The organism is Acinetobacter lactucae (genome assembly GCF_001605885.1).
GTDB classification, from domain to species: Bacteria; Pseudomonadota; Gammaproteobacteria; order Pseudomonadales; family Moraxellaceae; genus Acinetobacter; species Acinetobacter lactucae.
Genome location: NZ_LRPE01000012.1, coordinates 1 through 115,343 on the forward strand (window position 1 = coordinate 1; position 115,343 = coordinate 115,343).

At 37.4% G+C, this 115,343-nt stretch carries 103 protein-coding genes, 1 pseudogene and 1 riboswitch; of the genes and pseudogenes, 23 read left to right on the top strand and 81 right to left on the bottom strand.

The window, feature by feature from the left end; genetic code table 11:
* Positions 1-396: 396 nt before the first annotated feature.
* Positions 397-1,056 (top strand): epoxyqueuosine reductase QueH, encoded by a 660-nt coding sequence (locus AWW73_RS06320; protein ID WP_062849124.1) that lies wholly within the window; start codon positions 397-399, stop codon positions 1,054-1,056.
* 268 nt (positions 1,057-1,324) lie between these two features.
* Here the strand turns inward: AWW73_RS06320 and pdxR are convergent, their stop codons facing one another.
* Entirely contained in the window at positions 1,325-2,800 is a 1,476-nt protein-coding gene (gene pdxR, locus AWW73_RS06325) for a MocR-like pyridoxine biosynthesis transcription factor PdxR (RefSeq protein WP_062849125.1), read from the bottom strand.
* A 110-nt stretch (positions 2,801-2,910) separates the two neighbouring features.
* Between pdxR and AWW73_RS06330 the strand changes: the two genes are divergently transcribed.
* On the top strand, positions 2,911-3,366 hold the full coding sequence (locus tag AWW73_RS06330; RefSeq protein ID WP_062849126.1) for a GNAT family N-acetyltransferase: 456 nt from the start codon (positions 2,911-2,913) through the stop codon (positions 3,364-3,366).
* 38 nt (positions 3,367-3,404) lie between these two features.
* On the opposite strand, the gene AWW73_RS06335 is transcribed toward AWW73_RS06330, so the two are convergent.
* From AWW73_RS06335 to AWW73_RS06350, 4 genes are all read right to left on the bottom strand, one after another.
* Positions 3,405-4,562, bottom strand: a complete 1,158-nt coding sequence (locus tag AWW73_RS06335) for a winged helix-turn-helix domain-containing protein (RefSeq protein WP_062849127.1) — start codon at positions 4,560-4,562, stop codon at positions 3,405-3,407.
* 130 nt (positions 4,563-4,692) lie between these two features.
* Positions 4,693-5,874 carry a cyanate transporter gene (locus AWW73_RS06340; RefSeq protein WP_062849128.1) on the bottom strand — a complete coding sequence of 394 codons (1,182 nt, stop codon included), beginning with the start codon at positions 5,872-5,874 and terminating at the stop codon, positions 4,693-4,695.
* The gene (locus AWW73_RS06345; RefSeq protein ID WP_062849240.1) at positions 5,871-6,356 is read right to left on the bottom strand and encodes a nucleoside deaminase; all 486 of its coding nucleotides are present in this window, start codon (positions 6,354-6,356) and stop codon (positions 5,871-5,873) included. The genes AWW73_RS06340 and AWW73_RS06345 overlap by 4 nt, the downstream gene beginning before the upstream one ends.
* Before the next feature lie 16 nt (positions 6,357-6,372).
* Positions 6,373-7,041: an ankyrin repeat domain-containing protein gene (locus AWW73_RS06350; protein ID WP_062849129.1), complete on the bottom strand. Its 669-nt coding sequence runs from the start codon at positions 7,039-7,041 to the stop codon at positions 6,373-6,375.
* Positions 7,042-7,188: 147 nt separating this feature from the next.
* Here AWW73_RS06350 and AWW73_RS06355 point away from each other — a divergent pair, with 147 nt between their 5' ends.
* On the top strand, positions 7,189-8,046 hold the full coding sequence (locus AWW73_RS06355; RefSeq protein ID WP_062849130.1) for a LysR family transcriptional regulator: 858 nt from the start codon (positions 7,189-7,191) through the stop codon (positions 8,044-8,046).
* Here the strand turns inward: AWW73_RS06355 and AWW73_RS06360 are convergent.
* The 18 genes from AWW73_RS06360 to AWW73_RS06445 form a co-directional block, all read right to left on the bottom strand.
* A complete protein-coding gene (locus AWW73_RS06360) occupies positions 8,043-8,996 on the bottom strand; it encodes a M15 family metallopeptidase (protein WP_016141456.1) in 954 nt (317 codons plus the stop codon). The two genes, AWW73_RS06355 and AWW73_RS06360, sit on opposite strands and share 4 nt — an antisense overlap.
* A gap of 7 nt (positions 8,997-9,003) precedes the next feature.
* Complete coding sequence (locus AWW73_RS06365; RefSeq protein ID WP_062849131.1) at positions 9,004-9,624, bottom strand: hypothetical protein; 621 nt, start codon at positions 9,622-9,624, stop codon at positions 9,004-9,006.
* A 12-nt stretch (positions 9,625-9,636) separates the two neighbouring features.
* Positions 9,637-10,443: a type IVB secretion system protein IcmH/DotU gene (gene icmH, locus AWW73_RS06370; RefSeq protein WP_062849132.1), complete on the bottom strand. Its 807-nt coding sequence runs from the start codon at positions 10,441-10,443 to the stop codon at positions 9,637-9,639.
* A gap of 17 nt (positions 10,444-10,460) precedes the next feature.
* Positions 10,461-11,825, bottom strand: a complete 1,365-nt coding sequence (gene tssK, locus AWW73_RS06375; protein WP_004793177.1) for a type VI secretion system baseplate subunit TssK — start codon at positions 11,823-11,825, stop codon at positions 10,461-10,463.
* 16 nt (positions 11,826-11,841) lie between these two features.
* On the bottom strand, positions 11,842-12,936 hold the full coding sequence (gene tssA / locus AWW73_RS06380; protein ID WP_062849133.1) for a type VI secretion system protein TssA: 1,095 nt from the start codon (positions 12,934-12,936) through the stop codon (positions 11,842-11,844).
* Positions 12,937-12,958: 22 nt separating this feature from the next.
* Complete coding sequence (gene tssH, locus AWW73_RS06385) at positions 12,959-15,640, bottom strand: type VI secretion system ATPase TssH (RefSeq protein WP_081409522.1); 2,682 nt, start codon at positions 15,638-15,640, stop codon at positions 12,959-12,961.
* A gap of 148 nt (positions 15,641-15,788) precedes the next feature.
* Positions 15,789-16,052 (bottom strand): PAAR domain-containing protein, encoded by a 264-nt coding sequence (locus AWW73_RS06390; RefSeq protein WP_004793184.1) that lies wholly within the window; start codon positions 16,050-16,052, stop codon positions 15,789-15,791.
* Between the two features lie 16 nt (positions 16,053-16,068).
* The gene (locus tag AWW73_RS06395) at positions 16,069-16,836 is read right to left on the bottom strand and encodes an OmpA family protein (protein ID WP_057105249.1); all 768 of its coding nucleotides are present in this window, start codon (positions 16,834-16,836) and stop codon (positions 16,069-16,071) included.
* A 2-nt stretch (positions 16,837-16,838) separates the two neighbouring features.
* Positions 16,839-17,798 (bottom strand): type VI secretion system-associated protein TagF, encoded by a 960-nt coding sequence (tagF, locus tag AWW73_RS06400; protein WP_014206363.1) that lies wholly within the window; start codon positions 17,796-17,798, stop codon positions 16,839-16,841.
* 37 nt (positions 17,799-17,835) lie between these two features.
* Complete coding sequence (gene tssM, locus AWW73_RS06405) at positions 17,836-21,657, bottom strand: type VI secretion system membrane subunit TssM (RefSeq protein WP_062849135.1); 3,822 nt, start codon at positions 21,655-21,657, stop codon at positions 17,836-17,838.
* 30 nt (positions 21,658-21,687) lie between these two features.
* The gene (locus AWW73_RS06410; RefSeq protein ID WP_062849136.1) at positions 21,688-23,097 is read right to left on the bottom strand and encodes a hypothetical protein; all 1,410 of its coding nucleotides are present in this window, start codon (positions 23,095-23,097) and stop codon (positions 21,688-21,690) included.
* Positions 23,094-24,092, bottom strand: coding sequence for a type VI secretion system baseplate subunit TssG (gene tssG, locus AWW73_RS06415; protein ID WP_062849137.1), 999 nt, complete (start codon positions 24,090-24,092; stop codon positions 23,094-23,096). Before tssG ends, AWW73_RS06410 begins: the two co-directional genes overlap by 4 nt.
* Entirely contained in the window at positions 24,056-25,867 is a 1,812-nt protein-coding gene (gene tssF, locus AWW73_RS06420; RefSeq protein WP_062849138.1) for a type VI secretion system baseplate subunit TssF, read from the bottom strand. Before tssF ends, tssG begins: the two co-directional genes overlap by 37 nt.
* Positions 25,868-25,883: 16 nt before the next feature.
* Positions 25,884-26,360, bottom strand: coding sequence for a type VI secretion system baseplate subunit TssE (tssE, locus tag AWW73_RS06425; protein WP_002048404.1), 477 nt, complete (start codon positions 26,358-26,360; stop codon positions 25,884-25,886).
* Between the two features lie 78 nt (positions 26,361-26,438).
* Complete coding sequence (locus AWW73_RS06430) at positions 26,439-26,942, bottom strand: Hcp family type VI secretion system effector (protein ID WP_016141469.1); 504 nt, start codon at positions 26,940-26,942, stop codon at positions 26,439-26,441.
* Positions 26,943-26,991: 49 nt separating this feature from the next.
* Positions 26,992-28,473: a type VI secretion system contractile sheath large subunit gene (gene tssC, locus AWW73_RS06435; protein WP_016141470.1), complete on the bottom strand. Its 1,482-nt coding sequence runs from the start codon at positions 28,471-28,473 to the stop codon at positions 26,992-26,994.
* Positions 28,466-28,969 (bottom strand): type VI secretion system contractile sheath small subunit, encoded by a 504-nt coding sequence (gene tssB / locus AWW73_RS06440; protein WP_005041656.1) that lies wholly within the window; start codon positions 28,967-28,969, stop codon positions 28,466-28,468. Before tssB ends, tssC begins: the two co-directional genes overlap by 8 nt.
* Positions 28,970-28,985: 16 nt before the next feature.
* Positions 28,986-29,675, bottom strand: a complete 690-nt coding sequence (locus AWW73_RS06445; RefSeq protein ID WP_031947928.1) for a hypothetical protein — start codon at positions 29,673-29,675, stop codon at positions 28,986-28,988.
* 729 nt (positions 29,676-30,404) lie between these two features.
* On the opposite strand from AWW73_RS06445, the gene AWW73_RS06450 reads away from it, so the two are divergent.
* Both AWW73_RS06450 and AWW73_RS06455 read left to right on the top strand, forming a co-directional pair.
* Positions 30,405-31,391: a formylglycine-generating enzyme family protein gene (locus AWW73_RS06450; RefSeq protein ID WP_062849139.1), complete on the top strand. Its 987-nt coding sequence runs from the start codon at positions 30,405-30,407 to the stop codon at positions 31,389-31,391.
* 314 nt (positions 31,392-31,705) lie between these two features.
* Positions 31,706-32,677 (top strand): formylglycine-generating enzyme family protein, encoded by a 972-nt coding sequence (locus AWW73_RS06455; RefSeq protein ID WP_062849140.1) that lies wholly within the window; start codon positions 31,706-31,708, stop codon positions 32,675-32,677.
* Positions 32,678-32,701: 24 nt separating this feature from the next.
* Here the strand turns inward: AWW73_RS06455 and AWW73_RS06460 are convergent, their stop codons facing one another.
* The 14 genes and pseudogenes from AWW73_RS06460 to AWW73_RS06525 all read right to left on the bottom strand — a co-directional run bounded on the left by AWW73_RS06460 (position 32,702) and on the right by AWW73_RS06525 (position 51,467).
* Positions 32,702-35,707 (bottom strand): hypothetical protein, encoded by a 3,006-nt coding sequence (locus tag AWW73_RS06460; protein ID WP_062849141.1) that lies wholly within the window; start codon positions 35,705-35,707, stop codon positions 32,702-32,704.
* A gap of 7 nt (positions 35,708-35,714) precedes the next feature.
* The gene (locus AWW73_RS06465) at positions 35,715-38,495 is read right to left on the bottom strand and encodes a DUF2345 domain-containing protein (RefSeq protein WP_062849142.1); all 2,781 of its coding nucleotides are present in this window, start codon (positions 38,493-38,495) and stop codon (positions 35,715-35,717) included.
* A gap of 439 nt (positions 38,496-38,934) precedes the next feature.
* The gene (locus AWW73_RS06470; RefSeq protein WP_062849143.1) at positions 38,935-39,393 is read right to left on the bottom strand and encodes an SUKH-3 domain-containing protein; all 459 of its coding nucleotides are present in this window, start codon (positions 39,391-39,393) and stop codon (positions 38,935-38,937) included.
* A 68-nt stretch (positions 39,394-39,461) separates the two neighbouring features.
* Positions 39,462-39,770, bottom strand: coding sequence for a hypothetical protein (locus AWW73_RS06475; protein ID WP_062849144.1), 309 nt, complete (start codon positions 39,768-39,770; stop codon positions 39,462-39,464).
* Between the two features lie 107 nt (positions 39,771-39,877).
* Positions 39,878-40,342, bottom strand: coding sequence for a hypothetical protein (locus AWW73_RS06480; RefSeq protein WP_062849241.1), 465 nt, complete (start codon positions 40,340-40,342; stop codon positions 39,878-39,880).
* A gap of 73 nt (positions 40,343-40,415) precedes the next feature.
* Positions 40,416-40,913 (bottom strand): hypothetical protein, encoded by a 498-nt coding sequence (locus AWW73_RS06485; RefSeq protein WP_062849145.1) that lies wholly within the window; start codon positions 40,911-40,913, stop codon positions 40,416-40,418.
* Between the two features lie 101 nt (positions 40,914-41,014).
* Entirely contained in the window at positions 41,015-41,548 is a 534-nt protein-coding gene (locus AWW73_RS06490) for a DUF4303 domain-containing protein (protein WP_062849146.1), read from the bottom strand.
* Positions 41,549-41,919: 371 nt separating this feature from the next.
* Positions 41,920-42,444, bottom strand: coding sequence for an SMI1/KNR4 family protein (locus AWW73_RS06495; protein ID WP_062849147.1), 525 nt, complete (start codon positions 42,442-42,444; stop codon positions 41,920-41,922).
* Between the two features lie 95 nt (positions 42,445-42,539).
* Positions 42,540-42,869 (bottom strand): immunity protein Imm33 domain-containing protein, encoded by a 330-nt coding sequence (locus AWW73_RS06500; RefSeq protein WP_062849148.1) that lies wholly within the window; start codon positions 42,867-42,869, stop codon positions 42,540-42,542.
* 7 nt (positions 42,870-42,876) lie between these two features.
* A pseudogene (locus tag AWW73_RS06505) lies at positions 42,877-45,090 on the bottom strand (RHS repeat-associated core domain-containing protein); the annotation flags it as partial.
* Between the two features lie 143 nt (positions 45,091-45,233).
* Complete coding sequence (locus tag AWW73_RS06510; RefSeq protein ID WP_062849149.1) at positions 45,234-45,938, bottom strand: GAD-like domain-containing protein; 705 nt, start codon at positions 45,936-45,938, stop codon at positions 45,234-45,236.
* On the bottom strand, positions 45,938-47,632 hold the full coding sequence (locus AWW73_RS18240; protein ID WP_065129207.1) for a polymorphic toxin type 15 domain-containing protein: 1,695 nt from the start codon (positions 47,630-47,632) through the stop codon (positions 45,938-45,940). The genes AWW73_RS06510 and AWW73_RS18240 overlap by 1 nt, the downstream gene beginning before the upstream one ends.
* Positions 47,632-50,466 (bottom strand): type VI secretion system Vgr family protein, encoded by a 2,835-nt coding sequence (locus AWW73_RS06520; protein ID WP_420884396.1) that lies wholly within the window; start codon positions 50,464-50,466, stop codon positions 47,632-47,634. Before AWW73_RS06520 ends, AWW73_RS18240 begins: the two co-directional genes overlap by 1 nt.
* A 104-nt stretch (positions 50,467-50,570) precedes the next feature.
* Positions 50,571-51,467: a LysR family transcriptional regulator gene (locus tag AWW73_RS06525; protein ID WP_062849151.1), complete on the bottom strand. Its 897-nt coding sequence runs from the start codon at positions 51,465-51,467 to the stop codon at positions 50,571-50,573.
* A 98-nt stretch (positions 51,468-51,565) separates the two neighbouring features.
* On the opposite strand from AWW73_RS06525, the gene AWW73_RS06530 reads away from it, so the two are divergent.
* The 4 genes from AWW73_RS06530 (at position 51,566) to AWW73_RS06545 (ending at position 55,221) form a co-directional block, all read left to right on the top strand.
* Positions 51,566-52,906 carry an MFS transporter gene (locus AWW73_RS06530; protein WP_062849152.1) on the top strand — a complete coding sequence of 447 codons (1,341 nt, stop codon included), beginning with the start codon at positions 51,566-51,568 and terminating at the stop codon, positions 52,904-52,906.
* Positions 52,899-53,300: a hypothetical protein gene (locus AWW73_RS06535; RefSeq protein ID WP_062849153.1), complete on the top strand. Its 402-nt coding sequence runs from the start codon at positions 52,899-52,901 to the stop codon at positions 53,298-53,300. Before AWW73_RS06530 ends, AWW73_RS06535 begins: the two co-directional genes overlap by 8 nt.
* A 95-nt stretch (positions 53,301-53,395) precedes the next feature.
* On the top strand, positions 53,396-54,340 hold the full coding sequence (locus AWW73_RS06540; protein ID WP_062849154.1) for an ABC transporter permease: 945 nt from the start codon (positions 53,396-53,398) through the stop codon (positions 54,338-54,340).
* Positions 54,340-55,221 carry an ABC transporter ATP-binding protein gene (locus tag AWW73_RS06545; protein WP_062849155.1) on the top strand — a complete coding sequence of 294 codons (882 nt, stop codon included), beginning with the start codon at positions 54,340-54,342 and terminating at the stop codon, positions 55,219-55,221. The genes AWW73_RS06540 and AWW73_RS06545 overlap by 1 nt, the downstream gene beginning before the upstream one ends.
* Before the next feature lie 51 nt (positions 55,222-55,272).
* Here AWW73_RS06545 and AWW73_RS06550 read toward each other — a convergent pair whose 3' ends face one another.
* The 5 genes from AWW73_RS06550 to AWW73_RS06565 all read right to left on the bottom strand — a co-directional run bounded on the left by AWW73_RS06550 (position 55,273) and on the right by AWW73_RS06565 (position 59,263).
* Positions 55,273-56,295, bottom strand: a complete 1,023-nt coding sequence (locus AWW73_RS06550) for an ABC transporter substrate-binding protein (RefSeq protein WP_062849156.1) — start codon at positions 56,293-56,295, stop codon at positions 55,273-55,275.
* A complete protein-coding gene (gene atzF, locus AWW73_RS06555) occupies positions 56,292-58,103 on the bottom strand; it encodes an allophanate hydrolase (protein ID WP_062849157.1) in 1,812 nt (603 codons plus the stop codon). The genes AWW73_RS06550 and atzF overlap by 4 nt, the downstream gene beginning before the upstream one ends.
* Positions 58,104-58,115: 12 nt before the next feature.
* Positions 58,116-58,550 carry a CopG family ribbon-helix-helix protein gene (locus AWW73_RS06560; protein WP_062849158.1) on the bottom strand — a complete coding sequence of 145 codons (435 nt, stop codon included), beginning with the start codon at positions 58,548-58,550 and terminating at the stop codon, positions 58,116-58,118.
* A 4-nt stretch (positions 58,551-58,554) separates the two neighbouring features.
* Entirely contained in the window at positions 58,555-58,680 is a 126-nt protein-coding gene (locus AWW73_RS18445; protein WP_081409523.1) for a hypothetical protein, read from the bottom strand.
* Positions 58,681-58,879: 199 nt separating this feature from the next.
* Positions 58,880-59,263 carry a winged helix-turn-helix transcriptional regulator gene (locus AWW73_RS06565; protein ID WP_031947914.1) on the bottom strand — a complete coding sequence of 128 codons (384 nt, stop codon included), beginning with the start codon at positions 59,261-59,263 and terminating at the stop codon, positions 58,880-58,882.
* 93 nt (positions 59,264-59,356) lie between these two features.
* On the opposite strand from AWW73_RS06565, the gene AWW73_RS06570 reads away from it, so the two are divergent.
* A complete protein-coding gene (locus tag AWW73_RS06570; RefSeq protein ID WP_062849159.1) occupies positions 59,357-59,893 on the top strand; it encodes an NAD(P)H-dependent oxidoreductase in 537 nt (178 codons plus the stop codon).
* Positions 59,894-59,932: 39 nt separating this feature from the next.
* On the opposite strand, the gene uca is transcribed toward AWW73_RS06570, so the two are convergent.
* From uca to AWW73_RS06595, 5 genes are all read right to left on the bottom strand, one after another.
* Positions 59,933-63,538 carry an urea carboxylase gene (gene uca / locus AWW73_RS06575; protein WP_062849160.1) on the bottom strand — a complete coding sequence of 1,202 codons (3,606 nt, stop codon included), beginning with the start codon at positions 63,536-63,538 and terminating at the stop codon, positions 59,933-59,935.
* 2 nt (positions 63,539-63,540) lie between these two features.
* Complete coding sequence (locus tag AWW73_RS06580) at positions 63,541-64,194, bottom strand: urea amidolyase associated protein UAAP2 (RefSeq protein WP_003651023.1); 654 nt, start codon at positions 64,192-64,194, stop codon at positions 63,541-63,543.
* A 15-nt stretch (positions 64,195-64,209) separates the two neighbouring features.
* Positions 64,210-64,950: an urea amidolyase associated protein UAAP1 gene (locus AWW73_RS06585; RefSeq protein ID WP_062849161.1), complete on the bottom strand. Its 741-nt coding sequence runs from the start codon at positions 64,948-64,950 to the stop codon at positions 64,210-64,212.
* Positions 64,951-64,978: 28 nt separating this feature from the next.
* Positions 64,979-65,074, bottom strand: a riboswitch (guanidine-I (ykkC/yxkD leader).
* A gap of 188 nt (positions 65,075-65,262) precedes the next feature.
* Positions 65,263-66,426: a zinc-dependent alcohol dehydrogenase gene (locus AWW73_RS06590; RefSeq protein WP_062849162.1), complete on the bottom strand. Its 1,164-nt coding sequence runs from the start codon at positions 66,424-66,426 to the stop codon at positions 65,263-65,265.
* Positions 66,427-66,662: 236 nt separating this feature from the next.
* Positions 66,663-67,613, bottom strand: coding sequence for a 3-hydroxyacyl-CoA dehydrogenase NAD-binding domain-containing protein (locus AWW73_RS06595; RefSeq protein ID WP_062849163.1), 951 nt, complete (start codon positions 67,611-67,613; stop codon positions 66,663-66,665).
* 204 nt (positions 67,614-67,817) lie between these two features.
* Between AWW73_RS06595 and yddG the strand changes: the two genes are divergently transcribed.
* Complete coding sequence (yddG, locus tag AWW73_RS06600; protein WP_062849164.1) at positions 67,818-68,750, top strand: aromatic amino acid DMT transporter YddG; 933 nt, start codon at positions 67,818-67,820, stop codon at positions 68,748-68,750.
* A 128-nt stretch (positions 68,751-68,878) separates the two neighbouring features.
* A complete protein-coding gene (locus tag AWW73_RS06605; RefSeq protein ID WP_062849165.1) occupies positions 68,879-69,310 on the top strand; it encodes an SRPBCC family protein in 432 nt (143 codons plus the stop codon).
* 51 nt (positions 69,311-69,361) lie between these two features.
* Here AWW73_RS06605 and AWW73_RS06610 read toward each other — a convergent pair whose 3' ends face one another.
* Entirely contained in the window at positions 69,362-69,928 is a 567-nt protein-coding gene (locus AWW73_RS06610; protein ID WP_062849166.1) for a TetR/AcrR family transcriptional regulator, read from the bottom strand.
* A gap of 1,315 nt (positions 69,929-71,243) precedes the next feature.
* Here AWW73_RS06610 and AWW73_RS06615 point away from each other — a divergent pair.
* Complete coding sequence (locus AWW73_RS06615; RefSeq protein WP_062849167.1) at positions 71,244-72,464, top strand: reverse transcriptase/maturase family protein; 1,221 nt, start codon at positions 71,244-71,246, stop codon at positions 72,462-72,464.
* A gap of 27 nt (positions 72,465-72,491) precedes the next feature.
* On the opposite strand, the gene AWW73_RS06620 is transcribed toward AWW73_RS06615, so the two are convergent.
* From AWW73_RS06620 to AWW73_RS06675, 12 genes are all read right to left on the bottom strand, one after another.
* On the bottom strand, positions 72,492-73,712 hold the full coding sequence (locus AWW73_RS06620) for a chloride channel protein (RefSeq protein ID WP_062849168.1): 1,221 nt from the start codon (positions 73,710-73,712) through the stop codon (positions 72,492-72,494).
* A 304-nt stretch (positions 73,713-74,016) separates the two neighbouring features.
* A complete protein-coding gene (locus tag AWW73_RS06625; protein WP_062849169.1) occupies positions 74,017-75,735 on the bottom strand; it encodes an acetyl/propionyl/methylcrotonyl-CoA carboxylase subunit alpha in 1,719 nt (572 codons plus the stop codon).
* A complete protein-coding gene (locus AWW73_RS06630; RefSeq protein ID WP_062849170.1) occupies positions 75,735-77,318 on the bottom strand; it encodes a 5-oxoprolinase subunit B/C family protein in 1,584 nt (527 codons plus the stop codon). The genes AWW73_RS06625 and AWW73_RS06630 overlap by 1 nt, the downstream gene beginning before the upstream one ends.
* Before the next feature lie 32 nt (positions 77,319-77,350).
* Entirely contained in the window at positions 77,351-78,166 is an 816-nt protein-coding gene (locus tag AWW73_RS06635; RefSeq protein ID WP_081407522.1) for a putative hydro-lyase, read from the bottom strand.
* A gap of 2 nt (positions 78,167-78,168) precedes the next feature.
* Positions 78,169-78,933, bottom strand: a complete 765-nt coding sequence (locus AWW73_RS06640) for a LamB/YcsF family protein (protein WP_062849171.1) — start codon at positions 78,931-78,933, stop codon at positions 78,169-78,171.
* 34 nt (positions 78,934-78,967) lie between these two features.
* Positions 78,968-80,221 carry an NRAMP family divalent metal transporter gene (locus AWW73_RS06645; protein WP_014206320.1) on the bottom strand — a complete coding sequence of 418 codons (1,254 nt, stop codon included), beginning with the start codon at positions 80,219-80,221 and terminating at the stop codon, positions 78,968-78,970.
* 342 nt (positions 80,222-80,563) lie between these two features.
* Complete coding sequence (gene mumR, locus AWW73_RS06650; protein ID WP_061875864.1) at positions 80,564-81,475, bottom strand: LysR family transcriptional regulator MumR; 912 nt, start codon at positions 81,473-81,475, stop codon at positions 80,564-80,566.
* Positions 81,476-81,566: 91 nt separating this feature from the next.
* On the bottom strand, positions 81,567-81,746 hold the full coding sequence (locus AWW73_RS06655) for a zf-HC2 domain-containing protein (protein ID WP_061875863.1): 180 nt from the start codon (positions 81,744-81,746) through the stop codon (positions 81,567-81,569).
* On the bottom strand, positions 81,740-82,360 hold the full coding sequence (locus tag AWW73_RS06660; protein ID WP_062849172.1) for an RNA polymerase factor sigma-70: 621 nt from the start codon (positions 82,358-82,360) through the stop codon (positions 81,740-81,742). The genes AWW73_RS06655 and AWW73_RS06660 overlap by 7 nt, the downstream gene beginning before the upstream one ends.
* Positions 82,357-83,118 (bottom strand): HvfC family RiPP maturation protein, encoded by a 762-nt coding sequence (locus AWW73_RS06665; RefSeq protein WP_062849173.1) that lies wholly within the window; start codon positions 83,116-83,118, stop codon positions 82,357-82,359. Before AWW73_RS06665 ends, AWW73_RS06660 begins: the two co-directional genes overlap by 4 nt.
* Positions 83,069-83,932 (bottom strand): HvfB family MNIO-type RiPP peptide maturase, encoded by an 864-nt coding sequence (locus tag AWW73_RS06670; RefSeq protein ID WP_062849174.1) that lies wholly within the window; start codon positions 83,930-83,932, stop codon positions 83,069-83,071. The genes AWW73_RS06665 and AWW73_RS06670 overlap by 50 nt, the downstream gene beginning before the upstream one ends.
* 69 nt (positions 83,933-84,001) lie before the next feature.
* Complete coding sequence (locus AWW73_RS06675; protein WP_062849175.1) at positions 84,002-84,310, bottom strand: HvfA family oxazolone/thioamide-modified RiPP metallophore; 309 nt, start codon at positions 84,308-84,310, stop codon at positions 84,002-84,004.
* A 164-nt stretch (positions 84,311-84,474) separates the two neighbouring features.
* On the opposite strand from AWW73_RS06675, the gene AWW73_RS06680 reads away from it, so the two are divergent.
* Complete coding sequence (locus AWW73_RS06680) at positions 84,475-85,077, top strand: HvfX family Cu-binding RiPP maturation protein (RefSeq protein WP_031947893.1); 603 nt, start codon at positions 84,475-84,477, stop codon at positions 85,075-85,077.
* A gap of 127 nt (positions 85,078-85,204) precedes the next feature.
* Here AWW73_RS06680 and AWW73_RS06685 read toward each other — a convergent pair whose 3' ends face one another.
* From AWW73_RS06685 to AWW73_RS06700, 4 genes are all read right to left on the bottom strand, one after another.
* Positions 85,205-86,149, bottom strand: a complete 945-nt coding sequence (locus AWW73_RS06685) for a DUF4424 family protein (RefSeq protein WP_062849176.1) — start codon at positions 86,147-86,149, stop codon at positions 85,205-85,207.
* A gap of 124 nt (positions 86,150-86,273) precedes the next feature.
* Entirely contained in the window at positions 86,274-86,618 is a 345-nt protein-coding gene (locus tag AWW73_RS06690; protein WP_061875856.1) for a hypothetical protein, read from the bottom strand.
* A 315-nt stretch (positions 86,619-86,933) separates the two neighbouring features.
* Positions 86,934-87,392, bottom strand: a complete 459-nt coding sequence (locus tag AWW73_RS06695; RefSeq protein ID WP_057106061.1) for a hypothetical protein — start codon at positions 87,390-87,392, stop codon at positions 86,934-86,936.
* A gap of 250 nt (positions 87,393-87,642) precedes the next feature.
* Positions 87,643-87,837 carry a hypothetical protein gene (locus AWW73_RS06700; RefSeq protein WP_062849177.1) on the bottom strand — a complete coding sequence of 65 codons (195 nt, stop codon included), beginning with the start codon at positions 87,835-87,837 and terminating at the stop codon, positions 87,643-87,645.
* Between the two features lie 340 nt (positions 87,838-88,177).
* Between AWW73_RS06700 and AWW73_RS06705 the strand changes: the two genes are divergently transcribed.
* Together AWW73_RS06705 and AWW73_RS06710 are read left to right on the top strand one after the other, a co-directional pair.
* Positions 88,178-89,521 (top strand): MFS transporter, encoded by a 1,344-nt coding sequence (locus AWW73_RS06705; RefSeq protein ID WP_062849178.1) that lies wholly within the window; start codon positions 88,178-88,180, stop codon positions 89,519-89,521.
* A 40-nt stretch (positions 89,522-89,561) separates the two neighbouring features.
* Positions 89,562-90,425: an alpha/beta hydrolase gene (locus tag AWW73_RS06710; RefSeq protein ID WP_062849179.1), complete on the top strand. Its 864-nt coding sequence runs from the start codon at positions 89,562-89,564 to the stop codon at positions 90,423-90,425.
* 77 nt (positions 90,426-90,502) lie between these two features.
* Here the strand turns inward: AWW73_RS06710 and AWW73_RS06715 are convergent, their stop codons facing one another.
* The 9 genes from AWW73_RS06715 to AWW73_RS06750 all read right to left on the bottom strand — a co-directional run bounded on the left by AWW73_RS06715 (position 90,503) and on the right by AWW73_RS06750 (position 97,879).
* Complete coding sequence (locus AWW73_RS06715; protein WP_061875852.1) at positions 90,503-90,820, bottom strand: hypothetical protein; 318 nt, start codon at positions 90,818-90,820, stop codon at positions 90,503-90,505.
* Positions 90,821-90,978: 158 nt separating this feature from the next.
* Positions 90,979-91,671, bottom strand: a complete 693-nt coding sequence (locus tag AWW73_RS06720; RefSeq protein WP_062849180.1) for a hypothetical protein — start codon at positions 91,669-91,671, stop codon at positions 90,979-90,981.
* 2 nt (positions 91,672-91,673) lie between these two features.
* Positions 91,674-92,231, bottom strand: coding sequence for a hypothetical protein (locus AWW73_RS06725; RefSeq protein ID WP_062849181.1), 558 nt, complete (start codon positions 92,229-92,231; stop codon positions 91,674-91,676).
* A gap of 163 nt (positions 92,232-92,394) precedes the next feature.
* Entirely contained in the window at positions 92,395-93,363 is a 969-nt protein-coding gene (locus AWW73_RS06730) for a CorA family divalent cation transporter (RefSeq protein WP_016144805.1), read from the bottom strand.
* Positions 93,364-93,397: 34 nt separating this feature from the next.
* Positions 93,398-93,574, bottom strand: a complete 177-nt coding sequence (locus tag AWW73_RS18915) for a hypothetical protein (protein ID WP_016144804.1) — start codon at positions 93,572-93,574, stop codon at positions 93,398-93,400.
* A gap of 17 nt (positions 93,575-93,591) precedes the next feature.
* Entirely contained in the window at positions 93,592-94,296 is a 705-nt protein-coding gene (locus AWW73_RS06735; protein WP_057106069.1) for a hypothetical protein, read from the bottom strand.
* A 291-nt stretch (positions 94,297-94,587) separates the two neighbouring features.
* Positions 94,588-95,883, bottom strand: a complete 1,296-nt coding sequence (locus tag AWW73_RS06740) for a serine hydrolase domain-containing protein (RefSeq protein WP_062849182.1) — start codon at positions 95,881-95,883, stop codon at positions 94,588-94,590.
* A 12-nt stretch (positions 95,884-95,895) separates the two neighbouring features.
* Positions 95,896-97,062: a carbohydrate porin gene (locus tag AWW73_RS06745; RefSeq protein WP_062849183.1), complete on the bottom strand. Its 1,167-nt coding sequence runs from the start codon at positions 97,060-97,062 to the stop codon at positions 95,896-95,898.
* A gap of 262 nt (positions 97,063-97,324) precedes the next feature.
* On the bottom strand, positions 97,325-97,879 hold the full coding sequence (locus AWW73_RS06750) for a TetR/AcrR family transcriptional regulator (RefSeq protein ID WP_062849184.1): 555 nt from the start codon (positions 97,877-97,879) through the stop codon (positions 97,325-97,327).
* A 678-nt stretch (positions 97,880-98,557) separates the two neighbouring features.
* Between AWW73_RS06750 and AWW73_RS06755 the strand changes: the two genes are divergently transcribed.
* Positions 98,558-99,316 (top strand): HD domain-containing protein, encoded by a 759-nt coding sequence (locus AWW73_RS06755; RefSeq protein ID WP_062849185.1) that lies wholly within the window; start codon positions 98,558-98,560, stop codon positions 99,314-99,316.
* An 89-nt stretch (positions 99,317-99,405) separates the two neighbouring features.
* Here the strand turns inward: AWW73_RS06755 and AWW73_RS06760 are convergent, their stop codons facing one another.
* Entirely contained in the window at positions 99,406-100,416 is a 1,011-nt protein-coding gene (locus AWW73_RS06760; protein ID WP_062849186.1) for an MBL fold metallo-hydrolase, read from the bottom strand.
* Between the two features lie 230 nt (positions 100,417-100,646).
* The gene (locus tag AWW73_RS06765) at positions 100,647-101,246 is read right to left on the bottom strand and encodes a TetR/AcrR family transcriptional regulator (RefSeq protein WP_062849187.1); all 600 of its coding nucleotides are present in this window, start codon (positions 101,244-101,246) and stop codon (positions 100,647-100,649) included.
* A 180-nt stretch (positions 101,247-101,426) separates the two neighbouring features.
* On the opposite strand from AWW73_RS06765, the gene AWW73_RS06770 reads away from it, so the two are divergent.
* From AWW73_RS06770 to AWW73_RS06780, 3 genes are read left to right on the top strand one after another with little or no spacing between them, the layout of a single operon-like run.
* A complete protein-coding gene (locus AWW73_RS06770; RefSeq protein ID WP_062849188.1) occupies positions 101,427-102,479 on the top strand; it encodes a sugar phosphate isomerase/epimerase family protein in 1,053 nt (350 codons plus the stop codon).
* Between the two features lie 19 nt (positions 102,480-102,498).
* Entirely contained in the window at positions 102,499-103,398 is a 900-nt protein-coding gene (locus tag AWW73_RS06775; protein WP_062849189.1) for an alpha/beta fold hydrolase, read from the top strand.
* Entirely contained in the window at positions 103,382-104,296 is a 915-nt protein-coding gene (locus AWW73_RS06780) for an alpha/beta hydrolase (protein ID WP_062849190.1), read from the top strand. Before AWW73_RS06775 ends, AWW73_RS06780 begins: the two co-directional genes overlap by 17 nt.
* A gap of 82 nt (positions 104,297-104,378) precedes the next feature.
* On the opposite strand, the gene AWW73_RS06785 is transcribed toward AWW73_RS06780, so the two are convergent.
* A complete protein-coding gene (locus AWW73_RS06785) occupies positions 104,379-106,325 on the bottom strand; it encodes an acid phosphatase (protein WP_062849191.1) in 1,947 nt (648 codons plus the stop codon).
* Between the two features lie 143 nt (positions 106,326-106,468).
* Positions 106,469-107,842, bottom strand: coding sequence for an EAL domain-containing protein (locus tag AWW73_RS06790; protein ID WP_062849192.1), 1,374 nt, complete (start codon positions 107,840-107,842; stop codon positions 106,469-106,471).
* Positions 107,843-108,165: 323 nt separating this feature from the next.
* Here AWW73_RS06790 and AWW73_RS06795 point away from each other — a divergent pair, with 323 nt between their 5' ends.
* Together AWW73_RS06795 and AWW73_RS06800 are read left to right on the top strand one after the other, a co-directional pair.
* Positions 108,166-108,864 carry a DUF1826 domain-containing protein gene (locus tag AWW73_RS06795; protein ID WP_062849193.1) on the top strand — a complete coding sequence of 233 codons (699 nt, stop codon included), beginning with the start codon at positions 108,166-108,168 and terminating at the stop codon, positions 108,862-108,864.
* Positions 108,865-109,078: 214 nt separating this feature from the next.
* Positions 109,079-110,107 (top strand): MerR family transcriptional regulator, encoded by a 1,029-nt coding sequence (locus AWW73_RS06800; RefSeq protein ID WP_062849194.1) that lies wholly within the window; start codon positions 109,079-109,081, stop codon positions 110,105-110,107.
* A gap of 122 nt (positions 110,108-110,229) precedes the next feature.
* Here AWW73_RS06800 and AWW73_RS06805 read toward each other — a convergent pair whose 3' ends face one another.
* Complete coding sequence (locus AWW73_RS06805; RefSeq protein ID WP_057106482.1) at positions 110,230-110,700, bottom strand: Csu type fimbrial protein; 471 nt, start codon at positions 110,698-110,700, stop codon at positions 110,230-110,232.
* Positions 110,701-111,209: 509 nt separating this feature from the next.
* Here AWW73_RS06805 and AWW73_RS06810 point away from each other — a divergent pair.
* Positions 111,210-111,647, top strand: coding sequence for a DUF2147 domain-containing protein (locus AWW73_RS06810; protein ID WP_062849195.1), 438 nt, complete (start codon positions 111,210-111,212; stop codon positions 111,645-111,647).
* Positions 111,648-111,733: 86 nt separating this feature from the next.
* Here the strand turns inward: AWW73_RS06810 and AWW73_RS06815 are convergent, their stop codons facing one another.
* The 3 genes from AWW73_RS06815 to AWW73_RS06825 all read right to left on the bottom strand — a co-directional run bounded on the left by AWW73_RS06815 (position 111,734) and on the right by AWW73_RS06825 (position 115,165).
* Positions 111,734-113,038: an MFS transporter gene (locus tag AWW73_RS06815; protein WP_062849196.1), complete on the bottom strand. Its 1,305-nt coding sequence runs from the start codon at positions 113,036-113,038 to the stop codon at positions 111,734-111,736.
* Positions 113,039-113,305: 267 nt separating this feature from the next.
* A complete protein-coding gene (locus AWW73_RS06820; protein ID WP_062849197.1) occupies positions 113,306-113,860 on the bottom strand; it encodes a TetR/AcrR family transcriptional regulator in 555 nt (184 codons plus the stop codon).
* 678 nt (positions 113,861-114,538) lie between these two features.
* Positions 114,539-115,165 carry a hypothetical protein gene (locus AWW73_RS06825; RefSeq protein ID WP_062849198.1) on the bottom strand — a complete coding sequence of 209 codons (627 nt, stop codon included), beginning with the start codon at positions 115,163-115,165 and terminating at the stop codon, positions 114,539-114,541.
* Positions 115,166-115,343: the final 178 nt, after the last annotated feature.

Genomic DNA, 115,343 nt, shown 5'->3' on the forward strand with positions numbered 1-115,343 from the left:
GTATAGATTTATTAAAGCCACAAATCTAAAGAAATATTTCAATTGAAAAAATAAGGTTTTATTGTGACACATATCACAATAAAAACATAAAAATTTCAAATTATACTTATAAACATCAATTACTTACCTATATAATTTTTAATATTATTATTTTTAAAAATATTAAATTTATATATATTTTATCACATCATATAGTGTTTTAGTGAGTAAATTTAAATATGATTTCATAATTAATTTTAATAATCCACTTATTTCATTATACTTAATTTAACATTCAATACAGTAATAAATTATTTTAAATATTAAATGAATTTCATGTTTAATTGAAAATAATTCATTTCACATTATACAAAATAAAAATATATAATTATTAGAATTGCAATTTAATTTTTTATTATGTCAACTCAACGTTTAAAATTAAAACTCCCATCTGGACATGATCAATTATTACTTCATTCTTGTTGTGCTCCTTGTTCAGGAGAAGTCATGGAAGCATTAATTGATTCCGGAATTAAATTTTCTATATTTTTTTATAATCCTAATATTCATCCAGTAAAAGAATATCTCATCCGCAAGGAAGAAAATATTCGTTTTGCAGAAAAGCATAATATTCCATTTATCGATGCAGATTATGACACGGATAATTGGTTTGCTCGAGCTAAAGGTATGGAAGATGAACCAGAACGCGGTATTCGTTGTACCATGTGTTTCGATATGCGTTTCGAGCGAACTGCCCTGTATGCACATGAACATGGCTTTAGCCTCATCAGTAGTTCGTTAGGAATTTCCCGTTGGAAAAATATGGCTCAAATTAATGACTGCGGAATTCGAGCAGCCTCTCATTATCCAGATATTCAATATTGGGATTATAACTGGCGCAAAAATGGTGGCTCTAGTCGAATGATTGAAATTAGTAAGCGTGAAGAATTCTACCAGCAGGAATATTGTGGCTGTGTATATTCTTTACGTGACACCAATCGTTGGCGTATGAGTAATGGTCGAGACCGAATTAAACTAGGTGTTAAATTTTATAGTAATGCCATGGAAGAAAATTAAATCTTATTTCTCTTAAAAAATTAATTCATTCTAAGCTATATTTATTGCTAATAAAAAAAGGCCACATCTGGAGAATGTGGCCAAAAGGTGTACTGTACTGAGCTTTGATATTATTAGAATAATGAAGTTAGCTTAAAATAAGATTAATAAATTTTTTCTATTTTTAAAAATTTCATCAAAATATTAAAATCGTATAAATATTTTACCCTTCTCATTAAAAATAAAATCGCTCTAAAATCCAGATATTAATTTGAAAAGTTTAGCTATTTTACTTTTTAATGCTGATAGCTAGTCTCCTAATATTTTCTACTATTTCCTCAGGTTGATGTGCAGCATAGCCGAACAGAACTGCTGCTTTTTTCGACTCAAGTTGACAATATCTTGATAGAGGTTGAATCTCCAAATCCAATGCCGAGCAATGAGAAATAAACTCCTTCTCAGTCCATGATGCTTTTAACCAACATATAAGATGAATACCTGAATCTGTCGGCTGAACATCCAGTACATCTGAAAGGTATTCATTAATAACGTTAATCAATACTTGTTGACGCTCATAGCATGCTTTTCGAACTTTACGTACATGTCGAGCATAGTGGCCTTGTTGAATGAATAAAGCTAAAGCGACTTGCTCTAAATATGAACTTCTCACGTCAGTATAGTATTTAGCTGCACTAAAGGTTTCAATTAATGCTTCGGGTACAACCATGAACCCTAAGCGAAACTCCGGAAACATCATCTTGGTAAAAGTACCAGAGTAAATGACTCTTTGCTGCTGATCTAAACCTTGTAGTGCTTGAATTGGGTGAGTGCCATAGCGAAACTCACTATTATAATCGTCTTCAAAAATCCATTTTTCTTGTTTGTTTGCCCAATCTAATAAAGCAAAACGTCGAGCTAAACTTAAAGTTCCCCCTAAAGGAAACTGATGTGAAGGCGCCGTATAAACAAGTTTGCTTTTGAAGTAATGATCTGTAATGTCAGAGATTTGCATTCCCTCTTCATCACTTTCGATCAAGTTTACCTGAGCACCAAAACTTCGAAAAATCTTAAAAGCTGCATCATATCCCGGCTCATCCAAACACACTTCATCATTTGCTTGAAGTAAGGCATAGGCCGTTAAATGAATAGCTTGCTGCGTGCCATTTACGATAATAATTTGCTCTTCGTTGCAGTTCAGCCCTCGAGTGGAGCGGACATATTCACAAATTGCCTGACGCAAAGGTAGATAGCCACGGGGGTCGTAAAATTGTCCAAGCTGATAATATGACTGCCGCCATGCTTGTGTTAATAACTTTCCCCAAAGTTGATGAGGAAATAAATCAATACAACCTACCCCCACATGGAACATCTTTTTCTTTTGCGTTAACCACGATTGCTTTCGCCATGAATCCAATAAAGCTTCAATATTCGGATTAATATTCAAGGATTGATGATTATTTTTAGATGTTTTCTTTGAATTTTCTTGAACATGTATTAACTGATCTGGTACGACCTCAGCAACATAGGTTCCCGAACTTGGTTTGGTAAATAAATATCCCTCATCCAGTAATCGTTCAAGAGCCGCTAATACAGAATTCCTTGAAATTGACATCATCTCTGCCAAGGCACGACTTGAGGGTAATTTTGTTCCGGCAGTTAGCCTTCCATCTAAAATTGCATCACGCAAAGCCGTATATAGCCCATCTTTAATCTGGCCTTTTGGCAAAATTAAATGTGGAAAAGATGCAGAAATCGAAGCGGCCATATCAAAACTGGTACTGTTAAAAATATCAAAAGTGTATCTTATAAAATACCACTCTCAAAACTACACTCTAATTGTCGATTTTTATTACTTTAAAACAGAGTGCAATTATTATGCAAAATCAAGATCTTCAAATCGTGCCAGTTCAACAGCAAGACTATACGCAATGGGAAAAATATTGGCTTGCCTACCAAAATTTTTATCAAGTAAATTTACCCCTTCATGTCACAAAAGTAACGTGGGAACGATTTTTCGATGAGAATGAACCTATGTACTGTGCTGTTGCCAAACAAGACGAGCAAGTTTTGGGAATTGTGCACTATGTTATTCATCGTTCAACATGGGCAGAAAATAATTACTGCTATTTAGAAGACCTTTATGTTTCACCTGAAGTTCGTGGGCAACATATTGGTAAGCAACTCATTGAATATGTGCAGAAGCAAGCAATCGAACAAGACTGTGACCGTTTATATTGGCATACTCAAGAAACCAATCTAAGAGCCCAAAAGCTCTATGACTGGATTGCACAAAAACCAGGAATTATTGAATATCGTATGCCTTTGAACTAAAAAAATGAAAACACCAAAAGCTGCAGTGCTTTTGGTGTTTAAATTTTAGCAAGAATAAGCTTTATCAGTTTGTCATTAATAGTTGAGCATTGATTAAACGCTGCAAAACGCATGAGCTCTTGCTCCAATTCGAAAAAGAAAAGCTCCTTATTTTTTACTGTTTTTTCTAGATGCAGACTAATTACTTCTAACTCTTTTATAGAACGATGCGCTTTACAATCTAATCGGCCAACTAACTCATCTTGATATAGAATCGGTAAACAAAAATAACCATATACCCGTTTAGCCGCTGGTACATAGCATTCAATTCGATAATCAAACTCAAATAAAGAAGTTAAACGGTCACGATGAATAAGCGAGTTATCAAAAGGTGAAAGTATTTTTAAACCGAACTCAGTATTAAGCTTTTGTTCTATTGCAGCGGCATCAACATATAGCGTTTGACCATTCTCAAGCTTAATTGCAGATACTACACCTGCGTCAATATATTCCTCCAGCACGGCACGCATAGTTTCTTTTAAATTATTTTTCTTTAAATGAACCAATTGTTTCCATGTAAATGCACCATGTGCTCGAAGCGTATTATTAAATAAATACTGCGCATATTCATAAAGCGTAGGCATACTTAAATCAATATTTTCAGGCAAGCAGCGCTCGGTCAAATCATAGACTTTTTCCATTCCGTTACGTTCACAGATCATCAGGTCACCCTGCATATATAACTGCTCAAAAGCACGGCGGCCTGGTCCAGTATTCCACCAGTTTCCTAAACTCTTTTTATTATTCTTATCAATATCACGGAGACGAATTTTTCCTTCAGCACGAACACGCGCCAAAATTTCATTCATGAGCTGCTGATCGCCTCTATTAAAATAACGGCTTTCCCCTTTCCTCACAGACATCATGGCAGGCAGTGCATAGCGATAATCTTTCATAGGAAGATAAGATGCGGCATGATACCAATATTCAAAAATCTGGCGCTCGCGTACCAAACTATTGAGATGACTTAGATCATAATCAGGCACTCGGCTCCACAATATATGGTGATGAGCTCGCTCTACAACCGATATGGTATCAATCTGCACATATCCTAAATGCTCAATGGCCTGTAAAGTGCCTTCCAAGCCTTGTGCAAATCGACTAGTTTTTCCTAGGCCTTGATTGAATAAAGCAAGCTGTTTCAAAGAAGAAGTCATAAAAATCAAATATTGTTGTATTCATTTAAAAGCGGAAATTTTTCAGTTCTATCGTATCACTATTTCCTGATTTACTTGTGTTTTAGAATCGGTAATTCTCTATAAAAAGACTCTCAGTTAACTCAACGTTTCACAGACCCAGCTTAAAATAACTTTTAGGAGCCAATCTAATCACTAAAATAACTACTAATATCACACTAGCTAAATGGAAAAGCCATCCCGCTTTGTAAGCCCCCGTAAGATCATGCAAAATTGCAATAATCCATGGCGGAATTGCTGCCAATAAGAAACCACCGCCTTGCATCAGTGCAGATAAAGCACCTGCATAAATCGGCTCATCAAAATGATCTAATGCAACTATAAGCGTTAAGGCAAAACATCCTCCCAAACCCGCGCCTAAACAAATTGCCCAAAGTGTAGAAGCAAACTCAGGCATAAAAGCCATTCCCGTAAACCCAACCATTTGCATAGCTAACGTAAACCATAGCCATGGACGTCGGTCTTTATATTTTCTTGCTAAAACGGGCAAAATAAGTGCTGAAGCTGCTTGGCTCAAGGCCAGTAAAGCAAGTAGTTGTCCACTTTGCGCTGCACTCCAACCCTGATCTTGAAAGGAAGGCGCTAACCAAGCTACGACTGATGAGTAACCACCATTTACAAGCCCGAAGCAAACCATTAATAACCAAGTTCGAGGTTGATTTAATAACTTTCTTACGGGCGCACGATGAATGGATGAGCTAACTTTTGATGGTAAAAAAGCCAGTGCCAATATAAATGCAAATAAAGCTGGAATAGCAAAAAAAGCCAGTCCAATCGACCAAAGGCTCGTTATATTTGAAATTATGGGAGCTAACCATGCTCCTAACGCCCCACCGCCCATGAGCATAGCTGAATAAAGCCCCATCATCGGACCTATGTATTGGCTAAATTCTCGTTTAATCATGCCCGGAAAGGCCGCTTGTATCATCGCAACGCCAAATCCAATTACTATTGCGCTAATAATTAATCCTTGGGCTGTAGGTAATAAAAAACGCACAGCACATCCCGCACAAATGGCAAGTAATGCACCGAGAATAGCTTTTCGTTCGCCCACATAGTTCTGCAATATTGGCCCAACAAATGCAACAAGCCCCATAAGCATCATCGGTAGCAAAGTAAGTAGCGCCATTCCTTGTAGGCTTAAGCCAGTGGCTGTTCGAATATTGGCAATCAGTGGTCCAATACTTGTGATAAATGGTCTTAAATTAAGGCCCACCAAAGCTACCGTTACAACAAGCATGGGACGAGTCAAAAAAACTCCAGACTGCTTCATTCTTCTGAGCCTAAATTCTTGGCTTGATAATTATTCCAATGCACATAAAGATCAGTACGGTTTTCAACTCTGATCGGTATATATTGAATTTTCATTGATTGCTCAGAAAACGGCTTGGCAAGCTCAATATATATTTCGGCTGTAGACAAACCAAATGGTGTTCCATCTTCATTAGAATATGCATAGCTCACCGACTTGATACCTGCTAAACGCATTGCAGCCATACACATTGGGCATGGATGGCCACTTGCATACACAGAACAGCCTTCTAAATTGGCAGATCCTAAAACTTGGCTGGCTGCACGAATCGCTAGTAATTCGGCATGTGCGGTGGGATCGTTAGTTATCAGAATCTGATTTACGCCTGAAGCAATAATTTCTCCATTCTTTACAACCACTGCTCCAAATGGTCTGCCACCTTTTTCAATATTGTTATAGGCAAGCTCAATCGCATTACGTAAAAACTGTTCACCTTTTTCCATCATGTACTCTCACTTTTTATTTTGCACCAGCTGCAAGAAGTCTTTTTTCAATTTCGCGGTAGCCTCGTGAACGTGCATGTTGTAATGGCTTAATGCCGTCTTTATCTGCTAAGTTCGGATCGGCACCTGCTTTTAATAAAAGCTCTACAATGCGTTGATATTTTGATTCTCCATTGCCCAAAATAATGGCCTCAAGCAATGCGGTCCAACCAAAATTATTAACATGATTAACATCTACACCAGCCGCTATTAATGTACGAACTGTTTCAACATGGCCTCGCTCCGCTGCGGGAATGAGCGCAGTCCCACCGTAACGATTAGTACTTTTTAAGTTCGCACCATGCATGAGTGTCATTCTTAGAATTTTTAAATATCCCTGTGCGCCGGCGTACAAATACGGACTGTCTTGAATATTATCTTTTGCATTTACATCCGCACCCGCCTCTATCAGCATATGAGCAGCATGTACATTATTTGCTCTTGTTGCGACCATCAAAGCAGTAGAACCAGTTTCATCCCGCTCATCAATTAAAGCCTTTTGAGATAAAATCTTTTTTATAGAATGAGTGTCGTTATTTATTACTGCCTGATGTAAAGGGTACTCACTCATTGCATTCGTCATATTTGTAAAACCTAAAGCCCCTAACGCGACGATCAGATTCATCCATATTAGTGACTTACGCATGCTGGTCTCCCAATAGAAATTTATGGCAAAACATTTTGCAAATAGAATAAACATCACCAAAAGTATTTGGAAATTAAATTATTTAATCGATACTATTAAGATTATAAATACTTATCTGATCTGCTTTTAAACGTAGCGATGCTTAATATGTTTGATCCTCGCCTTTTACGTGCTTTTGTGACTATTTTTGAAACGGGCAGTTTTACCGCGGCCGCCGATCGATTACACCTGACTCAGTCAACGATTAGTCAGCAGTTAGCACGGCTTGAAGAATCAGTCGGTCATGCGCTTATAGATCGAACAGCAAGACCTTTCAAATTGACCGTTTCGGGAGAATATCTGATTGGGTACGCGCAAAGGATTTTGACTCTTCAACAAGAAGCTGAGGCCCTACTTAAAGATCCGGCAGGAAGTATTCCTATTCGTATTGGTTTACCAGAAGATATGATGAGTTCTGCAATGGCTGAAGTTTTCGGTATATTTGCCAAAGAGCATCGTTCCATTCGTTTAGACGTAACCTCTGGCTTAAGTCGGAACCTAACAGAACGGTATCGGAATGGTGAATTCGATATTATTATTGTCAAAGAACCCGCGGCCAGTGCTGATCACCACGCTACATTCCCAGAAGAGATGGCATGGTTTGCAAGTGAAAACTCAAAGACTCCATGGACTGACCCCTTGAGTTTAGTCACTTTTCCTCAAGGAGGACTTTATCGCGACGAAATGTTCGCAACCTTAGAACGTGAGCGGCGACGTTGGTATATTGCTTTTACTGGTAGTAGCCTAGAAAGCGTGTTAGTCAGTGTTGAAACAGGATTAGGGTTATCTTTATTGCCTGTAGCTACGACCAATGGACGTAAAGTACATCGATATAACTCATTCGGGGCTGTGCCACCTATGGTCGTTTCAATTTACACATGGGAAAAAGCTGGGATAATTTCCCAGCTTGTAGATAAAATGACGACTGTTTTACAAAAACGTTTTCAATCCTCAATCAATGTTTAACTTATGTCATTCGAACTTTCAGCAATAAGTTTTTCCGCCATTTCTTGAGTTTTTCTTAAGCCCGGCATACGGAATTCGGTATGCCCATAATCTTGGATAGATTTCCAACGTCCACCCCAAGTAAGCCCCACCGATTCGGCAACTTGTCCATATAACCGATAGCCTTGCATCGCCCATGGATCCCGCTCAGAAATAACGACTTTCCCATTTCGTTTAAATGCTACATCAGCAGCTAAACCAAATTGATGATAGCTTTGGTAACCTCTCGCTCTAGTCGTGTTAGGATTGCCCGCCAGCATATTCTGACGTGCTGGGCTACGATAACCTTCTAATAGAACCAACTCATAACCATACTGTTCTTTCATGATTTTAAACACCATGAGTAAACGCTGTTTATAACGTGGGTTCATTTTGTCCCATTTACGATCAACCAAAGTCGTGTCCAGAATAGCTCGACCATCGAAACTTGCATTATCAATCGGTGAAGAATTAATAGCTCCACTATTTTGAGACGAATATTGCTGCTCTAACTGCGTCGCCTCAACAATTGCGGCCTCAATTAAGCTTTCATCTACTTCTGGTGGTGGTGATAATATTTCACCATTTAAAAGTGCATAGATTTGAGGGTCAGTTTTTTTCAGATATTCAGCTTCAATTCGAGTTGAACTAATGGGACGAGTAAAAGCAAAAATTAATATACTGGCAAACAAAAAAAAGCCTGCAATTACAATCCACCATTGCTGTAAATGCCAATGAGATTGTAATTTTTCAGGAGCAGCTGCCTGATTCATCGTTTGAGCAAATTGCTTCACCTGATTCAGCTGTTTACGGCCTTGTGGTAGTAATGACAAGACGAAATCTTTGCTTCTACTCCTTAGCTCATAAGACATTAAAAATGCTAAACCAATTGCCAAGCATGTAAAGCAAAAGAAAATGAGAAAGATCATCATCAGTTCATTAATTCACGGCAAAAGGACTTCGTGTAATTTTAATATCTACCGATGCCTTAGGTGGCTCAACCTCAGGTTCTGGTTCGGCTTGAGCTTTACTCTCAACTACGGGTTTAGCCTGTGCTACTTGCTGCTGCGGCTTACCCATTGTTTTTTGCTGAGCTGGCTGTACTTTAGGTTGAGTCGTTTTAACTACACTTGTCTGTGGTTGAGGCACAACTTGAACTTTCTTCTCACCTGTTAGCTGTTCATCAAATGGGGAAACTCGTTGTTCATTCGCAGCAACAGCTTTATGGGGAACAGGTTTAAAGATATTACTTAATTCATTATCTTTTGGCTGTTCAAAGCCATCACGGCTCATTGAGTCTGTTTCGTTGTCTTGACTTACAGCAACCTGATTTTGTTCATCAGAAGAATGAGCAGCATCTTGATTTAAAATTTGCTCTTCTGTTGATTTACTCTCAATTGCTGCTGATTCTGACGAATTCGGTTGAGACAAGAACAGGAATAGCGAGATGCTGACAAACACCCCTGCAATTACACCAATCACAATATAAAGTAGTGGTGATTTCGGCTTTTTTTTATTCGATTGTAAAACTCGAATAGAAGTTGGTTTTTCCTGAGCCATTTCGTACCATCATCAAGGTAAATAAATTGTAATATGCGCTTGCTCTTGCGGAGCAGAAATCACATTTTGATAATTAGATAATGCTTTATCATTTTGATTGTTCAGCATAAATCTTAAGCCTGCAAAGGTAAGTAATGCAAAAATCAATAAAAAGATCAAAATCCAAAAGAAAGGTACTTCGCGATGGATAATATTTCGTATTTGATCGGGAATTGCCGAGAACGGCGAAAATGCAACTTTTTTCCCTTTTAAATAGTCAATTTCATCACCCACTCTTGATACTAAATGGTTCAGACTTTCGATAGACTCAATGCGGTACTTACCTTGAAAACCAAGTAAAAGGCAGTAATGAAATACTTCAAGAGCAGCTAGGCGTTCTTTGCCACGGCTTCGCAATTGCTCCAAAATTTCAAAAAAGCGATAGCCCGCTAACTGAGAACCAAACAAGCTCAATTGCAACGGACTAATTAACCAAGCATTCTGTAAATTAAAATAGCTTGGATCTTGTTGTGTTACGATGGTTTCATCAATTAATGCACAAAATGCATATTTAGCATCATGAATATCATCAGCTGAAAATTGCAATTTTTTAGCTTGTTGCTCAAATTGATTAAGCAAATTTAAGGTTTTTTCACGGAATTGCTGTGGATCTGCCGGTACATATTGATTTCGAATTAAAAAAATCAAATAAAAGCCATCATGCAATAAATCAATAAGATTAATTGCCTGTAGTTTTGTTTGCGACTGGCTATTGTTATTTCCACCCGTCCCGATTTGCCCATCGTCAAATAAAGAAGGAGCGCCTGTAGATTGTGACATTTTTCTCTCCTTTACCGTTAAGCGTTCATAACCGCAATCAATTCAATACTGATATCTTGGAAACCAGCTGGAACATAAATGCAGATCGTCTCTGAATCTAACATGCGCTGATATAGCTCGTGATGCGGTTCAATTTCAAAATAACTCACACCAGAACGTACTGGTATTGCAGTTGGAACTTGAATTAAGTGATGTAATGGAATCGCAGGCAATGCAGCAACTACACGTTGCTCTACATCTAAAGTGCTACCAATCTTGAATCGTAAAGGTACGATCTGGATTAACTCATGGGTCTGCATAGCACTACTTGATACAGCAATATAAAGTCGAGTGTCTCGAGTGATTTTATCGGTTTCAAGACTTCCCACCCAATATGAAGGTCGGATCTCTTTAAGCGCAATACTGATATAACGACTTGAAATAATCGTATCGAGTAAATCACGTAGAATCGTGTCTAACTGAGTAAAACTTTCTTGTAAATTATGGTGTTTATAAGCAGGCAGCTGATCAACATCATAGGCTGTCGAGAAAGTTAATAATGAACCTGCTAAACGCAATAATTCGAAAAACAACCGTTCTGGATGGATTTGTGGATATTGTACAAAGTGATTTAAACCAGCATGAGCTGTATTTAAGGCATTTACTAACCAGAAAGAAACAATATCGCCTGAACGGAATTCAATTAATTTCTGTTCATTTTCTCGGTTATTGGTTTGAATCGTCTTAATTTTTGCCTTAATAACATTCAGAGTTCTTTTTAAGTTTGAAATGAGTGTTTCAGAGGCATCCACATGCAAAATTGGTGGAATAAACTTTCGGTCAATTTCAAAAGCACCAGAGCTTTGACGCTTAATTTTTCCAATCGGCAGATATAAGAAACCATCTAAATTATGATCTGGATTACTATGCACATCTAATAATTTAAAAACAGCACGGCGGCGTAGCAAACTAATATCCGCTTCGGTAGCATTCGTAAATAGGTCATGCGTTTCAACAAGGTGAGATTGATATCTGCCCTTTTGTGCTTGGTTTTGATCAATGAGATTTTGCTTATTTGCTTGTAAAAGTGGCAATGCCAAATAGATTAGCATCTCACCACGTAAATTAAGATCATCTAGTAAAATTGGTTCAGGCAATAGATCGTATGCAGGCGCCTGATAAATTTCACCGTCTTGCCAGATCATCTCTACAGACTCAAGAGCAAGAATATGTGTGCTCAATTGAGCCTCATCGAAACTTAACTTCTGAATACCATACGAAAAAGGCACAACTGCACGAACCGTATGATTTAGGCGTTGTTCATGATAGGTATCTTGAATTTGGAAATGTTGAGGTCTTAAAAATAAACCTTCGCCCCACAGGACTTTTTCAGCTTTAAACATATGTCTTTACCAATCTTTATTCATATTCATTTTTAGGCTGCACACCTAACATTTCCTGAACCATTTGTAATGGATGCTCATCTTTAATGACTTGTGCTAACCATTCATGTAATGGCATTTGACTCCATTTAATCGTTTTTTGAAGCATATAACTCACAGGGCTATGAGGTTCATTTGCTTGGAAGTAATCTGCAATCTCTTGCAGCACTTTCATTGCTTGCTCTCGGTTAGCCAAGTGCGTTTGTGCTTGAGGCTGAAAAGCAGGCTGAGCTGAAACAACTTGTACAGGCGCTTGATTTTCCATAGATGAACTCGTGATGACAGTAGCCTGTTCTTGGATTGGTGCAAGTCCTGCACCAAAAGCTTCTGCTTTATAAATCTTGCGTAATGTGCTGTGAATAGTCTCAAATGCTGAATCAATCGCAGCAAAACTTGGCGAATCTAGTCCCATTAAATGATCGAGAGTTTGCTTTAAAACATCCCACTCAGTTAACACTGAACTAAAATCTTGATAGTTAGAATATTGAAAAGTTTTAGACGTATTAAAAATAGCTTGGTCGAATTGTTCTAATTCCGATGGTCCCGACTGGCTGTCATACTCTTCAGTTTGTTTACGGCGAACATTTTCGTGATAGAGAAAGTTATCGTAATCAAGCAAATTATAATAAGGAGCCGTATTGGTTAAAGGAACTTTCTTTAACAACATCGGAAGTTGATTAATTAAACCCTGTAATAAACCAATTCGTTGATCTAAATCATCATCTTCAATAACAGGATGAATTTCCTGCCAGTATTGATTCAGCATGGAATGGCTTAAAGTTAAACCTTTCGCCATACCTTCAAAACCATAAAGATGAGTCCAAGCTTCTAAGAGCCAAGTTAATAGACGAATATCTTTCGTTTTATCTTTTAGCAAAACACTTGTGTTCTTTGCTACAAAGTCCCAATCTGCTTGTTTGCGCTCAGCAACCCAATCACCTTGATCTAGCAATAGATCATCTTGTGTCTTCGCTTTTTTTATTTCATGAAATTCATTAGAAAATGAAAAGTCGTCACCACAAGGCAAACTATCACTAATGGGTTCAAGTAGTTCAGAAATATCAATATTCATCTAATTTTAGCTCTATTCAATTTTAAACTTCTGACTTCAATTTTTTACTAGTCCTTTTTTTAGCAGCTTTTGCAACCGGGTCTAGTACATATTGAATTTCGTCATCTTTAGCATCAATCATGATAATTTTTGGTAGTTTTTGCTCTGCTAAAGCCACCAAAATTTCTGTAGCCAATGCAGGTAACACTGTAGAATTTAAAATATTATCAACGTTACGTGCACCGCTATCGACTTCTGTGCAACGGCTTAAGAGTAGCTCTACCAAATCATCAGAATACTGGACTTGTGTTCCATATTGTTTCTCAATTCTTGCGGTGATCTTGCCTAACTTATGCTTAATAATTCGTACAAGGAGATCATCATGCAGTGGGAAATAAGGTACAACTCTCATTCGGCCTAAAAATGCGGGCTTAAACTGTTTATATAAACTTGGTTTTAAGTGCTCCATCAACTCTTCAGCTGTAGGCCATTCTTCTACAGGTCTATTTAAGCAAGCCTGCATAATGGCACTTGAACCAGCATTTGATGTCAGCAAGATAGTCGTGTTTTTAAAGTCAATTACTCGTCCTTCACCATCTTCTAAAGTACCTTTGTCAAATACTTGATAGAATAGTTCCTGAACATCACTATGTGCTTTTTCAATCTCATCAAGCAACACAACACTATAAGGGTTACGGCGAACAGCTTCTGTTAAAACGCCCCCTTGACCATATCCGACGTATCCTGGAGGCGCACCTTTTAATGAAGATACTGTATGCGCTTCTTGATATTCAGACATGTTAATCGTGATTAAATGCTGCTCACCACCATATAATTCATTTGCTAAAGTTAATGCAGTTTCAGTTTTACCTACACCACTTGGGCCAACCAAAAGAAATACACCTTGTGGCTTATTCGGATCTTCAAGTTTTGCTTTCGAAGTTTTAATCCCTTGAACTAATTGTGTGAGTGCATAATCTTGCCCCATTACACGCTCGCCCAATTTATCTTCAAGCGTTAATATCTGTTTAATTTCATCATTGACCATTTTTCCAACAGGAATACCAGTCCAATCAGAAATAATTTCATTAATAATTTGAGAGTTTACTCTTTCAAATACTAATGGTTGCTGGCCTTGAATTTCAGCAAGATCTTTACGCAGTAGATTAATCTGATCGAAAGCTTCAGACTCATTAGCGTGATTTTGTGCTTCTAAATCCTGAATTTTATGAACAAGTTCTAATTCTTTTTGCCACTGCTCTTCGGTTTCATGAATTTCTTTTTGCAAAGATTCTAAATGAGCTTTTAAAGTTTCTAAACGTTCATGATGAATTGGAATCTGACGATGCTCATTTTCTAAAATTTGCTGTTCAAGTTTTAAGTTATGTTCTTGGGCCTTTAACTGGTCAAGCTTTACTGGTTGAGCATTTTGGGTCAACGCAACACGTGCTGCAGCCGTATCAAGAACACTAATTGCTTTATCCGGAAGTTGGCGACCACTAATATATCGATGTGAAGAATGAACCGCTGTAACAATCGCCTCGTCATCAATTTGTAATTTAAAATGCTGCTGCATGACTGGAATCATCGCACGCAACATATCTACCGCAACTTCTTCGGTTGGCTCTTCTACTTTCACCACCTGAAAACGTCGGCTCAATGCCGCATCTTTTTCAAAATATTGTTTGTATTCTGCCCAAGTAGTCGCAGCAATCGTGCGTAATTCACCACGTGCAAGCGCTGGCTTTAAAAGATTTGCAGCATCATTTTGCCCTGCTTGTCCACCAGCACCAATTAAAGTATGCGCTTCATCAATAAATAAGATAATAGGATGAGTAGAAGCTTGAACTTCTTGAATCACTTGCTTTAGACGATTTTCAAATTCGCCTTTAACGCTTGCACCCGCCTGTAATAGGCCCATATCCAGTACATGCAAATGGACATTCTTAAGAGCGTTTGGTACTAAACCTTGAGCAATTTTTAAAGCTAGACCTTCAACCACGGCTGTTTTACCAACGCCTGGCTCTCCAGTTAAGATCGGGTTATTTTGGCGTCTACGCATTAAAATATCGAGCATTAAGCGAATTTCATATTCACGCCCAATAACTGGATCTATACCGCCTTTTTTCGCTTTTTCAGTGAGATTAATCGTATATTGATCAAGCGCAGGTGTTTTAGCTGTTTTGGTATTTGCTACAGTTGTGTCTATTGGTTCAGGTTCATCAGACGATGTTTTTGTTTCATCTTGTTGTTCAACACTCTTCTCACAAATTTCAAGAAACTTATGTTTCATTGAATCAATTGGTAAAAGATCGAACAAACTCGAAGCTCTCGTTGCAATTTGATATAAATCAGGCGCAGTTAATAACGCAACTAATAGATGACCGCTACGAATAACTGGATTTTGTTCAGCCGAAGCCAATAACCAAGCTTGTTCAAACAAACGTACAATAGATTTAGCAAAAATAGGAGTTCGAGTATTACCTTTCGGTAATTGAGAAATTGTTTCTTTTAAATCATCAACTAAAGCTTCAGATGAAATTTTATATTTTTTTAATAAAATTTTTAAATCATTCTCTAAAGATTGATTAAGTAATTCTAAAAATAAATGCTCAATTTCAATTTCGTAATTTTGTTGAATAACACAAGCATTAGCCGATTTTTCTAAAGCAGTTCGTGCAACTGTAGAAAGTTTTGTAATTAAAATTTTTAAATTACTCATCATTACTCTCAATATTTTTAAATAATTTAATGCTTAAAATCATAATGCCTGTATATTAACAAAATTCAGCTTTATCAGACAAACTACTCATCATTTCAAGCGTTAATATGTTTTAGTAGATATTTATATCTATATAAAAATATCTCTACCCTTATCCTTGATTAACTAAACTCTGTTTTGGCAATAATTTACAGCCACATGATAATGAATCATTTACACGTGCTGCGGATTTTCCCATAACAAGCATATTTGGATCTCCCGATACAATCGTAGAAACCGTTTTGTGTAACGGACAAGTTGCCTTATCTCCTACACAAGCAATTGCAATTCCATCAATTAAAAATGTACTGTTTCCTGAAATGACTTGCCCTCCACCAGTGGTTGGGCATCCAATCGTAATGTAAGGGCTAGCCATGTTCTTCTCCTTATATTTATAGAACAGTAAACTCAATCCGACGGTTTTTCTTTCTTCCTTCCGCAGAAGTGTTATCTGCAACTGGCTTAGATGAACCTAAGCCTTCTGTAGATAAATGATCAGCAGGAATACTCTTACTAATCAAATAATTTTTTACTGCTAATGCTCGATCTTGGCTAAGTTTTAAGTTTTTAGTCGCATCACCGGAACTATCAGTATGACCAATAATTTTGACTTTTTTACCGCCTACTTTATTTAAAGCAACAGCCATCTCGTCAAGAATTTTTTGACCTGCATCAGTTAAAACTGCACTACCAGATTCAAACTCAATAATTCGATTTTTAAGTGCGTCATCAATGATTTTTTGCTCAGCCTGATTGACTGATAATTGCGAATATAATTGATATGGTGGCTGCACTAACCCTTGAAAAGATTGAATTGTAGGTTGGATATCTGCTGGATTCAGCATTTTTCCACTCAACTCAAACCGAGTACCATTTACGCTTAATTTCCCTTGCGAAACCTTTTTAAGATCGGGGGTAATCACTCGCGTCACCGAGTCACTCCACCCATTTGGAGCAGCTACCGGTCTTACTTGTATTTTATCTACAACCTGATCGGCACCATAAACAGACTGCATTTTTAATAAGATGGCCTGTTTACTCGCTTCGTTAGGAACTACACCTTCTACGACAATCGGCTGAGCTAAAGCATAGTTAGTTATTGCATAGATAAAACAGCCTTTTATGAGCTGTGAAAGTTTAGTTTGATATCGTTGATTCATTTTCATTCACCCAAAAAAGTCTGTCTAAATAGTTTTAAACCTTGATTTAAGCTTAATTGGCGTTGGCATAATGATTGTTCTAGCGTAGCTAAACCAGCATTCTGTTCCAAGTAAGTATCAATCCATTGTGCTTCTATTAAAGAAACCCAGTGTTTACTATCCATATTCTGAGTAAAAATATCGCTAAGAGCTAAAATATCAGCTCCTTGAAAACCGAAGAATAATACCGGTTGCTCTCGATGTAACAAACCTATCAGCACCTCAGTATTATGTTCTTTTAAAAAACGACAAATAATACTGACCCAAAAGGCTGCTATTTCATAACTGTAAGCAGGATTATTAATAGGCAAAATTAAAACTTTATTTAAGCGACTGGTTCCATTTTGTAAAATTGGCTGAAGTAATAATCCTAGCCCAATCATACTTTGCGCCAATTCATAAATACTTAACTTCATGAGTTGAGCAAATGAATGCATCGTATGATTTTCATAGAAACCTACACACTCGCGTTCAGTTAAAACCTGAATCTGATTTTGTAAGTGACCTAATTTTCCGAGTAATAGATCTGAATCTTTAATTCCTTTTAAAGCACGATTGTTTTGGAATAAATCAACGAGTACATGTTTATAGCTATAAGGTGCATACAGCAAATTATCATATGGCAAATCAATTTCTAATAAATGGCTCAGTACCATTGGAAAAGACCGACCTGAACTATCTTCACTTGCCAGTAGGTTCGCCGCTAAAAACATATTTTCTTTTGGATTTGCAATAAAGAAATCCAGTGAAGGCAATGTGTTATAAGCTTCTTTAAAGCTGCCCGATTGCATTGCATATTCCAATGCTTCAGTAATCCACTGATCAAGTAATTGTATTAGCGCATTCTGACCTTTTGTTTTTAAAAAGTCACCTCGTGCAGGACTTTTGCCGTAATACAAAGGAGTGGTTTTTAATGTTTGCATTATTGCTCCTCCTTTCGCATAGAGGTTATTTTCCATGTCATGGTTTAACTCCCGCAGAAGGCTGAGCGAGTGCTGAAACAGGATTTTCAGTTCTTGCTGGAGCAGCTTGAGCTGGTGCTTGCTGAGCAGATACCACACGAGCTGCTTTGTCAGCAGTGACTTTATCCACCAGTTGCATGCCTGCATAACCACGGCTTGAACCGATACTGCCTGAATTGCTGCTGATGAGACGGAAATTCATTTTTACAAATAAAGATGGATCAGTTTTACTACGCCAAAGCATTTCAAATCCGCCATTTTGTTCTTTACGCTGAGCACTATCAATTAAACGGTTAATACCATACTCACCAGGTTCATCAAAGATCGTATGCGTTTGACCTTGTAAATCTACTGCTGTAATACGAGCGCCCGGAATACTTCCTTGGTTTGGCCAAATGAAGTTAACCCACTGCTGAACACCATTTTCATAAGTCATACGCTGACCATCGATATCAACGGTATATGAAAGTAACTGTGGGTTTGGAATTGGGTAGAACTGGAAGTTCGATTGGTTGGTTGCTGGTGCCGCAGGAGCTTGAGCATTCAACTCACCTGTTGCCATACCATTGGCTGGTGAAACATATCTTTGGAAATTCATGACGAATTGAGGGTTTAAACTAATTCCTAAATCTTTCCAAGTTTTAGACGTTAATGTATAACCACGACGAATCACAAATGGATCTAGGCTTTCTTTGACAAAGCGAGAAATACTACCGTTCTCACCCAAGATTTGACCAATTTCACTACTTGTCGCCTGCAAAGAAGCTGATGAGTTAAATGGATATTTCTTAGCAAGATTTGCTGTAAATGGCTGATAAGCTTGCATTACCCATAATTTGTTAATTTCGTCTTGGGTCGGTGTAATTAAACTTTCAAAAGCTTGCGTAAGTGGACTAGCTACCAATTTTTGTAGTAATCGCTGATCAATTTCATTGAAACCAACCGCCATTTTTTCATCGACAATTTTTTGAGTTTGGTTAAATACAGACGTTTGCTCATTAAGGGTTTGCTTGACTAATGTCATCGCATTAGGTCCAATTTCACCCGCATTCTTAAGCTCGTTAAACTTACTACGAACTAGAGCTAAATTTGTCATATATTCATCAAGTAATGACTTACCTTGTTGGTCATCACGTTTGCGAACCAACTGATAGAACATTTGGTATTCTTGAGAAATAGCGCCTTGAGCATTATTTGCCACTTGATTAGCTACTTGCTTATCATCATGATTTAAAACTTTACGCTTAAACCATGCAATAAATCCTTTTTGTGGAGCTGCGAGCTCAGCTTGAACAACCGGATTATCCCAGTTTGTTTCGACTGCTACTCTTTCAATTAATGTTCTAATTGGAGAATTTTGCGGTTCACCTAAGACATCAATATTTTTAACTTGCTGAGCAAATTGACCAGCTTTAGCATAGTGAATACCGCTTAAGAATTTTCTCCATTCCGCAATATATTCTTGTTTATAAAGCGCTGTTAGCTGCTTTCTAATTTGCTCTGGACTACCTGAGAAAGTTAAATCATCAGATTGACGACTATTTAGCACCCAATCTTTACTATCTGTTGGCTTATCTGCAGCCTCTTCAATTGCTTTTTCTACATAGTCATTCCATGCCTTTTGAGTAAATACGCCAGGCAATGCATAACTTCCTAACACAACATTTTTATTGGCTTCACCTACAATCTGACTTACAGTCAACGCAGGGAAACGTACCGCGGCACGCATTTTTATTTCGTTATAAACACGATCACGCGCGGGCATTCCTCGAACAACCGAGAGCAATACTTGACGTGTTTGATCAACAATTTGAGAGTCAGCTTCTAAAACTGGGAATTGTTTATCATTTGCTAAGGTCATTGCATACGACAAGATCTGTTCAGCTTCTTGAATCATATCTGCACGCGGCATTTGACCTTTATTTGCATCTAACCAAGAGCGCCAGAAACGCGTAACCTGATCGCTTAGATGACTTGCATCCATATATTGTGGATTACTCATCATTAAATAAGCTTTTAATGCGTTATAAGCATCCTGCGGATTGGTATCTGAAGGTTCCAAATATTGTTGAGACTGAGCAGTTTGCTTGATCTCAACATTCGTATGATTCGCTTTTAAAGTTGCTTCATTATTTTTTACACGTTGCAAATATTGAGCAATGTTTTGCTGTGTCGGTGTTAATACAATTTGCTTAACACCTTTTAAATATTCGGCTTTTAGCTTTTCACGAAGCTCATTGCCCTGATATAAACCAAAACTAAATTTAAGTGGCCTATTTTCATCAAACTCGTCTAACTGCTGTAGACGTCTTTGAAGAATTAGCAGAGCTTCTAATTGAGTAGACAATTGCTGACCAGAAGCTCTTTCTAATTGAACTACTTTATTTAAGTCAGCTTGCACTTCACCAATTAATTGTTGGTTATTACGATAAGACCAAACCCATACACCTAAAATAATTGAAACACCCGCTAAAGCACCAATAAAAGCAATATAGCGCTGACGTTTTCTGCCCGTATTTACATGCTGCTTAACAAGATCTTTATCTTTTAAAATAACATCTGAAAATAGACCATTTAAGAAATAGCCATGATTAGGGGTATTTTTTGAATAATCTTTTAAATCACTTTGAGCAATTTGAGTAAGCTTAAATTCTTGGGCAATTTGTTCAGTCATTGGACTTTCAATTACACCTTCTTGCAAAGCACTGGTGAAATAAAACCCACGGAAAACAGGTTGAAATTGATATGGATTATCTTCAAAAAGTGTACCAATAAAGCTTTTTAAAGCTGGTTTTAGCGTTTTAAATTCTAACGGGAACGTCATTACGCTTGGCGAAATATTTTGCGAATGACGGCGACTTAAATGAGTCGAACTTACCCCTTTTAGACCATCGTAAAGAATGTTGTAATGTTTTTCGAATAACTCTACAGCATTATGTGAAGAACTCTGTTCATATGGAAGCGTTGCTCCCCAAGCTTGGTTGTATTCTTGAGCTTCGTAAAACTCGAAGAACTCGGTAAAACCTGCAATTAAGTCCATCTTTGAGAAGACTAAATAAACAGGTACAACCACTTCTAAACGTTCTGTTAGATCTTGGATACGAGCACGTAAGTTTTTAGCAAGCTTTAATGAGTTTTCAGGACTTTGACTAATGAGCTCAGCAATACTAACAATTAGAATCAAACCATTGACCGGCGCTTTAGAGCGGTTCTTCTTTAAAATATTTAAGAAACCTAACCACTCAGAATAATCTTCACTATAAACAGAATAACGACCTGCTGTATCGAGCAAAATACCTTCTGTTGAGAAGAACCAGTCACAATTTCGAGTACCACTTAAGCCAGCAGATACCATTTTCTGATGCGTTTCTTCAAACGGAAACTTTAAACCAGAGTTATAAATGGCTGAACTTTTACCTGCTGCCGGGTTACCAATAACCATATACCAAGGAAGCTCATATAGTGCAGCATTCCCTTTTTTATCACCCAACTTAGATTTACGAATCAATTGAATTGATTCTTTCATTTGTTGATTAATAAGCTGAAGTTCTTCTTTATCTTTATTTTTGCCATATTCAGCTTGGTTATCTTTTTCAATTGCTTCAGCTAGCTCTTCACCTTGAGCAGCATGCTTTCTTCGTTGAATAAGCCAATAGATACCATAGACAATAAGACCCAAAGCATAGGCAGTTGCTAAAGCCCAGAATATATGACGAGGAATTGAAGTATATGAAGACATCAATGCCACGAACAATGACACGGCGATAATTGCTTTAGGATTCGTGATGTACTGCCACAAGTAGCCTAAAATTGTATGCATTCTATTCTCGTTCTAAGTCCAAAGTTTAAATTAGTTATTCAACACCATCGCATCATCTTCTGAATTTTCAGTGACAGATTGCACAAATGTATGTGCTGACACCGTATTTTCTCCAAAGACAAAAGGAATGATATGTTCAGGAAAATGCATGCTCAGCATAAAGCCATAAATATCAGCTAAATGTTGGGTATGCCCTAATGAAGATTTCACATAAATATAATGATGCGGTTCTACAGGCGTTTGAAGAAAGTGCTGCTGCAATTTTTTCGAAACCTTTATATCGGTCTGATCTGACAATATCAGTACATAAGGCTCCTCACCTTCATGCTGAGGCAAATCATTGAATTTAAAATTATTAAAAAGCTTCGATGTATCTTGTTGGCCCACAACAACTTTGAGTGCCTTAGAAGGTTCTAATTCCTGAATTTTCACTAAAGGATCGGCCAGTAAACAGCTTGCCCCAAATTCAGCAGGAATATAATCTTTAATCATCCAAGATTTTTCATCGACCAGATCCTGATCAATTTCAGAATCAGCTACGACCAAAAAGAACATCTCATGTTCTCTTTTATGAATACCCTTTAATAGGTGGATCAACTCTTGGTAAGCGAGTTGCTCTCCAAAAAAATGATATTCAATATGGAGCTTTTGAGCAGGAATACCAATCTCAGCAAAGAATTCTAAAATTAATTCATTACTTTGATCATCATTCCAGATATGTAATAAATCCTCCGAAAGAAGGATGTGTAGATTTAAGCGATTTAAACGATAAACTTCTACAATCGGCATTTGAACATCATCATATTCAGACTCAGGATCTACCCATGCCGGATGCATGTGATATTCACGGGCCTGTTGCGATTCATAAAATAAAGTTGAACGTTTTAAATGCTCGGCTAGAAGATATAAATTTTCTATATTTTGTTCTAGTTGCTGTCTTATCAATGACATCATACGAACTTGTCGTGGAGAAGCATATTCACTCTCCTCACGATTGTCTTCATCCAGATCTTTAATTCGGTAAGATAAAAGAGGCAATCCGTAAGAATTTAACAGTTGATCATCCAGCTCTGGACTTTTAAAGTTTTGTAGCTGCTCAATAATGCTTTCATTCTCACCTAATGCATGTAAAGCAAAAGCAGAGTAAATATTAAAATCTAGCTGTTCTAATGGTTGATCAGCTACTGCGTTTTGTTTTTGACTAGTATCATCTTTATCTTGGTTTATAGCTTGTTCTTTCTTGTCTTTATAAGTCTTATAAGCGCTATAAACTAACCATGGCGATAAGATCACCAAAGTAATAACTGCGGGTAGCATCAAGAAATAAAGGAAAAAATCTCCTTTATCTGGATTATATTGAACATCACGCCAGTAGAAAATAATAATTCCACTAACCAATGAAAAAATAGCAATGAATGAGAGTAATATTTTTTTAATCATATTTTCTCTCCAATAAGGCTATAGCAAGTTTCATGGTTATGTACTTTTGGTTGTCGTGATATGAGAAAAGAACCCTGCCCTAAACCACTCCCGTTATTGTGAGTTAAGCAAATGGGTTGTATTTCTGACTCATCCAAGATAAGCCGCAGATCTATCGATAAAGTTGGGCTACACCAAGTTTCCACGAGCTTTTTAAGCTTTAAACTTAACTCTTGATTTGGTAAGAAATTTAGATATTGCTGACGTTTTAATGGCCCAATTTGAATTTCAATTTTTCCGTCAATCTGCTGAATGGTTTCCCCACAAAAGGTGTTAACACCAAGTAAACTCGGCTGATTTCCACCTAACGTTGTTAATTGGTCACTTGCCAATTTAAAAGATTCTTGTACGAATTCTTTAATCGTAATGTCATGTTTAAAAATACATGACAGCATCGTTTTTAATGCATGGACTGTATTATTTTGTCCCTGCATTAATCCTGAAAATTCTGCAAAATATTCATCCAGATCAGCTTGTTGATGCTGTGATCGCACATAGCCATTCAAAGCATGCAGAATATCTAAATAATCGTTTTTATGTTCTATCTCATATCTAATCGGCAGATTATAGGTAATACTAGACTCTACATATTGAGCAGTAAGCTTATGATTAAATAAGCTTAAAAACTCTTTAGTTTCAGCTCGTTGCTGACGTGGAGCCTGTTTAATTTTATTCGTATATGTATAAGGCAAAGCACCTTGTATGCCCGTAAGACCAACGATTAAATTCGTAATATAAATTCGCTCGTCCGTTAATTCTAAATTTTCAATCTCTGTAGCAGGAAAATTTAAATTAAAGGATGTCTCAAACTTAAAATGATCACTCCAAGATGAACACATTGCACGACTTGAATCATGTCTTAATAGTCGTGTGGCTTGAATAAATTCAAAAGACTTGGGCTTTGTAAAGAGCTCAGCTGTTACAGAAGAGTCTTGCCACCAACGTTCTGACTGCATTGGTATAACTCCTGCTGAGATGAATAATCCTTAACAACCAAATCAACGAAACTATTAATTTGAACCTTTAAATTAAAAACACGACTTAACAATTGGCTAAAAATGTATAGGCTATGACCTCTAAATACCGATGAATCAATCTGTAATTCTGCTTTTACCCCTCTTACAAACATTGGGAATGGCTTTCCATCTACAAGCTTGTGAGTGAGTGAAAATTCGAGATGTTTGATTGACTCAATAATTAGATAATTTTCTTTTGATAAAGGTAAGTTATATAACGCAAGTAACTCTTTAATATGAGATACCGCATCACCTTTCATTAAAGCTAAACTATTTAATGAAAGATGCGAAATAACACGCCACTGCTCACTCTGGCTTTGACCAAATTGATAAGGTTTTGTAGGTCTTTTTAAAACAATGGCACGGCGAGCCAAACTACTATCATTTAGATTTAATATATTATTGGACTGTCCTAATGCTTCATGTGGTAAGTCACGATTTGAGCATAATAGTTTAGTACTAATAAAATCCGAACGTGTTGAAGAAGGATTTAAGTTTTTTGAAATAATTGAATAACCCATTTCGACAAAATTGGGCTGTAACTTTTGATAATTCACCGAATAGAAAAAACGTGCCGTGTCAGAATGATAGTGGCTCATCGCAAAAAAAGGCAGTACTGGAACATAGCTTTCTTCTTGACTCGTTTTTTCGCGAACCATATTCATTTCAGTAATTGAATAGACTTGATAAAACTCAGGATGATGAGCATCTGTAATCAGTGGGTATTCTAATTGTTTATGTACAATTTTTTGAGGTTCAGCATATTTTTCAAATAAATTAATGACTGGTGTAGTGAACAACTTAAAATTAGCGACATTTAATTCAGAATAATTTCGAACTATGGCTTGATCATTTAAATTTAATTTAAAATGTATAAGCAGTTCAAAACTACTTTCTTCTAAAGATAAGCGCTTTAAAAAACCTAAATCGAGTTTCAGATAATTAAATTTTTCAGGAAAACAAAAATATTCCATCAGTAAACGATAAGCATGATGAGTATGTTGATCGAGTGGCAATAGACTTTCTTGCTCTGAAAAACCTGTTAACTCAAATGGATTTTTGTCCAATTCAACAATTTTCTGTCCTATTTTAACAGCAAAAGTTGTGCTCTTTTTAAAAATACTATCTAGTACTTGAAGTGGAAAATTAGAAATTGCATCTAAATAAATAGGTAATTTTTCGTTTATTAAACACGCATGAGCACGATTAAAAATTTCAAATTTAAAAGTTAAAGTCGCATTTTGACTTAAATGCATATGGGCACTAGGTGTACTTTTGAACTCTAGCGCTTGCAAGCTTATCGGGAGTAATTTGACTTCTTGCGTGGTATTAAACTCACACTGAACGCCTTTAAAACTGCGAGACTTTAAGACTGTGTGTGCAGGAACAATATGCGCTTCTGTGAGCTGCTTTATTTTATTTATATCTTCAAAACTTATTACAGAACAAGCCGGAAAATGACGTAAGTATTGAGGGAACATTACCTCAAATAAGGAACGTGTAAATACGTCATAACTATCAGCAAGCTTTTTATCAATACGAGCCGAAATTAATGAAAAAGCCTGTATAAGACGTTCAATATGTGGATCATCGATCTGCTCTTGATTTAAAGATAGACGCTGAGCAATTTTCGGATATTTTTGGGCAAATTCACGAGATTGCTGACCAAATTCCTGTAGTTGTTTTTCGTAAAAAGGTAAAAGCTCTTCTATCACAACACACCCACTATGCTTAGGTTCTCGCTGAAATTACATATTGCTGCGTTGTCGGTTTTAACAATGCATCAAAAACGACAGGTTCATACAGTGGATGAATATTTAGATATGCTTGAATGCTTAAACACAATGCCCCCATATTGTGCCCATCCAACAACATCTCTACCCGTATTTGTCTTAACCGGGGTTCATGAGCTGCAATTGATTGTTCAATTGATTGGCAAATCTTGTCTCGATCTAGTGGATTAGCTGTAGAAAGCCCCACAAAATCAATAATACCGAACTGAAGTATAGATTTTTTAACTAGCGGATAATCATCGACTACATGATCCAACTTAGCGACTCGACTGTTAAGTAGGTCTTCCAAATCTTTTGCTACCGATTCTCTTAATTGCTGAATAGAAAGACCTTTTGCATAATCTTCACTTTCAGGAATTAAGCGGTCAAACAAAGTTGAACGAAATCCATAGGGATAAAGCCGATCTAAATTCATTCGAGTTCACAACAAGCATGCTTAAAGACAGCAGAGGCTAACTTTATGTCAGCCTCCACCAAATATTCACTTAAACAATTACGCCGCGTAAGAAGCAGTATTGTTAGAAAGTGACCATTTCTTAGTGACAGCACCTTTAGCAGTACCGTTAATATCTTGTTGATTGTAAGTCCATTCAACAGCTGCGTATTTCAAGCCAAACGCTTCTGTTGGAACACCTTCTTCATTAACTGTTGGAGTTACACTAGAAACTAGAACATGTTTCAATTTAATTTGTAAGTACTTGATACGCTTATCACCATTTGCACGGTAGAAGTCGATTTGTACTTCATCAAATGTATAACCAGCTGAACATGCTTCCCATAATTTTGGGCTAGTTGCATCTAGGTCTTTAACAAAAACCATATCTGAATGTTCAACACGTTCAGCAGTATGACCACCAACACTACTTGAAGTAGCAGATTTAGGTTGACGAATGTTGTGAGACCAAGAGTTAACTTCTAACCAGCCTTTGTGCTCAGCGTCACGAGACTCTCCGTCAACTTTGTATTTACCGCGAAACTCAACGTATATATCTTTCATTTAGAACTTTCCTATTTGTAATTTAAAGTTATTCTTTCGCTGACCTTTATTAATTTGAGGACTGAGGTAACTCAGTGACAAGTCGTAAAGAAACTGACAACTCGTCCAGCTGGAAGTGTGGTCGCAAGAAAACCACAGATTTGTAGTGACCTGGTTGAGCAGGATCTTCTACAACTTTTACAGACGCTTCACGTAGAGGGTATTGAGCTTTTGCTTCTTGAGAAGCACCATCGTCAAGTAATACATACTGTGACAACCACTCATTTAAAAATGCTTCAACATTTCCTGCAGAAGCAAAGCTACCCACTTTATCTCTCATCATTGCTTTTAAATAATGAGCAATGCGTGAAACGGCCATGATGTACTGAATTTGACTCGATAAAGCAGAGTTAGCATTTGCTGTATCATTGTCATATTTTTTAGGTTTTTGAGTTGATTGCGCACCAAAGAAAGCAGCGTAATCAGTATTTTTACAATGAACTAAAGGAATAAAGCCTAAATCGCTTAATTCTTTTTCACGGCGGTCAGTGATTGCAATCTCTGTTGGGCATTTAAATACCACTTCACCATCTTGTGTTTTAAATGTATGTACTGGCAAGCCTTCAACTAAGCCACCACCCTCAACACCACGAATTGCAGCACACCAACCATGCATATCAAATGCATTTGTTAAACGAGTACCGAAAGCATAAGCAGCGTTCATCCACAAATATTCATTGTGGTTCGCGCCCGAAACATCTTCAGCAAAGTTAAACCCTTCTGTAGCTGTTCCTTCCTTTGGATGATAAGGAAGACGACCAAGAACATGTGGCAATGTTAAAGCGACATAACGAGCATCTTCACTGTCACGGAATGAACGCCATTGAACATATTCAGCCGTTTCAAAGATTTTTGAAACATCTCGAGGACGGTCAATATCTGTAAATGACTCAAGGCCAAGAATGCTTGGGCTAGCGGCCGAAATAAATGGCGCATGGGCTGCTGCAGCAACATGAGAGATTTGCTCAAGCAAATACATATCAGAAGGCGTACGGTCAAATTCAAAATCACCGATTAATGCTGAGTATGGTGCACCACCAAAAGAACCGTATTCTTCTTCATAGATTTTCTTAAACAAAGTGCTTTGATCGAAGTCTGTAGCGCCTTGGAAATCTTTTACTAACTCTTTCTTAGTCGTATTCAACATACGAATTTTAATAAGAGGGTTAGATGGAGTCTCTTGACAGAAGTAATAAAGACCACGCCAAGTTGATTCAATCTTTTGGAATTGCTCATTATGCATAATCTGACTTAATTGATTTGAAATCAGAGCATCAATTTCCGCAATACGCTTATCAATTGATAAAGTCATATTTTCAGAAACTGTAATTGTCCCTGCCATTACTTCTTTAGCAAGTTCACCAATTAAGCTTTTTGCACGCGAATGTTCTTCTTCATTTCGAGCAATACGGCTTTCTTCAACAATCGAGTCTAAAAGCGTAGCTTGTTCATTTTCAACAAGTGGCATTGCTGCAGATTGAGTATTATTCATGATCAGCCTCCGCACTCAATTTACGAATCTGATCTGTATTTTTAAGAACTTCATCAAGTAAATCTTCCAAACGTTCACTGTTAGAAATTTTGTTTCTTAAATCAGTTAAACGCTCACGTGCTTCAACAAGTTTTTTTAATGGATCAACCTGTTGAACAACATTTTCCGGACGAAAATCTTCCATTGACTTAAATGTTAAATCAACAGCGATTTTACCGCCCTCTTCTGTCAACGTATTATCTACTTGGAAAGCAGCTCTTGGAGACAAAGACTCCATAACTTCATCAATGTTATCTAAATCAACATTAATAAATTTTTTATCTTTTAATTTTGTACGCTCAAGCTCAGATGCAGCCGAAAAATCACCCATCACACCTACAACAAATGGTAGTTCTTTCGCTTCTTTTGCATCACCAATTTCGACATCATATGTAAGCTGAACACGTGGAGGTCGAATTCGCTGAAGCTTCTTTTGTACGCTCTCTCTCTTAGCCATAAGATTCTATTCCGGATTATTTAATTAAAGGGTCAAAAGGCGAACTTTTTGATTTATTAACAGTGGCTGCAGGTGCAGTTTTAGGTTTTACTGTAGTCGTCTTTGCTGGGCTTGATACTCGTTTATTTGAAGTTCTAGAAGTACTCGCTTTATTACGCGTTACATACTGTTTTTTATAACTTCTCTTTTCATTATCATCTGAGCTACTATCAGAACTTGCTTTAAAACTCGATGGATCAGGAGCAGGCATCGCAGTGTGAATATTCTCAATTAACTGCTTTGCAGGAGGATAAGTCACATCATTGCTTAAATATCTCATTTCCTGAGTACGCATTTGCTGCAAAGAATTATTTGCAATGCTCACACCAGATAAAAACAAGACATCTGTTATTAATGAACCGCGTATATTTTGACTTTGCAATTGACTTGCTAAATTCAATGCTTTAACTGGTTGATTGGTCTGATAAAACCGCATAGCAGCTTTAGCTAATAAATCATTTTTTTGAGTTGTATTATCGCTATCACAAACTTGTTTAAAAATATTCAATAACTCAGGATCATTTTGACCTTCAGCTAAAGGGTTCTTCTTAATACAACTTTTTTTAAGTTTTACAGGCTCTAGTTCTGCTGCTTGAGCATATGATAGACCGATAATGTTTCCAGTCAAAAAAAGTATCAAAATACTTCGTTTCAACACAACTTTCATTCCTCTGTTTTCTTATTTATTCAAGGCTTTACCGAAAAGTTAATATTCTTAAAACATTAAAAAATCAGTCTAAAAACCTTATATTCAAAAAATTTAGACGCAGTTTATCATATAAACAAACATATTTTATATAAAAATCATATCAACTTAAACTAAAAGTAAATAGTTAAGATGCTTATAAAATATAGCTTAATAAAGTTATTCTTATAAAAATATAATATTGTTATTTTTTGTAATTAAAAATAAGTAGCTGTTTTTTATAGATTAAATAAAAATTAAAACTAAACTAAAAATTATCATAAATATCACTTAGTTAAGATTTACGAAACATTTTCTTAAAAAAATTTTATCTAATAAAAAAGATAAATAGATTAAATGATTGTAAAAGATACATTTCAAATTTATGAAACTAGAAACTCGGTATAAATAAAAATCGACTTGTCAAGACTAATCTGTCTATTTGGTATATCTTTTACTTCAGTTTTAAAACTACTATCTCTTATCAAAAGAGCGATGGCTTTTATACTAGCTGATCTCGTAAAGTTTTTAGTATTACTGGTACTGATGATGTGCAGCTGGACTTTTTTAATCTACTTAGATTATTAAGAGACAGTTCGTGATTGAAGTAAATTCATATAAATGTATTACTTTTAATTAAAAGTACTCACATACTACATCTTTATAGCAAATTTAATTTCTTTTAAAGTATACATTAATACACACATCCTAATGATTTCCAAGAAAATGATGAAACAGAATTTGGCTGTTGTTTTATTTTCAAGCCTTGCTTTAAGTGCTTGTGCAAAGTCAACAAATAACCCAGAGCAAACCCCAACATTTACAACTAAACAAAATCTCTCATCAGAGCAACAAAGGAAGTTGCAACAACTACTTGATAAAACCAAAAAGAATCTTGTAGAGATTAAAGGTGGTACTTTTATGATGGGGGATTTTGGTGAGCAAAAAAGTCCGGATAAATTACCGTACGATAGCGATGCAGATAGTAAACCTCTACACAAAGTTACTTTAGACAATTATGCATTAAGTGCAACAAAAGCAACTTATGCTGACTTTGATATCTACACAGAAATTACTGGCCAAGAAAAAATTGGTAAATTTGATGAACTATCAATTCAAGATCGAATTCCCAATTCAGCAGCAGGAGTAAATTGGCAACAAGCCCGAAATTATTGCCAATGGTTAGGAAAACAACTTAATTTAAAAATGGATTTACCGACCGAGGCTCAATGGGAATATGCTGCGCGAAATCGAGGACAATATATTCTTTATCCTACAGACAACGGTAAAATCGATAATGGTAGAAATGTTTGGAGTTTTGAACAACGTCAAAATCAACAAAATAAATTAAACGCTTTTAGAAATATTCCTGAGCTGTTAAAGTTTCCTGCAACCCCTCTAGGCCTTCATGACATGATTACTGATAATTATGAGTGGATGCTAGACTGGTATGATCCACAGTATTACAGCAAATCTCCTGAAAAAAACCCTCAAGGACCGACAAAAGGTAGCCTCAAAGTTGTACGTAGCTCAGTTCCTTCTGAAGGACAATCTCTACAAATGTTTGGAGGCTTCACTTTTAGTAGACATGCTATTCACCCTATTGAGGATCCTAAAGCTGCTAAAGATGAATTAACAAAAAAACATCATCTTGACTTAAATCAAAATAATTCTGTCAGATGTGCAGTTAATTATTAATAATTTGATCAAGCGACTATATAATTAAAATTTATATATTTGCTTTTCCACTATTCCATTGCACAAGAACATTCAACTTACCCACCATCCGAGTAACCTCTTCTGAATCACTTTTTATTGCTTTTATCTAAAGCTGTCTAAAATATTATAAATAGGAAAATAAGAAAAATTTATTACATAAACTTCTTGAAATGATCACGCTCTAAAGAAGTTATATTATTTCTATACGCAAATAACAAAACCTCTATTTATATCTATTGTGACTCTCACTAAAATAATTATATCACCACTCAACTACATGATTTTTAAATAAGATGATTAAACAAAATTTAGCAATCATTCTACTTTCGAGTATTACGTTAACTGCCTGTGCAAAATCGACAAATAATACAGAGCAAGGGCAAATTGCTACAACTAAACAGAATCTCTCATCAGAGCAACAAAAGAAGCTGCAACTACTACTCGATAATACCAAAAAGAATCTTGTAGAGATTAAAGGTGGTACTTTTATGATGGGGGATTTTGGTGAGCAAAAAAGCCCGGATAAATTACCATACGATAGTGATGCTGATAGTAAACCTTTACATAAAGTCACTTTAGATAATTATGCATTAAGTGCAACAAAAGCGACGTATGCTGATTTCGATGTATATACTGAAGTTACTGGACAGCAAAAAATTGGGAAGTTTGATAAGTTCTCAATGAATGAGCGAGTTCCCACTGCAGCTGCTGGTATCAATTGGCAACAAGCCCAAAATTATTGCCACTGGTTAGGAAAACAACTTAATTTAAAAATGGATTTACCGACAGAAGCCCAATGGGAATATGCAGCAAGAAATCGTGGACAATATATTCTTTATCCTACAGACAACGGTAAAATCGATAATGGTAGAAATGTTTGGAGTTTCAAACAAAGACAAGAACTAATAACAAAATATAAAGCTGATGAGAAAATACCAGAATTGCAACAATTTCCGGCTACCCCTTTAGGGCTATATGACATGATTACTGATAATTATGAGTGGATGCTTGATTGGTATGACCCACAGTATTATAGTAGATCTCCTGAAAAAAACCCTAAAGGGCCTGCAAAAGGAACTCTTAAAGTTGTACGAAGTTCAGAACCATCTGATGGACAAAATTTACAAATGTTTGGCGGATTTACCTTTAGTCGCCATGCCATTCATCCTGTAGAAGATCCTAAACTATCTAATGATCCTGATATTAAAAAATATAACATAGACTTAAATCGATTTAATTCTGTGCGATGCGCGGTTAATTATTAGAAATTTGATTAAGCAAATATATAATTAAACCTTATATATTTGCTTATCCATTATTCCACTATCTTGATCAAAAGGCGCCAAAATATTCAAGTTACTCGCTATTAGAGTAACCTCTTCTGAATCGCTCCTAATTGCTTGTTGTATCTGGAGCTGTTTAAAACGTATATCGTCCTGATTTTTTACCAACATATAATTCAAAGAACCTGCTATTTTTTTTGCTCCTTTACGATATTTTAAATAATCCTGAAGCCATGCATTAATTTTGGTACCTTGATATTCGATACCAGAATTTAAACAACGTATTACATCTTCCGCATACTTTTCATCACTTCCATAATTAAGAAAGCGAATAATATCCCCCTCCACCTTACCCAATTGATTTTCTGTAAGTTTTTTACCTTGTGGATGGATATGTTGAATCGTATTCTCCCACTCTTCAGTAGAAATACATGTCTTTAAGATATTAATCACTGCTGTTTTTCGTGTTGGAAAAAACTCAACTTTCATATCCATAAAAGCAATATTAAGATCAAAAATAGGAGTGGTCAGATCGGTCCAGTGTGATACTGCGTACAGCAGAATTCCTTTAGTTTCAGGAGTAGCATAAAGTAATTCTTTTTTACCAGAACTCGAGTTAAGATTCTTAGCAGTATTTAAACGACCTTGATCAATATCAATTCTATTAATCCATTGGTTATAAATTAGAGATAGTTCTTTTACACTTTTAGTTAAGGCATGATTATCTCCAATACATAGTGCAAGGATGCGAGAAGCTAACAAAAAAGCCGTTTCATTTATATATAGAAGTGTTTTAAAGCCGGCATGGGCAACTTGGGATTTTATAAAACCAAGATAACTTAAAAAATGCTCCGTTCCTACGACAAATGATGCAACTCCTTTCGCTCCCACACCCCAGCACAAATGAGCCGCTACCAATATTTTAAAATTACCTGAAGTTTGATCATAGCCGATTTGAAATTGACCTTGGGCGCCAGCGCCTGCACTAACACCACCTCCTGCTGCAGCTGAAGCAATTGCAACAAACTCTCCTTCACCACTACCATCCCCCTTAGGCTTAAACCACTCTACTGCCCCTTTAAGTAGACCCTGTATTTGCACTCCAGCAAATGCATTAATACCTATATTGCCCTGATTCTGCGCATTTTCCTGATTATCACCAATTATTTTCAAACTTCCCTGCGCAGGTTGAAACATAGGCTTTTTATTATCGTCTACCATCTGACTCATCGATCTTTCTGGTGGTCTTACCGCAGCCTTTATGACCTGAGTTGTGCCTTGATAAGAAATATCAACGGATAGATTACCAGCGATCCCTAAATTTGCTCCTGAAAAACCAGATATCTCCGCTCCAATTAAAAAACGGATTGTTCCTAAATCATAGTTATCGTATTCAAGTTTCCAGCCTGTTTCACACGGATAAAATTTACGCCACTCTTTCACTCCTTCAAATAATGTCCATTTAGTAGACATATCTCCAGAAGTCTTAATACTTACTCCTTTTGGCGCAGCACTTATTGACCCTTCACCACTTGCTCCAGCGACCATGCGCATCCATTGTGCTTCTTGGGTAACCGTAATATCTCTACTATTTTTGTATTCTTCTGCAATTTCGCCCCCCAAACCTCCTATTAGGTTATAAACAGCTTTCTCATCACTTCCAACATTCCCCTTTGCTGTCAAAAGTTGCTGTGAAAGTTTTTCAAAACTACTACGGATTTGTGCAGGTTGTTGTACTGTATATTGATTCGCAGTTACATCCACATTTGTCTGAGGGTTCCTACGCTTTGCTTTTAACTCCTCATATTCAGTAACCTTTAAATAACGTCGTTTTAAATTATATTTAGATGCTTTTTCGTTTGTTTTACCCGTGCTCTCAACCACCCAGACTTCTCTTAAATCAGCTCTTTGCTTAAATTCACCGTTAATTTTTTCAATGGCCTTTTCCTGATTTATATTTAACCGCTTTTCCAATTCTTTAATTTCTTCCAAATCACGACTTTGGATTGCTTGCGTTAGATCCTTATTAGATTTGTGAACGTCCTTCACTGCATCAGACAATATCTTAGTTTTTTTATCAAATTCAGCATACACTGCAGGCGGCAAAACAAGCACTTCATTGGTACACGGATTAATAACTATAGGCGGTTTTTGTCTTGCACCCATATTTTCCTTATGATTAATATCAGGCTGAGTCACCGCTGTCGAAGTCGGAAAAATAATTTGATAAATAACTTGTTTATCTACACAAGTTATTGGCTCATACCATTCACTATTTTTTATAGTAGATCCTAAAGTGTATGTAACTCTACTCTTCAAATGTGTATAAGCTAATTGGGTATACCCTTTTTTATCAGGTGGGCCAGGTTTCAAATTAACCAAGGGTTTACTTTGGTCTTGAGCAAAGATTTGATAATCTACAATTGGAATCCCATTCCCTGCGCTATCAATAAATCTATATAAAGCATAGTTTTTAAACTTAAGATATTTTGTTTTTCTTACAATACGAGTATTCTTTTTTTTATATTCCTCATAAGACATATTAACTCTTTCATTTAATTCTTCTGCTAAATCCAAAGGAAAAGTTGGTTGTATTTTTGACAAATTAAAAAAGTTTTTTTGTTTAACTGATTTAGCATTTTTTCTTAGCTCTTCCAAATCTTTATTTGCTTTTCTCTGCTTGAGTTCATATTGAGCTTTTGTTAAGAAAAAAGCATTATTCTTAAGGCTTATGGAGTTTACTTCAACTATATTGCTTCCTTCAGCCAAAATAGGTTTTATAGTCTTTTTAGGGCTGAAAATAGTTTCATGCCCCTCAACAAAAATATGTAATTTTCCATTTTGATTTAATGGAATTGGTTTTGTTTGTCCTTTTGGGTTTGTAGTACCCTCATAAGTCTTTTTTGTTCCATCTTCACAGAAAAAGGTTATGCTGTATTTTACATTTGGTAATTCTCTATTTCTTTGGTTATAAAAGACTATTGTATATTCAAACGTAGTATAAGGAGTCATTATATCTCTAACCTTTTGCCACTAGTTTATATTTAGAAGCATTTTCATCACTAATATGAATAGAAATTTGTTCTGAGCCATCAGTTTCAAATCTTTGAGTTAAACCTTGAGCATTAGTTCGCCCCTTTTGCCGGCTACCATTCATTCTAAAAGCGATATACTCTACATTTTTCGCTGGCTTTCCATCTAAATCAGTAATTTCAAAAGTCAAATAATAAGGCTTATTTTCCTGCTTTTTAGGAGGAGTAACTTGTTCTCCCCCCATAAATAAGTGCTGCCCCGCCTTCACCTCAAGCTTACCACCCGTAACAGGGAAAATACCCGAACCATTCAACTTAACTTGCGATCCACTTGCAGTCAGATTAATTTCAGTTGGACTAGTAATAAAAACCGTGTCTTCGGTTGAAGTAATCTGTACGCCTTTTCGAGCAATGACATCTAAGCCATCACCTTGAGCCTGAATTTCTACTTTGCCTTGGCCAGCAAAAAGTCGAGCACCTTCTTGGGCAGCAAATAGACTAATCTTTTGGCTCGCATGACTCACTATATTCTTTTGCGTACTAATATTAATACTATCTCCGGCACTTTGAGTGAGCTGACCATTTGCACTGAGGTGTATATCTTCATTACTACTTACAGCAATACTTTTTGGAGATGCCAACAGCATCACTGCTGATTGAAACTCAGCAGCTTTTTTAGGGTCTTCTTGTTTGAGAACTTCTAAGAAAGTCTGAATATTCTCAAGCATATCTAATGGGTCAGTTTGCTGATTTTTAGCAACTTCACTGAGTGCCTTGGCATTGTTGAGGCCGCCTTCGATTTGTTGTTTGGCATCATTTGCATCAAGGTGTACGCCTTGGGCTTGATCCTGTTTGTGGGTACTAATCAGTAAACCACCGCCAGCTCGAACTGCACCCCACTGGTCTGTTCTAAGTTCAAAACCCTCACCTCGGCCATCACTTTCCGCTTTGTCTTTTGGATGGCTTAAGTTACCGAGATTGAGTTGGCTTGCCGCATGGCTACTTTGTAGTTGGGCACTGATTTGGCCTGTAGTATCATCAAAACGGAGTTGGTTAAAGCCTTTACCATCGACTTCTTCGGAGCGGATGCCGCTGAGTTTTTTAGTCTCGGGTAATTGGCCTTTCTGATCGAACTGGGTTGGGTGGCGTTCAGCTTCGTGAATACGGCCCACCACAAACGGGCGGTCAATGTTGCCGTCAAAGAAATCGATGACAACAATCTCACCGACACGTGGTAAGAAGCGTACGCCATAACCTGCGCCTGCCCATGGGGTGAGTACATCCACCCAAGCCGAGTCAGTGTCATTGTTGTTACTTCCTGCACCACCGTCATGGCTATGGTCGTCAGTTCGGGTAAACAGGAAACGGACTTTAATGCGTCCCCATTGGTCAACATGGATACTTTCACCTTCTAGCCCCACCACTCTAGCACGCTGTGGGTAAGCTACTGGTCGGTGCTCTAACGGATGATACTCAGGAACAGTTTTAATATTTCTACGCGACAAGATGAGCTGATTACCCTGACGTTCAGTCTGGTCATTTAGCCCTGATTGATTGTTTTGCCATTGGCTTTGACTAAAAAGTTGATTGATTTGCTGTTGCAAATCTTTAGGCAAATTATTTTGTAAACAGAAGCTTTTACCAATAATCAGAAATTCTTTGTCTGATCCGCTATGTGTATCTATTTCTGGATGTTCATTCAATTCAAACCAATAGCCAACTTGCGTATCACGTACCGTAGTTTGTGCACGAAAATATTTTGATTGCAATGCATAATAATCAGATAGATTATTGTTGAGTTTTTCTAGCTGCTTGTGACCCGATGCGGTGGCTTGATCTTCACCTTTTAAGTCTTGCATCCAAGCAGGACTAAAGTGCCATGCCTGTTCTAGACTTAAACTCGCATTATCCTGATTAGCACTATGACTATGCTTTGACTGAACACTTCCCATGCCTTCTTCTTGACTTAAAGCATCAGCCTGCCAGCGTTGTATATGTACGGCTGTAGATTGCAAGCTTCGGGTTGGCACGAGACTCCTCATACTGTCTTGTTGTTCAACTGCGCTACTGCGGTGATAACGGATATTTCTTCGATTTAATGCTAAATATGATTCATTATTATCAATTAAGCGTAATTTTTGCGGTTGAATCTCATCCGAGCTATCAGCGACAAACAACTGAGCTTCATCAATTAACCAGTTAATGCCTTCATTACGCCAAAGTCTGGTTAAAAATTCATAATCCGTTTCGTTACTTTGCATGACAAAAGGTCGAACATCGTAGTCTTGAGTTAGGTTTTTTAAATCCAAAGTTAAGGCAGAAGCAAACAATGGGCTTTTGTTCTGCCATTCTGTAAATAGAATTTCAGTGATGTCCCGTACACTCTTATTCATAAACACACGGCTATTACGGCGTTTATGCCATAGCACCGTTGGGTCTTGTAATCTCAGTTTATAAAAAGTTAATGAACCATCACTCTGCCCCTGACTGGCTTCTGTAATAATTCCTGTAGTTCTAAATAATTGCCCCTGATCAGTTACTTGATCGACTGCGACCTGACAACCAATAAATTGTTTTAATGAAATATGAGCATTAGTAGAAAGACAAAATAACTCAGCAGTCAGTCCTTCATTTAGCTGATGCTGCCCTTCAATGCTTTGTAAAAAGACTTGAGTATTCAACGATGGATTAGAAAACTGAACATGAAGCACGCGTTTTTGCGAGCTGATACCCAAATCTTCTAGAATTCTATGTATATGAGATAACATCTTTTTTTATGAAAACTTTGTCAGGATTGGCATTATTTTATATAATACAGAAACATCTGTCTATTTTGTAAAGGGAAACTTAACCATATGAATACAAGAGTGGATGAAGATAATAAACGTAATAAAGATATGAAGTGAATTAAAAACTTACGCTATTAATTCACTTTTAAAAGTTATTAATATTTTAGTATTCTAAGAAATTCATTTTTAATTTAAATTTATTAATAGTATCTACAAATTTTTGACTTACCACATAGATATAAGGTTTATCCGTATCTCTAGCAATAAAAAAGTCATCTATTACAAGATCATTTTTATAAAGTTATCTTCATCTAATAAATTGCCTTTTCACTTAATATACATAGCATAAATATCTGCCTCTATACATTAATTAACAGTCAAAACTTTTAGAGTATTTGACTGTTAATTTTTTAATTACTTACAATTGAATAAAGTTTTTTTCATAAAAAATATTATTAAAAAAGCTATTAACTGAATCTCCAATTTTGCAAAAATATTCATCATAACCACCATAAAACTTAAATGATGGATCTATAAAATATGTTAAATGTTCACTATAGCCCAATCCAATTGGTAAAAGGTCACTTCCTGCCTTTAATGAATACTCCTCAAATATCCAGGCAGGATCTATACCTTTTGTTGCTTTAATAAAGTTAAAATAGGAAAAATCTTTTTCTTTTCCTTTATATGCCTCATGAGCTATATTTAATCCATTAAAACTTTGCACAAAGACTATAGCAGAATTAAAAATTTTATATTTATCTGCTTTCCATGCTTCTACGGTGTGTTCAATATCTGTTTTTCTTCCTTTATACCAACCGCAATTGATTAAATATTCTTCAATATTGGCATTTAAATCAAAATTGGATTCTTGCATCCACTTCTTTCCTGTTAATGCTTTGTATATTAAAGAGGAGTCCCCCCAATTAGTAACGTGTTCACTACCTAAATATTATTAGATATAATATTTGATATATTTTCCTTTAAACTTTTTATATCTCCACACTCTTTTTCAATTATAGGTGAGTCCCAATTCATATCTTTTATCAATACAATTTTAAAAAAACCATCTACCTCTAGATCTGGATACCACCCGACATCCAATATTTTATTGTTATTAAAAGAAATTTGTAATAAATCTTCAGACAAGTCAAAAACTGTATCTTCATTTATTTCAAAATTATCATCAATCCAAGAAATGGAATCATGACTAATAACTCCATCTTTAATATCAATACTCCACCAAATACTCATTATGACCTCTTTAGATATTTATTTTATCGATCTTTTGATATTGGATGATCATGTATTATATCTACTTATGAAAATTAAATATTATCTAACCTTATAAAATAAAAAACTTAAAAATATTTAAATGGATATCTCTCATATAAACCCTCATTAATAGAATTGACTAAGTTCTTAAATTGATCTTGTTCAATTTCATTAAGCTCTTCATGTATATCCAATTCTTCTTCAAGTTTCTGATAAGAAAATGCCATTTTAAGAAAGTTTTCAAAATTAATTTTCATATCTAGAAACTGATTAGCATGCAAATACTCTCCTTGGTTATGATCATAAAACAAGATATTATTTTTTGACTTATCTAAAAACCACTCATCACCTTGACCTGTACGACCAATCACCCAAGCCTTCTCACTTATTTCAGGATAATTTTCATGAAGATATTGATTTTCTTTTAATGTTGTTTCATATCCAAAAATTATAATATCGGGTGTAATTTCTATTTCTTTAAATTTACCTAAAAAAGACAAATAGTTATCATCAAGATGCCACAAGCTTATAGATTTTTTAATTTTATTCATTCCAAATTTAATTAACACTTATGAAAAGTATAAACATTATAAACCTTATACTTTTCAGAAAACAAAAAATAAATCAGTTATTTGAGTAAACTACTAATTTACCATGAGGTAGATAATCATCCCAACCACATGGAAACCCACCATTTAAATAGACTTCAAGAATTTTTTTCCAGATTTCTGGGAAAAAATCATTCGCATAACACTGAAAAATAATCCCTATATCTCTGTACATTAATTCAGTAAGTATACAAGCTTCACCATAAACCCATTTTTCTTTAGCACCATTAAATTCTTTTTGTTCAAAATCAAAATAATTATTCTGTTTTAACTTATACTTAATTTTATCACTCCATTCAAAATCATCTGGAATTACGTTGGGCGTATCCGTTACAGTTTCCCACTCATCAAAAGTATCAAAGTCATCATTCGTAGCATAATTGATACCAACCTTAGCATCAGTAATGATTTTATAATCTCCACTCATCTGAAATGATTTATTAAAGAAATTTCCTTGTTCTAAGAATGAAATAAAATCACTAGCATCTTTAGTCACTTGATCCCAATTTTTCATTTATTTACTCATATAACTAACTTATATAAAACACCCTATTATTGAAAAATAATAATAAAATTATTTATTCCAAATTAAGGGTGTCTTTCTACATATTAAAATTATTTTTTTATCTCTAAAAAGTCTTTTAGATTTTTAGTTAAAGTATTAATTTCTTTTGCAGTGGATATCTCTATATCAGGATTTCCTAAGATAGATACAAAGAAAACAATTTCTTCAATACTTTTACCTATTTTTTTTATTAATTTATTTTTTGCCTCTTTTAAAGCATATACATAGAGCTCTAAGTTTTCTTTAAATTCCACATCATAATCAAACCCTTTTTGTAACTTTGGAGCAATATCATTCTCATAATGTTCCATTATAATTGGAGTAAAAGCTCTAACTCCAAAAGTATCATCATCACTTAAGCCCTGCATCCATGAATGTGGTTCCCACTCAACTCCTGCATGTACAGTATTTCTAGTACGTTCTGTCGATATCATTATATAATTTGTCAAAGCATCATCGTCAGTAATTAATGCTAAAGCATATATTTTATCTTCATCTTTATTATAATTTTCATAAAGAACTAGAAACTCATCCACAATTAAATTTACTAACTTTTCTAAATATAACTTATGCCATGAATCCATTATCTATAACCTCCAAAAATTTTTTGCCCAATAATTTGCAATTCCGCACGCATCAATACTTTTGACTGAGCTACAGTAATTTATCCACATTTTACAGCCGATTTAATTTCTCTATCAGCTTTAGTTAAATCAACAGATGTTTTACCTTCCTTTCAAATCACAAGAAAAATCTTTAAGAGTATACTCAGAGGGCTAAATGATATAAAAAGTCACAAATTAACCTTTTAAAGTAACTAGTTTTTAAGTAGTGCTTCTAAGCAGTCACATTAAAAGCACTACTATTTAAATAATATTTTATAATTTATTAATAAAACTTTAAAATTACTCTACACTTAATATAATTTTCTTATCAGAACATATCAAAATAAACATCAATCATGTAATTTATCTAAAAACTCATTGAATGAGTTAGATACTTTCTTCAACTCATCTTTTTCATGAAAGAATATAAAGATTGCACCATAATCACTATCATTAAGGATTAAATTTATTAAAATATAATCCCCATTCACTGTGTTACCTATTAAAAAATATCCCACAGGAAAGGAAATTAAAGAATTATTATTATTTTGTAGGGTGTACATTTCAACCTTAGAGTACAATGTAAAAAAATGTCCTATAACAATATCCTTTTTCTTTGTAAGATCAAAAATACTCTTTGAAGGTACCCCACCATTCGTTTCCAATAAAAAATTCTTATATTCTTCGGTAAGAACCAAATTATATTTATCCTCAAGATCTTTAAGCATATTAATATCAACAACAGAAGGATTTTTATATTCTTCTGTTAATGCTTTTTTTAATTTTTTATCATAATTAATGCCAATAAATGAGAACGACTGTAATTGCTGTTCGCTTTTAGCAATTTTATCAAATTCTATACTTCTATATTCCATACTTAAATTACTTAATTATTTACAGTTATATCCTATAGAGTTTCCATAAAAAACTAATAAATATCTTTAGAAGTTAAAAAATATAAATTGAGTTTCTACTCTTCCTTCCATACATCTTCGTAACCCTGTTTATCTATTACAAATCTAAACCCTTCTTCCAACGCCAAATAAGGAATAACTTCGGGAAGATAGTTTTCTAAATGAGATATATGTATTGGTTTAAAGAAATCATCATCTTCAGAAAATTCCCCACAATAAAAAAACCATGAAATATTTTCCCCCTCTTCTAATACATTACGTATTCCCGTAATTGGTATTTTTCCTAATGAATCCAAAGCTACAGCAACCATTTCATTATCCAAAGGTTGAACAAATTTAGAATTAAATTTTTCACATATATTTTTTTGCATTTCAATTACAGACATATTTTACCTAAAATCCTAGCTTTTTGTTCATTGCCTTAGAGAACCCCGAGGCTTTACCACCTTGAGTCGAAGAACAGTTACGACAGTGGGGTTGTACTGCTTTTACATCATTTTGTAAAGTCAAATCATTTTTACCATCTCGATAGTATTCAACTACTAATGCATCCTTATGATCGGGTATTTGTACCCCTTTTGTACTTCCACATACTACACACGCCTTTCCTTGTACTGACTTTCTTTGGCCACTTGTAGTTCCGACAGGTCTTTTATAAGGCTTCGTAACATTAGGATTCGGTTCAAACTTTTCTTTATCAGGAATACCATAAGCATCTAATTGAATAGTATTGCCTTTCCCATCTTTAGTATAACCGCTTAAACCTAATGGATCGATCCAATTATTAGGATTCGGTGCATAAACATAAACATTAAACCCACCCAGCAATCCAATCGGATCTTTACTAATAAACCGTCCTACATACGGCGAATAATAACGATAACGGTTGTAATGAAGCCCAGTTTCGCCATCAAAATACTGACCTTGGAAACGGATGTTGTTGCTTATAATCTCTGAATTTTCAAAGAAATCTGATTTAGCCTGTTCTACCTTACACTCACCCCAAGCTTTATATTGAGCTTTCCAGACAATGGCGCCTCTATGGTTACTCATTTCTTGCGGTGTGCCCAAATGGTCGCAGTGATAGAACCATACATTATCAAAACCTTGGCTTTGTTTTACTGTATTCCAAAGAGGGTCTTTATAAATACTATATGTTTTTTCTGTCCAGTCTTGGGTTTGATGTAGCTCAATTGAGTGATGATACACCGCTTGCAACAAAGGTACAAAACTGTCTTTTTCGTAGAAATAGTGTTTAATTATATCAGCACTAGATTCATAAGCTAAAGTATCACCATCCCAACCATAAATAATATTTTTTTCTTGCCCTGTATAGTAATGCTTACTTCTTTTTTGAATACGTCGGCCTAAAGCATCGTAACGATAATTCGCCGTGTATTGATTATTTCGGCTACGAATAAGACGCCCCAATACATCCCACTCAAGATTTAAATCACCTTGTGATGACTTTTGACGAATCAGCTGTCCAAAAGCATTATATTGATATTGTTGGTCAAGATATTCCTGCACGACATTATTGACTAAACGGTTATAGCCATAACCTTTTTCATCAGAAATGTGCCGTGAAGATCGCTCTTTGGTACTGTTATAGCGATCTAGAATATTACTTGCTGGGTCAAAATTAAATGTCTCTTTTCCAAGCTTACTGGTTGCCTCTAATAAACGCCCAACAGGATCATATTTATAGTGAATGGTTCCACGACGAGTATCCTTAATGAGCGTTAACTCACCTGTTTTATCGTAGTGATATAAGCGTTCAATCAATTGATTAGTATGCTGGATGGCATTATTTTGAGTTTGGGCCTGATAACCTTTGTCATGCCCATTCAATATTAATTGCTGAGTTAAACGTCCAACTTCATCATAACGTTGTTGTTGGCTCAGACCGTTTGCATAATGGCGTAATGTCTCTCTATGTAAATCATCACGCTCAAAACTAACAACATCTTCGCCATTTAAAGCCATGCCATAGACATGTCCACTCCCGTAAGTCAGCCAATCTACTCTCTGTCCATCTGGTCGGATGGTTGTAATTCGATTATTTAATTCATCATAGACATGTTTCCACACCGCAGTTTTCTGAGTCACAACATCTTGATGATGTTCTTTAACTAAATTGCCTGCTGCATCATAAAACCATTGCAAGTTAGTTTCGGCATTTTTAGCCTGAACTAGATTACCTAAGCCATCATAAGAAAATTCTTCTGTTTGCTTTTCTTCAAGCTCTTGTCCTTGGTAGCCATATCCTGCTGTACGTTGTTCTAAACGTCCCATGCTGTCAAAAATAAATTGCTGAATACGGTCTTTAGGTGCGGCACGATCTTTGAAATCTTGACCATAGGCAGAAGCGACCTCAATGCTACTAGTTAAACGACCATTATATTCATCGTACTTATAAACAGTTTCTTTGCCATCAAAATCAATTTCTTTTACTAATCGACCCGCAACATCATAAATAAATTCATAACTGGCGCCATTTTCATTCGTTAAACGTTTTAAGCGACTTAAACGATCCCATTGATATTTCAAGGTTTGATTTAATGGGTCAATACGCTTAGTAATTAAACCCGCTGCGTCATATTGATAGCTACATTACTTTCAATTTCTCCAGTAATTTTCAGAGTTATGTAAAACTGCTATCAAATTTTATTTGAAGAATTTATATATAGAAAAAAGAGCCTAGCTCCCTTTTCTAATTACTCTTATAGCATATAGTTTATTAGGCAAAATTAACCTTTCGGTTTGATACCCAAACGGTCAACCTCCTTGGCAATATCCAACATGACTTGAAACTTATCTAGCTGAGCTACAAAAGGGATGTATTGGAATAAATTTACTTTTTTCATATTCTCAATAACTTGTGGTCCACCCAATACAGCTGGAGGTTCAAAAGCATAGATTTCATTATCGTTAACTTCACCTAAATTTGTTAAGCAACGATCAAAAAGTAATTTTCCATTTTTATCATAAATATCTATATCTTCATTCTTCGCCTTCATGACAATAGTAGATAAAAATGAAATTAAATGGTCTATATCTTCTACATTTGGAATATCTTTAATTGATGGGTAAATTCTTAAATTAATAATATCTATTGTCAACTTTGAACTCGTATTTTTGCCTATTACATGTAAATCACCAAAAGCGCTTCTACCAATTACATAAAATTCATCATAGTGGGGGAAATCGGTATCTTTTAAACAAAGTTCTAAAATATCTTCATAATCCAAGGGATTAACAAGCCAAAATCCCCCATTTTCGAACGATGCAAAACCTAATTTTTCCCAAATATAAAATAAATATTCATGATAAGTATGTTGATGCTGAGCAATAAATTCAAGTGTTGGCTTTTTACCTACTTTAATATTTGAAAATCGAATATTAAAAAAATCCAGATGATCATTAATTTTCTTTAACACAACTTCTGATAACATTATTTACATCTCTCTAATTTGACATTGAGTTTAGTTGCATCTTTCACACTTGGATCAAGCCCTTTAACAGCATTATCAATAGATCCTGCACGACTCACGGTTTCTCCAGTCGCTTTATTGCCCCAGCCGCTACCAATAGATGAATTTACATTCTTTAAGCCTATATCCATAGGCGCATCACTCATAATTCCTGCTGCTATCTGATCTGGATTATGTAATGCAGCCATGGTCGACATTACATCTTTAGCATCTTTCTCAGATTTAGTCATAGCATCTATTGCTGAAATATTAGGGTCTTTAGAATATTGTTCATAGTATTTATCTTTAAGCTCTTTTTCATATTTTGTTCTAGCCTGAATCTGATCCAAACCACTCCCTCGACCATTTTGCTTAAAAAGCTCTCGACCTTTCTCGTAATCTTTTGCCGTCATACTATTTAAAGCATTCTGTTGCATTTCTAACTGGCGATCGGTTTCCCACTTTAAATATTGATCTTCTGACCAATTTTCACGCTTGGCTTGTGGTGGATGTCCTAAATCAATATTTTTACGGGCATTGGCCCGAGCTTTAGGAGTATTTACTGGATCAAAACATCCAACCTTGTGCTCTTTCATCTTGGCAAAAGCAATTTTATTAGATGGCTGTGTATGGCTAGCTCGAGTCGGTTGACTGGGGCTCCCACCAATATGAATATCCATTCGATTACTATGTCCACCTGCCACACTTAGTTTTGGTTGCCCCATAATCTCATGACAAGCATTCTCAATCTGACGACATAGGTCATCAATATATCGTCCAATCTGAGCCATGATACTTTTAAGTGCAGCCGCGTATTTATCTGCTAGGGCATCAAACCCAGTCATTTTAGCAGTATTACGACTACCATACATTTGTAAAAGTGATTGTAGTTTTGCAAGATATTGATTAAGGACTATTTTTGCATTTGTACCTATTTCCGTCCAAGGTTTGGTTTTCAGCCACCGCTCAGGGTTATCTCCCCAAAATGGTTTATATCCAAGCTTTCGACAATAAGATTCCAACTGTTCAATTGCTTTAAATAACTCATCTTTTGTTTTAATAACTTTACTAGTAATCAACTTAGCAATAGTTTTAAAAATTGAACCAAAGAATGGAATTACACCGATTCCCACTAAGGCTAAACTCATCCAATTTTCAGATGTTCTTTCTTTTTCATCGGATAAAATAATAACACTGGCCAATAAATCCCGGATATCACATATCTGATCAGCAACTGGGATCATACTGATGAGGCCACCCACAATGACTTGGGCAACAGTAGGATCTTTATTAAAATCACCGCTGATAAATCCAAAAATATATTGAATATCTTCTATATTTTCGTCAATTATCTTATTAATGTTATTTGCAAGATTAATATCTGTTTGTACTTTTACAGCAAATGCAAGTTGTATCGCATGTTGAAACTTATCTAGAAACCCTGCAGATTCAGGTAATGCTTCAATTGAAAAATGACTTGATACATAAGCATATTGGGTTTGATCTTTTTTTTCTAAAGGTGCATGTCTCGCTACACCATATTCAGACTCACCTAATGCAAGACTTAAAAACTCAGAAGATTGGATAAACTCTTGTTGAATATATGCAGATTTACCACTTAAACCTTGCCAAAACTGTTCATTTCCTGTTTCAGGTGTTTTATTTTGTTCAACCATTACTTAACACCTTTGGTTTGAATAAAATTAGAAAACCAACTGTCATCAACCGCACCTGATTTCTCATTTTCACTAAATACAGTTTCGTAAAGAACTTGTGCTTTTCCAACAGGAACATCTCGAATAAAAGCTTGCCCTTTTTCATCTAAAAATCCAGTTCTTTTAGAACCATCAGAGAGTGTTACCGTATATTTAGAAGCTTTTGCGGGCGTACCATCAGCATGAAAATATTCTAAAAATAGATCCTGTGGCTTGGATTCAAAAACAGGTAATGATGGTAAGCTAGGCTGAATATTCCCTCCCCCCATAAACAAATGCTGCCCAGCTTTTACCTCAAACTTGCCACCAGTGACAGGGAAAATTCCCGAACCATTAATCTTGATTTGAGATCCACCCGCCGTGATAACGATTTCTTTAGAAGCACTAATTTCAATTTTGTCTTCTGTTGAAATAATCTGCACAGCTTTACGGGCAATTAAATCAGCTCCGTCACCCTGAGCCTGTATTTCAACTTTGCCTTTGCCTGCATAGAGTCTTGCGCCTTCTTGAGCCGCAAAAAGGCTAATTTTATTTTGGGCATGCGCAATCAGGTTCTTTTGAGTGGTCAGATTAATGCTATCACCAGCAGTTTGACTTAACTGAGCATCTGCATTTAGGTGAATGTCTTCATTACTGGCTAGACCAATACTGTTAGGTGCGGTTAATATCATCAAGGCTTGCTTAAAAGCGGCAGCTTTGTCTTGATCTTTTTCTTCAATTTGTTCTATGAAGATTTTTAAGTTCTCAAGAACTTCCAATGGATCAGTTTGCTGATTTTTGGCAACTTCACTGAGTGCCTTGGCATTATTGAGGCCGCTCTCAATTTGTTGTTTGGCCTCATTTGCATCGAGATGTACGCCTTGAGCTTGATCCTGTTTATGAGTGCTAACGAGTAAACCACTGCCTGCTCGAACCGCGCCCCATTGGTCTGTTCTAAGTTCGAAACCTTCCCCACGGCCATCACTTTCCACCTTGTCTTTTGGATGGCTTAAGTTACCCAAGTTGAGTTGGCTAGCCGCATGGCTGCTTTGGAGCTGGGCACTGATCTGACCTGTAGTGTCGTCAAAACGTAGCTGGTTAAAGCCTTTGCCATCGACTTCTTCTGAGCGGATGCCGCTCAATTTTTTAGTGTCGGGTAGCTGACCTTTCTGGTCGAATTGGGTTGGGTGACGTTCAGCCTCATGAATGCGTCCCACCACAAATGGACGATCAACGTTGCCATCAAAGAAATCGATGACCACAATTTCATCCACACGTGGCAAGAAGCGTGCGCCATAACCTGCGCCTGCCCATGGGGTGAGCACATCAACCCAAGCGGAGTCGGTGTCATTGGCGTTACTTCCAGCTCCACCGTCATGGCTATGGTCATCAGCTCGGGTAAACAGGAAACGGACTTTAATGCGGCCCCACTGGTCAACATGGATGCTTTCACCTTCTAACCCCACCACTCTAGCGCGCTGCGGATAAGCCGCTGGACGGTGCTCTAGCGGGTTATATTCAGGCACAGCTTTAATGTTGCGTCGAACAACATTCAGCTCAGCAAAATGGCGTTGCTCAGGGTTTTGCGTGTCGAGTTGGACGGCCTTAAGCTTGTCTTTTGGTAGCAGACGCTCAAGTTGCTGTTGTAATTCTTTCGGTAAATTATTTTGGTTATAGTAATGCTTGCTTAAGATTAAGAACTCTTTGTCGGCACTGTCATGTTGGTCGAGTTCTGGGTGATCATTAAGTTCAAACCAATAACCGACCTGTGCATCACGGACGTTACCTGAAACGGTAAACTGTTTCGAACTCAGGTGATGATAAGCATTAATATGCTGGTTAAGCTGTTCAATCTGGCTATTGCCTGAAGCGGTGGCTTGGTCTTCACCTTTTAAGTCCTGCATCCACGCAGGGCTAACATGCCATGCATCTTCAAGGTTCAGGCTGGCATTGTCATAGTGTTCGCTGTGCTTTTGTTTGCCTTGAACACTGCCACTGCCTTCTTCTTGTTGTAGGGCATCGGCTTGCCAGCGTTGCACATGAACCGAGGTCGGTTGCAAACGGCGCTCAGCTTTAACTTGGGTAATGGTATCGAACTGTTCTGTCGCACTGCTGCGTTGGTAGCGTAGGCTACGACGGTCAAGGGCTTGGTAGTGCTGGTTATCGTCAATTAAGCGCAAGACTTGTGGCTGAATGGATGCATTCGGGTCAGTGACAAAAAGCTGTGATTCATCGACCAGCCAGTTAATGCCTTCGCTACGCCACAAACGGGTTAAAAAGTCATAATCGCTTTCGTTTGACTGCATCACAAATGGACGTACATCGTAGTCTTTCGTTAAGCCTGCCGTGTCGAGTGTTAGGCTTGAAGCAAACAGCGGGCTTTTCCCCTGCCATTCTTTAAACAGAATTTCACTAATATCGCGCACGCTTTTATTCATAAACACGCGGCTATTACGGCGTTTATGCCAGAGTGCAGTTGGGTCTTTTAAAGTTAAATTATAAATAGTGAGTGAGCCATCGCTTTGCCCTTGGCTCGCTTCGGTAATAATACCTGTCGTTCTAAAAAACTGACCTGTGTCAGTCACCTGATCGATGGCCACCTGACAACCAATAAATTGTTTTAATGCAATATGCGCGTTCGTCGACAGACACAGTAACTCAGCAACGCTACCTTGGTTGAGGGTATGTTCGCCCTCGATCCGTTGCAAGAAAACTTGATTGTTTAATGATGCGTTGGAAAATTGCACATGAAGAACGCGGTTCTGTGCGACCAATCCTAAACTATCTAAAATTTGAAATATTTTATGGGACATCATTATTATAAAAACTGAGTCATAATCATCGATATTTTATAAAAAACAGACAGAATTGTCTATTTATATAAAATAGCTTATCTTCCATGACTTAGATATTTTTTAGTTTAACTGAAAGAAATACAGGCTATTAAATAATCTATAAACGCTCTCGTTTTGGCCGGTAAATTAGAGGTATGAGGATAAAGTAATTGAATACTTTGTAGCGGTAATGAAAAGTCATGAAATAACCGAATTAGGCGATTTTGTTGAATATCTTCATCAACTAACCATGCAGGACAAATCGCTACACCTAAAGATGAAAGAGCCATTTGATGAATTGCAGTCACCGAGTTTGATTCATACTGACTTCGAATAAAAGGTAATGAATATTGCTCCCCTAAACTGTTTTGCAAAATATATTGTGAATCTTGCCAATTTAATAAGGTGTGGCCAATCCAAGGAACATCCGCTAAATCAGATATATTTTCTATAGGGTGGTCTTTTATAAACTGCGGAGTAGCAACAATATAAATTGGATATTCCCCAATTTTTCGAGTTTTTAGAGATGAGTTTTTTAAATTTCCTAACCGTATAACAAGATCTAATTTTTCAGTGACTAAATCATCGAGAGATGAATTAAACGAATATTGTAAGCGTAAATGTGGATAAAGCCGACAAAACTCAGGAAGTAAAGGCAGAATGAAACGTTGGCCAAACTCATTGGTAGATGAAAACCGTAAAGTGCCTGTAATGCTTGTACCTAAGTGTTGGCTTCGTTCAAATGCCTCATCAATCTGAAGTTGGATTTGTTTAAAATCTTTATAAAAATGCTGACCAATTTCAGTTAAAGCAATATTACGGGTGTTGCGAATTAATAGAGTTGTATTTAGCTGCTTTTCTAATCGTTTTATATCAATACTCACCATTGATCGGCTTAAGCCTAAAATTTCAGCCGCCTTGGTAAAAGAGCCGGAATCAACGACCTGTAAAAAACTGGTAATTTGCTTGAGGTTTTTTTGCACAATTAAGCCAATTGTTTAAAATTATCAAACAATGATTTTACTTCGCTTGCATCGACAATAAAAGAGCTGGATCTTACCCTGCCTGCACGGAGGTAGGTATGTCTTATCGATATAAAATAGCAACAGTGTTTTTACTTGGGTTCTTTATTGATTGCATCAACATTTTTATGTCTGCAATTGCATTGCCCAATATTGCATCGTCATTTTCAGTTAGCCAATCCATGGTCGCTTGGGTAACAAATGCGTATATTCTCGGCCTCATTTTAATTATGCCCATGAGTTTATGGTTAGCCACCAAACTTGGGAACCAAAAGTTATTGTATTATTCGATGCTTTTATTTTCGATAAGCATTTGCTTTATTGGCTTTAGCGAATCGATTTATAGCTTAATTTTTTGGCGATTTATTCAAGGCATAGCTGGAGGCTTATTAATTCCAGTCGGGCAAGCTCTCGTATATGCATTATTCCCGAACCAAGAACGCCAACGCATTTCTACATTAATTATGGCAATTGCTTTAATTGCACCAGCTTTTTCACCTGCGATTGGCGGCGTGATTATTGATTCATTGAATTGGAGATGGGTATTCTTATCTAACCTTCCTTTTTCTTTACTGACAGCAGCTCTGGCATGGGTATGGATTAAAAAAACAGAGAACGTGTCGAGTGAAAAACCAGACATAAAAGGTTTGGTTATTTTTAATATAAGCCTATTATCTTTATTACTCTCCTTTTCATTTTATAGTGATTACCATAACGCCTCATTCGCTCTAACTAGTTTTCTAATTTCAGTTGGAATGCTTATTTTTTATATTCGACATGCGAAAAAAATTTACCATCCTGTACTTAATCTTGAGTTATTAAAAAATAAAAATTTACGTAATGCATTTATTGTCTATTACGCCGTTCCTGGTATTTTTACAGGCGTAAATTTACTCAATATTTTTAATTTGCAGCTTAACTTTGGCTTTAATGCAAAACAAACTGGTTTATTCATGTTGCTCTATGCAACTGGGGCACTCACTGCCATGATTAGTGGTGGCTTGCTCTATCAACGGTTAGGAAAAAAGTCTCTTCTTATTATTGGAATAACCCTACATAGCTTTGGCATATTTCTTTTGTTTTGTATTTCAAACAGTAGTCCTTTGAGCTTTTTAGTGATTGCTTATTTATTGATGGGTATGGGTGGCGGTCTAAGTGCCAACATTGCCCAAATTAGCTCATTGATTGATTTTTCAGGCCAAGATTTATTACAAGGCAGTGTGCTCTGGAATATTAATCGACAAGTTTCATTTAGTGTCGGCACTGTTGTTCTCATTTCAATATATAACTTAATGTCTGGCTCAATCCACCTGATTCGCTATCAACATACTTTTTTAATTGCAGCTTTGCTCTGCCTACTTTCACTCATTCCCGTTTTAAAGGAGAAAACCCATGTCTAGACAAATGGACCAAGCCATTCAAAGTGTCATTGACCTACATGTTTTAATAGAGAACGTATTTACAGGAAAAAATGCAGAGCAAAGCCTGAGTCCGCTTTTAGATAGCTTTGATCAAAATTTTAAGATGGTCACGGTTCAAGGTCAGAGTATTGGCTTAGCCGAAGTTAAAAGCTTATTTAGTCAAAATATTGGAAAGAAACCCTCCTTAAAAATCGACATTATTAAGAGTACAGCTTTATACGAATTTGAAAATTATTGTTGGGTGCAATATCAGGAACATCAGCAAACTGATGAAACCGAAACATTACGCACTTCAACAGCCTGCATTAAAGTAGAAGGCGAAAAATGTTATTGGGTTTATTTACATGAAACTTTAGTTCCCTCGTCTTCTTAACTCATCTGGAGCTCCTTAAAGATGGCACCTATTTTGCTTAACAATATTACGTTTTATGAAAATCGTAATACTGATCAAAATGGGGAGCTCTCAATATGGGTTATGTTGCAAAGGAATTTACGCGAAAGAACAAGCTGATTCTCAGTATTTGTTCTTTCGTTATTCCAATATGTCTTTGGTGCGCAATCAGTTACTTACCTTTTGTTTGGCATCCTCAAGTACAAATCACGAGTTCGGGAAGTGTTCCTTACCTACAAGTAGGAAGTCGCGTTGATAAAAATGTGTTCTATCTCGAAGCACAAAATGCAGTCAATCGAGATTCTGCACCACCACAAGGTACTTTAGTCAATCCGATTTATTTACCCGCTCCCCATGAAGTCGCTAAGGCTTTGGTCACCGCCTTTACCACGCCACCTGAACAACCTGATTCGCCGTGGTTTCACCAAAGTTTATGGCACAGTATCAAACTGGTTTTTTCAGCTTTTTTTATCTCTTCATTGATTGGAATTCCACTGGGTATTTTGTGTGGTTTTTCTAAGCGGATATCCCTACTAACAGAACCGTTTGTTGAGTTTTTCCGTTACTTACCCGCACCTGCGTTTGGTGCACTTGCAGTGGCAATTTTAGGGATTAATGACGCGCCTAAAATTGCGATTATTGTGATTGGTACGCTATTTCAGCAAATTCTCATTATTGCTAATACCACCCGAATGGTAGATCGAAGCTTAATTGAAGCTGGCTATACGCTTGGTACCAATAAGCTCAAAAGTTTATTTCACGTGGTGATTCCTGCGGCCTTACCTGATATTTACCGTGACTTACGTGTGTTACTGGGCTGGGCTTGGACCTATTTAATTGTTTCAGAGTTGATTGGTACGACCTCAGGTATTACGTGGTTTATTACCCAACAGGCTCGCTATCAAAACTTTGACAATGTCTATGCAGCTATTTTGATTATTGGGGTGATTGGTCTGGTCTGTGACTGGCTATTAATGAAGTTAGGTGAGCGGATGTTCACTTGGAAAGTAGGAGCAAAATAATGAACGATTCAACATTTAACGCACATGAATACTTTCAAAAAATTTATGAACGTCCTGTTATTTTGGAAGCTAAACAACTGAGCCAAGTCTTTAAGCATGGTCACAGCGAACGCACTGTTTTAAATAAACTCGATTTAAAAATTCATAAAAGAGAATTTATTTGTGTGATTGGACCTTCTGGCTGCGGCAAATCGACTCTAAGCCGTGTTATTGCAGGTTTAGACCCATACCATAGTGGAGAAGTTTTAGTAGACGGCGAATGCATTACGGGCCCATGTCCTGAACGTGGCATGGTGTTTCAGGGTTATACCCTTTTCCCATGGAAAACTGTAAAAGAAAACGTGATGTTTGGTCCTCAAATGCGTGGAGCTAGTCAAATGACAGCAGAGGCGCAAGCACGTGAATGGATCAATATTATTGGTTTAGAGAAATATGAAAATCAGTATCCACATCAACTTTCTGGAGGAATGAAACAGCGCGTTGCGATTGCTAGAGCTTTGGTTAATCAACCAAAAATCTTACTCATGGATGAACCTTTTGGTGCGCTTGACCCACACACTCGTCAAAAAATGCAAAAACACTTAATGGATTTATGGCAAAACATTGATATCACCATTATTTTTGTGACCCATGACATGGATGAAGCCATTTTACTGGCAGACCGAATTGTGGCACTCAAAGCCAACCCCGGTGAAATTAAAGAAATTATTGAAGTTAATTTACCGCGTCCCCGCTCGCTCGATTTAATGAGCACACCTGAGTTTAAACAGCTCCGTTCACGGGTTGATTATTTGGTACATGCTGAAGAAGATGAACTTGACCCAGCTTTACAAGACTTGCCGAAAATACCGCGTATGACTCAGGTCAGTTCAGAAAAATAAGAAAGACATTAAAAAGCCCAAGTTGAACTTGGGCTTTTTTATTTACTAGGCTTATTTGAGTTGTTCTATGAGTGTCGGATAAATTAGCCCATCTACATTTTGTTCAGTTTTATAAATACCGTTTTCAACGTTAAATTTATTGACGTGATAGCTAGAGCCATAAATCGAGTCAAAGCCTTGAGATTTAGCAAATACTTTTTTATTGGCATTGATATCTAATAAATGCGTACCGCTGACCATCAACTCATATTGTTTTGGGTCGACACCTGAACGGTTTGCCATGATTTTAACTGCATCTGCATGGGTTGCAGGGTCATTAATATATTTAACTGTTTTGTCCCACACCTGAATGACTTTTTTCCATTCTTCTTGATGAGCGGTTAAATGACTCATGTTGACGGTCAAGGTGTCATAAATTAAACCCGGCTTGTCTTTAGAGGTATAGATAATTTTAGAGCCTGCCACTGCTTTTAATGCCTGACCTGCAACGGGTTGCCAAACAGCAATCGCAGAAATATCGGGGCTATTAAACACTTGAGGTAATTGGTTCGTTGCTGAATTTACCAACTTTACCTCATTCGCTTTAATGTTATGGTCGGTCAAAGCTGTTGCTAACAAAAGATGATCAACCAAGCCTTTTTCGACACCGATTGATTTTCCTTTTAAGTCTTGAATGGTATTAATGCCCTCTTTTGCAATAATGACATCATTGCCCGCAGAATAATCTGTTGCCATGATCATCATGCCTTGAGTACCACCCGAAGCAGTTACCAAGTTATCGCCATTGGTGACCAAAATGGCATCAAGCTGATTTGCTGAAAAGGCCGAAAGAGAAGCCGAATAATCAAACCATTTAAACTCTACATTTAGCCCTGCTTCTTTTAACCAGCCTTTTTCAATAGCCACTTGCCAAGCCACCCAGCCCGGCCAATCGCTATAGCCGATGGTAATTGGTTTTGTATTTGCGGCTGCCTGAGCATCTTGTTTAGCCTCGGGCACTTTAGCCGTATTGTCACATCCACCCAATACAACTGCCGATAAAATAGATACGGATAACAACGCTTTTTTAATCATATAGAAACTTCCCCAACATTTTTACTAACAACACTTTGAGCGGTTTGATTGAGTGACTGTATATAGGCTCGCCAGCCTCCAAAATGGCTAATATCGGTTGCATCTTGAATGGCATACGCTTCACAAATAAAGCCTTTGACCCATGTTCCATCTTTTAGTTTCAGGTTCCCAATACCAAGTGGTGCAGGCACTTCAGCCACAATGGCTCCAAAATTTGCTAAAGGAACATCCCACACTTCAACGTCAATTGACGTACCTGCTGCATCGCACTGTAGGCCTGGCTTTGGTGGTGTGGTATTTTTTAAAGCAAAGAGTTTATAAGCATCTGTCGTCTGAGTTTTCTTGAGCAAAGTGGCATTACGGCTAGTGAGCTGAAAATTAAGGGGCATGCCTGTTAAATGTGCTCCCACAACGGCAAGCTGTACTGAATGATTCGACTTAATCTCTAGACTTTTTTGATAATGTTGAGTTGATTTACCTAAACTCAGCGATGTTTCGGCTTGCCAAAGCTGCGCAAAATTGGCGAGTGCCTGATCGTGCCAAGCCGGTGCAATAAAGGTTACGCCGCTTGGTAGGCTATCTTCACGAAGTACATTAGGTAAAGCTAAAGCAGAAAGATCAGCAAAATTAACAAAGTTGGTATAGGCCCCCATGTGTGCATTTTTAGTCAACGGGTCGGCTTCAACTTCGGCAATGGTGTAAATGGTTGGCGCTGTCGGAACCATCAATGCATCAAAAGGTTGTAATGCCAAATTAATTTTTCGAGCTAGTACGGCGCGGTTATATTCGGCTTGAAGTGCATCTGTTGCCTTGAATTTATCTGCCAGCGCAATAATTTGAGCAATAACAGGATGAGCCTTTCCACGTGTTGTCATGCGTTCAACGGCGACTGTTCTTTCCGCTACCCAAGCATCGTTATATAGTGCGACAGCAAGCTCATTAAACGCACTGAAATCAATACTCTCAACTTCGTAACCCAGTTTTTTAACACGCTCGACTGCAACTAAAAAGGCTTTTTCAGATTCAATATCACCATAAAACTCAAGCTGAGCTGGAATAGCTATTTTTCGATTAGAAAATTGAGTCGGTACATTGGCTGGATGCGCTCGTGAATATTCATCTGTTTCATCATAGCCCTGCATTAAACTGGCAACTGTCCAAGCATCATCAATATGCAGCGCAAAAATAGAAATGACATCAATGGTTCGACATGCAGGGATTAAACCTGTGGTAGAAAACCAGCCCTTTGTTGGTTTAAGACCCACAATATTGTTATGGCCTGCAGGAACACGACCTGAACCCGCCGTGTCTGTCCCCAAACTAAAAGGTACAATACCGTTGGCGACCACCACCGACGAACCAGAGCTTGAACCACCACTAATATATTCGGGGTTAAAACTATTTTTTACTGCACCATAGGGCGAGCGAACGCCAACTAGTCCCGTTGCAAACTGATCGAGATTGGTTTTACCAACCACAATTGCCCCTGCTTTTTTTAGCTTGGCTACTACGGCAGCATCTTGTGTCGCTAAATATTGAATCTCTTGACAGGCAGCAGTAGTGTGAAAGTCAGCGACATCAATGTTGTCTTTAACTGCAAATGGCACACCATATAGAGGTAAGTCAGCAATATTTTGGTCTTTTAAAACATCAATTTGTGCCTGAATCTGCTCGTTCGAGGCAACTTCAATCCACGCATTATCATCATTTTTAATTTCTGCAACATAGCCAAACAAATCTTTAAGATGGATTTGCCCGTTTTGATATGCTGTTTCCCAGTCTTGGATGGTCCATAAATTTTTCAACACGCTACTCCTCATTTAGTCATTTTGCTGTATAGGCGGCATTACGGCATCCATTAGTTCTAAATGCCCTTTAATCACCCCTTTCAGCACAATAAATTGCTGGCTAATTTGTCTGAGTTCAGAACTTGCACCCTGCATTAACATGACTTGCAATATCTTTTGTTGGTCGAGCTGGATATGAAGTGAACTAATCACCTGTGCTAAAAACTGTTGTTGTAAATCGATCAATTGATTACGCAAGGTCATTTGGCTAGCATCATAAAGTAGCGTTAAGGTGCCCACCATGACTTCATTGGCCTGCGCCTGCTCTGCAATCAGGTGTTTATTAATCATGTCGACAATGGCTTGCGAGCGACTCTCATAATTCTGCTCGACAATTTTTTGGTCGAGTGCATTGAGTGTCGATTCAGGCACGGTAATACTAATTCGAGCTAACTTTTGTTTTGCCACAGTCTTATCCTTTTGTTTTAGTCGGATAATTGTTTTGTTTGATATATACGCCTGCGCGTACGCTGAGCAATTCGACTAAAAAGGCTTTTAAAGTTTGCATTGGTTGAACCACAGGTTTTACATCGTTCATATCACACCTCTAGCTTGGTATTACCAAATTCAGTTTTTGTATTACTGATAAGAGATGCAGAAAATGTGCCAGCTTTTAAGCATGGTTTTGATGGATTAAATGGGTATTTATGAGTGTTTTTTGGGCAGAAAAAAGCCCCATGCACAGGGATGGGGCTAATTTATGTGAGCAATAAAACCAATCTTTTATATTAATTAAATCACAATAAATTAAGTTTTAATTTTGACTCTTCAGATAGATTAATCAAACTATGCGCCCATACATATAAAGAATCTAGTACTGGCCTAAAAGTCTTTCCAAACTCTGTCATTTCATAAACAACTTTGATCGGTGCTTTTTCACCATAAACCGTTCTAGAGATTAAGCCAGTTTGCTCTAACTGCTTGAGTTGAAGACTTAAGGTCATTTCAGTAATTGTGGGAATGAGTTGCTTGATTTCATTAAAGCGTTTTGGCCCATCTTTTAAATAATACAAAATCACACATTTCCATTTTCCACCCACTAAATCCATAGCCATACTGATATGACATGGATAAGTTTTTCCATTTACCGTGACTTCACATGTATTTTCAGTATTTGCCATTTTTAAACACTACCTATCAACTTTGATAGTTATTGTACGCCAATACTATAAAAATTATAGTGACTATTATTTTTATAGTTAAAAGGCACTCTCATGGCTTTACTTATTTTGGCCCATCCCTACTACGCTCAATCAATTGCAAATAAAACGATTGTGAATGAACTCGTAAAAACCTATCCAGACCTTGAAGTCCGAGATATTTTCCAGCTTTATCCAGACTATCAAATTGACGTCAGTGCTGAACAAAAAGCGTTGTTACGCCATGACACCATCATTCTGCAATATCCAATGTTCTGGTTTAATATGCCGGCAATTTTGAAATTATGGTTTGATGAAGTTTTTACTTATCAGTTTGCCTATGGCTCTCAGGGCGATAAATTAAAAGACAAAAAAGTCATTATTAGTATGACGGTCGGCCAAACAGAAGCCAACATGGTGAACGACCAAGAAAACTTAATCGATAGCTTTTTAAAAGCGGTTCAACATTCAATTCAATATACACAAATGCAGTTAAGCGCCACTTACTTGCTTTATGACGTTTCGCCTTTATCAGGTAACCCAGAGTCGAAAATTAAATTAGAGGCAGTTGAACATGGTCATAAAGTATTAAAGCATTTGACCGAAGCATAAGGTTTAAAGAGAGCATCGATATTGATGCTCTCTTTTGGTTTAAGCGACAGGTGCCAAGGTAAATAGCACTTGTCCTGTTTTTACGGTTTGCCCTTTTTCAATGGTAATGGTTTCAACTTTCATGCGTTCCGGCGCAATAATCGGAATTTCAATTTTCATTGCCTCAATCACCGCAAGGGTCGCACCTTCTTCAACAATATCTCCCGATGCACATTCAATTTTCCAGATTGAGCCCGGCATGTGCGATTCGACTGCACAGCCTCCTTCAGGAATAACCACGGTTTCGCCTTCATCAACCGCATCTAGACTTTCAGAAATATATTCTTGCAAGCCCGCTTCGTGCCAACGGCGGCGCTCAGCCTCAAAATTGGCTTGTTGCATGTCTTTAAAGGCTTGAATGCTGTCTTGATGTGTTTTTAAAAACTCGTTGTATTCTTTTAAATTGAGCACGCCCTCTTCAATACGAAGTTTTAGACGACCTGCTTTAAAGTCTTCGCGCATTTGCAGAAGTTCATTCTCAGAAACTTCATAAAACTTAACTTGGTCAAAAAAGCGTAATAACCACGGTTTGCCATCTTCGAAATTGGCATTTTTACGGTAACGACTCCACATTTGAGTGGTACGACCAACGAACTGGTAGCCGCCCGGCCCTTCCATACCGTACACACACATATAAGCACCGCCAATGCCGACCGCATTTTCAGGTGTCCAAGTTCGTGCCGGATTATATTTTGTAGTGACTAAACGTTGGCGTGGGTCGAGCGGTGTTGCAACGGGAGCACCTAAATACACATCGCCTAAACCCATCACCAAATAGTTTGCGCTATAGACTATATCTTTAACTGCTTGCTTGGAAGCTAAGCCATTAATACGGCGGATAAACTCGACGTTGTCGGGGCACCACGGCGCATCTGGACGAACAATTTGCGTATAGCGCTCGGTGGCGAGTTGAGTTTGTGAATCTTCCCAAGCCAAAGGCAAATAGACAGTACGTGAAGGCACCTGCATATTTTGAATATCGGGTAACTCGGCTTCTGCTTGTTGAAGTTTCTGTAAAAGCTCCAGTTGATCGAGCCGGATTGAATCAAAATGAATTTGCAGTGAACGAATACCCGGTGTTAGGTCAATAATGCCCTGAATGTTTTGATCCTTAACCCATTGCATGAGCGCATGAATACGGAAGCGTAAATTTAGGTCGAGTACCAACTCGCCATATTCCACCAACAAATAGCTATTTCCTGCTGGTCGATAGGTCACGCTTGGTAAATCAGTTTCACCTTCTAAAGTAGCTAAAACTGCATCTTTTAACGTGTTGGGTTCTGCTTGAATGGTTGGGTTGAAATCGATCTGAGTTGTATCGGTCGCAGTTAAACTTTGATGATATTTTTGATCGAGTGCTTTTGCTTGTGCATAACTCACAGGCACAAATTTGACTTTATCACCTGCTTTAAGTTGCCCGATTTTCCAAAGCTCAGAATGAATGACTACCGCAGGACATACAAAACCGCCTAAGCTCGGACCATCGGGACCAAGAATAATTGGCATATCGCCTGTAAAATCAATCGCACCAATCGCATAAGCATTGTCGTGAATATTGGAAGGATGTAAGCCTGCCTCGCCACCATCTTCACGTGCCCACTCAGGTTTGGGACCAATTAAGCGAATGCCTGTACGGCTTGAGTTATAGTGAATTTCAAACTCATTGGCAAAGAACGTATCAATATCTTGTTTGGTGAAAAAATCTGGTGCGCCATGTGGACCATACATCACTGCAATTTCCCAGTTTTGGGTAAAGCTAGGAATTTGTGCTTGAGCTAAGGCGGTGGTCGATTGAGCGGAATATTCCGTAATTGGCAACATATCGCCAATTAATAAATTACGGCCTGCATGCCCACCAAACTGCCCCAAAGTAAAAGTTGCTTGTGAGCCTAAGTAATCAGGAACATCGAAACCACCTTTCACACCTATATAGCTACGGCAACCTGAGTGAATAAGCCCACATTTTAAAATCTGGCCTTTTTTCACGTTGATGGTTTGCCACATCGGCACCAATTCACCATCAAGTTTTGACGGCATATCACCGCCCGTAATTACGATTTGGCTATCGCAATGAAACTTTAAAGTTGGCCCTTGTAAGGTACATTCAAGCCCTGCCATATTTGGCTCATTGGCTAAAAGCTGGTTTGCCACAGTTAAACTGAGTGGATCGATGGCACCTGATGGCGGCACCCCAACATCCCAATAACCTAATCGACCAGTTACGTCCTGAATAGCGGTTTGAATACCAGCTTGCAACACCTCAATTTTTTGAGTTTTCCATTCAAACGTATTTAAAAAACGAGTGGTTTGAGTACCTAAAGCAAACACATCACAAGCAATAATGTTTTGTAGATATTCTAAATTAGTTTCAATGCCTGCCACTTGCGTGTTGGCAAGACTAGCACTCATTGCCTGTATGGCTTGGTCCCGTGTTGCAGAAGTCACAATAATTTTGGCAATCATTGGGTCATAAAAAGACGACACCGTTGAACCTGTTTCTACCCATGTTTCAACACGTGCTTTCGGGTCAAATTTCACATGAGTGAGTAAACCCGCACTCGGCTGGAACTGTTTAATCGGGTCTTCAGCATAAAGACGAACCTGAATGGAATGTCCTGTTGGCTCTAACTTTTCAGTGGGTGCTGACCAGTCACCGCTTGCCAATGTCACCATCCACTCGACTAAATCGACACCAAACACTTGCTCGGTCACACCGTGCTCAACTTGCAAACGCGTGTTGACCTCTAAGAAATAAAATTTTTGGGTTTCGGTGTCCATGACAAACTCAACTGTGCCTGCCGAGCGGTAGTTCACCGACTGCATCAATTGAATGGCAACTTTTTGCAGATAGTCACGTTGCTGTTCATTTAGGTGTGGCGCAGGTGTTTCTTCAATGACTTTCTGATTCCGGCGTTGCACCGAACAATCACGTTCACCCAAGGCTAGAACTTGCCCTTTCCCATCACCAAAAATTTGCACTTCGATATGGCGTGCATGTTGTACAAATTTTTCTAAATACAAACCTGCATCTTTAAAATTGACCTGCGCCAAATAAGACACCGTTTGGTAGGCATCTTTTAACTCTGTTTCATTCCAGACTAGACGCATGCCAATACCACCACCACCCGCGGTACTTTTCAGCATGACCGGATAACCAATACGGGCTGCCTCAAACAAAGCCTCAGCTTCATCGGCAAGTAGCGAACTGCCCGGAAGTAAAGGAACATTGCTTTTAATAGCGAGTTCACGTGCAGTATGCTTTAAACCAAAATCGAGCATTTGGCTTGAAGTTGGTCCAATAAAAGCAATACCTTGGCTTTCGCACAAATCACAAAACTCGGCATTTTCAGACAAAAAACCATAACCAGGATGAATGGCTTCTGCGCCCGACTGTTTTGCTACTTCAAGAATCTTTTCAATATTTAAATAACTTTGATGGGCAGGTGCAGGTCCAATCAAGAAAGCTTCATCGGCCAAAGTCACGTGTAAAGAATCACGATCGGCTTCCGAATAAACTGCAACCGAAGCGATCCCGAGTTTTTTAAGGCTGCGAATCACGCGACAGGCAATTGCACCGCGGTTGGCAATTAGAACTTTTTTAAACATGCTTACACCCCTTCCGCTTCGCGGACAACCAACTGAATTTTGGTTGGGTTATAGGCGTTACATGGGTTATTGAGCTGTGGACAATTGGAAATTAAAACAATCAAATCCATTTCTGCCCGAACTTCGACATATTTACCCGGCCCTGAAATTCCATCATCAAATTTAAGCTGACCGTCTGGCGTAACTGGCACATTCATAAAAAAGTTAATATTTGGGCCAATATGACGGACATTTAAGCCATGCTTTTTTGCAATCGGGTGTTTTGCCAAGGCATACATAAAGTTGTTACGGCAACTATGCATAGGATACGTTTCATGTGCATAGCGAACCGTATTACTTTCACATGAACAAGCCCCGCCAATGGTGTCATGGCGCCCGCAGTTATCATCATGAATAACGGCAATTGGACGACCAAAGTTACTGTAGAGCTTGGTGCCCTTTTCTAAATAAATGTGTTGGTTGATGGCCAAAGTATCCATTGCGCTATAACGCTCAGTTGGGTTTTCGGCGCTCATAAACAAAGTATCGACCGCTTGGTTTCCTTCAAGATCAATAATTCGAAAATACTGACCCTTTTTAACCTCGCACATCCACGCTTCACCCGCAGGACAAACTTCATTTAAAACTGCTTTTTCAAATGATTGTAAAACTGTCATGATGCTTCTCCTGATTTAAATATTGCTAAGCGCGTAGTAGCGGGCTGTGTTTTGAAACGCACGCTGATTTTGCGAACATGCATCACGACAAATATCGCTGTCTGTTAGAGAATTGGCTTTAAATAAACTGAGTTGAATATCGGCAGGTTGATAGCTTGGGCTGGTATCTAAACCATGCGGCGCAGCAGATAAAAATATTAAGCAGTCCATTTCAAAGCGCAGTTCAATGCTTTGATCGGTATTGTCAGAACTGACATAAGACAAAACGCCGTTTTCATCTGGTACAACTTTAGAAAATAGGTTAACGGTGGCACTCAGGTCTTGGCTGGCAAGTCCGTATTTACACATTTCAATGAGTAAACTATCTAAGCCGTTTTGGTACATATCATTGCGGGCATCTTGAAATGTACGCGTACCGAATTGCTTTTCAATTTGTTCTGGTCGGCTTGGGCCACAAAGTGCATCATTCCAGCCGTGATCGTCATGAACAATGGAAGCCATCACACGGCCTAGGTCTGAATAGAGCACATTGGAAGCTTTTAAATAAGCGGTGTGTTGCCCTTTTAAACTGTCGGGCATGTTAAAACGTTCAAGCACATCGGCAGCATTTACACAAAACAAAGAAACATTTGCCTGAGCGCCAAGCGATGTAAACTTAAGAATAGTTCCTTTTTGAATACGACCCGACCAGTGATGTCCTCCGGGTAAAAGTTCGGTCCAAATCGCCTGATTGTTATGATAAATTGCAGTGTTCATAGCTACTCCTGTCGGATAGTTTTAGACTTCCTCCCGGGCTTTTATCCCTCCGTGTAGTTCGCTAGGAACCGTGAACTCTCGGTCCAGTCATACTTTAAGTACCGGAACCCTAGATCACTTTTGATTGTTTATGACTATGCAAAGGACATGCCAGCTTAGTATTACGGTTTTGGTTAAAAGTAATACTAAACTTGAGCTGTTTAGGTGCGGTTTAAGTTCAAAAATAAAAAGCTGCACTAAAAATTGTGCATCTTGAAAAGAAAAAAGCCCCTTTCACTAAGAGGCTTAAAAATTGATTATGAGATTGAGATTTTAAGGAAGCAGAATCACCTTACGGCAGTCCTCTTCTCTTTCATTAAAAATACGATAACCTTCTGCGGCATCTTCTAATTTCATTCGGTGGGTAATAATGGTTTCTGGCGACAAATCGCCACGCTCAATCAGTTCTAAGAGTTGCGGTAAATATTGATGTACATGGGTTTGGCCCATTTTAAAAGTCAGGCCTTTATCAAAAGCATCGCCAAACAAGAAACCATGAATCGGGCCTGCATATACTCCCGGTACGCTCACTACACCACCGCGGCGAACTGCAGCAATGCATTGACGCAGTGCTGCGCCACTTGAACCTTCTAGTTTTAAATTGGTGAGAACTGTTTCAATGACACTGCCTTTTGCCTCAAAGCCAATCGCATCAATCACAGCATCGACACCCCGATAATTGTCGGTATGCTGAATAATAAACTCGGCCGCATCGACTTCATCGAAATTCACTGGAATGGCACCGTATGTTGCCGCTGCATAGTTCAATCGATAGTCATTGTGATCGACCATAAATATCTTTTCAGCACCAAGCATCTTGGCACAAGCAGCACTTAATAGTCCGACTGGACCAGCACCATAAATTGCAACGGTTGAGCCACGTTTCACTTGGGCATTGGTCACGGCTTGCCAAGCAGTCGGTAAAATATCAGTCAAGAAAAGTACTTTTTCATCTGACAATGAGGTTGGCACTTTAAAAGGGCCTTTATTGGCTTTTGGCACACGCACATATTCTGCTTGCCCACCCGGCACACCGCCGTAAAGATGGCTATAGCCAAACAAAGCCGCACCTGGTGGAATCTGCTTTTTATTAATAATTGCGCCGCGCCCTGTATTAGTGGTTTCGCAGGCAGCGGTCAGGTCTAGTTGGCAAAAGAAACATTCACCACAGGCAATCACAAAAGGAACAATCACTCGATCACCCTTTTTCACTGTGGTGACGGCTGGGCCGACTTCTTCAACCACGCCCATAAATTCGTGCCCAAAGATATCGCCCTGCTCGGTTCTAGGGATTTTGCCTCGATATAAATGTAAATCAGAGCCACATATCGCTGTGGCAGTCACTCGTAAAATAATGTCATCTGGTTCTTGAATAATAGGGTCTGCTACAGTTTCTACTCGAACATCTTCTGCACCGTGGTAAGTAAGAGCGCGCATATTGTTATTCCTCTATTTTCTATCATGTCATTTGATTATGAGGAGGCTTTCTTTACGGTTTGCAACGTTTCTTACCTTTCACGTAAGGCATATAGTGCAAATGCAACGCGACAGAGATTTCAGTAACATTTAATGAATGTAAATTAGTTTTTGCGAGGGCTGTTTTTGATATTTGACCCAGCAAAAAGCCAATCATCCATGCACTAAGATGATTGGCTTTGTCTTAAAAATTTGAATTAATCTAACTTGAGTTGCTGTCTGAGCTTTAAAATATCAACTAGACCTTTGTCTCTGGTTTGGTATAAATCGACATCTTTATATTGGTTTAAAAGCTGGTTGGTTTCCGTTTCCAATAAATCTGTTGTCTCGTCTGAATGTTGAAATGTGTGCATATCATTCCACCATTCTGTCATTGGTGGGCCTAAATGATGAATTGCTTCTTTAAAGCCCTTTTGGTTGGCAAGCTGCATATTAATGTAGGGGCCAAATAGTGCCCATCTTAAACCCGGCCCACTGGTAATCGCGACATCGACATCTTCGGCAGAGCACACGCCTTGTTCAACCAATGAAAAAGCTTCTCGCCATAGCGCAGCCTGCAAACGGTTTGCAACATGCCCTTTTACTTCTTTATTTAAAACAATTGGTTTTTTGCCCAGTTGTTTATAGAACTCAGAAGCCTGTTTCAAAATTTGGGGATCTGTCAAATTACCGCCAACGATCTCGACCAAAGGTAAAAGATGAGGCGGATTAAAAGGATGACCTAATAAAATACGTTCAGGATGTTTGGCCTCTTTTTGAAAATCAGACACTTTTAAGCCCGATGAACTTGAAGCAATAATGGTATGTTCAGGACAATATGCTGTGATTTCTTGATATAGCTGTTGTTTTATATCCAGACGTTCCGGGGCATTTTCTTGAATAAAATCTACATCTGAAACTGCATCTTTTAAGTGATTAAAAATTTCCAGATGAAGCAGTACATCTTGCTGAGAATAACTGGGTTCAGCGTTTTGGTCTAAAACCAATAAATCATTTAAATTTGCAGATATTCTATTTTTAAAGACCGCTTCATCGATCGGATACGGGTCGTAAACCTTAACTTTAAATCCTTTATATAAAAATAAGGCCGTCCAACTTGCACCTATTACACCTGCTCCAACAACACCAACCGTTTTAATGACTTCCATATTTTCCTCGTACAAATGTTGTTTTATCCGAAATTTCTTTACTCAAATGAATGCTTAAATAAACATAGCAGATTCAACCAATCAATAAATTTAATTGTTTATATTTTATATAATTTGTCCTATATTCCTTAGCTTGAAAATTGATTCCTTTCATTAGTACAACTTAATCTTTTACCATTTTTTAACCGTTATTTACTGAATTTTATGTCAAAAAATCTAGCAACATTAATTGGTTTAAGTGCCATTCTCATGTGGGCATCTCTGGTCGGTCTGATGAAGCAAGTCAGTGCCGCCATTGGGCCTGAGCTAGGTGTTACCTTTATTTATTCTTTAAGTGCGCTACTGTTGCTTGCCATTTTCAAAGTTCCAGATTTTAAGCAGATCTCTAAAAAATACTTAATATTTGGCACAATTCTGTTCGTGGCTTATGAGGTATGCTTTTCATTTGCGATTGCTTATTCTCAGACAGCGCGACAAGCAATTGAAATTAGTATTGTTAACTATCTGTGGCCGAGTTTAACGGTTTTAGCTTTTGTTATTTTTAAGGAATTAAAGTTTAATTTCCTTATTATTTTAGGTCTAATGCTTTCAATTTTCGGCATTGTTTTTATTCAGACCGGAAATGGCGATTTTAGTCTAAATAGTATTGTCGATAATTTTCATAGCAACCCACTGAGCTATATTTTGGCATTTACAGGTGCCATCATCTGGGCTTTTTACTGTGTAATCACCAAAAAAATGAGCAATGGGCAAAATCCCATTTCCATTTTCTTTGTTGGTGTCGCACTCACCCTATGGCTCAAGCTGCTCGTCTCTGGGCAATTTGCCATTCCTTCAATGGATATTCCAGCTCTCCTCACCCTTTTAGTGGCATCTGCTGCCATGGGTTTTGGTTATGCTGCTTGGAACATTGGCATTATTCATGGAAACATTACCATGCTTGTGGTGGCCTCTTATTTCACCCCGATTATTTCGTCTATTTTGGCCATGTTTGTTTTACAAACTCAACTTTCAATGAGCTTTTGGCAAGGAACAGCAATGGTGACGGCGGGTTCATTTATTTGCTGGGTTTCAACCAACTGGTCTGTGATTCAACCTTACTTTAAAAAATTAAGAAAAGGCCAAAAAGCATTGTAGATTTATCGCAATGCTTTTTTCGGACTTAAGATAACTCCGACGAAGAAGAATTCCCCCATTGCCCAAAGCGTGCTAACATCCAAATTCTGACAATTACCAATGTCAAAATAATTTCTAGAGGGAATAAGATGTTAAAAACTCAAAAAATCAACATCGTACAAGAATTTGATGCACCCGTAGACAAGGTCTTCGCGACTTTAAGTGAGCATGAAAACCTAAGTAAACTTTTTGCTCCTGCTAAAGTGACTCGCATTAGCAACGGAAAAGACGCTCGTAATGGTGTTGGCTCTGCGCGCAAAATGTCTATTCCATTGACCCCTTCATTTGTAGAAACAAATTTAGTTTATAAAGAAAATGAACTGATCGAGTATGCAATTACCAGCGGCATTAGCCCAATTAAAGCTCACCGTGGTGTCATGAAATTTACTGACTTGGGAAATAACCGAAGTCGTTTAGATTACTCGATTAGCTTTAAAGGCCGCGTACCCTTCATTGGACTTATTATTAAAAAAGCTTTAGAAAATGGCGTGAGCCGTGGGCTTAAGAAACTTAAGTTTTAATCACCGCATCTAAAAGAAAAAGCCCAGTTACGGGCTTTTTGTATTTAAGATTTAAGTTGAATGCTCAGATAGCATAAATAAAAAGTAATCTAGTAATTTATCCCGTTCATCTACGCTATTGGCACTTAACAGCTGAACCATTGCCCCATCAATTGCAAATAGAAACATGTGCGCATCTTTTATTGAAGCGGTAGTTTTGACAGTAAGAAGTAGCTTATAAAGCTCATTTATAAACCAGTTTCTATAATCAACAACCACCCGATAAGCCGTTGCATAGCACTTTTCAATTTCAAAAATTGCTTTAAATGGTAAACGGTAAAACCCTTCTAAATTGGCATGTAAAAAGTAAATTTGTTTTAGTTTATCGAACACCATAAGTTCACTGTATGAATTGATAATTGAAAAGACTTTTACTTTGAGCGCATCCGTTTGAAAGGTTAAACACATCTCGATGAGTCGTGCTTTTGAATGAAAGATGTTATAGAAAGTCGCTTTGGGAATTTTGGCCTCAGCAATAATTCGGTCAACCCCCACCGTGTTAAACCCATCTTGAGTAAATAAATCTTTTGCCGTGTGCAGCACTCGTAGTGCTCTAAATGAAGATTCTAAATTGTTCATATATACCGCTTAAAATAATTTTTTGTTGTATCTAAAAGAGATAGAAATGCCGTCACTCTTAAAATGAGTGCAAAAAAAAGGCATGCAAAAACGACACAATAAAGTTGTGCTTACCTATCTCGGGTTTATTGTTGCTATGATTTTTGAGTCGTAATGATCTAAGGTTGTAGAAAACTTAGAGTCGATTAAACCGTTTTAAAGACCAGTTAAGCGGTATAGACAGAGAGATTTTGGCAAAGGCCAATAAATGAGAAGAATTAGTACGCATAGCGGACTCCTAGATGAAATAGAAGTTCTACCTAATCACTGTCAAATGATTATGGTGGCAGAACGAAGGCGGGTTGACAGACCAGTCATCTAGGAACTGGCACGCACAAGGCGTCCCTCCTCCGTCCTACCGCTACGAAGGGGGACGAACGAGTTCAACACCAAAAAATTACTTTTTTGATGTTCTAGATGATGGCGGCCTGTCAAAGCCGACTGGCGATGTAGGCCAGCACGCAAAGGATAGTATTCGCTCTGGTTGGCGTCAAGCGTGGGAAATGACAATTGTATTAAAGTAGAGCGGTTGGAGTTTTGAGAAAAATTTAAGTAAATGGACAATCGAATAAATACTAATATAGAAAACCAACATCTTACCTAGATAAAAAACTAGTCGATTTAATTTTTATAAATAATTTGATTTTGTTCTTGAAAAATAAACCATTATCCTCATTATTGTTAGAACGTAGCTTCCAATTTTCATCTTTGCGAGTTGCGCTGCACGTATCCAAGCGGCAATGTGATACCACGGTCACTAGTTGGTCATGGGTATCTGGCGTGTCTCTGGCCTATTCATTCGCGCATGACGTGGTGAGTCGGGATGAGATTCTTAGTTTGGACCCGTCTTCTTCCTAGGTAATGTCGGGAAGGCGGGTAAAGAGCGTGTGGGGCAGCCCATGAGCACGGATGGGGAAGCGCGTAAGTCGTCGCCTCACTCTGGCTGTGTTTTCGGATGGCTTTTATACGGTCTTTGTACCTTATTAAGTCATTTATACATCTGTTATTGGGAGGATTTTGATTTGAGTGAACTAAATAAATTAATATTGCGTCTCATTCTCATTTGCTCGGCGGCGGCTGCACGGTTTACGGTTTGCATCTCTTTGCGAGTTGCGCTGCACGTATCCAAGCGGCATACTGATACCACGGTCACTAGTTGGTCATGGGTATCTGGCGTGTCTCTGGCCTATTCATTCGCGCATGACGTGGTGAGTCGGGATGAGATTCCACCTCTTTAACGCAAACCTAGGGTTAGACATTTGCGGCAAGAATTACGATGACAAAAAAAGTAAAAACTGCATTAGTTCAGGTCGCGAGCCTTGCTAATCTTGAAGAAGCTTGGGACCATATTTGGAAAAATTCAAAAAAACAATCTAAAAGCTCTTTGGATTTAAACAACATAAGCCTCAATGATTTTAATCACAATAAAAAACAGCTATTGAAAAAAATTTCAAAAAAGTTGTTAGATAGATCTTATGGATTTAGTGATCTCCATCCGTTTTTAGTTCCTAAATCGAATGGTAAATATAGGTTAATTTGTGTACCGACTATTGAAGACCGTATAGTACAACGAGCCTTACTAAATGTACTGAACAATTATTATCATAATCAACTTGATAATGGTATAAGCTATGGTTTTATCACTAAAAAAACAGTTAAAGATGCGGCTAAGAAAGCCTGTGAACTTCGCAAGACGCATAATTGGGTTTATAAAACTGATATCACTGCATTTTTCGATAATGTAGACCGTGAAAAACTTAAGGAAAAAGTTAAATCTTTAGTTAAACATCGCTCCCTCCATCCTCTATTATTTTCGATAATAAATCGTGAAGTACAAATTACTTCAAATTCTCAAGGATCAAGGATTAAAAAACTTGGAATTAGAAGAGGACATGGTGTCCGTCAAGGAATGCCTTTGTCTCCTTTTTTTGCAAATTTATTTTTAGGAACTTTTGATAATGAAATTAAAGCTACTGGTTTTAGGGCTGTAAGATATGCCGATGATTTAATTTTCTTTGCTAAGAGTAAGCATGAATGTGAACAAATTGACAGTTTTTGCCGTACATCTTTAAAAAAATTAGATTTAGATATTCCCCTACTTGGTGAATTAAATTCAAAGACAGTAATTTACAACCCAAACGAAACAGTTGAGTTCTTGAGATTAGGTTTAAGTAAGAAAAAATGTAATGCTGACTATGAGCTTATTTTGACAAATGAACAATTACAAATGATCCGTACGGAATTACTACAATTAGGCTCAATCAAACAACTACTGGATAGTAATATTAAGTTAGCTAATCTTGGGATTGCTATTGAATCACGTATATCTGGATATAAAGCTGCATACTCAGATTGTATTACTAACTATACTGAACTTGAAAACCACATGATTGATTTACATCAGAAAGTTCTCCATAGAATATACGGAGTTGGTGGTTTAAATATTAACTTAAGTTCACTTTCTAGTGAAAATAGAAAATTTCTTGGTTTAACTTAATACACTCAACTCCTTAGAAAGGCTTAATCAATCCATCAACTTTTTACGGCGATACAACCCGCAATTGCCAGAAAATAGCGCTGCCAATAAACAAGTAATAATGGCGTAAGTGGCAACATTCATGCCAAATAGCTCAATCGCTAAAATAATAGATGTTAACGGTGCCTTACTTGCCCCTGAAAACAGACTCACCAAACCTAAGCCTGCAAGCAATGAAATTGGTAGGTTTAAAACTGCCCCTAGAGCATTCCCTAATGTCGCACCCACATAAAACAACGGCGTAATTTCACCACCTTTAAAGCCTGAACCTAAAGTGATGGCGGTAAAAACGGTCTTGTTAAAAAAGTCGTAAAACTCAATCGGCACATAAAAAGATGAAATGATTTTATCTGTACCCAAACCGTTGTATTGCTGATGCGCAGTGAACAACGTAAGTAGCATAATGACAATACCACCCGCCATCGTTCTTAATGGCAAATAGCGAATATATTTATAAAAGACGTCACTCGCAAAATGAATGGCAGCAATAAAGAAACGTGCAGCCAAACCAAAGATCAGACCTGCCACAATTAAGTTCATGAGCGTGCCAAAATGAATGGCTGGAAACTCACTAATCACATAAAAAATATGCGGATGAACAATATCGAATAGTTCAGGAATGGTCGAAGCAATAAGCGCCGACACAAAACACGGGAAAATAGCTGAGTATCTTAAATTACCTAAAGCTGTAATTTCTAAACCATAAATTGCACCTGCCAAAGGCAAGCCAAACACCCCTGCAAAGCCAGCGCCAATACTGGCGATTAAGCAAATTTTTCGGTTATCTTCCGAGATTTTTAATATATGGCTCAGGTGGTCAATTAAAGCACCCGAAAGCTGAACTGCTGGCGCCTCACGCCCTGCCGAACCACCAAACAACTGCGTTAAAATTGAGGTGATAAAAATGATAGGGCTCATTCGTTTTGGAATAAACGACTTAGGCTGGTGAATTTCATCAATCAGTAAATGAGTTCCCCGTTCAATCGGCGATCCATATTTTTTAATGAGGTAACCAATACCAAAACCCACAAAAGGCAAAAAGTAGATGAGCCATTGATGCAGACTTCTGACTTTGTTTGAAATATCAAAGGCAACAAAAATTAAGGTCGAGGCTAGCCCTGCTACGACTCCAATCACAATTGAGATGACGAGCCAATAGACACTGTATTTTAGAATTTGATCATATTCAGATGAAGGTAGAATTTTCATTCGCTTTCTTCAATTCGCCTTTGAGTGGATGCCAAATTCTCAAATTATTTTTATGCTGCCAGCTCATTAAGTGAGAAATGCTTAAACTGGGCTAAAAATTAAAGCCCGCATATGCGAGCTTTCAATACAGTGATTAATTTTTGGTATCACTAAACTGTGACAAATATCTCATAATTGGCGCTATTTTTCAAGTTGAAAATAGTTAACGAGTACCGTGAAAAACAACTCACTAAGTGAATAAATAAGCATTGGCTTTGACCACATTAAAGTCACGCTCAATTAGGGCAAATCTCTTATTTAAATCTCACTCAATGCTACCAATCACAGTTTCTGCATGACAGGTCCCGCCTTTCTCCACACTAAGCTGAATCACACCATTGCGATGCGCCAGTACTTGTACTTCCATTTTCATAGCTTCCATAATGGCAACCACTTGGCCTTCGGTAACTTGCTCTCCATTTTCAACTTTCCAAGTGCTAATCACACCATTAATTGGAGCAAGTAAATGCTCGGCACTGACTTCTGGCTCGGCTGTTTGTGCCTGAACAGCGGTAGCTGGGCCTTGTGCAAACATCCCTGCTGGTAAACCTAAACGGTGTAACTTGCCATCAATTTCAATATAACTGAGTAGCATTGGTTGTTGATGGTTTGGAACGCCCCGTTTAGTTGGCTTTAACTCTTGTTTAAAGTCGTTTTCGATCCAGCGCGTATGTACATTAAATTCATCGGTAAAGTCAGGTTCATTAAGTACTGCACGGTGGAAATCTAAAACCGAAGCCACGCCTTCAATTTTAAATTGCTTTAAAGCACGTTTAGCGCGGGCAATTGCAACTTCTCGGGTTGGACCAGTCACAATCAGTTTTGCCATCAGTGAGTCAAAGTGATTAGACACCAATGACCCAGTCCGAACACCTGTATCAACCCGTACACCATGACCAAACGGCGCTTCAAATAAACTCAACACACCAAAGGCTGGAATAAAACCACGTGCTGGATCTTCGGCATTTATACGAAACTCAATCGCATGACCTTGTGCTTTTGGGGTTTCTTTAATAGAAAGCTCACGGCCCTGTGCCACGCGAATTTGCTCAACCACCAAATCGACTTTTGATGTTTCTTCGGTTACTGGGTGTTCAACTTGCAAACGGGTATTTACTTCTAAGAATGAAAGCTTGCCGTCACGACTCAGTAAATATTCAACTGTTCCCGCACCGACATAGTTTGCGGCCTGACAAATGTTTTTTGCCGAGGTTAAAATTTGCTGATAAATCTCATCGCTAATAAATGGCGCTGGCGCTTCTTCGACTAACTTTTGGTTACGGCGTTGCAATGAACAATCACGTGTACCTAGCACCACAATATTGCCATGCTGGTCAGCAATCACCTGTGCTTCTACATGACGCGGTTTATCAAGATATTGCTCGACAAAACATTCACCACGACCAAAGGCAGCTTTTGCCTCTCGTACTGCCGACTCATAAAGCTCTTGAACTTCTTCGAGTTTCCACGCAACTTTTAAGCCGCGACCACCACCACCAAATGCGGCTTTAATGGCAATCGGTAAACCAAACTGTTTAGCAAACGCTAAAGCCTCCTCTGCATTATTGAGTGGGTCTTGTGTACCTTGAACTAACGGCGCACCAACTGAAGCAGCAATTTTACGCGCTTCGATTTTATCGCCTAGTTTTTCAATCGCACTTGGTGATGGCCCGACCCATTTTAAGCCCGCATCAATCACAGCTTGAGCAAACTCAGCACGCTCAGATAAAAAGCCATAACCCGGATGAACCATAGTCGCTTTCGATTTTTTTGCAACTTCGATAATGGCTGGAATATTTAAATAGGTTTCACTGGCAGTTGCACCAGCCAAGCCCCATGCTTCGTCTGCAAGTTCGACGTGCATGCTGCCGATGTCATCATCTGCATATAACGCGACCGATGAAATACCCATATCACGGCAAGCATGGATAATACGAACGGCAATTTCACCACGGTTAGCAATCAATAATTTTTCTGTATTCATCATTCATTCTCAAAATCTGTAAATTCGGCAATTTTTTTAAATTTGATGCGGCAACCCGCCGGAATCTGTGCCACCAAGTCCCAATGGTGTTTAGCAACTGAGGCAATGACCGGATATCCACCCGTTAAAGGGTGATCATTCATAAATAAAACGGGCTGGCCACTCGGTGGAATCTGCAAAGCACCAATGCATGTGCCTTCACTTTCCAGTTCATGGGTAATTTTGCGAATTAGAGGCTGTTCACCTGAAAGTCTTAGCCCAACTCGGTTGCTTTCATTGGTCACGAGCCATTCTTGCTGACACAGCAGCTCAATACTGTCTTGTTCAAACCAGTCTGTGCGTGGTCCCATCACAATATCTAGCTCAACGACTTCGCCAGCTCGCGGTAAGTCACTTTTGCCCACTTCATTTACGTTAATATTGGCTGCTTTGACCAGCCCTTGATAAATAGTATCTCCAAGCTTTAAAGGCTCTGGCCCTAACACCGCCAAGCTGTCAAACGAAGTACTATTAAGTACAGGTTCAATGTCTATACCACCACGAACTGCCAGATAGTTTCTTAAGCCAGCGGTCGGTGGCAGAATTTGAAATTCATCGCCTTCATCCAAATCAATTGGCTGATAACTTGCAAAGTCTGCGGTTTGCCCGTCGGCAAATTTCACACGAATGTTTGAGATGGCTCCTGCAACTGCAATAACACCTGCATGCTGCATTTTGGCTTTTAAGCCACCATTTAAAACTTCAATGACTGGTGTATCGGTTGGATTACCCACAATACGATTAGCACTGTGCATGGCAGATAAATCCATTGCTCCCGCCACACCAACGCCAATCTTGGTCTGGTTTAAGCGCCCTTCGTCTTGAATAAGCATTTGTAAACTTGGCGTAATAATCGTAAACAGTGGCACAGATTGTTTCGGCTCAACTGTACGCGTGATTTGCTGTGGTACATTTACAGTTGTTGGACGATGTGTGACATCTTCAAAATGAACGGTCATGCCCAGTAACAGCAATGCTGGATTTTTCCGCTCTAAATCCCACATTTTTTCCGATGTAGTCCCAATCAGCTGCCAGCCGCCCGGACTGTCTTTTGGGTAAATTCCAGAGTATTTTCCAGCCAAACCCAAAGAGCCTGACGGTATTTTTTTACGCGGAACCGTTAAGCGTGGAATATCGGTAAAAGGTTTATCGGGACTGCTCATATAAGCAAAGCCCGGCGCAAATCCAATAAAAGCCACATTCCACACGCTTTGGTGATGTTTTCTAATCACATCAGCCACAGATAGCCCTTGTAACTCGGCAACCTGAGCGAGGTCTTCGCCATCATAACGAATCGGCACAATCACTTCTTGGCCGCTACGCTCAAATCCAGAATCAATTTTGAGGCTTTGAATTGATGCAACCAGCATTTTAAAGTTGGTTTCGATCTCGTTAAAAAAAACCAAAATTGTTTTTGCAGCGGGGACTAAGTCTTTAATTCCATTCAATTGCGTATTTTGCAATTTATTGTATAACGCCAAAGTTTCTTCAAGGCTCGTAAGCTCAATCAGAAAACAATCGGCGTTTACCGATAAAAAACGCATTTGCTTATCCTTTTAATTCTTCTTTAGCCCAATTAGCCAATCCAAGCACGGTCAGGAATGTCGGTAATAAACATGTGACCCGGTGCATGACTAATCGCAAAAGGAATTTTCGAGTTCATGACTGCTGCTTGCGGTGTTACCCCACATGCCCAAAACACCGGAATTTCACCTGCTTCAATACGAGAAGCATCACCAAAGTCAGGCTTATTTACATCCAAAATTCCTAAGCTTTCAGGGTGCCCAATATGTACAGGTGCGCCATGCACGCTTGGCATACGTGCTGTAATTTTTACCGCTTCACTAATTTGATGCGATGGAATTGGTCGCATAGAAACGACCATGTTTCCTGAAATACGCCCTGCTGGTTGGCACTGTATGTTGCTCAAATACATCGGAACATTGGTGTCGTCATGAATATGGCGAACTTCAATACCCGCTTCTTGCAAAGCTGTTTCAAACGAAAAACTACAGCCAATTAAGAAAGTCACCAAATCAGGATGGGCGTTGTAAATCTCGCTCGCATCGGTCACTTCATCGACCATTTCACCATCTTTCCAAATGCGATAGCGCGGGAAATCGGTTCGGATGTCAGAATCTGCGGCAAGCTTAGTTGCGTAGATGCCTTCTTCAAGCACATCAAGCACTGGGCAACTTTGCGGGTTACGGTGTGCATATAGTAAAAAATCATATGCCCACTCTTTTGGCACCGAAATCATGTTGACCTGCGTCATGCCAGCCGCCATGCCTGCCGTTGGTTTATCAAAACCTGCACGGATTTTTAAACGCGCATCTAAAGCGGCTTCAAGCTGAGCTGGGTCGACTTTAATATCCTTATACATGGTGCTCATCCTTATGCTTTATTTACAAACGGGCGGATTTCAATATTATTTTTTACAAGCTCGGCTTTAATGGCTGCCGACATCTCTAGCGCACCGTCGGTGTCGCCATGTAAGCAAATCGTGTCGGCCTGAATTGGGGTAAATACGCCGTCAATTGACTCAACCCCACCATTTTTAAGCATTGAAACCACACGGCTCGCAACAAATGCCGAGTCGTGTAAAACCGCACCTTCTAGACGACGAGACACCAGTGAGCCATCGCTGTTATAAGCACGGTCTGCAAAAGCTTCTGACACAACTTTTAAACCAGCCGCACGTGCCTGCTCGACTAAGTTCGACCCGGCCAAAGCCACTAAAACCAGTTCAGAGTTATACATTTGAATTGCATCAATTACTGCTGCTGCCTGAGCTTGGTCATGTGCAATAGTGTTATAGAGCGCGCCATGTGGTTTAACATATTGCACTTTTGAGCCTGCCACTTTAGCCAAGCCATCGAGTGCGGAAATTTGATAAAGCACATCGGCAATGAGTTCGTCACGTGATAAATCCATATTACGGCGGCCAAAACCCACAAGGTCTGGATAAGACACATGAGCACCAATGGTCACACCCAGCTCAACTGCTTTACGAATCGTTTTTAGAATGCCGAGCGGGTCGCCCGCATGGAAGCCACACGCAATATTGGCACTGGTCACGACAGGTAAAATCTGATCATCATTACCCATTTTCCATGAGCCAAAGCTTTCACCCAAATCACTATTTAAATCTACAAACATGGCATTATTCCTTTATCACTTTACGCAGTCTGGCTTAAAGCTTGGTCAAATAGTTAAATACTGTCGTAAACGACATATAGCCCATCCACCACGTCAACAAACATGTTAATCCACCCAAAATGAGCAACCATTTTGGATAGTTGTAATTACCCATTAAATCTTTACGGCACGCGGCAACATACACAAAAATTGTAAGGCCAATTGGCAACACCAATCCGTTAAAACCGCCTACAAAAATGAGTAGACCTGCCGGAGTTGCACCCAATAACACATAGAGCAATAAAGCCAATGCGATAAAGGTAATGGTCGTATAGTTGGTCTGTTTTGGTGTTAAGTTCTTTTTAAATGCAGTAAAGAATGACACTGAAGTATATGCTGCGCCGATCGTGCTACTAATGCCGGCTGCCCAGAAAATTAAGCCGAATAATTTAAAACCAAATGTACCCGCTGCATATTGGAATGCTTGAGCTGCAGGATTGGCATCATGGCTGGCTAAATCAATCGTTGCACCGCTTACCACCACACCTAAAAAAGCCAAGAACAGCACATAGCGCATGATGCCGACCACAACAATGCCCTTAGTCGCAGCTTTAGCAACTTCATCAATATTTTCAGGGCCAACCGCGCCTTTGTCGAGTAAACGGTGTGCACCCGCGTAACAGATATAGCCACCAACTGTACCCCCGACAATGGTAGTAATAATGGCAAAGTCGATTTGATCTGGAGCGAAGGTTTGATGTACAGCTTGCCCAACAGGAGGCATTACAATAACGGCCACAATAATAATCAGCAGGATTTTAAGCAATCCCAACACGATCATACTTTTATCCATGGCAAGTGTTGCTTTTCTAGAGGCAAAGATCAAAATGGCTAAAGCGCCACTTAAAATACCGCCCCACTTTGTGTCGAGGCCAAAAAGTGCATTTAAACCTAAAGCTGCACCTGCAATGTTACCGACACTAAAGAAAAAACCACCCAAAATCACCAAAAACGCCAGTAAATAACCACTACCCGGTAATGCTTTATTGGCAATGTCTGATGCACGCATTTGGGTAAGTGTTACCACTCGCCAAATATTTTGTTGAACCACATAATCAATCAAAATGGAAACTAAAATGGCAAAGCCAAATGCCGCGCCTAACTTGACTGTAAATACAGCAGTTTGGGTTAAAAATCCGGGCCCCATTGCCGAGGTCGCCATCATAAAGATCGAGGCCACAATGGCCCATTGGCGATCTGATAAAAAAGAAGATTTCAGTAAAGACATATTAATGCGTTCCTCATCCATTTGAGCTTAACAACGCTATTTTCAAGTTGAACCAAGAACACCATTTTCGTCCCAAACGATATTCTTTAATCCTTTAAAATGACAAAGATTCCCTGTTCCCCAATCAACACAATCGGTGATCAAATCTTGTGTCTAAAATAAAAACATAGCTAATCCCTACGAACAATAAGACTTTTTACATAAAATTAAAAATTCAAGTATTTGATTTTAAATAATTTATTAATTTTTAGAAAATCAGGATAAGCTTTACTTATTAAAGTTAATAAGCTGCTTTTATGACTTTGCATGTAAGCAGCCTATTTAAAATAAGAAAAAATATTTTATGAGAAATAAGAATAGCGCTTATTTTTTAATTTGCTCATTGAGTCTTTTCATAGCACATTCAGAGACCTTAACTGCAACTTCAGTCAATTTCTCTTTTAAGGCAACATCGTTTCCTTGAATGTAGATTGAGGTGAAATGAAACGTTTTTAATTGAATAGGCGTATTTAATATTTCTAGTCGGCCATCGGTAATTTCTTTTAGCGCCGTTAAGGTTGGCACGACAGCAATACCTAAGCCCTGCTCGGCTAAACGCAATAAAGTTGCCAAGGAATAACTGGTAATTGAAAGTGGTTCATCGATCCCTTGTTCTTTCATTCTTGCTTTCAATTCTTTATAGGGATAGGTAATTTTTGGATACGTTAAAATGGTATGTGACATTAAAGTTTTAAAAGACATTTGAGCAACCCCTCCTTTAAATGAAGGTGAAGCCAAGAAACTTAGCTCGAAGTCACACAAAGTCTGTTCAATACATTCAAAAGCTAGAGTTGGCCCAAGTAAAAAGGCCATGTCTAAGTCACCTGTCCGAACGCCTTCTTGTAAGTTGGGTGTAAGGTCTACCACAATTTCTACTGAAATTTTTGGAAACTCTTGTTGAACCTTTTCGATATATTCAACCAACCATGTATAAACAATAGTTTCGGAAACTCCCAAACGAATGGTGCCCGTCAAATGCTGATTTTCAGTCAGTTCAGCGACTAGGTCTGTTTCTAAACGCATAAATTTTTCGGCATACTTAAATAAAGTTAAGCCTTTATGAGTCGGTTTAAACTGCCGATAGTTTCTATCTAAAACTTTAAAGCCTAATTCATTTTCAAGAGATGTGATTTTTTGAGAGACCGCAGGCTGGGTGGTTTGTAATTTAGTCGCAGCCTTATTGAAGCTATTTAAAGTCACAACCCAATAAAATGCTTCAAGATTCTTTAAATTCACGTTTCATCCTGTCTTAAAAAACTCCTTTACTTTTATAGTATGGGAGTTGTTAGCATGATTAGGCTAGTAATAAATAAATTTTTAAATAAAGTTAGCCATCAAAGCTTTTAAATGCTTTAGAAAGTTGACTAATTGTTTTGATCTGTTTTGCATAACGGCGGCATGATCGGCATGCCAATAAATGCAGTTGTAAATTACTTTGCTCACGTAAAAACAAAGGCCTATCTTGTTTTTCAGACAACAGTTGAGTGGCTTGTCGACATGTCAGCATGAACAATCCTCCTTCAATAACCATTTATTTTCTAAACATTCACGTAGTCTGGTACGACTCCGATACATCAACACATTAAAGTTTGAGATAGACAATTCCAACTTGCTACAGATTTCGTTAGAACTGAGTTCAATCACTTCTCTCATCATAAAAACTTGCGCATATCTGGCGGGTAAATGATTTAAGCAAGCTTCAAAAATTATCCAGAAATCTGCCTGTTCCATCATTTCTTCAGGGCTTTGCCATGCTTGAGGCGCTTCATATTTATGCCAATGCCCAGAAGCATCAAACAGTGCATCAATACTCAGTTCACTTTCCTCATCTTTAAATAATTCACTCATTGCGACCAAACGGGATTTTTGCCGAATCGCATCAATAATTTTATTTTTTAAAATGGCAAATACCCACGTTTTGAACGCAGCCCGCCCTTTAAATGAATCTAAATGTTGAAAAGCGCTCGTTAATGCCTCTTGCACTACATCCTCAGCTTGCGGAAGCGAAGACAACTGTAAAAAAGCAAATTTAATCATTTGCTGTCTTAAGTCTTGTAAAAAGGCTGGATTATGCAGTTGATCCCCTATTTCTTCATGATCTGATGCCACCGCTGAAGTCATCCTGATACCTCTTTAAAATCATGGGAACCTTGAATTAATCGCATTCGGGTTAACAGTGCTTTTAGTTCTTGAGTTTGCAGATAAATATCATGTTCAGACAAATCAGTGAGTACAGATTGAATGAGTGTATGAATATCTTGATCAGTTAGCTTTACATTTTGAGTCAACTGTTCAACCACCATAGCAACCAAGGGTGAAAGCTGTTCAATACATACTTTGTCTTGTTCATCTCGCCAGACCATAATCGCGCCAGGCATAAGCTCGGCCTGTTCTGGAGTCATTAAAGTTGTCCACGTATAAACGGGATATTGATAAACCAATACCCATACCTTCGTGGTTAACTGCCAATCACAGTTTTCCTGCAAGACTACTTTTTCAATTTCAACAGTATCTAAATACAACTCAAGCCATTCAAACTGCAACAACTCAGCCAACCAAGGATATTCTTGCAATATTGGGTGCTGCTGATCTGTCAAATACTCTCTAAACTCTAGAGAAATATCATTATACAAAGGTGAGCGGCACTGGGCTTTTTGAAAAAATTCCGAGAGTAATTGTTGCCACTTTAACTCTGGCAACATCGCACGAGCCACGGGATAAACTAAATCAATAAATGAGCAGACATTATTAAAAAGCAAGTCTCGATAAATATGCATTCGTTCGGCAGGAAGAGCTTGAGGTAATTCCAAATCAGGATCTCGAACCCAGTCACAAAACTGGTGTTGCATGGTTTGGAAGGATACTTGATTTCCCTTCATAGCCATTCTCCTGTTGTTGAATCATTTTAATTTTGGCTAGTTCCTCTTCTAGCTCTTGCCATGATGGAATATTAAAGTCGCGCTCAAGTAAAGTTGCTTTCACACCACACACTTGATAGGTATATCTCAATAGTTCCCATACACGGTCACTGACTTCTGCGCCATGCGTATCGATTAATAATTTTTTCTGAACTTGTTCATGCCCTGCAATATGTAAATAACGGATTCGCTCTTTTGGCATTTTCTGAATAAACCCAAACGCATCACTGCCATGATTAATACTGTTGACATAGACATTATTTACGTCAAGAAGCAAATCACAGTCTGCATATTGAAGAACTTCACGGATGAACTCAGCTTCACTCATTTCAGCATTTGGCATTAAATAAGTAGAAACGTTCTCTATGACTAATCTTCTTCCTAAAATATCCTGTACACGTAAAATACGTTCAGCCACATATTTAACAGCCGCTTCTGTCATGGGGATAGGTAATAAATCATATAAATAGCCCCCATCATTTGTATAACTTAAATGTTCAGAATAAATCGAAACATCATATTGCTCTAAAAAGCTTTTTATTTTGCCGATAAATTCAAGATTCAGTGGATGAGGACCGCCAATAGACAATGACAAGCCATGACAAATTAATGGGGCTTTTTCAACACATTGTGCGAGTAATTTCGCATGTCGCCCACCAAAACCTAGCCAGTTTTCAGGAGCAACTTCGATAAAGTCAGGATATGTTTTTGCATCTAAAAACGAATCTATAAAATCACGCCTTAAACCAAGCCCTACGCCAGCCAAATCCATCATGGTGATTTCTCCTTTTAGAAATGATGCCGACACTTACCAGAAGGCCGACATCATCCATGATCAGATTGTTTACTTAGCGCCGCACTTACCGTCAGCGACTTTTTTATCTGCACCGCACTTGCCGTCCGCTGCTTTTTTGGTTGCTCCACATTTTCCATCAGCTGTTTTTTTATCTGCACCACATTTTGCTTCGGCAGACTTTTCGTGGTTTTTCATTTTGTTAGCACCGCATTTTGCTTCACCGCATTTTCCATCTGCTGCTTTGGTTGCATGTGCTTCGGTTGTTGTAGGGGTTGCTGCTACAGCCACTTGTGTAGCGCCAGCAACTGAAAGTGCTAATAATGCCGCCACTGAAGTCATTGAGTTAAGTTTGTTCATGTTAGTATTCCTTTAGAAGATAAATTCTCGGTTTGTACATTTGTACGTATAGTTAGACGGACCAAATCCTTTTTTATTACACCGTAAATAAAATTTTTTTTATGTAAGAAATACAGCTTTTATCCGACTAATTAACAGTCAATCGCATCGGATGTGAAATTATCATGAAGAATTTTATTTATGGCTTATCTCAATATTATCAAAAACTGGGTAAAACTCTACAACATGTAGACGGCATCGCCGCTCTGGCTCTTCGCTTGTATTTAGTTCCTATATTTTGGATGGCAGGCACAAATAAATTAACGCACTTCAATGACATTGTAGAATGGTTTGGCAACTCAGATTGGGGGCTAGGACTTCCTTTCCCGTACTTAATGGCACTGCTTGCAACAACCACTGAACTCGCGGGGGCAATACTCTTAACATTTGGTCTGTTTACTCGCTTAATTAGCATTCCGCTCATTATTACCATGTTGGTTGCCATATTTACGGTACACCTACCGAATGGATGGCAAGCAATTGCTGATCCGAATGCTCCCTTTGCAAATATGCAGGTCTTGGCCTCCGCTGAAAAGCTAGAAAAAGCTCGTGAAATCTTACAAACCTACGGCAATTATGACTGGCTCACGTCCAGTGGCTCGTTTGTAATTTTAAATAATGGGATTGAGTTTGCCGCTACGTATTTAGTCATGCTTCTCGCACTGCTTGTTCTTGGAGGCGGCCGTTATTTCAGTTTAGATTATTGGATTAAAAAGAAACTGCTCTAATTAACCATTACGCCCAGAATACTCATGACAGCAACATCCAGTCTCTTTTCTTATTGTATGCCATGTTTAGCTCATGACACACAATCAATAGTGAGGTCATTTGGTCAAACCAAAAGCTTGTATGAAATTATCGCACTCTCACAAAAATAATATCTAGGTCTTTTTTAGGTACAAACTTGGTTTTAGTCATTTGAAATTGAGTTGGGCTAATCTTTTTGACTGGTCCATCCCAACAAAATGAAACCAGTTCATATTTATCTCGCTCAATAGTGAGCTTAAAGTTTTCAATCGGCTTTGCCCAATTTGCACCCGTCGTCAAAATATAGCCCAAAGCACTAAATGGTGAATTTTCTGCACTGGCTTTTTTTAAGCCCTGCTTAAATTGTTTATTCATACAAAATTGCTGGTTATATTCATCTGGATAGAGAGCAACAGAACCACCGACCAGAGGTTTGTATTCATGGTGAATTTTAGTCAAGCTATTGGCTTTAAAGGTTTGTTTCCAGCTATAGATCACTTGAGATGACCATGGAATAACATCATCTTTTTTAAAATTGGCTAAAATTTTCTGTATCTGTGGTTTATCACAATGCTTTAGCTTTTCTACATAATATTCATAATCATAGTTAGTACGAGTCCATGGGTTTAACATATCTTTTTCACTAAAACCGCATTGCTTAAACTCCTCCGTTACATCAATTAGAAGTGATTTCTCATCTTTTTGAATAAACGTTCTGACATGCATCTCTGGTTTAATATTTTTACCATCCACCACAATCTTAAAACTTTTTAAAAGCTGTTCTGTATGAGCAAAATCAGACTCAAAAAAATTATCAATGTGTGGTAATGGAAATAAGATCGTTTCCGTTACATCCTTATTGCTTAAATTTTTATAGGCGTAATCGACCTTAACCAGTTTTTTACTGATAAATAGATCTTCGCTGTGCATGGCAATCTGCGAATTTTTGAGATATTGAATCCCACCTGTCCCTACGTAACCCGTAGAATCATTGGCTAAACCATAGGTTGATAGTTGAACCAAAACAGCAAAGGTTATTGCAAACTTTTTCATTTTAAAGTGCTCTATGTCATTTTCTAATTATGAAATATCGTTCTGCAATAAAGCATAACTGTTTAAGACTAAATGTTGTTAGTCTTTTAGTGATGACTCATATATCTCTATAAACTCTAATTTTCTAGTGAAAACTTAATTTCTGCCTCGTCATCTTTTTAGGCACACTAATTTTTCCAATAAAGTTAGTTAGCCATAAAATGCATTCATCACGGTATTCAAAGTGAGGAATTAAACTGAGGTCGATTTTTATATCTCTATCAGCTAAAGGCAAACTCAAACAATACTCAAAGTCGATAGAATTATATTTTAACTTCAGATCTTTTTCTTGGGCTTGCTTTTTAATTTCCGCCATAATTCGGTTGAGATTAACAATCAAATTATTTGAAACTTGATTGTTTTTATAGACACGTTCATAGACATTTTCAGCAACGTCTATATATTTTATAAGCTCGGCATTTTCATTCATATCATTCTCAATTCTCTTTTTTTAATGATTATGATCAGCCAAATGTTTAATTGCGTTACTTGATACATTGCTTATGTGAAAAGTGTATACTTATCTTTATCAAAAGATATAACTAATATACTGATATTTATTATAAAACATTAAATATTAGCACATTTTCATACATTTATTATTTCCCTAAATATGAGATTAAGGGAAAGAAAGAATTGCAGCATCTTTAAATTTTAGACAAAAAAAAACCGCCCCAGAAGGCGGTCGCTGAATTTAAACCAGCAGGTATATAGAAGTAAGGTGGACGTTCACTTCTATATTCTTTTATGAAGGAATTTTATTGGTTTTAATAAAATCCTCAGATTTAAAATAATTGATGATCATATCTGCATGCTCTTCTTTTGGAGGAGCAACAGTTACTGGGAATGAATCTTTCGACATCTTAAAACCTGGTGGTAAAAAGTGCGAAATTGGTGGTAATTTAGGTTTTCCACCTTCTGTGATTCGCTCAATAAAACCAGCCAACCAAAGAAGATATTCACCTTCATTTGCGAACTTTGGCATAACACTCAGATCAATTTGGACTTTGCACTCACTTAACGGCTTAGTTAAGTTTTCTTCAAAGTCTATATAATTGAACTTGAGCTTAAACTCCGTTCCTTTGATCGCTTTTCGAATCTGACTAATTAAACAGTTTAGGTTCTGAGTAATGTCATCAGTGAATAAGCTATCTTTTTTAATATTTTTATAAACCTTTTCGGCTACAGCTAGATACTTTGGCATTAACCTCTCTCCATCCTATTGTTATAAAGTGCTGATCTGTGAATGTTTTATGACTTTGATTATGCTGAAAGATATGTAAGTAAAGGTAATCTTATTGGCTCGCTTTGTAAGTAATTAAAGCTTTGTGTAATTTGCACCAAAAAAACACCGAAAAAAATTATGGTTTTGATAATTCATCCACAAAATAAATGCTTGAATAGAGATACTTTGAAATATTTACTTTCATATTAATTTTTACCATTTGGTAAAACTAATATGTTTTCATTTGCTTATCTCGTCGAACTAGCCCTAACACAGCTCTACGTACTCGTATTTCCTCTTCGGAAAAAGGTAAATGTTCTATAAGTTCATATATTGAGAGAGAATTATTTTCTATCAAGAAACAATCTTGCTCTGTGGTCCAGTTAGAAGTGGTGGTTTGAATTTGTTTTAGATAACGTTTCATATTTCCTAGCAGGTTTATTTGCGCATACAAAAAGCCTGCTCTTGGAGCAAGCTTAAGTTAGATTTTGTGATGATCATGATTATAGCAGTTTGTAGATAATATGTTCAGTTGTTCTTGTAGCGTTTATTCATCCACTGATATCCAACCCGTGTAATCATAATTGGATAAGCAGAATGTATGCATTTGGAATTAGTGGATATAGATACGGATGAAATGGATATTTTTCATCATAGATAAAAATAAGAATAAATCTTGAGCAGTTAGGAATGTTTAAAACTTATTGAGTACGGCAATTCTTCTTTGTTTCACAAGAATTTTAAAACAAATTTCAAGGATACATATGAATAAAATAGATGTGAACACTATCGTAGATAGAGAAAAATTAGCTCCCCTCCAATGGGTGGTCTTTGTTTTAGGTTTCTTAGTATTTTACTGTGATGGACTTGATACTGGAATCATAGGTTTTATAGCACCACCTTTGTTGGATGAGTGGCAAATTTCAAAGGCCGAACTAGCTCCTGTATTTGGTGCGGCTTTAATCGGTATGAGTATTGGCGCCTTAATATCAGGAATTTTTGCAGATAAGTTCGGCCGAAAGAAAATTATGATTATCAGCATGCTAATCTTATCTATATTTACAATAATCTCTGCTTACTCGACCAATACAACAGAACTCATTATCTATAGATTTATCACTGGACTTGGCTTAGGTGCGACAATGCCTAATGTAAGTACAATCGTTTCAGAATATATGCCTAAAAAGCATCGAGCTTTTCTCACGGGTTTAGCTGGTTGTGGATTTCTAATGGGAGTATCTTCTGGAGGCTTTCTTTCTGCTTATCTATTAAAAATTTTTAGTTGGTCTGAATTACTCATTATTATTGGTTTGATACCTGCATTACTTACCCTTGTACTCATTTTTACCCTCCCTGAATCCACACAATTCCTTATTATTAATAACCAAAAGAATAAAGCACTTTTAATTTTAGAAAAAATACATGGTAAAAAAATTGATAAAGAGCTTGTCTTATCTATAGCTGAAAAGGAAGTTGTTGAACAGAATAATCCACTTAAAGATATTTTTAGCAAATACTTATTTGGTTCATTAATGTTATGGCTTTGCTCTTTTATGAGTTTATTAGTGTTTTATCTTTTTACAAGCTGGATGCCGACAATTTTAAAAACTGTTGGTTTTGATCTACAACAATTAAGTCTTATGTCTACTTTATTCCCATTTGGGGGCGTGATTGGAGCCATAATCATGTGTAGATTTATGGATAGATTAAATCCAACCAAAGTGATTACTTCTTCATATTTCTCGGCCTTCTTATTATTCATTCTTCTTAGCTTTACCCATACAAACATTGCCCTATTTTCAATTCTGATTTTTATGATTGGAGGCCTATTAGCAGGTGCCCAAACAGCATTGTTTCCGTTAGCTACTCTCTTTTATCCTGCGAACTGTAGAGGCTCTGGTGTTTCTTGGATGCATGGAATAAGCCGTATTGGAGCAATTTTAGGATCACTATTAGGTTCTTTAATTTTTACTTTGAATCTAGATTTGAGTTCAATTTTCTTAAGTTTAGCCATACCTACCTTTATTGCTTTTATTTGTTTAGCACTTAAATGGTATCGCGAACTAAATATCTCTAAGCAAAAATTTAAAGTCGTCAGTACTGATTAATTATTATCCTTTAATTAAATAAATTATTATCGAGGTTTACATGACTGATCTATTCTTTTCAAATCTTCAAGAAAGAGAAATTCAATATAACGCCAGAAATTCAGTGGATGATTTTGATTCTTGTATGAAGGAATATGCACGACTTGCTCAGAAATCCAAAGATGCTATTACAGGGTTGTATAATCTACAGTACGGCTTAGCTAGAAGAGAAACCTTAGATATTTTTCCAGCAAAGAAACAACCTTCTCCGATTTTCATCTATATTCATGGTGGTTATTGGCGTGCACAAAGTAAAGATGATGCTTGCTCTATGGCTGAAAATTTTGTCGCACATGGTATAGCCGTGTCCACGATTGAGTATAGCCTTTGCCCTCACGCATCGCTTTTTGAAATTGTGCGAGAAGTAAGAACAGCGATTGCCTGGATTTACCAAAATGCTAAAACTTATGGCATAGACCCTGAACAAATATATGTAGGTGGAAGTTCTGCTGGAGGGCATTTAGTTGCTATGCTTTGGAGTGATCGTTGGCAAGAAGAATTTAATTTGCCAAAAAATGTGATTAAGGGGGTCCTTGGCTTAAGTGGGCTTTATAATTTATTCCCCTTGTGTGATACCAACATTAATGAATGGCTTAAACTCAGTCCAGAACAAGCAACTGAACTCAGCCCTTATGAAAATTTACCATTGCCAGAAAATGCCGCACCACTTCTACTTAGTGTAGGAGAGCTAGAGACACAAGGTTTCCATAATCAAACCAATTTTTTCTACTCTATTTGCAAAGAAAAAGATTTAGCCGTTTCATTAATAAAAGATGAAGGACATAATCATTTTGACATTGTAAATACCCTTGCCGACAAAGATAGTGTGCTATTTAAAAATATGTTGGAGCTTATTCATAAATAATGTCTGAGCCATTACATAGTCAATTGATATAGTTATACAGTATAAAAAAAGCCCACACACTGTGGGCTTCCTTTAAATTATTTTGCGGCATTTACACCAACAATAAACTGACTACAATGAGATCCTTCAGAGGCATTGCCTAATTGCTTTTCAGAGAATTTAAATTTAGAGGCAACTGACTCATAATCTTTTTTAAGGCTTTGGCCTGTGAGCTCACCAAGCTCTTTGACTTGTTCTGGTTGCAAGATGCCATGTTCAACCGCTTGATTTACCATGACACATGCTGTGGTCATTGCGTCATAACGTGCAGCAGTTTTAGAGTAGCCTAGAGCACCGATTACACCACCAACAATTAAGCCAATAATTACCGCTAAAGTTACGTGCATTTTATTCATTTTTTAAATACCTAAAATCTAACGAAAAGACGAACACTTCAAAAGGATGTGTTCAAGTCCAATTAGGATAGTCGCATTTACAGGTTATAAAAAGTTAGATTCTGTCACATTTATTGATATATTAGTGAAATGTGTTTAATCAGTTCAAAAAGAAAATATCACACCTTCCTACTTCGTTTTTGTTTTTTGCTTGGTACTTTTATAGGAATAGTCACCTTACCTGTACCTAGCCCGCGGAAAAAATAATTAATGATGTATAAGAATAAAAGACCAAAATAAAAAATAGGAAATATACTAAATAAAGTTGTGATGATTTCCCAAAACATGATCCCGACTCTGTAATTATACCCCAATACTATAAGTCCACCTCTACGTCTGGGCCTCTGCTGAGTAATATCATCATAAATAAAGTGAAGTATTCCCATGACAAAACATAGGGCAAATAAACTTGAGACTAATGTCTTTTTGATTAAAGGTTTCTCTAACCAAGGGTATTTTTTTGAAGATTTAAATTCGGCTTTAAAAAATATTTTATAAATTTCCTCTTGATAAGTTTTATTAACCCCATATTTTTTAATAAAAAAATAGCAGATAACACAACCAACAAAGAACATGACTATGGTTATATAAAGGCTATAAAGAATCGTAAAAAACGGTAATGGGCCTTTCGTACCAACAGTCACATGCATAGTCTGTGTGATGTATTGATATAGCTCGTACTGCCATTCATTTTTTGGATAAGCAGGAAATACAAATAAAGGAATAATAAAAAGAATAGAGCATAAGGCTATATTTCCTCTATTTTCTTTACTTTTCCGTGCAAGCGTAGAAAGAAAACTTTTAGAAGCCATATCTATATTTTACAATTTGGAATCATGTGTTTAGCTTTATAAAACTTATCAAAAGCCTTCATATCATTTAACCATGGAGAGATAGTTTCCAGATTACGTTTATTAATATTTTTTGATGCTAATAGCCTTGGTGAAGAATAATTTTTCTGCTGAATTTTTTGATTATATTGTTGTACAAACATAAGCTTTAAGCATAATCCTCGAATGCCATTATTACCAAAATATGAATACTCAGAATATTTATTTAAGACATCTTTCATTTCTTTATGTTCACCATTCCAAGTGTAAAATGAACTTAATCCATTCAGATCGTTAATGTATATCTGATCATTAATGGGGTTTAACTCCAGCCCTTCTTTTAAAATAATACTGTTTATTTCCACTTCATCAGATAAGTCCATCCAAAAAAAAGAAGCCATGACTTCTTCTGAAAATCTTGTTCTGGCTTGCTCTGTATCCTTAGGATATACTATAAAAAAATAATACAATCCTAGAAAAATAATAAAACCTAGTATAATAGAAAGTAATCTCCAAAAATTAGTACCTTTTATAATATTCATAACAAGCCATTCATTTTATTTAATATCTTGCGAGTGAACTTTACTCTATGTTTTAGATGAAATCAAAAAATAATGAAACAATCTATAAAACAAAAAATATCTGTATCTTTCTAAATTATATTGTGCTCTTTCATTATCAAAAAGAGCACATTCTAAATATGAATTACCGTAACCAACCCTTATGTTTTATATAAGCTAAAGGAAGGATTGCGGCAGCTAGAGTCAGAATCATAGAATATAAAAAACCATGTTCCCAAGATAACTCAGGCATTACAGCAAAGTTCATTCCATAAAATGTACCTACCAATGTTGGTGGTAAAAACACAGCAGTAATAATGGTAAAGACCTTAACAATCTGGTTTTGTTTAATATTCATAATGTTGGTGACCGCATTTTGCAGATATCGTACTTTTTCATACTCAAATGAGGCATATTCCTTAACTTCGGCAACATCACCAGCGAGTTCAGAGACTAAAATCTGAAGTTCTACTTCACTGATGTTATCTACTTCGCCATTTAGATATCGTACTACTCGCATTAAAGAAAGTTGTGACTCCAAACATCTGGATATCAGCTCTTCTCTCTGATTTAAATTAAAAATTGTTTCTAATAGATCCTGTACACCTAACTCTTTACCATCTTCTCCACGACCTTCCGAGATCTGAAAAATCTCGTCTGATGTTTCTTTTAATCCTTCGGCAATACAATCTATTACATTATCCGTATTATCGTTTGCGATTTGGAGTAATACACGCAATGTTGATCGAGGTGTCTCATGATAAGAAGCTTTTCTGTTTAAACGACGTAAAGCACTTTCAAAGGGTCTGAAATTTTCAGTAGAGTTAATCGTTATTAATACTTTATCACCCAAAATAAATAATACTTTCCCAAAAGTAGGATGGCATTCTGCACTTAGGGTTAATAATTCGGATCTAATATAGTGATAATCATCAATTTCAACTTCTCCCGTATTACTATTAGCAATATCTATGGAAAAGGTTTCTGTTAATAGTTTCAGCTCATCTGCCGTGGGTAGATGCACTTGAACCCAGACTAGGTTTTGATCAATATCTAGTGGTAATCCTTGTAGCATAGCTAATGTATTACCTGATTTTACGTAACTAGTGATCATGTTTGCTCCTGAGTAATGAATGAGCTAAATAAATCTATTTGCTGGTATGTGAAACAGAAGTGGAAGATGAGCGAGTTTCTTGTTCACTTGGTTGGATATAGTGAACAATGATCATAATCGTAACAATAATCGCATAAAGCATTGATACTGCTAAAATAATCTCATTTTCCATACTATTGAGAAATGCAGGTTTTTTACGCTGTTTTTTCATTTAGCACTCCAAGAAATTTAAGGTAAAAAGGTATTTGTAAGGAATACAAATCCAACAGAAAAAAATGCATCGTCATGACTCGAAATTTGATTGCCATAGCTTGCATCTAATTGAACAAAGTCTTTATAGATCATGTATTTAAATCCAGCTTGGTAAAAAGAGTCATTTCGGTCATTACCATAGACTTCGGCAGTGAGCGTTAATGGTTGGGCCAGTTGTGTTTCTGTTCCAATTCCCCACGTGGTTTGATTTTTATGGGTGGTATTTTCTCGTAACCAGCCGAGATTAAGGTGGACTAAGAATTTGTCTTCTAGCGTTGAAATACTCAAAGGTACATTTACGGACCAATCTTTCTGTGAAGAATCTTTGGTATTCATTTGAGTTCCAAATGAAAATCCAATTCCCCAATCATTGGTTTGTAGCGGTTTTAATAAGGTTTTACCTTGTAAAGTTGCATAGCTGGCATGTTCAGTGTCATCGTTTACCCTGCCCAAACCTACAGCAAACTCAAAATTGCCACCAAAATTACAAGCAGGTACTGCCCAATATTCTTTACTGTCAGGATTATGTTGCACCCATGTTTCTAATTGGCAAGTTTGTGGAGAAACAAGAGCTGCATCATCAACAGCCATAGGCCGCCCACTATGGCTAGAAGTAGAAAAAGCCAACAAGCAAAAACTAGAAATAAGTGATCTTTTCTTTAGGGTATATAACACTGGCATCACTCCCATAAAAAAAGAGCGCATGCAAGAACTTGCAACCAATCATGATGAAATCATGGGTTGATAATAGAAATTAAAAGAGAGGAAATATAAAAAAAACCTCTTCTTGTATCCACAAGAAGAGGTCTGTAAGGACTTCAGGGGATACTTAGACTATTACCGATCGACTAGTGTCACTCGAGCAAGTACTCACAATGAAGCTCCTGAAAAATTCGTTGGCCGGATTCTAAAACTGTCGTAAATAAATATCAAGTTAAAATTTAGTGACAATCTAAACCACATAAAAAATGCTTATTTTTGCTGAGTAAGATGCTGAGTTACTGCATTAAAAAATAAACTTTTTTCATTATCAAGTTGAGCGGATGGCATTGCAGTTTCCCATGTACTCCATTGCATCATTACAATCTTGTCTTTAGGGTTAATAGCTAACATTTGTCCAAAGATGCCTAGCCCCCAAAAAGTTGCATCAGAATTTTGAGTAGTTAAAGGCGACCCTTTTTTTGCATGTGAATTCCACCATTGAAAACCATAGATCCCGTTCGGATAGTTTTCAGATACAGAACCTTTCGCTTGATTCCATTCGGTTGCTTGCGCCGTCCAACCTTCGGGTAGCATTTTGTCTCCATTAGAAACGCGCCCGTCATTCAATATAAATTGTCCGAAACGTGCGTAATCACGCAAAGTTGCATTAAACCCATGACCACCCATGTCAACTTGATTGCGGGTATAGGACTGCCAAACACCTTCTCGCTCCATACCTACTCGTTTCCAGATAGTATCTTCAAGATATTTAGCAATATTCTGATGCGTTGCTGCTTCTAAGACTTTACCCACTAGATATGCCCCACCAGTGCTATATGACCATACCTTTCCTGGTTCATATTTAGCTTTCAAATTTTTCACATTTTTATAGACACAAGCATCTGGATCCTTGGCTGCCTCACAGTAAGTCATTTTTGCAAAATCTGAAGTTGGATCTTTATAATTTTCATTCCACTCAACACCCGAGGTGTGTTGTAAAAGTTGTTTTAATGACACTTTTTCCCAAGCAGTTCCTTTCAAATCAGGTAAATATTGAATGATGGGGTCATCTACCGATTTGATTTTACCTTGTTGAATAGCGACCCCTATCAGCGTTGCTACAATAGATTTTGCAACTGAACGTGAGGTCCATAGCGTTGTATCATTATTGCCTTGCCCATAGTATTCATAAGCAATTTTACCGTCTTTTAATACAATTAGACCTGCCACACTTTGGCTTTTTAAGTAATCATTTAAATTATAGTTTTTCCCATCTACCGAGTAATGGATATCCTTATTTTTTATGCTGTTCTTAAGTTTTGGTAGCGCAAGCACGTTTTTCTTGTCAGGGTGAAAAACACTGCCATCATAACTACGGAATGTATTTCGAAAGCCAATTACTCTTTGCTGTTGTGTCCATGTCAACATATCGTGTGGATCAGGTAATTTTTTATCTACGGTGGTTGGACAGTCTTTTAGTTCTAACTGCTGACAGCTATATTCAGCACAAGCGACACTACTGACGAATAGACCTGTGAATAGTAAGCTAATTTTTGTAATCTTCATCTCTTTTTTCCCTTAGTAGAGCTTAATTTGAGTGACTAAACCGACAATCACATTGCTGTTGAAGGTTTTTCCTGTAGAACGGTAGTAGTTATCTGGGTTCCAGATGTATTGTACGAATGGGCTTAAAGTTAGACGTTTGTAATTAATATCGGTATCTAAAGAAAGAAATGAGGTTGTTTTATTATCATTACCATTAATTTTTTGGGTCATTAAAACATAGTCATCATTGAGTTTAGATTGACCAAATTTCACACCTAAATGATTTTTACCTTGATTAATTTTATAGCTTAAACCAAGCTCCCAATAATTTTTATAAGGTTGGTTTTTCCCATCAATATACGAGTAAGCACCAAATACAGTTGGAATATTTTGATTGCTAAAATCATGATTAAATCTAAAGTTTAAACCATCTGTACCATTATATTTTTCTTGTGTATATATATTAATATATTCAGAATTATTATAAAAATATAATAACTCTGCTTTACTATTTTTATCTTTATATCCCACACCATATACTTGGCTGTAACCTAGTTGATGATGAAAGGAGAAATCTAATCCTTTCTTCTTATAAACATAATCATCTGTGTTTACTTCAAAAACTCCTGCATGCATGTAGATATTGTCTGAAAAATTATATTTAGCATAGCCGCCCCAATACGCATAGTTAGTCGGCAATGAACCCATTGCCCCTTTAATCGGGTCAGTACACAACAAGATATTTTGGCAATTGTTATAGAGGAAATATCTTCTTAAGTTGGTACGTCCAATAGAAGTATATAATTTCTTATTGCTCCAATACTTATCCCAAGTCAGCAAACTAAGTTGGGATGAAGCCAAATCATTGGCAGCAATTGCGCCTCCGACATAACTTCCGACTCCACCAAACCAATTGTTTGAGGTATTTAATTGTGCATCATCATTTAAGCCATTAAATACATATTGTGCCTTTAAAACACCTAAATCATAATTTTCATTCGCTAATTTAATGTCGGTATTTAGAAATAAACCTGCTGAGTTAGTAAAATTATCATCTACCGCACTTTCTTGGCTATACATCGCTAAATCAATAAAATTAGCTGTGAACTTAAAATTGTCTTTTAGACTAATTTCTGCATTTGTACTTATGCTATATAAAAGCACGAGTATACCTATACATCCTTGTTTAGATATATACATAGAATCCTTTCCTTTAAAATAATTAATCATCTCTTTAGTTTTATGCTTTTATAATTAAAAACTTATCAAGATGATTATTTCTTAGCTCGACTCAATATTTATTTAGCTGAATAATTTTAGGCTTACTCACCCATTTCAACCTTATTTGTTAAATCTGATTTCAACATAATTATATTGTTCCGACTTGTGCATTAATGACATTAATCTTGTCTAAAAATGACATACCATGCTTCAACACTTAGGCTATTAAATAATCAAAAAATTATTGAAATCCGAACAAAAAACACTCCACCACTCTCTCCCGTTCAATTGCCACATCTGAGCCTAAAAGCTGAATAATTGCGCCTTCAATCAGATATAAAAATAGCTTTGCATCCTGAAAAGTCGCATCAGTTTTGAGTGCTCTAAGCTGGCTATAAATTTCATTAATGAGCCACGTTCTATATCTCACTGCGTTTTGATAGGCTTTTGGATAGGTCAGTTTCGTTTCAAAAATAGCTTTAAATAATAAATAGTAAAGTCCCTCTACATCGGTGTGTAAGAAATAAAGCTTTTTAAGTTTATTGGTCACGCTTGTGTCTTGGTCGTACCCAACAATTGAAATCACTTTTTCTTTTAAACGTTCTTTTTGCACAATTAGGCAGATTTCAATAAATCGTTCTTTTGAATGAAAATAGTTATAAAAAGTCGCTTTGGTAACTTCACACTCTTTCACAATTCTGTCGATTCCCACGGTATGAAAGCAGTGATGGTGAAATAAATGAATCGACTTATTGATGACGTGTATGGCGCGGGAAGAAAGCACTAAATTTGGCATAGTTTTACCGTTATAAATTCTTGTTGTTTCTAAATGAGATACTTTTTTGGGAGAAAAAAAGGCACAGCAAAGCCCGTAAGACTGTGCGTGGCACATCTCAAGTTTTATTGTTGATTAAGTTTTAAGACGAAGTAATTTAAAGCCTGAACACCTTACGGCGATCAAACTGCTTTAAAAGTTTAAGTAGTGTCGTTATAGCTTTTGGCGTTGAGAGCCAAGAAATAATGGATGTGCAAAGCCAACTCCTTTTTATTGGGAGTTCTGCCAAAACATTATAAATTATGGTGGCAGAACGAAAGAGGGTTGACGGACTGGTCATAGAGCCAGCACACCCGAAGGTGTCCCCCTCCCGTTCCACCGTAGAGGGGGCACGAGGGGCTAAACACTAAAAGTAAAAACCTTTAATGCTTCTATGATACGGTCCGTCAAAACCGACTGGCGATGTAGGCCAGCAGACAAAGGATAGTGCCCAACCCTTTTACAGTCAAGCACGCAAAATGACATTTGCTTTAAAATAGATCATTAAAAAGTAAGGATAAATAATTAAAATTTATTGTTAAAGTGGGGTTTATAAAACTTCTATCAATCAAAGCTCTATCGAGGTCTTAAGAGATACAACTTGCAAAAAATTATCTATGATAATATTTTAGAGTAATTACTCTAAAATGAGATTTAATAATGAAAATTACAAGAATTGGTTCGTATCACTGGATGCAAACTACAAATGGTCAGCTCAGCTTTAAAAATAAAATTAAGTTAATTCAAAAAATTATGCTGCCTAGTGTTATGGCCTCTATAAAAATAAATTACTTTCGGTTCAAAACTTCCAACGATTTTGATATGGATCAGATCGTAATACCAGATACTCAAATGGTTAAAGCTGCACTTGATGAACTAGAAGCTAAAGCAGATATATCTATCTACAATCATTCATGGCGAACTTATTTCTGGGGAGGCGCCTTAGGTAATATACAAAAGCAGCAATTTGATCATGAGTCACTTTTAATAGCCTCACTTTTTCATGATATTGGATTAACTGAGCAACATATTCATAGTAAAGGTTGTAACTGTTTTACCTATGAGAGTGCTAAACATTTTGAGCAAAAGGCTAAAGAACATAGCTTTGATGAAAAGAAAAGTGAAGTTATTAAAGATGCTATCTGCTTACATATGAACGGCTATATAGATCATTCTGACCCAGCAGAAATTACACTATTACAGCAAGGCGCATCCTGTGATGTGATTAGTGACGGTCTCTATCAACTCCCCTTATCTTTTAAAAATGAAATTTTAGAAAAATATCCTAGAAAACAATTTAATAAAGAATTTATTGAGCTTATTGATTTAGAAAGTAAGAATGTACCAAATTCTCGAACTAGCTTATTAAATAGTCTTGGGTTACCGCTCATGATTAAGTTGAATACATTTAAAGAGTAGAAATAATATTTATAAAGTATTTACACTAAGTATTGAAACATCCTAAATTGGAATTAAAAAAATCCCCACAAAGGAGGATTTTTTAATTTTTAATTCTGTTTGACGGGTTCAAATTGTCGAATATTTGGATCATACGGTACTCGGGTAACACCTTTGTTACTGATAACAAAGCTCATTAGATCCTGTCCTAATAAGAATTTACCTTTATAGTTTTCACTTACTCTCGAAAGAATTTCTTTCTCACTCGCTCTGCCAATATTGCCTTTGCTATATAAAGAAATGTGTGAAATTACCGCATCTTTAGGTTTAGTTTCATTGAGTACTTGACCTAGTTTTTCAGTATTTGCAAGATATGAATAGAAGTGCTGAACATATTCTGGATGAGCTTTTTCAAGTTCACGACTACCAATCGATAAACTGTGCACGAGTAAATCAGCACCTTTGGCTTGTTGAACCAAATTTGAAGAATAAGTGGTATCTCCAGATAACACGACTGAATGTCCTGCGTAATCTACACGGAATCCGTAAGCTGGTTCTACATGTCCATGATCTACGAGAAATGAAGTGACTTTTACACCATCCTTGTTATAAACGACTCCTCCCTTTTCTGGTAAAAAGTGATCACTGATTTTAGTAGCTGGCTCGTTTGTTTCCCCACCTTTTAAGCGGATTTCATTATTAGCTGTGAAAGCTTTTTCAATGCCGCGTGCAAAATTATCGATTCCAACAGGTCCATAAATTGAAATTGGAGCTTTACTACGACCATCGTCAGTCGGTAACGGAGCTGACGCATATAAATCAGGGAAGCCAGTTAAATGGTCTGAGTGCATATGTGTAAAGAAAATAGAGTTAATATCTCTTAAAGGCACTTGAATTTGGTGAAGACGAATAACTGCACCACGACCCACATCAAATAATAACTTTTGATTGCCAGCCTCAACTAAAGTACTCATACCAAATCTATTGATATTAACAATCGGGGTTCCTGTTCCGAGTAGAGTGACTTTCATTTCACCCTCAGGTGCTGCATGAACCAGTCCCATACCAAATAGCATGGTAGTACTTAAGCCGATTGCTAAACGAAAACTTCCATTTTTCATACGAAAATCCATCATGTAAGTAGTTGAAATATCGATCACTATCTTCGATAATCAACTTATAGTATGGATTTAATATTTTTTATATCCGGATATTCCAAATTTGTATCCAATACGACAAATGATTGCCTTTCTTAGTTACTAAGTTTGTTTAATAAAAAAATCAATATAAGGTAGATCTCTTATATTTAGAGTTCTGCCAACATATCTTAAATTTAATAAATATAAATTAATTAGGCATTTACAACGTATTGATCTAGATTTTTTAATGCAAAATCAATGACCTGAGAAAGCTCTTCTTTAGAATATCCATCTCTTGCTTGAACCGATAATCCATGCAGAACAAGTGCGTAATATTGCCCTAAGGTTTTAGGGTCAGCCTCTGCTACCAATTGACCGTCTGATTTTGCTTGAACAAATCGATCGACTAGACTTTGGGCCCGTGCAATACGCTGCGTTTTCATCCAATCTAAAACAGCTTGGTTTTCTTCACCTAACACGCTCGCTGCCGACACGACCATACATCCATACGAATGGTTGGCTTGCGTGTAAAGTGCTAGCGCATCTTCAAATAATTGACTGATTGCATCCTTAATATTTTTTTGTTTTAAAGCGTTTAAGGCAAAGTTACCTTCATTTTTTTCATAGTGATTTACAGCCTCTCTAAACAAAGCCTCTTTAGAGCCAAATGCTTTATAAATTCGAGCAGATGCAATCCCTAAAACTTCAACTAAATCTGACATGGATGTGCCTTCATAGCCGTGAAGCCAGAAGAAATCTCTCGCCTTTACGAGGGCTTCTTCTCGATCAAACTCTCTTGGTCTGCCAGCCATAATGACCCTTTATCAAATTTAGTACCTCTTTTTATTATTATTCGAAAAAAATATTTTCACAAATAAATCAATGAGATTTATTCAAAATAGTCTCGCTTTGTTTTGATTTTCAAATAAAAAGTTGTTTTTTTCAAAAATTAAGCCTATTGTTTGTCGATCGACAACTAATTAGGTTTTATTATGAAAACGATCAAAGGCCCAAGTATTCACCTTGCTCAATTCAGTGATGACATTTCCCCTTTTAACCGTCTAAAAGATATTGCTGCTTGGGTATCAGGCCAAGGCTTTGAAGCGGTACAGCTTCCTGCTTGGGATAAGCGTTTATTTGATGTCAATTTGGCAGCAGAAAGCCAAGATTATTGCGATGAAATATTAGGTACTTTAAAAAATCATGGTTTAAAAATTAGTGAGTTAACGACGCATATCTTTGGGCAGTTAATGGCTGTGCATCCTGCTTATGACTCAATGTGCGATAACTTTGCCCCATCTCATTTACATGGTAATTCAGCAGCCAGAACCGAGTGGGCAAAACAACAAATGCTCGCTTCAATTCAGGCATCTGCCCGCTTAGGTCTTAAAGACATGGGGACATTTTCAGGCTCTTTGGCATGGCCTTATGTATTTCCATTTCCTCAAAGACCGTTAGGACTCATCGAAACGGCGTTTGATGAATTGGCGCGTCGTTGGCTTCCTATTTTGAATGCTTGTGATGAACAAGACGTCAACCTTTGCTATGAGATCCACCCTGGTGAAGATTTGCACGATGGCATTACATTTGAAATGTTTTTAGAGCGGACTCACAACCATCCACGTTGCCATATTCTTTTTGACCCAAGCCATTTTGTTTTGCAACAACTGAACTATCTGGAATATCTCGATATCTATAAAGATTTCATTCGCATGTTTCATGTTAAAGATGCCGAATTTAACCCAACAGGCCGCCAAGGAATGTATAGCGGCTATCAAAGTTGGGGAAATCGAGCGGGCCGATTCCGTTCTACGGGTGATGGTCAAGTTGACTTTAAAGCGATTTTTTCAAAGTTAGCACATTACGACTACGAAGGCTGGGCCACATTAGAGTGGGAATGCTGTCTTAAAAATAAGGATGATGGCGCACGTGAAGGTGCCGAATTTATTAAGCAAAATATTATTCATGTCACCGATAAAGTGTTTGATGACTTTGCTGCTGCCCCTGTAAATCAGACACAAATTAATCAGTTATTAGGGATTTAAGGAATCTTAAGAGATCAACATGAAAACTCAATTATTCAATGAAAACCCACATAACGAATTCGATCATCATTATATTCACATCGAGAGCAAAAAATTACACTATGTCACCCTAGGTGAAGGCCCAGCGGTATTACTGATTCCGGGCTGGCCGCAAACATGGTACGCGTGGCACAAAGTCATGATTGAATTGGCGCAAAAAGGTTATCGAGCAATCGCAATTGATTTACCCGGAACCGGAAATTCAGCTCCACTGGATGGAAGTTACGATACGGGGCGTATTGCTAAAATTTTATCAATGCTCATGACTCAACTTGAATATCCAACATATTCGGTTGTTGGTCATGACATTGGTATGTGGGTTGCCTATGCGCTTGCATCTGACTTTCCCGAGTCAGTGACTCGTCTTGCGGTAACAGAAGCTGTGATTCCCGGGTTAGCGCCCGCACCTCCTATTTTTGTTGAGCCGAGTGAAAACATTTTTCTTTGGCATTTCATGTTTAACCAAACCCTAGATTTACCCGAAGCTTTAATCGCGGGCCGTGAAGATACTTATTTAAATTATATGTTTGATAAATGGTCATGGCATAAACATAGAGTTGCGACTGAAACTTATATTGAAGCCTATAAAATTCCGGGTCGTTTAACGGCGGGTTTTAATTATTACCGCTCTATTCCAGAGACCATACGTCAAAACAAAATTAGAGAAACTAAAAGTTTAGACATGCCAGTTTTAGCCATTGGTGCTGAACATGCCACAGATAATGCACCTTATGAAACCATGAAAAAGGTTTCACCGCATTTAACCAGTGCGATTGTCAAAGACTGTGGCCATTTCATTATGGAAGAACAGTCAGAAATATTTAGCTCACTCATTTTAGACTTTTTACAGCAGGAAGAACGCTATGCCTCTACTTGCTGAAATTGAAAGTTGGCTTAAATCTAGACCAACCACACAAGGTGCAAACTCGTTACAAGCGTTAAGAGAACAAGTTAATAAGGACATTATTGATCAGCAAGGCATTGAGCAAGATGCAAGCTATCAACAAAGTTTTCATGTTGCTGTTTCAGATGGCGCGAAAATCGAAGTCCGCGTTTATATTCCCTATTCTCTAGAAAACACTGAGCAACGGCCCGCTTTAGTTTTTGCTCATGGTGGAGGTTGGTGTCTAGGAAGTTTAGACGCATGGGACCGCTCGTGTCGGTTGTTAGCAGAATCCGCTCAACAAGTTGTATTTTCTGTGGACTATCGTTTGGCACCAGAGTTTAAGTTCCCTACACCTTTAAATGATTTTTTTACGGCATTTCGTTATATCTACGAGAATGCTTCACAGTTTGGAATTAATCAAAACCGTATTGCTGTAGGTGGAGATAGTGCGGGCGCAAACATAACTGCCGCCACATGTTTAATGACAAAACAACATCCAGAAATTAAGGTGAGTCATCAACTCCTTTTTTACCCAGCCTTAGATGCCACGATGAGTAGCAAGTCTTATCACCAATATGCCGAAGGTTATGGTTTGGACTCATCCACAATGGTTTATTGCTGGGATCAATATGTGCAAGATGAAAGTGAAAAACAGAATGACCTTGTAAGCCCTTTACTTGCTCAGTCTTTAGATGGACTGCCTGATGCAACCATTTTTGTTTGCGAATATGACCCAGTTCGGGATGATGGTGAAAGGTATGCTCAAAAACTGTGGGATGCAGGTATTCAAGTAAACTTTCATTTGTTAGATGGAATGATTCATGGCGCTATTCACATGCTGGCAATTAGTCCTGAAAAGGTAAAATCTATTTATAGTAAAATTCATATGTAGATAGTTTTGTTTCCAGCATTTAAGCACATTAATTAGTCGGGCCACTCTTCAAAAATGTTTAATGGAGTGGCCCAATTTTCTATTAAGACACCGTAAACTTAACGCTATTATTTTGATAGATTGGCGTAATATCTTTACCATTTAAGGTCACTTTTTTATAGGTGCCTTGAACTTTTTTAGCCGATAACACCGTATATGTTCCTGCCGCTAAATTGTCTTTTGTGACAAGCTGCAATGTTCCATTTAGGGTAGCCGTATTTGCCACTTGAACGGCTGGAAGTACATTCGATTTGAAGGTGATGTTAAATGTTGTTCCTGCAAGTTGAGTTAGATTACCCTCAATGGTAACTGTTTTAGCTGAGTTGGTTTTTAATAAGCTATTTTCACGCATATAAATATCGCCTTGACCAGCACCATGCTCAGACAATATTTCCAAACCACCCTGTTTTAAATCAATACCGCCAGTAAACGAATTATTTCCTGTCAGCGCTAAAGTTCCTGTACCTGATTTGGTGAGTTTACCCGCACCCGTAATATCATTACTCCACTGATCATATTGATTAAAACCACCTAAACTCGCATCCATGGTCAGATTTACATCGCCATCGAAAGTGCCATAACCTGCACCAGCTTTAAACAAGTTTAAGCGGCCATAGCCTTCAACGTCATCCATGACCGGATAACCCGAAGCAAGCGCAGTCGATTTCAAAACCACACGGCGCTGATCGGCAGTTAAATAAGGAAGTCGAGTTTCTAATAACACCTCTGCTCCTTTAGGCACCGTAGCTATTTTTGTTTTATCGCCAATCTGGTTAAAACCATAGGTCATCCAGTGATTCACCTGCTGTTTTAATTTTTCAAGATCGGCGAAACGGTCATTCGCGTCATAAGGTGTTTTCGCCAAACGATAAAATGATTCAAACGTTGAACTATTGGTCTCTTTCATGAGCTGCGTTTGAGCTTGTAGATAAGCTTCTTTTCGTTGCTCTACCGTCATGGCATTTAAGTTGGCAACATCTGCGGCAATCGACTGAAGTCGCCCACCAATCACGTCCATCGCTGAGTGCATGCCCGCGATAATACGTGAATCACCCAAATCTAAACCACGTGCAATCAGTTCCTGATAACGCTGAGGCACTAAATATGCCATCGCGATTGCATTTCGGCCAGCTTCGGCAGTGTGCCCACTTGGGAAGCCACCATCAGTTGTAGGTGTACTACTTTTTGCAGACTCTAAACTAGGTACTACAATAACCTCTGAACTCCAACGCCACGGACGAGCATATTTATAAAAACGCTTTGCCGACTCTGTTGATGAGTTATTCCCCATCGCTTGCACAAATTCAACGACTTTTCCGAAATTGGCATTTCCATCGGCTGTGGTTAGCCCACTATTATTGCCTTTATCATCGTATTTTACTTGTGTTGCATCGGCTGGCACCGAATTGATTGTGGTGGTTTGCCCAGTGAGTTTTCGCCACGGATCAGTTAATGCTCCCATCCCTGTCGTTACGCTATAACTTTTTCCACGTCTATCATCTAAATAGGCACGTATAGCTTCTTCTTCTGTACGTTTCTGTGTAGTCTGAATTGAATAATTAATGTTGTAGTTCAATACATCTACATTCTTTTTTGTACCGTCCGTACTGTCACCTGGTAAGCCTGTCCAGTTTGATTCAATTACCGCTGGAAAACCATCTCTTGCTTCAGCAGATTGGCCCGCATCTACAAATAAACTAGATGGCGTCCATACATCTAAAAAACCGCTCAGCACACGTACCCCAGCATTTGTTTCAACTGTGGCATATCTAGCATCACCACGTTGATTGGTCGCCCATGAATCTACAATGGTCGTGATATTTGATGGGACTGGAGCAGTATCTTCAAAGCCCACACCCTTAGGTGCTGCAGGTATTTCTTGATTTGCTGTCGAATTATCATCTGAGTTATTGCTGTCATTACAACCCGTAAAAAAGACCGAACAAGAAATAAGAGAAAGTAAAAGTGTATTTATTTTAAAGCTAGACATGATGTGACCCGTTTAATAAATATCCGTATCTTTCACCATTAATGTTTAGCTGTTATTACATATCTTAAATTAATTTAAACTTTTCTAAACAATATGGAACTCTTTTTACTTTCTATAACTCAACGCTTAAATAACTCTTTTGCTTATTTTTTGAATTGAGATAACTGTTTTAAAAAGTCATTTAAAGGCATTGGACGTCCCCATAAATAACCTTGAAACTCAGTGCATCCATTGTCTTTAAAAGCATTAAATTGTTCAGTCGTTTCAATGCCTTCTACTAACACTCGCAGGTTCAAATCTAGTCCAATTTTAATAATGCCAGTGACGAGTTTATTACTACGCTTATCCTCCAAAGCAGCCTGTACAAAGCTACGATCAATTTTGATTTGCTTAATCGGCATTTTTTGTAGATAGCTTAAAGATGAATAACCTGTACCAAAATCATCAAGAGAAAGTTGAATTCCATTTTTTGAAAGGAAATGCATTTTTTCGATCATGCTTACACAATTATTTAAAGCAATATTTTCAGTGATTTCTAAAATAAGACGAGATGGATTTATGCCGTATTGCATAACCAAATCAATCAAAGTTTGCTCAAAGGTGGGTTGCATAAAATGATCAGCACTAATATTGACTGAAAGCGTAAGATCTTTAGTCTCGGCTTTTTTACTCCAATCTTGTAAAACTTTGCAAGATTGAGCCAATACCCACTCCCCAATCTCTGGCATTAACCCATAAGTTTCAGCCGCAGGAATAAAGTCTTTTGTAGGAATATACCCTAAAGTAGGACAATGCCATCGGAGCAAGGCTTCCGCGCCAATCAGCTTTTCAGAAGCATTCATTTGCGGTTGATAAAAAAGCTCAAATTGTTCCTTTGCAAGAGCTAAGCGCAGGTCTTGCACCATGGTGTTTTCTGTTTGTATCTCTAATTGCATGGTGTAAATTGAAATACAAATCATGAGTGTGGCAGCACAGGTCGCAATCCATCCGCCATGATCCCGAATATCCTCAGGTAGTGGTATCGCACTCTCAAGATTAAAAGAGCTGCCACTAAAAAAGATAAAGCACCCGATCGACAATAAAATTAAAATGAATTGTAAAAAGCTTGGATCTCTACGGTAATTTAAATACCCCAATATCGCCCCAGCGGGTAAAAATAAATGAGCCACTTGCGGCCGATCAACTGTAGCTATATCAAAAAATAGGCAAAACACGACCGGAAACACCAGCAGAACGGCTTGTGAAAGGAGAATTCCTGCTGAAATACGGTTTATATAGATAAGAAAAAAGCTAAAAATGGAAATCAGTGTAAAAAAGATGTCCATAGACACAATCAACCACATTTGTGCAAATGCGAAATATAGAGTCCAAAACAAACAAAAAATGATGCAAATAAAAATATTGGCTTTTGCTGCGATTGTAAGCTGTTGGTCCTTTACAGCACGGTAATTTTTTTTGTGTTTTTTAAAGTAAGACGAAGCTAACATAAATAAATCAACCGTAAAATATTTCTTCATAAACCCCAATTTTGATCATTGATTTGCCTTATCAATATTCACCAATAAAACTTCATGTTTTATTCCTTGTTATTTATACGACTCATCCTGAGATCGGTGTTGTTTTTGTGGTGGTACAGTCTGGTTGTTTAATTGAACGATGTTGCTTATCCAACGCCTTATACTTTTAAAGGATCATCCCCTAACGATACATACCTCTACTAGGCTACACAAGGTTTGATTACCAACAGCGGTTAACTTATTTAATGAAAAATATCATTTAGCCACGGTAGATAGCTCAGTGTATATTATGCGCCTCGGCTTCTGGTTTATCTAATTCTTATATGAAGAATGCTTTTTCTGACAGCAAACAAATTAGGCAAGTGTCTAGTTTCTCTGAACTTGTAAATACAAAGTTTCAAGGAGATACAAATGCGATTTGTTGGTACAGAAATTTGGTGGGCGACTTTTCAGAAGTTGTGAATAAACTTGAGTTAAAAGAAAATATTACAGAAGTTTCCGTTGAAGACTTATTAGCGCTACAGCTTTCAGAAAAAGGTAATTTGGCTAGAGAAATTATTTTAGAAGATATGCAGCAGTTAACTGAATTTGGTGCCTCACCTGTACTTAATTTGCTTAAATATTATGAACGCGATGAAGACCTAGATTTCATTTCAACAGATGTATATTCATTTCATGTTGATCGCTCCCCCATTGAAACCGATACCTTCTTATGTACCTATCACGGCGCTGCTAGCGATATTGTGCCCAATCACCAAGTTGAACAAAAAGTTTTAATTCCGGAAATTCGAGAAAAACTAAAAGCGTTACATGACGGCCCAGAAAGTGAATTTGAAGACTTTTTGGCAGAGTATTTTTTTGATTTGCATTATCAGCCTAAACCCAATGCCCAACCTGTAAATTTAGGTACGGGACATATTTGGCGTTTAGCAGTAGATCATCCAACTCAAAAGGTTTTGCCTTGTGTTCATCGAGCGCCTGTTGAAAAAGATGGCGAGTATCGATTGCTGCTGATTTGTTAAATATATTGCCAATCTATGCCTGAAATGGCTTGAAGTCATTTTTATCCAATAAAAACTGGTTTAATAATCTCTTAAGATATTCCGAAAACGGATCAAATAAACTTGAATATCTATTAAAGCGAAAATAATGAAAAAATATGATTTAAAGTAGTTGACCCTCACGTAACGTAAGCCCCTAGCATAAAACACGCCTAAGGAAGAAGGAGCTAAAAAGATGCTGTTAAAAGTTGGTGAATTGGCTAAGCAAACAGGACTTACTGTCCGTGCCCTTCATCACTATGACGATATCGGTTTACTTCAGCCTTCGGTCCGTTCCGATGCTGGTTATCGACTATACACCCGTAAAGACATTACTCGTTTGCATCAGATTCAAGCATTACGAGGACTGGGAATGTCGTTAGCCGAAATCCATACGGTTCTTGAAGACCCCAATCTTGCACTTTTACCGATTATTGATCAGCAGATTCAAGCAATTGATCAAAGGCTGACAGAGCAAAAGAATTTGCGAAATCAGCTCAGCAAACTTAAATCTCAGATCATAAGTGGTGAGGAGCTTGGTTTGGAGGATTGGCTAAAAACACTGGAGCTTATAGCGATGTTTGAGAAATACTTTACAAAAGAAGAGCTTGAAAAACTGACTTTCTTACAAGCAGGCAGTAAAAGTCACCAAGAATGGCAAGAGTTAACTCAGTCAGCAAATGCACTGTTTAATGCTGGCGAACCATCTAACAGTGAAGCAGCTCAAAACTTAGCTCGAAAGTGGATGAAAACTCTTGAGCATAACACGCGAGCTAACCCTGAATGGTTAGTTAAACTAAATGCCATAAATTCGGCCGAGCCTGAATTTCAGGAAAAATTAGGTGTAACGCCAGAAGTGGTTGAGTTTTTACTTAAAGCTTTTTCTGAGAGTAAGCTGAGTATTTTTGCCCGTTATTTATCTGACGATGAGTTTGCTTTTCTAAAAGAAAATTACATTCGTGAGATGAAAAAATGGCCTCAATTATTAGTCGATATTGAAAAATTGATTGATGCCGAGGTCACACCAGATAGCGAAGGAGCAAAGCATTTGGCACAACAATGGCTCTCTATGCTACAAGGCTATGCTGGCAAAAACCCAAGTACTCAAGAAAAAATCCGTACAGCAATGCAAAATGAACCAAGCCTTGCTGACGGAACTTGGCTCAAACCAGTGACTCTACAATTTTTGGAAAAAGCAGTAGCAGCACTAATGCGTGGTGCTTAGTTCTATCAAAGCAGCTGGCTACACCATAATGTGGTGTAGCTTTTTAAAATACTCTATTCTGCGCTAAAAACGGGTTTTCTTTTTCTAAATTAAGGTTTTGATATTTATTTTATTTTTCACGATTAATATATAACATTCACACGAACCCAATCTTCATACTTGGTTGCCTGAACATTGGTACTCGATGTAATTACCCCATGAATAGGAATATTTTCTTTCATTCCTGTTGCGACTCTTGAATGTATTTTATCCGCCGTCCCTCCCCAAATTTGAGTGTGGCCCGCATCTTGGTACAGTACATATGCAACAGATGCTGGGCTGGTAGTAGATTTAAGTTCAAAGTTATTGTCTGAAGTTACAGCCAATTGATACGGCGTATTTTTGCTGCATTGGACAGATACATCTGTTCTTGCCGCAGCAACGGGTTGAGAACGTACAACTGAACCAAAATCTAAATTTCCCTCCGTTGAAACTTCACAGGTTTCTACAATGGTTAAACTGACCCTTAATGATGTAGATGCATTTCCAGCAACTGCGCTATCTATTGTCAGCATTCCCATAAGAGAAAATAAGGCGTATTGAATGACTTTCATGTCTTCTCCTTATCTTTTTGTTCTAATGACTATTCATCTTTATATTGTGTTTTTTCTGTTCCTATTAAAGAAACAGTTTCAGGATTGTTTAGTTATAAGACTTAATATTGCACAGTGTCAATCTATACTAATCACATGATTTGCATATTATTTTTGTAATTTGTGATGAATTACGCGCAATCTAACCAATTTAAAAAGTAGTGGATGTTTTTTATTTCTCCTAAGCGTAAATTTTGTCATTATTTATCAAACTGTATGCATTTTAATCACCCCACTACTTCTAAAAATTATCAGTAATTTATAATCTGCTTTTAAACCTTACTTAATCATTCTGTCCATTCTCGCAATTGCATAAAAAAACCGATCAAAATAATATTTCGGCAAATAGAATATAATTTTACATATTGTTTAGCTTATCAGTTCAATACTAAGAAAATTGTGAAGTTAAATTTAAAATGAATAATTCTAGCCTTTAAAACCATTTATTTTTAATTCGAGAAACCATTGATATGAAAAAATATTCATTATTAATTTTATTCAGCCTTTATTCGGTTCATTCATTTGCATCGGACAAACTACATGGCAGTGTTTGGAAAACCATTGATGATGCAACCAATCAACCTCGAGCGCTGGTAAGATTTAACCAAGATAAAAATGGCAACCTCTCTGCAAACATCGAAAAAATACTTGTTTCAAGTGAGGCTAACAAATGTACGATGTGTGAAGGTACCTACAAAAACAAATCTTTGATTGGCTTAACCATCGTCAAAAATTTAAAAAGTGTGGGTCAAAATAAATATGACAAAGGTTCTATCCTCGACCCACAGTCAGATAAGACCTATCGCTTTAGCCTAACAGTATCACCAGATGGTGAAAAACTTACTGCGCGTGGATACATTGGTATCTCTGCGATTGGTCGAAATCAAACGTGGTATCGAGTTAAATAGCTCATGAACTAGCATTAACCAACTTCTTATATCTACTTACCGATCATAATTACAGTCAATATGCGCATGATGCATGTAATAGTTTTTTATGATCGGTACTTAGCTTGAATCATTAGCATGATAATGACGAGTAGCGAAGGTATTGCAGCAATCACGAATAAATGGGTAATGACCAGAAATTGGGAAAGGTAGCCACCAAATAGCGGCCCAATGACCGAACCCAAACGGGCAATTCCGATACTCCAGCCCACCCCTGTAGTACGAAGTGAAACTGGGTAATAACTGGCAGACAGTGCATTAATGGCAGGTTGCCCACCAACAATGGCAAAGCCAGCAATAAAAATGATAATAAATAATAAAACAATATGGTTAACCGCATAGCCAATTAAAGCAACACTCATCACTGCAACCAAAAAAACAGGAATTAATACTTTATAAAATCCTGTCTTATCGATTTTAAGGCCCATCACAACACTACCAACCGTACCGCCTAATTGTAGAGTGGAACCGATCATCAATGCCTGATTTAGTGAGAGTCCTGATTCTTTGGCCAAAGTCGGTAACCAGTTTGCCAGAAAATATAGACTGATCATGTTTAAAATACTGATGATCCAGATGGAATAGGTAAAAAACGCGCGCTGATTTTTAAATAACTCAAGCGGCGACTTTTTAACCTCAACTTCAGTGTTATTGATGATTTTTATTTCTGAATTGAATGTTAATGCGGGATAAAACTTCTTTAACCAAAATAAAATCTTAGGAGTATTTTTATTATCTTCACTCAAAAAATATAAAGATTCTGGCAGCTTAAAGTATGTAATAAAGAAAATAATTAAAGGAACAATACCGCCAAAATAGAAAATTGCCTGCCAGCCTCCCCAAGGAACTAGTAAGGCGGATATACCGCCCCCTAACATTGCCCCTACCGTATAGCCACAAGAAATGACCATCATGGTAAAAATACGAGATTTGAATGGAACAATTTCGGAGCTATAAGCCATAACATTTGGCATGATCCCTCCTAAAAAAATTCCTGTAACAAAGCGGATTGCAGTCAATTGCTCAATATTGCCTACATGTGGTGTCACCAGCATCAATACCGAGAACATAAAAGTCGAGATCAGTAAGATGGGACGGCGGCCAAAACGATCAGAGAGTGAACTTAATAAAAATGATCCGACAAACAAACCAAATAAGCTGGCGCTAAACACAACTCCGAGCATGGTTTTTTGAACGCCCCAGTCTTCTATAATCATGGGAGCGGCGTAGGCCATGGACTGAATGTCATAGCCATCCATAATCATCAGTAATAAACAGGTGATCAGAATAAATTTTTGATAACGCCCAACTTTCTGCTGATTGATCAAATCACTTAATGCAACTTCTTTCATGGTATTCCCTTCTCCATGACATGCTTTAAATTAATCCATTTTAATTATGATATACGTAATCGATTTACGACTATCGTAAAAATAAAATAGCAATAATATGCCAACAAAGTCAAAATATTATTTTTTTATAATATAAACAAAAGGTTAGATCGGATAATTTAATTCTTTCGGAGTAATGAGTTCACCTTGTCGCACAGTGTCTATGGTCTGCTCATCTATCAAAAATCAAGCAAACCATACATCCTATTATTTAAATGATGATTAGATTCAAATAGATGGTTTAAAAAAGCAATCCAACACCTTTTCCCTCTCATCCACTTGATTTGAGTCTAAAAGCTGAATGATTGCGCCTTCAATCATATATAAGAACAGTTTGGCGTCTTGAAAAGTCGCATCGGTTTTTAGTTTTATAAGCTGGCTATAGATTTCATTAATCAGCCACGTTCTATATTTAATTGCTACTTGATAGGCTTTTGGATAAATCAGTTTCGTTTCAAAAATGGCTTTAAATAATAAAAAGTACAGCCCCTCTACATCGGTGTGTAAGAAATAAAGCTTTTTGAGTTTATTCCTAGCGTTGGGGCCTTGGTCGTACTCAGCAATTGAAACTACTTTTTCTTTTAGCCGTTCTTTTTGCACAATTAGGCAGATTTCAATAAACCGTTCTTTTGATTGAAAGAAGTTATAAAAAGTCGCTTTGGTAACTTCACACTCTTTCACGATACGGTCGACTCCAACCGTATGAAACCCACGGTGGTGAAATAAATTAATCGACTTATTGATGACGTGTATGGCACGAGGAGAAAGCACTAAATTTGGCATAGTTTTACCGTTATAAATTCTTGTTGTTTCTAAATGAGATACTTTTTCGGGAGAAAAAAAGGCACAGCAAAGCCCGTAAGACTGTGCGTGGCACATCTCAAGTTTTATTGTTGAGTAAGTTTTAAGACGAAGTAATTTAAAGCCTGAACACCTTACGGCGATCAAACTGCTTTAAAAGTTTAAGCTGTGTCGTTATAGCTTTTGGCATTGAGAGCCAAGAAATAATGGATGTGCAAAGCCAACTCCTTTTTATTGGGAGTTCTGCCAAAACATTAGAATTATGGTGGCAGAACGAAGGGGGTTCGCGGACTGGCCTTAAGACTCCAGCACACCCAAAGGTGTCCCCCTCCGTTCCGCCATAGAGGGGGCACGAGGGTGTACACACTAAAAGTTTAAAACTTTTAATGCCCTTAAGGGACGGTCCGCGACGACCGACTGGCAATGTGGCCAGCAGGCAAAGGATAAGCTTCACATTTATTGCAGTCAAGCACACAAAATGCCATTTGTTTTAAATTAGATCATTGAAAAAGTAAGACTAAATAATGAATAAGTTATTGTTAAATTGCAGTTTATAAAGGAGGAAATAAAACAGCCTAATGGGAATAGTTTTTGATCGGAATATACATAGGTGTTGTGTATATTGCCGATTTGAACCAACAAAATTATTTACTGTTAAACTTATTTTTTCATAGGTAGCAGTAAAACCGGATCTTCAATATCGTAACCAGTTTCTTCTGGAACCCCCAGATATTTAACGACAACCAACCTTTTATTTTGTTTAGGCACACTATAATTTTGGGAAATTTTTATTGCTTTGGTGTAATGAACCGCGCTATGGGTCTTACTCTGTAAAGACGGTGATTTTACAACATAGTCTGTTTTATATTGGGTGATCTTTCCCGAAGGATCAAACCAAGCCGATATTTGTTTCTGATGAGTTTTTAAGGTTTGAATTTTTACAGTCTTACTCTTACTTACGATCAAAGGGGTTAAATTCTTTTTAATTTTATTTAGAGCCTTATTAAACCCCATACTATCTTGATCATAATCAATTTTATGAGTTTTAGGATTGATATATAGAGATTTAACTTCAATAAGTTTATCAGGCGATTTACTATTTAACAGATAATAATATAGTTGTGGTAGACGTCCTCGACCATCTTCATAATGTCTTAATACATAAAGTTTTCTCTCTTTTGCCTGATAACCCAATACTTCAATCTTTTGTCCACCACCCACTGTCGCATAGCTATGTGCGGATAACGTAAGAATCGTGCTAAAAGTGAGAAACTTTAGAAACTTCATCAGTTCATATCCTTGTGACCTTGCAACTATATTGTATAAATATCAATCGAATTAAAATGATACTTGAGTAAGTAATACTTGCTGTTTTTATATTATTTTGTATAGAAGCCCCCCGTTTCTAATGACTAATTATTAGTCTTATATTCCGATACTTCATTGCTCTTTTTTTCAATCACTC

Coding starts and splice junctions, on each gene's coding strand:
- tssC (WP_016141470.1), bottom strand. CDS start 28,473: ATGAATAATACTCAATCTGCAGCAATGCCACTTGTTGAAAATGAACAA.
- AWW73_RS06390 (WP_004793184.1), bottom strand. CDS start 16,052: ATGGCTAGCCCTTACATTACGATTGGATGCCCAACCACTGGTGGAGGG.
- AWW73_RS06640 (WP_062849171.1), bottom strand. CDS start 78,933: ATGTTTGTAGATTTAAATAGTGATTTGGGTGAAAGCTTTGGCTCATGG.
- AWW73_RS06580 (WP_003651023.1), bottom strand. CDS start 64,194: ATGACAGTTTTACAATCATTTGAAAAAGCAGTTTTAAATGAAGTTTGT.
- AWW73_RS06465 (WP_062849142.1), bottom strand. CDS start 38,495: ATGTTATCTCATATACATAGAATTCTAGAAGATTTGGGTATCAGCTCG.
- AWW73_RS06430 (WP_016141469.1), bottom strand. CDS start 26,942: ATGAAAGATATATACGTTGAGTTTCGCGGTAAATACAAAGTTGACGGA.
- AWW73_RS06340 (WP_062849128.1), bottom strand. CDS start 5,874: ATGAAGCAGTCTGGAGTTTTTTTGACTCGTCCCATGCTTGTTGTAACG.
- icmH (WP_062849132.1), bottom strand. CDS start 10,443: ATGTCACAATCTACAGGCGCTCCTTCTTTATTTGACGATGGGCAAATC.
- AWW73_RS06820 (WP_062849197.1), bottom strand. CDS start 113,860: ATGCCAAATTTAGTGCTTTCTCCTCGTGCCATACACGTCATCAATAAG.
- AWW73_RS06510 (WP_062849149.1), bottom strand. CDS start 45,938: ATGTTATCAGAAGTTGTGTTAAAGAAAATTAATGATCATCTGGATTTT.
- tssM (WP_062849135.1), bottom strand. CDS start 21,657: ATGCATACAATTTTAGGCTACTTGTGGCAGTACATCACGAATCCTAAA.
- AWW73_RS06770 (WP_062849188.1), top strand. CDS start 101,427: ATGAAAACGATCAAAGGCCCAAGTATTCACCTTGCTCAATTCAGTGAT.
- AWW73_RS06450 (WP_062849139.1), top strand. CDS start 30,405: ATGATTTCCAAGAAAATGATGAAACAGAATTTGGCTGTTGTTTTATTT.
- AWW73_RS06460 (WP_062849141.1), bottom strand. CDS start 35,707: ATGACTCCTTATACTACGTTTGAATATACAATAGTCTTTTATAACCAA.
- AWW73_RS06530 (WP_062849152.1), top strand. CDS start 51,566: ATGTCTTATCGATATAAAATAGCAACAGTGTTTTTACTTGGGTTCTTT.
- AWW73_RS06795 (WP_062849193.1), top strand. CDS start 108,166: ATGAAGAATGCTTTTTCTGACAGCAAACAAATTAGGCAAGTGTCTAGT.
- AWW73_RS06760 (WP_062849186.1), bottom strand. CDS start 100,416: ATGAAAAATGGAAGTTTTCGTTTAGCAATCGGCTTAAGTACTACCATG.
- AWW73_RS06485 (WP_062849145.1), bottom strand. CDS start 40,913: ATGAAAAATTGGGATCAAGTGACTAAAGATGCTAGTGATTTTATTTCA.
- AWW73_RS06550 (WP_062849156.1), bottom strand. CDS start 56,295: ATGATTAAAAAAGCGTTGTTATCCGTATCTATTTTATCGGCAGTTGTA.
- AWW73_RS06735 (WP_057106069.1), bottom strand. CDS start 94,296: ATGCCAGTGTTATATACCCTAAAGAAAAGATCACTTATTTCTAGTTTT.
- AWW73_RS06750 (WP_062849184.1), bottom strand. CDS start 97,879: ATGCCAAATTTAGTGCTTTCTTCCCGCGCCATACACGTCATCAATAAG.
- AWW73_RS06495 (WP_062849147.1), bottom strand. CDS start 42,444: ATGGAATATAGAAGTATAGAATTTGATAAAATTGCTAAAAGCGAACAG.
- AWW73_RS06335 (WP_062849127.1), bottom strand. CDS start 4,562: ATGACTTCTTCTTTGAAACAGCTTGCTTTATTCAATCAAGGCCTAGGA.
- AWW73_RS06725 (WP_062849181.1), bottom strand. CDS start 92,231: ATGAATATTATAAAAGGTACTAATTTTTGGAGATTACTTTCTATTATA.
- AWW73_RS06715 (WP_061875852.1), bottom strand. CDS start 90,820: ATGAATAAAATGCACGTAACTTTAGCGGTAATTATTGGCTTAATTGTT.
- tssB (WP_005041656.1), bottom strand. CDS start 28,969: ATGGCTAAGAGAGAGAGCGTACAAAAGAAGCTTCAGCGAATTCGACCT.
- pdxR (WP_062849125.1), bottom strand. CDS start 2,800: ATGGCCGCTTCGATTTCTGCATCTTTTCCACATTTAATTTTGCCAAAA.
- tssH (WP_081409522.1), bottom strand. CDS start 15,640: ATGATGAGTAATTTAAAAATTTTAATTACAAAACTTTCTACAGTTGCA.
- AWW73_RS06330 (WP_062849126.1), top strand. CDS start 2,911: ATGCAAAATCAAGATCTTCAAATCGTGCCAGTTCAACAGCAAGACTAT.
- AWW73_RS06810 (WP_062849195.1), top strand. CDS start 111,210: ATGAAAAAATATTCATTATTAATTTTATTCAGCCTTTATTCGGTTCAT.
- AWW73_RS06775 (WP_062849189.1), top strand. CDS start 102,499: ATGAAAACTCAATTATTCAATGAAAACCCACATAACGAATTCGATCAT.
- AWW73_RS06800 (WP_062849194.1), top strand. CDS start 109,079: ATGCTGTTAAAAGTTGGTGAATTGGCTAAGCAAACAGGACTTACTGTC.
- AWW73_RS06545 (WP_062849155.1), top strand. CDS start 54,340: ATGAACGATTCAACATTTAACGCACATGAATACTTTCAAAAAATTTAT.
- AWW73_RS06395 (WP_057105249.1), bottom strand. CDS start 16,836: ATGAATCAACGATATCAAACTAAACTTTCACAGCTCATAAAAGGCTGT.
- uca (WP_062849160.1), bottom strand. CDS start 63,538: ATGTTTAAAAAAGTTCTAATTGCCAACCGCGGTGCAATTGCCTGTCGC.
- AWW73_RS06805 (WP_057106482.1), bottom strand. CDS start 110,700: ATGAAAGTCATTCAATACGCCTTATTTTCTCTTATGGGAATGCTGACA.
- AWW73_RS06825 (WP_062849198.1), bottom strand. CDS start 115,165: ATGAAGTTTCTAAAGTTTCTCACTTTTAGCACGATTCTTACGTTATCC.
- AWW73_RS06445 (WP_031947928.1), bottom strand. CDS start 29,675: ATGAAAGTTGTGTTGAAACGAAGTATTTTGATACTTTTTTTGACTGGA.
- AWW73_RS18445 (WP_081409523.1), bottom strand. CDS start 58,680: ATGAACGATGTAAAACCTGTGGTTCAACCAATGCAAACTTTAAAAGCC.
- AWW73_RS18240 (WP_065129207.1), bottom strand. CDS start 47,632: ATGGTTGAACAAAATAAAACACCTGAAACAGGAAATGAACAGTTTTGG.
- AWW73_RS06705 (WP_062849178.1), top strand. CDS start 88,178: ATGAATAAAATAGATGTGAACACTATCGTAGATAGAGAAAAATTAGCT.
- AWW73_RS06660 (WP_062849172.1), bottom strand. CDS start 82,360: ATGACTTCAGCGGTGGCATCAGATCATGAAGAAATAGGGGATCAACTG.
- AWW73_RS06350 (WP_062849129.1), bottom strand. CDS start 7,041: ATGCGTAAGTCACTAATATGGATGAATCTGATCGTCGCGTTAGGGGCT.
- AWW73_RS06790 (WP_062849192.1), bottom strand. CDS start 107,842: ATGAAGAAATATTTTACGGTTGATTTATTTATGTTAGCTTCGTCTTAC.
- AWW73_RS06490 (WP_062849146.1), bottom strand. CDS start 41,548: ATGGATTCATGGCATAAGTTATATTTAGAAAAGTTAGTAAATTTAATT.
- AWW73_RS06595 (WP_062849163.1), bottom strand. CDS start 67,613: ATGGAAGTCATTAAAACGGTTGGTGTTGTTGGAGCAGGTGTAATAGGT.
- AWW73_RS06615 (WP_062849167.1), top strand. CDS start 71,244: ATGACAAAAAAAGTAAAAACTGCATTAGTTCAGGTCGCGAGCCTTGCT.
- AWW73_RS06740 (WP_062849182.1), bottom strand. CDS start 95,883: ATGAAGATTACAAAAATTAGCTTACTATTCACAGGTCTATTCGTCAGT.
- AWW73_RS06675 (WP_062849175.1), bottom strand. CDS start 84,310: ATGAACAAACTTAACTCAATGACTTCAGTGGCGGCATTATTAGCACTT.
- AWW73_RS06365 (WP_062849131.1), bottom strand. CDS start 9,624: ATGGCTCAGGAAAAACCAACTTCTATTCGAGTTTTACAATCGAATAAA.
- AWW73_RS06710 (WP_062849179.1), top strand. CDS start 89,562: ATGACTGATCTATTCTTTTCAAATCTTCAAGAAAGAGAAATTCAATAT.
- AWW73_RS06755 (WP_062849185.1), top strand. CDS start 98,558: ATGAAAATTACAAGAATTGGTTCGTATCACTGGATGCAAACTACAAAT.
- tssA (WP_062849133.1), bottom strand. CDS start 12,936: ATGAATATTGATATTTCTGAACTACTTGAACCCATTAGTGATAGTTTG.
- AWW73_RS06785 (WP_062849191.1), bottom strand. CDS start 106,325: ATGTCTAGCTTTAAAATAAATACACTTTTACTTTCTCTTATTTCTTGT.
- AWW73_RS06360 (WP_016141456.1), bottom strand. CDS start 8,996: ATGATGATCTTTCTCATTTTCTTTTGCTTTACATGCTTGGCAATTGGT.
- AWW73_RS06780 (WP_062849190.1), top strand. CDS start 103,382: ATGCCTCTACTTGCTGAAATTGAAAGTTGGCTTAAATCTAGACCAACC.
- AWW73_RS06610 (WP_062849166.1), bottom strand. CDS start 69,928: ATGAACAATTTAGAATCTTCATTTAGAGCACTACGAGTGCTGCACACG.
- AWW73_RS06620 (WP_062849168.1), bottom strand. CDS start 73,712: ATGAAAATTCTACCTTCATCTGAATATGATCAAATTCTAAAATACAGT.
- AWW73_RS06625 (WP_062849169.1), bottom strand. CDS start 75,735: ATGAATACAGAAAAATTATTGATTGCTAACCGTGGTGAAATTGCCGTT.
- AWW73_RS06535 (WP_062849153.1), top strand. CDS start 52,899: ATGTCTAGACAAATGGACCAAGCCATTCAAAGTGTCATTGACCTACAT.
- AWW73_RS06345 (WP_062849240.1), bottom strand. CDS start 6,356: ATGGAAAAAGGTGAACAGTTTTTACGTAATGCGATTGAGCTTGCCTAT.
- AWW73_RS06690 (WP_061875856.1), bottom strand. CDS start 86,618: ATGAATGAAAATGCCGAGCTTATAAAATATATAGACGTTGCTGAAAAT.
- AWW73_RS06500 (WP_062849148.1), bottom strand. CDS start 42,869: ATGTCTGTAATTGAAATGCAAAAAAATATATGTGAAAAATTTAATTCT.
- AWW73_RS06720 (WP_062849180.1), bottom strand. CDS start 91,671: ATGGCTTCTAAAAGTTTTCTTTCTACGCTTGCACGGAAAAGTAAAGAA.
- AWW73_RS06700 (WP_062849177.1), bottom strand. CDS start 87,837: ATGAAACGTTATCTAAAACAAATTCAAACCACCACTTCTAACTGGACC.
- tagF (WP_014206363.1), bottom strand. CDS start 17,798: ATGCAAACATTAAAAACCACTCCTTTGTATTACGGCAAAAGTCCTGCA.
- AWW73_RS06695 (WP_057106061.1), bottom strand. CDS start 87,392: ATGCCAAAGTATCTAGCTGTAGCCGAAAAGGTTTATAAAAATATTAAA.
- AWW73_RS06455 (WP_062849140.1), top strand. CDS start 31,706: ATGATTAAACAAAATTTAGCAATCATTCTACTTTCGAGTATTACGTTA.
- tssE (WP_002048404.1), bottom strand. CDS start 26,360: ATGAATTTAGATCGGCTTTATCCCTATGGATTTCGTTCAACTTTGTTT.
- AWW73_RS06645 (WP_014206320.1), bottom strand. CDS start 80,221: ATGGATGAGGAACGCATTAATATGTCTTTACTGAAATCTTCTTTTTTA.
- AWW73_RS06730 (WP_016144805.1), bottom strand. CDS start 93,363: ATGATCACTAGTTACGTAAAATCAGGTAATACATTAGCTATGCTACAA.
- AWW73_RS06355 (WP_062849130.1), top strand. CDS start 7,189: ATGTTTGATCCTCGCCTTTTACGTGCTTTTGTGACTATTTTTGAAACG.
- AWW73_RS06410 (WP_062849136.1), bottom strand. CDS start 23,097: ATGATTAAAAAAATATTACTCTCATTCATTGCTATTTTTTCATTGGTT.
- AWW73_RS06590 (WP_062849162.1), bottom strand. CDS start 66,426: ATGCGCGCTCTTACTTACCACGGTGCAGAAGATGTTCGAGTAGAAACT.
- AWW73_RS06475 (WP_062849144.1), bottom strand. CDS start 39,770: ATGAGTATTTGGTGGAGTATTGATATTAAAGATGGAGTTATTAGTCAT.
- AWW73_RS06815 (WP_062849196.1), bottom strand. CDS start 113,038: ATGAAAGAAGTTGCATTAAGTGATTTGATCAATCAGCAGAAAGTTGGG.
- AWW73_RS06680 (WP_031947893.1), top strand. CDS start 84,475: ATGAAGAATTTTATTTATGGCTTATCTCAATATTATCAAAAACTGGGT.
- yddG (WP_062849164.1), top strand. CDS start 67,818: ATGTCAAAAAATCTAGCAACATTAATTGGTTTAAGTGCCATTCTCATG.
- AWW73_RS06470 (WP_062849143.1), bottom strand. CDS start 39,393: ATGCAAGAATCCAATTTTGATTTAAATGCCAATATTGAAGAATATTTA.
- AWW73_RS06630 (WP_062849170.1), bottom strand. CDS start 77,318: ATGCGTTTTTTATCGGTAAACGCCGATTGTTTTCTGATTGAGCTTACG.
- tssK (WP_004793177.1), bottom strand. CDS start 11,825: ATGTTTAAAGCTGAAAAAGTCCTGTGGGGCGAAGGTTTATTTTTAAGA.
- AWW73_RS06745 (WP_062849183.1), bottom strand. CDS start 97,062: ATGTATATATCTAAACAAGGATGTATAGGTATACTCGTGCTTTTATAT.
- AWW73_RS06685 (WP_062849176.1), bottom strand. CDS start 86,149: ATGAAAAAGTTTGCAATAACCTTTGCTGTTTTGGTTCAACTATCAACC.
- AWW73_RS06655 (WP_061875863.1), bottom strand. CDS start 81,746: ATGCTGACATGTCGACAAGCCACTCAACTGTTGTCTGAAAAACAAGAT.
- AWW73_RS06320 (WP_062849124.1), top strand. CDS start 397: ATGTCAACTCAACGTTTAAAATTAAAACTCCCATCTGGACATGATCAA.
- AWW73_RS06570 (WP_062849159.1), top strand. CDS start 59,357: ATGGCTTTACTTATTTTGGCCCATCCCTACTACGCTCAATCAATTGCA.
- AWW73_RS06585 (WP_062849161.1), bottom strand. CDS start 64,950: ATGAACACTGCAATTTATCATAACAATCAGGCGATTTGGACCGAACTT.
- AWW73_RS06665 (WP_062849173.1), bottom strand. CDS start 83,118: ATGAAGGGAAATCAAGTATCCTTCCAAACCATGCAACACCAGTTTTGT.
- AWW73_RS06540 (WP_062849154.1), top strand. CDS start 53,396: ATGGGTTATGTTGCAAAGGAATTTACGCGAAAGAACAAGCTGATTCTC.
- AWW73_RS06605 (WP_062849165.1), top strand. CDS start 68,879: ATGTTAAAAACTCAAAAAATCAACATCGTACAAGAATTTGATGCACCC.
- AWW73_RS18915 (WP_016144804.1), bottom strand. CDS start 93,574: ATGAAAAAACAGCGTAAAAAACCTGCATTTCTCAATAGTATGGAAAAT.
- AWW73_RS06635 (WP_081407522.1), bottom strand. CDS start 78,166: ATGAGCACCATGTATAAGGATATTAAAGTCGACCCAGCTCAGCTTGAA.
- AWW73_RS06520 (WP_420884396.1), bottom strand. CDS start 50,466: ATGATGTCCCATAAAATATTTCAAATTTTAGATAGTTTAGGATTGGTC.
- tssG (WP_062849137.1), bottom strand. CDS start 24,092: ATGCAGTCAGAACGTTGGTGGCAAGACTCTTCTGTAACAGCTGAGCTC.
- AWW73_RS06480 (WP_062849241.1), bottom strand. CDS start 40,342: ATGAATAAAATTAAAAAATCTATAAGCTTGTGGCATCTTGATGATAAC.
- AWW73_RS06670 (WP_062849174.1), bottom strand. CDS start 83,932: ATGATGGATTTGGCTGGCGTAGGGCTTGGTTTAAGGCGTGATTTTATA.
- AWW73_RS06565 (WP_031947914.1), bottom strand. CDS start 59,263: ATGGCAAATACTGAAAATACATGTGAAGTCACGGTAAATGGAAAAACT.
- AWW73_RS06765 (WP_062849187.1), bottom strand. CDS start 101,246: ATGGCTGGCAGACCAAGAGAGTTTGATCGAGAAGAAGCCCTCGTAAAG.